107 protein-coding genes, 6 pseudogenes and 1 riboswitch (2 of these 114 only partly in view) are annotated in these 115343 nt (G+C 54.7%); of the genes and pseudogenes, 25 read left to right on the plus strand and 88 right to left on the minus strand.

Annotation, left to right across the window (positions count from 1 at the left end):
- A protein-coding gene (locus OCY70_RS19440; protein ID WP_213429190.1) for a lytic polysaccharide monooxygenase crosses the window boundary here: on the plus strand, positions 1-49 show its end. Its footprint begins 1301 nt before the window's first position; only the last 49 of its 1350 coding nucleotides appear in the window; its start codon lies beyond the left edge, outside the window; its stop codon occupies positions 47-49.
- A 66-nt stretch (positions 50-115) separates the two neighbouring features.
- Here OCY70_RS19440 and OCY70_RS19445 read toward each other — a convergent pair whose 3' ends face one another.
- From OCY70_RS19445 to OCY70_RS19465, 5 genes are all read right to left on the minus strand, one after another.
- Positions 116-715 carry a short chain dehydrogenase gene (locus tag OCY70_RS19445; protein ID WP_213429189.1) on the minus strand — a complete coding sequence of 200 codons (600 nt, stop codon included), beginning with the start codon at positions 713-715 and terminating at the stop codon, positions 116-118.
- Between the two features lie 282 nt (positions 716-997).
- Positions 998-1414 carry a DMT family transporter gene (locus OCY70_RS19450; RefSeq protein WP_213429188.1) on the minus strand — a complete coding sequence of 139 codons (417 nt, stop codon included), beginning with the start codon at positions 1412-1414 and terminating at the stop codon, positions 998-1000.
- A 347-nt stretch (positions 1415-1761) separates the two neighbouring features.
- Positions 1762-3531: a Rieske (2Fe-2S) protein gene (locus OCY70_RS19455; RefSeq protein ID WP_213429187.1), complete on the minus strand. Its 1770-nt coding sequence runs from the start codon at positions 3529-3531 to the stop codon at positions 1762-1764.
- Between the two features lie 103 nt (positions 3532-3634).
- Positions 3635-4312 carry a metallophosphoesterase family protein gene (locus tag OCY70_RS19460; protein WP_213429204.1) on the minus strand — a complete coding sequence of 226 codons (678 nt, stop codon included), beginning with the start codon at positions 4310-4312 and terminating at the stop codon, positions 3635-3637.
- A 151-nt stretch (positions 4313-4463) separates the two neighbouring features.
- A complete protein-coding gene (locus tag OCY70_RS19465; RefSeq protein WP_213429186.1) occupies positions 4464-4790 on the minus strand; it encodes an aspartyl-phosphate phosphatase Spo0E family protein in 327 nt (108 codons plus the stop codon).
- 111 nt (positions 4791-4901) lie between these two features.
- Between OCY70_RS19465 and OCY70_RS19470 the strand changes: the two are divergent.
- A pseudogene (locus OCY70_RS19470) lies at positions 4902-5599 on the plus strand (IS5 family transposase); the annotation flags it as partial.
- Positions 5600-5826: 227 nt separating this feature from the next.
- Here OCY70_RS19470 and OCY70_RS19475 read toward each other — a convergent pair.
- Entirely contained in the window at positions 5827-6051 is a 225-nt protein-coding gene (locus OCY70_RS19475; protein WP_213431562.1) for a hypothetical protein, read from the minus strand.
- Positions 6052-6592: 541 nt separating this feature from the next.
- On the opposite strand from OCY70_RS19475, the gene OCY70_RS19480 reads away from it, so the two are divergent.
- The 4 genes from OCY70_RS19480 (at position 6593) to OCY70_RS19495 (ending at position 10593) form a co-directional block, all read left to right on the plus strand.
- On the plus strand, positions 6593-7837 hold the full coding sequence (locus tag OCY70_RS19480) for an IS110 family transposase (protein WP_261944707.1): 1245 nt from the start codon (positions 6593-6595) through the stop codon (positions 7835-7837).
- A gap of 262 nt (positions 7838-8099) precedes the next feature.
- Entirely contained in the window at positions 8100-9971 is a 1872-nt protein-coding gene (locus tag OCY70_RS19485) for an SLC13 family permease (RefSeq protein WP_213426396.1), read from the plus strand.
- A 92-nt stretch (positions 9972-10063) separates the two neighbouring features.
- Positions 10064-10336 (plus strand): CAP-associated domain-containing protein, encoded by a 273-nt coding sequence (locus tag OCY70_RS19490; RefSeq protein ID WP_261945107.1) that lies wholly within the window; start codon positions 10064-10066, stop codon positions 10334-10336.
- Positions 10261-10593: a CAP domain-containing protein gene (locus tag OCY70_RS19495; RefSeq protein WP_249724487.1), complete on the plus strand. Its 333-nt coding sequence runs from the start codon at positions 10261-10263 to the stop codon at positions 10591-10593. The genes OCY70_RS19490 and OCY70_RS19495 overlap by 76 nt, the downstream gene beginning before the upstream one ends.
- Positions 10594-11240: 647 nt before the next feature.
- Here the strand turns inward: OCY70_RS19495 and OCY70_RS19500 are convergent.
- Entirely contained in the window at positions 11241-11837 is a 597-nt protein-coding gene (locus tag OCY70_RS19500) for an LPXTG cell wall anchor domain-containing protein (RefSeq protein WP_213426395.1), read from the minus strand.
- A 174-nt stretch (positions 11838-12011) separates the two neighbouring features.
- Complete coding sequence (locus OCY70_RS19505; protein ID WP_261945108.1) at positions 12012-13757, minus strand: ABC transporter ATP-binding protein; 1746 nt, start codon at positions 13755-13757, stop codon at positions 12012-12014.
- Positions 13758-13904: 147 nt separating this feature from the next.
- On the opposite strand from OCY70_RS19505, the gene OCY70_RS19510 reads away from it, so the two are divergent.
- From OCY70_RS19510 to OCY70_RS19520, 3 genes and pseudogenes are all read left to right on the plus strand, one after another.
- Positions 13905-15347, plus strand: a complete 1443-nt coding sequence (locus tag OCY70_RS19510; RefSeq protein ID WP_213426393.1) for an ABC transporter permease — start codon at positions 13905-13907, stop codon at positions 15345-15347.
- A 52-nt stretch (positions 15348-15399) separates the two neighbouring features.
- Positions 15400-16908, plus strand: a complete 1509-nt coding sequence (locus tag OCY70_RS19515) for an ABC transporter permease (RefSeq protein WP_213426392.1) — start codon at positions 15400-15402, stop codon at positions 16906-16908.
- 34 nt (positions 16909-16942) lie between these two features.
- Positions 16943-18775: pseudogene (locus OCY70_RS19520) on the plus strand (ABC transporter substrate-binding protein).
- Between the two features lie 170 nt (positions 18776-18945).
- Here OCY70_RS19520 and narI (OCY70_RS19525) read toward each other — a convergent pair.
- The 11 genes and pseudogenes from narI (OCY70_RS19525) to OCY70_RS19575 all read right to left on the minus strand — a co-directional run bounded on the left by narI (OCY70_RS19525) (position 18946) and on the right by OCY70_RS19575 (position 29236).
- Entirely contained in the window at positions 18946-19638 is a 693-nt protein-coding gene (gene narI, locus OCY70_RS19525; protein ID WP_213426391.1) for a respiratory nitrate reductase subunit gamma, read from the minus strand.
- A 14-nt stretch (positions 19639-19652) separates the two neighbouring features.
- A complete protein-coding gene (gene narJ, locus OCY70_RS19530; RefSeq protein WP_213426390.1) occupies positions 19653-20309 on the minus strand; it encodes a nitrate reductase molybdenum cofactor assembly chaperone in 657 nt (218 codons plus the stop codon).
- A gap of 3 nt (positions 20310-20312) precedes the next feature.
- Complete coding sequence (gene narH, locus OCY70_RS19535) at positions 20313-21806, minus strand: nitrate reductase subunit beta (RefSeq protein WP_213426389.1); 1494 nt, start codon at positions 21804-21806, stop codon at positions 20313-20315.
- Positions 21796-25479, minus strand: a complete 3684-nt coding sequence (locus tag OCY70_RS19540; RefSeq protein WP_213426388.1) for a nitrate reductase subunit alpha — start codon at positions 25477-25479, stop codon at positions 21796-21798. The genes narH (OCY70_RS19535) and OCY70_RS19540 overlap by 11 nt, the downstream gene beginning before the upstream one ends.
- Positions 25480-25494: 15 nt before the next feature.
- Positions 25495-25755, minus strand: coding sequence for a hypothetical protein (locus OCY70_RS19545; RefSeq protein ID WP_261945109.1), 261 nt, complete (start codon positions 25753-25755; stop codon positions 25495-25497).
- Positions 25756-25840: 85 nt separating this feature from the next.
- Positions 25841-26161, minus strand: a complete 321-nt coding sequence (locus OCY70_RS19550) for a hypothetical protein (protein ID WP_213426386.1) — start codon at positions 26159-26161, stop codon at positions 25841-25843.
- Complete coding sequence (locus OCY70_RS19555; RefSeq protein WP_249724485.1) at positions 26145-26609, minus strand: hemerythrin domain-containing protein; 465 nt, start codon at positions 26607-26609, stop codon at positions 26145-26147. The genes OCY70_RS19550 and OCY70_RS19555 overlap by 17 nt, the downstream gene beginning before the upstream one ends.
- Positions 26610-26705: 96 nt before the next feature.
- A pseudogene (locus tag OCY70_RS19560) lies at positions 26706-27851 on the minus strand (nitrate/nitrite transporter); the annotation flags it as partial.
- Between the two features lie 244 nt (positions 27852-28095).
- A complete protein-coding gene (locus OCY70_RS19565; protein ID WP_261945110.1) occupies positions 28096-28578 on the minus strand; it encodes a DsrE/DsrF/DrsH-like family protein in 483 nt (160 codons plus the stop codon).
- Positions 28579-28673: 95 nt separating this feature from the next.
- Positions 28674-28901 carry a sulfurtransferase TusA family protein gene (locus OCY70_RS19570; RefSeq protein WP_040730214.1) on the minus strand — a complete coding sequence of 76 codons (228 nt, stop codon included), beginning with the start codon at positions 28899-28901 and terminating at the stop codon, positions 28674-28676.
- Between the two features lie 32 nt (positions 28902-28933).
- Positions 28934-29236, minus strand: coding sequence for a rhodanese-like domain-containing protein (locus tag OCY70_RS19575; RefSeq protein WP_213426384.1), 303 nt, complete (start codon positions 29234-29236; stop codon positions 28934-28936).
- Positions 29237-29591: 355 nt separating this feature from the next.
- Here OCY70_RS19575 and OCY70_RS19580 point away from each other — a divergent pair, with 355 nt between their 5' ends.
- The 4 genes from OCY70_RS19580 (at position 29592) to OCY70_RS19590 (ending at position 31380) form a co-directional block, all read left to right on the plus strand.
- Positions 29592-29843, plus strand: coding sequence for a helix-turn-helix domain-containing protein (locus tag OCY70_RS19580; protein WP_261945141.1), 252 nt, complete (start codon positions 29592-29594; stop codon positions 29841-29843).
- A 21-nt stretch (positions 29844-29864) separates the two neighbouring features.
- Positions 29865-30290: a DDE-type integrase/transposase/recombinase gene (locus OCY70_RS19585; protein ID WP_213426382.1), complete on the plus strand. Its 426-nt coding sequence runs from the start codon at positions 29865-29867 to the stop codon at positions 30288-30290.
- A gap of 76 nt (positions 30291-30366) precedes the next feature.
- A complete protein-coding gene (locus OCY70_RS36235; protein ID WP_213426381.1) occupies positions 30367-30564 on the plus strand; it encodes an IS3 family transposase in 198 nt (65 codons plus the stop codon).
- Positions 30565-30951: 387 nt separating this feature from the next.
- Positions 30952-31380, plus strand: coding sequence for a hypothetical protein (locus OCY70_RS19590; protein WP_213426380.1), 429 nt, complete (start codon positions 30952-30954; stop codon positions 31378-31380).
- Positions 31381-32123: 743 nt separating this feature from the next.
- On the opposite strand, the gene OCY70_RS19595 is transcribed toward OCY70_RS19590, so the two are convergent.
- The 3 genes from OCY70_RS19595 to OCY70_RS19605 form a co-directional block, all read right to left on the minus strand.
- Complete coding sequence (locus OCY70_RS19595) at positions 32124-32741, minus strand: immunity protein Imm33 domain-containing protein (RefSeq protein WP_213426379.1); 618 nt, start codon at positions 32739-32741, stop codon at positions 32124-32126.
- Complete coding sequence (locus OCY70_RS19600) at positions 32738-32899, minus strand: hypothetical protein (protein WP_213426378.1); 162 nt, start codon at positions 32897-32899, stop codon at positions 32738-32740. The genes OCY70_RS19595 and OCY70_RS19600 overlap by 4 nt, the downstream gene beginning before the upstream one ends.
- Before the next feature lie 131 nt (positions 32900-33030).
- Positions 33031-33447, minus strand: a complete 417-nt coding sequence (locus tag OCY70_RS19605; protein WP_249724483.1) for a polymorphic toxin-type HINT domain-containing protein — start codon at positions 33445-33447, stop codon at positions 33031-33033.
- Between the two features lie 438 nt (positions 33448-33885).
- Between OCY70_RS19605 and OCY70_RS19610 the strand changes: the two are divergent.
- Positions 33886-34431: pseudogene (locus OCY70_RS19610) on the plus strand (ISNCY family transposase); the annotation flags it as partial.
- A gap of 92 nt (positions 34432-34523) precedes the next feature.
- Here the strand turns inward: OCY70_RS19610 and OCY70_RS19615 are convergent.
- The 19 genes from OCY70_RS19615 to OCY70_RS19705 form a co-directional block, all read right to left on the minus strand.
- Positions 34524-35015, minus strand: a complete 492-nt coding sequence (locus OCY70_RS19615) for a MogA/MoaB family molybdenum cofactor biosynthesis protein (RefSeq protein WP_213426375.1) — start codon at positions 35013-35015, stop codon at positions 34524-34526.
- 84 nt (positions 35016-35099) lie between these two features.
- A complete protein-coding gene (gene modB, locus OCY70_RS19620; RefSeq protein ID WP_213426374.1) occupies positions 35100-35783 on the minus strand; it encodes a molybdate ABC transporter permease subunit in 684 nt (227 codons plus the stop codon).
- Entirely contained in the window at positions 35780-36622 is an 843-nt protein-coding gene (modA, locus tag OCY70_RS19625; RefSeq protein ID WP_213426373.1) for a molybdate ABC transporter substrate-binding protein, read from the minus strand. The genes modB and modA overlap by 4 nt, the downstream gene beginning before the upstream one ends.
- Positions 36623-36675: 53 nt before the next feature.
- A complete protein-coding gene (gene moaA, locus OCY70_RS19630; protein WP_261945112.1) occupies positions 36676-37683 on the minus strand; it encodes a GTP 3',8-cyclase MoaA in 1008 nt (335 codons plus the stop codon).
- A gap of 67 nt (positions 37684-37750) precedes the next feature.
- Positions 37751-38212, minus strand: a complete 462-nt coding sequence (locus tag OCY70_RS19635) for a molybdenum cofactor biosynthesis protein MoaE (protein ID WP_213426371.1) — start codon at positions 38210-38212, stop codon at positions 37751-37753.
- Positions 38209-38727: a cyclic pyranopterin monophosphate synthase MoaC gene (moaC, locus tag OCY70_RS19640; protein ID WP_213426370.1), complete on the minus strand. Its 519-nt coding sequence runs from the start codon at positions 38725-38727 to the stop codon at positions 38209-38211. Before moaC ends, OCY70_RS19635 begins: the two co-directional genes overlap by 4 nt.
- Before the next feature lie 75 nt (positions 38728-38802).
- Positions 38803-39033, minus strand: a complete 231-nt coding sequence (gene moaD, locus OCY70_RS19645; RefSeq protein ID WP_213426369.1) for a molybdopterin converting factor subunit 1 — start codon at positions 39031-39033, stop codon at positions 38803-38805.
- A 20-nt stretch (positions 39034-39053) separates the two neighbouring features.
- Positions 39054-40091, minus strand: a complete 1038-nt coding sequence (locus tag OCY70_RS19650; protein ID WP_213426368.1) for a ThiF family adenylyltransferase — start codon at positions 40089-40091, stop codon at positions 39054-39056.
- A complete protein-coding gene (gene mobA / locus OCY70_RS19655) occupies positions 40066-40722 on the minus strand; it encodes a molybdenum cofactor guanylyltransferase (RefSeq protein WP_213426367.1) in 657 nt (218 codons plus the stop codon). The genes OCY70_RS19650 and mobA overlap by 26 nt, the downstream gene beginning before the upstream one ends.
- A gap of 47 nt (positions 40723-40769) precedes the next feature.
- Positions 40770-41450 (minus strand): respiratory nitrate reductase subunit gamma, encoded by a 681-nt coding sequence (gene narI, locus OCY70_RS19660; RefSeq protein ID WP_213426366.1) that lies wholly within the window; start codon positions 41448-41450, stop codon positions 40770-40772.
- Entirely contained in the window at positions 41447-42145 is a 699-nt protein-coding gene (gene narJ / locus OCY70_RS19665; RefSeq protein ID WP_213426365.1) for a nitrate reductase molybdenum cofactor assembly chaperone, read from the minus strand. The genes narI (OCY70_RS19660) and narJ (OCY70_RS19665) overlap by 4 nt, the downstream gene beginning before the upstream one ends.
- 42 nt (positions 42146-42187) lie before the next feature.
- Positions 42188-43657 carry a nitrate reductase subunit beta gene (gene narH, locus OCY70_RS19670; RefSeq protein ID WP_213426364.1) on the minus strand — a complete coding sequence of 490 codons (1470 nt, stop codon included), beginning with the start codon at positions 43655-43657 and terminating at the stop codon, positions 42188-42190.
- Entirely contained in the window at positions 43647-47327 is a 3681-nt protein-coding gene (locus tag OCY70_RS19675) for a nitrate reductase subunit alpha (protein ID WP_213426363.1), read from the minus strand. Before OCY70_RS19675 ends, narH (OCY70_RS19670) begins: the two co-directional genes overlap by 11 nt.
- 119 nt (positions 47328-47446) lie before the next feature.
- Positions 47447-48070, minus strand: a complete 624-nt coding sequence (gene mobB / locus OCY70_RS19680; RefSeq protein WP_213426362.1) for a molybdopterin-guanine dinucleotide biosynthesis protein B — start codon at positions 48068-48070, stop codon at positions 47447-47449.
- Between the two features lie 33 nt (positions 48071-48103).
- Positions 48104-49366 carry a molybdopterin molybdotransferase MoeA gene (locus OCY70_RS19685; RefSeq protein ID WP_213426361.1) on the minus strand — a complete coding sequence of 421 codons (1263 nt, stop codon included), beginning with the start codon at positions 49364-49366 and terminating at the stop codon, positions 48104-48106.
- A gap of 80 nt (positions 49367-49446) precedes the next feature.
- Complete coding sequence (locus OCY70_RS19690) at positions 49447-50943, minus strand: nitrate/nitrite transporter (RefSeq protein ID WP_261945113.1); 1497 nt, start codon at positions 50941-50943, stop codon at positions 49447-49449.
- A gap of 118 nt (positions 50944-51061) precedes the next feature.
- Positions 51062-52066, minus strand: coding sequence for a GAF domain-containing protein (locus tag OCY70_RS19695; protein ID WP_213426359.1), 1005 nt, complete (start codon positions 52064-52066; stop codon positions 51062-51064).
- Complete coding sequence (locus tag OCY70_RS19700) at positions 52059-52745, minus strand: response regulator (protein ID WP_213426358.1); 687 nt, start codon at positions 52743-52745, stop codon at positions 52059-52061. Before OCY70_RS19700 ends, OCY70_RS19695 begins: the two co-directional genes overlap by 8 nt.
- Positions 52715-53995 carry a sensor histidine kinase gene (locus OCY70_RS19705; RefSeq protein WP_213426357.1) on the minus strand — a complete coding sequence of 427 codons (1281 nt, stop codon included), beginning with the start codon at positions 53993-53995 and terminating at the stop codon, positions 52715-52717. Before OCY70_RS19705 ends, OCY70_RS19700 begins: the two co-directional genes overlap by 31 nt.
- Positions 53996-54820: 825 nt before the next feature.
- On the opposite strand from OCY70_RS19705, the pseudogene OCY70_RS36240 reads away from it, so the two are divergent.
- Together OCY70_RS36240 and OCY70_RS36245 are read left to right on the plus strand one after the other, a co-directional pair.
- Positions 54821-55096, plus strand: a pseudogene (locus OCY70_RS36240) (OB-fold nucleic acid binding domain-containing protein); the annotation flags it as partial.
- A 70-nt stretch (positions 55097-55166) separates the two neighbouring features.
- Positions 55167-55310: pseudogene (locus tag OCY70_RS36245) on the plus strand (amino acid--tRNA ligase-related protein); the annotation flags it as partial.
- 274 nt (positions 55311-55584) lie between these two features.
- On the opposite strand, the gene OCY70_RS19715 reads toward OCY70_RS36245, so the two are convergent.
- The 7 genes from OCY70_RS19715 to gnd form a co-directional block, all read right to left on the minus strand.
- Positions 55585-55845, minus strand: a complete 261-nt coding sequence (locus OCY70_RS19715) for a DUF4166 domain-containing protein (protein ID WP_315973926.1) — start codon at positions 55843-55845, stop codon at positions 55585-55587.
- Positions 55811-56287 carry a DoxX-like family protein gene (locus OCY70_RS19720; RefSeq protein ID WP_213426356.1) on the minus strand — a complete coding sequence of 159 codons (477 nt, stop codon included), beginning with the start codon at positions 56285-56287 and terminating at the stop codon, positions 55811-55813. Before OCY70_RS19720 ends, OCY70_RS19715 begins: the two co-directional genes overlap by 35 nt.
- Positions 56284-57294, minus strand: coding sequence for a DCC1-like thiol-disulfide oxidoreductase family protein (locus OCY70_RS35800; RefSeq protein WP_306433901.1), 1011 nt, complete (start codon positions 57292-57294; stop codon positions 56284-56286). The genes OCY70_RS19720 and OCY70_RS35800 overlap by 4 nt, the downstream gene beginning before the upstream one ends.
- 800 nt (positions 57295-58094) lie before the next feature.
- Positions 58095-59642 (minus strand): gluconokinase, encoded by a 1548-nt coding sequence (gntK, locus tag OCY70_RS19735; RefSeq protein WP_213426355.1) that lies wholly within the window; start codon positions 59640-59642, stop codon positions 58095-58097.
- A gap of 34 nt (positions 59643-59676) precedes the next feature.
- Positions 59677-61038 carry a GntP family permease gene (locus OCY70_RS19740; RefSeq protein ID WP_213426354.1) on the minus strand — a complete coding sequence of 454 codons (1362 nt, stop codon included), beginning with the start codon at positions 61036-61038 and terminating at the stop codon, positions 59677-59679.
- A 111-nt stretch (positions 61039-61149) separates the two neighbouring features.
- Complete coding sequence (locus OCY70_RS19745) at positions 61150-61824, minus strand: GntR family transcriptional regulator (protein WP_261945114.1); 675 nt, start codon at positions 61822-61824, stop codon at positions 61150-61152.
- A gap of 118 nt (positions 61825-61942) precedes the next feature.
- The gene (gnd, locus tag OCY70_RS19750) at positions 61943-62842 is read right to left on the minus strand and encodes a phosphogluconate dehydrogenase (NAD(+)-dependent, decarboxylating) (protein WP_213426352.1); all 900 of its coding nucleotides are present in this window, start codon (positions 62840-62842) and stop codon (positions 61943-61945) included.
- 405 nt (positions 62843-63247) lie between these two features.
- On the opposite strand from gnd, the gene OCY70_RS19755 reads away from it, so the two are divergent.
- Positions 63248-63568, plus strand: a complete 321-nt coding sequence (locus OCY70_RS19755) for a PadR family transcriptional regulator (protein ID WP_213426400.1) — start codon at positions 63248-63250, stop codon at positions 63566-63568.
- A 19-nt stretch (positions 63569-63587) separates the two neighbouring features.
- Positions 63588-64307, plus strand: coding sequence for a pentapeptide repeat-containing protein (locus OCY70_RS19760; RefSeq protein WP_213426351.1), 720 nt, complete (start codon positions 63588-63590; stop codon positions 64305-64307).
- 475 nt (positions 64308-64782) lie between these two features.
- Here OCY70_RS19760 and OCY70_RS19765 read toward each other — a convergent pair whose 3' ends face one another.
- Positions 64783-65949, minus strand: coding sequence for a MalY/PatB family protein (locus OCY70_RS19765; protein WP_213426350.1), 1167 nt, complete (start codon positions 65947-65949; stop codon positions 64783-64785).
- Between the two features lie 69 nt (positions 65950-66018).
- Positions 66019-67383: an MATE family efflux transporter gene (locus OCY70_RS19770; protein WP_213426349.1), complete on the minus strand. Its 1365-nt coding sequence runs from the start codon at positions 67381-67383 to the stop codon at positions 66019-66021.
- A 194-nt stretch (positions 67384-67577) separates the two neighbouring features.
- Between OCY70_RS19770 and xerS the strand changes: the two genes are divergently transcribed.
- Positions 67578-68660 carry a tyrosine recombinase XerS gene (gene xerS / locus OCY70_RS19775; RefSeq protein WP_213426399.1) on the plus strand — a complete coding sequence of 361 codons (1083 nt, stop codon included), beginning with the start codon at positions 67578-67580 and terminating at the stop codon, positions 68658-68660.
- 101 nt (positions 68661-68761) lie between these two features.
- Here the strand turns inward: xerS and OCY70_RS19780 are convergent, their stop codons facing one another.
- The 7 genes from OCY70_RS19780 to OCY70_RS19810 form a co-directional block, all read right to left on the minus strand.
- Positions 68762-69511 (minus strand): DUF4247 domain-containing protein, encoded by a 750-nt coding sequence (locus OCY70_RS19780; RefSeq protein ID WP_213426348.1) that lies wholly within the window; start codon positions 69509-69511, stop codon positions 68762-68764.
- Positions 69512-69522: 11 nt separating this feature from the next.
- Positions 69523-70029 (minus strand): DUF4178 domain-containing protein, encoded by a 507-nt coding sequence (locus OCY70_RS19785; protein ID WP_213426347.1) that lies wholly within the window; start codon positions 70027-70029, stop codon positions 69523-69525.
- Between the two features lie 31 nt (positions 70030-70060).
- Complete coding sequence (locus tag OCY70_RS19790) at positions 70061-70465, minus strand: DUF350 domain-containing protein (RefSeq protein ID WP_213426346.1); 405 nt, start codon at positions 70463-70465, stop codon at positions 70061-70063.
- A 90-nt stretch (positions 70466-70555) separates the two neighbouring features.
- On the minus strand, positions 70556-71230 hold the full coding sequence (locus OCY70_RS19795) for a PspA/IM30 family protein (RefSeq protein ID WP_213426345.1): 675 nt from the start codon (positions 71228-71230) through the stop codon (positions 70556-70558).
- A gap of 240 nt (positions 71231-71470) precedes the next feature.
- A complete protein-coding gene (gene lpdD / locus OCY70_RS19800) occupies positions 71471-71830 on the minus strand; it encodes a prenylated flavin chaperone LpdD (protein WP_213426344.1) in 360 nt (119 codons plus the stop codon).
- Complete coding sequence (locus OCY70_RS19805) at positions 71827-72762, minus strand: dihydroorotate dehydrogenase (protein WP_213426343.1); 936 nt, start codon at positions 72760-72762, stop codon at positions 71827-71829. The genes lpdD and OCY70_RS19805 overlap by 4 nt, the downstream gene beginning before the upstream one ends.
- Entirely contained in the window at positions 72743-73444 is a 702-nt protein-coding gene (locus tag OCY70_RS19810) for a dihydroorotate dehydrogenase electron transfer subunit (RefSeq protein WP_213426342.1), read from the minus strand. Before OCY70_RS19810 ends, OCY70_RS19805 begins: the two co-directional genes overlap by 20 nt.
- Before the next feature lie 145 nt (positions 73445-73589).
- Between OCY70_RS19810 and OCY70_RS19815 the strand changes: the two genes are divergently transcribed.
- Positions 73590-74699 (plus strand): polysaccharide deacetylase family protein, encoded by a 1110-nt coding sequence (locus tag OCY70_RS19815; RefSeq protein ID WP_213426341.1) that lies wholly within the window; start codon positions 73590-73592, stop codon positions 74697-74699.
- A 68-nt stretch (positions 74700-74767) separates the two neighbouring features.
- On the opposite strand, the gene OCY70_RS19820 is transcribed toward OCY70_RS19815, so the two are convergent.
- From OCY70_RS19820 to OCY70_RS19870, 11 genes are all read right to left on the minus strand, one after another.
- Positions 74768-75538 (minus strand): 3D domain-containing protein, encoded by a 771-nt coding sequence (locus tag OCY70_RS19820; RefSeq protein ID WP_261945115.1) that lies wholly within the window; start codon positions 75536-75538, stop codon positions 74768-74770.
- A gap of 8 nt (positions 75539-75546) precedes the next feature.
- A riboswitch (cyclic di-AMP (ydaO/yuaA leader) is annotated at positions 75547-75710 on the minus strand.
- A 742-nt stretch (positions 75711-76452) separates the two neighbouring features.
- Entirely contained in the window at positions 76453-77175 is a 723-nt protein-coding gene (locus tag OCY70_RS19825; RefSeq protein ID WP_213426339.1) for an amino acid ABC transporter ATP-binding protein, read from the minus strand.
- Positions 77159-77824, minus strand: coding sequence for an amino acid ABC transporter permease (locus OCY70_RS19830; RefSeq protein ID WP_213426338.1), 666 nt, complete (start codon positions 77822-77824; stop codon positions 77159-77161). The genes OCY70_RS19825 and OCY70_RS19830 overlap by 17 nt, the downstream gene beginning before the upstream one ends.
- 92 nt (positions 77825-77916) lie before the next feature.
- On the minus strand, positions 77917-78696 hold the full coding sequence (locus OCY70_RS19835; protein ID WP_213426398.1) for a transporter substrate-binding domain-containing protein: 780 nt from the start codon (positions 78694-78696) through the stop codon (positions 77917-77919).
- A gap of 518 nt (positions 78697-79214) precedes the next feature.
- Positions 79215-81071 carry an ATP-binding protein gene (locus OCY70_RS19840; RefSeq protein ID WP_213426337.1) on the minus strand — a complete coding sequence of 619 codons (1857 nt, stop codon included), beginning with the start codon at positions 81069-81071 and terminating at the stop codon, positions 79215-79217.
- 250 nt (positions 81072-81321) lie between these two features.
- A complete protein-coding gene (locus OCY70_RS19845; protein ID WP_249724478.1) occupies positions 81322-82716 on the minus strand; it encodes a sensor histidine kinase in 1395 nt (464 codons plus the stop codon).
- 26 nt (positions 82717-82742) lie between these two features.
- On the minus strand, positions 82743-83444 hold the full coding sequence (locus tag OCY70_RS19850; RefSeq protein WP_213426335.1) for a response regulator transcription factor: 702 nt from the start codon (positions 83442-83444) through the stop codon (positions 82743-82745).
- A 19-nt stretch (positions 83445-83463) separates the two neighbouring features.
- Positions 83464-84744 (minus strand): hypothetical protein, encoded by a 1281-nt coding sequence (locus OCY70_RS19855; RefSeq protein WP_261945116.1) that lies wholly within the window; start codon positions 84742-84744, stop codon positions 83464-83466.
- 133 nt (positions 84745-84877) lie between these two features.
- Complete coding sequence (locus OCY70_RS19860; RefSeq protein ID WP_213426334.1) at positions 84878-85516, minus strand: DUF3298 and DUF4163 domain-containing protein; 639 nt, start codon at positions 85514-85516, stop codon at positions 84878-84880.
- Between the two features lie 93 nt (positions 85517-85609).
- The gene (locus OCY70_RS19865) at positions 85610-86338 is read right to left on the minus strand and encodes a phosphonate ABC transporter ATP-binding protein (RefSeq protein WP_213426333.1); all 729 of its coding nucleotides are present in this window, start codon (positions 86336-86338) and stop codon (positions 85610-85612) included.
- Positions 86339-86455: 117 nt separating this feature from the next.
- The gene (locus tag OCY70_RS19870) at positions 86456-87601 is read right to left on the minus strand and encodes an MFS transporter (protein WP_213426332.1); all 1146 of its coding nucleotides are present in this window, start codon (positions 87599-87601) and stop codon (positions 86456-86458) included.
- Between the two features lie 206 nt (positions 87602-87807).
- On the opposite strand from OCY70_RS19870, the gene OCY70_RS19875 reads away from it, so the two are divergent.
- Both OCY70_RS19875 and OCY70_RS19880 read left to right on the plus strand, forming a co-directional pair.
- On the plus strand, positions 87808-88719 hold the full coding sequence (locus tag OCY70_RS19875) for an ArsR/SmtB family transcription factor (RefSeq protein WP_213426331.1): 912 nt from the start codon (positions 87808-87810) through the stop codon (positions 88717-88719).
- A gap of 65 nt (positions 88720-88784) precedes the next feature.
- Positions 88785-89534 carry an HAD family hydrolase gene (locus OCY70_RS19880; RefSeq protein ID WP_213426330.1) on the plus strand — a complete coding sequence of 250 codons (750 nt, stop codon included), beginning with the start codon at positions 88785-88787 and terminating at the stop codon, positions 89532-89534.
- Between the two features lie 118 nt (positions 89535-89652).
- Here the strand turns inward: OCY70_RS19880 and OCY70_RS19885 are convergent, their stop codons facing one another.
- The 4 genes from OCY70_RS19885 to thyA form a co-directional block, all read right to left on the minus strand.
- Positions 89653-91941 (minus strand): type IA DNA topoisomerase, encoded by a 2289-nt coding sequence (locus tag OCY70_RS19885; protein WP_213426329.1) that lies wholly within the window; start codon positions 91939-91941, stop codon positions 89653-89655.
- A gap of 88 nt (positions 91942-92029) precedes the next feature.
- Complete coding sequence (locus OCY70_RS19890; RefSeq protein WP_261945117.1) at positions 92030-93523, minus strand: glutamate synthase subunit beta; 1494 nt, start codon at positions 93521-93523, stop codon at positions 92030-92032.
- 211 nt (positions 93524-93734) lie between these two features.
- On the minus strand, positions 93735-94223 hold the full coding sequence (locus tag OCY70_RS19895) for a dihydrofolate reductase (protein WP_213426327.1): 489 nt from the start codon (positions 94221-94223) through the stop codon (positions 93735-93737).
- A gap of 29 nt (positions 94224-94252) precedes the next feature.
- On the minus strand, positions 94253-95047 hold the full coding sequence (gene thyA / locus OCY70_RS19900) for a thymidylate synthase (protein ID WP_213426326.1): 795 nt from the start codon (positions 95045-95047) through the stop codon (positions 94253-94255).
- A gap of 211 nt (positions 95048-95258) precedes the next feature.
- Between thyA and OCY70_RS19905 the strand changes: the two genes are divergently transcribed.
- Positions 95259-96800: an NAD(P)H-hydrate dehydratase gene (locus OCY70_RS19905; protein ID WP_213426325.1), complete on the plus strand. Its 1542-nt coding sequence runs from the start codon at positions 95259-95261 to the stop codon at positions 96798-96800.
- Here OCY70_RS19905 and hutI read toward each other — a convergent pair.
- From hutI to pdhA, 8 genes are all read right to left on the minus strand, one after another.
- Positions 96787-98061: an imidazolonepropionase gene (hutI, locus tag OCY70_RS19910; RefSeq protein ID WP_213426324.1), complete on the minus strand. Its 1275-nt coding sequence runs from the start codon at positions 98059-98061 to the stop codon at positions 96787-96789. The two genes, OCY70_RS19905 and hutI, sit on opposite strands and share 14 nt — an antisense overlap.
- Before the next feature lie 55 nt (positions 98062-98116).
- Entirely contained in the window at positions 98117-99781 is a 1665-nt protein-coding gene (hutU, locus tag OCY70_RS19915; RefSeq protein ID WP_213426323.1) for a urocanate hydratase, read from the minus strand.
- Between the two features lie 155 nt (positions 99782-99936).
- Entirely contained in the window at positions 99937-100413 is a 477-nt protein-coding gene (gene hutP, locus OCY70_RS19920; protein WP_213426322.1) for a hut operon transcriptional regulator HutP, read from the minus strand.
- 118 nt (positions 100414-100531) lie between these two features.
- Positions 100532-102085 (minus strand): histidine ammonia-lyase, encoded by a 1554-nt coding sequence (hutH, locus tag OCY70_RS19925; protein ID WP_213426321.1) that lies wholly within the window; start codon positions 102083-102085, stop codon positions 100532-100534.
- Between the two features lie 439 nt (positions 102086-102524).
- Positions 102525-103943, minus strand: a complete 1419-nt coding sequence (gene lpdA / locus OCY70_RS19930) for a dihydrolipoyl dehydrogenase (protein ID WP_213426320.1) — start codon at positions 103941-103943, stop codon at positions 102525-102527.
- Positions 103944-103949: 6 nt separating this feature from the next.
- A complete protein-coding gene (locus tag OCY70_RS19935; protein WP_213426319.1) occupies positions 103950-105230 on the minus strand; it encodes a dihydrolipoamide acetyltransferase family protein in 1281 nt (426 codons plus the stop codon).
- 35 nt (positions 105231-105265) lie between these two features.
- A complete protein-coding gene (locus tag OCY70_RS19940; RefSeq protein ID WP_213426318.1) occupies positions 105266-106243 on the minus strand; it encodes an alpha-ketoacid dehydrogenase subunit beta in 978 nt (325 codons plus the stop codon).
- A gap of 126 nt (positions 106244-106369) precedes the next feature.
- Positions 106370-107437: a pyruvate dehydrogenase (acetyl-transferring) E1 component subunit alpha gene (gene pdhA, locus OCY70_RS19945; RefSeq protein WP_168182900.1), complete on the minus strand. Its 1068-nt coding sequence runs from the start codon at positions 107435-107437 to the stop codon at positions 106370-106372.
- Positions 107438-107779: 342 nt separating this feature from the next.
- On the opposite strand from pdhA, the gene OCY70_RS19950 reads away from it, so the two are divergent.
- The gene (locus OCY70_RS19950) at positions 107780-108508 is read left to right on the plus strand and encodes an alpha/beta hydrolase (RefSeq protein WP_197256334.1); all 729 of its coding nucleotides are present in this window, start codon (positions 107780-107782) and stop codon (positions 108506-108508) included.
- 65 nt (positions 108509-108573) lie between these two features.
- Here the strand turns inward: OCY70_RS19950 and OCY70_RS19955 are convergent, their stop codons facing one another.
- Both OCY70_RS19955 and OCY70_RS19960 read right to left on the minus strand, forming a co-directional pair.
- On the minus strand, positions 108574-109071 hold the full coding sequence (locus OCY70_RS19955) for a low molecular weight protein-tyrosine-phosphatase (RefSeq protein WP_213426317.1): 498 nt from the start codon (positions 109069-109071) through the stop codon (positions 108574-108576).
- 360 nt (positions 109072-109431) lie between these two features.
- Complete coding sequence (locus tag OCY70_RS19960; protein WP_261944499.1) at positions 109432-110676, minus strand: IS110 family transposase; 1245 nt, start codon at positions 110674-110676, stop codon at positions 109432-109434.
- 407 nt (positions 110677-111083) lie between these two features.
- Between OCY70_RS19960 and OCY70_RS19965 the strand changes: the two genes are divergently transcribed.
- Complete coding sequence (locus OCY70_RS19965) at positions 111084-111746, plus strand: thiamine diphosphokinase (protein WP_213429387.1); 663 nt, start codon at positions 111084-111086, stop codon at positions 111744-111746.
- A 135-nt stretch (positions 111747-111881) separates the two neighbouring features.
- Here the strand turns inward: OCY70_RS19965 and OCY70_RS36585 are convergent, their stop codons facing one another.
- From OCY70_RS36585 to OCY70_RS19990, 6 genes are all read right to left on the minus strand, one after another.
- Entirely contained in the window at positions 111882-112475 is a 594-nt protein-coding gene (locus tag OCY70_RS36585) for a chromate transporter (RefSeq protein ID WP_315973927.1), read from the minus strand.
- A gap of 146 nt (positions 112476-112621) precedes the next feature.
- A complete protein-coding gene (locus OCY70_RS36590; protein WP_306433955.1) occupies positions 112622-113080 on the minus strand; it encodes a chromate transporter in 459 nt (152 codons plus the stop codon).
- Between the two features lie 158 nt (positions 113081-113238).
- Positions 113239-114243 (minus strand): hypothetical protein, encoded by a 1005-nt coding sequence (locus OCY70_RS19975; RefSeq protein ID WP_213429386.1) that lies wholly within the window; start codon positions 114241-114243, stop codon positions 113239-113241.
- Positions 114230-114784, minus strand: a complete 555-nt coding sequence (locus tag OCY70_RS19980) for a hypothetical protein (protein ID WP_261945118.1) — start codon at positions 114782-114784, stop codon at positions 114230-114232. Before OCY70_RS19980 ends, OCY70_RS19975 begins: the two co-directional genes overlap by 14 nt.
- A gap of 15 nt (positions 114785-114799) precedes the next feature.
- Positions 114800-115183 (minus strand): enoyl-CoA hydratase, encoded by a 384-nt coding sequence (locus OCY70_RS19985; protein ID WP_213429384.1) that lies wholly within the window; start codon positions 115181-115183, stop codon positions 114800-114802.
- A 97-nt stretch (positions 115184-115280) separates the two neighbouring features.
- Positions 115281-115343 carry the final stretch of an ABC transporter permease gene (locus OCY70_RS19990; RefSeq protein ID WP_213429383.1) on the minus strand. It continues 411 nt past the right edge of the window, so the window shows 63 of its 474 coding nt (coding positions 412-474); its start codon lies beyond the right edge, outside the window — the gene reads right to left on this strand; the stop codon is at positions 115281-115283.

Consider the following 115343-nt stretch of genomic DNA (forward strand, 5'->3'; position numbering starts at 1 on the left):
GAACGGATGGGAGCCGCCGAACGTTCCCGCGTTGTGGACGCTAAAATAATCCGCTTCCCGCAAAAACAGGAGCTTGCTTCTATGCAAGCTCCTGTCTCCTGAGCGGGCGCCGCGGTCAATAGACCTCATAGCTTTGCCCCGTCTGCGCGCCCTCCACGCTCTTGCGGTACGCCAGCGCGACCCGCCGCGCGGGAACGGGATCGAACCCGGGGAAGAACGCGCCATAGACATCCATAGATTCCTCCAGCACATTCGGGCTGACGCTGTTGATGCGGATGCCTCGCGGCATTTCGATCGCCGCCGCCTTGACGAACGCTTTCACGCCCCCGTTGGCCATGGCGGCCGAGGCCCCTTGAAGAATCGGATCGTCCATCATGATGCCCGTCGTCAAGGTGAAGCTGCCGCGATCGCGAACATAGCGGTGACCGAGCAGCACCAGATTCACTTGTCCCTTGAGCTTGCTCCCGATCGACAGCTCGTTCTGTTCAGGGGTCATGTCCGCCAGCGGTCCGAAATACGCGCTTCCGGTCGCGCTGATAACCGCATCCACTTCGCCCGTCGCCTCATACATCGCCCGGATGCTGCCCGGGTCGGTAATATCCACTTGCACATCCAGCCCTTGTCTGCCCGCGCGGATGATGTCATGACGGGCTTCCAGCTCGGCCGCAACAGCGCGCCCGATCGTCCCGCTCGCTCCTACAATCAAAATTTTCATTACCTATCGTCGTCCCTTCCCTATGCAAGTATGTAAGCCATCTCTCCCTATTGTAACCTGCCGGGGATGCGGAGAACCACAGCAGCCGCCTAACGTCGATGCTGATGGAAGCCCCGTCTGGCGATAGACAGCCGATCGGATCTTGGGCTAAAGAAGGGCCGACCGCGCTCCTTCCGGGTGCTCTTCCAGCAAGCGGCGTTGCCGTGCTCGCAGGTACGCCAGAAGAAAAAACGTCTCACCCGTGCTGTCGAATGCAGCCGGATGAGACGGTGAAGCGTTCCGTTATTCTCCTGTGCGGGCGCGATCTCCGTCGAATTCGGAGCCGGAATGGGAATGGACCACAGCATGGCTGCCCTCGTGAACCGCGCTGCCGGACGGCTTCTCCTGCCCTCCCACATTGAGCCCGATGACGCCCAATATAATGAGCAGAATCGAGACGCCTTTGAGCAAGGACATCGACTCCTGGAACACGAGATAGCCGATGACCGCGATCGCGGCCGTGCCGAGACCCGACCAAATCGCGTAGGCGACGCTGACCGGGACCTGCTTCAACGACAAGTTCAAGCTCGAGAACGCGAGGATATAAAACACAATCATCAAGACGGAAGGCCACAGCCTGGTAAACCCTTGCGACAGCTTCATCGACACGGTGCCGGCGACCTCCAGCGCAATGGCGAAGCACAAATATACCCAATGCATGATGTAACGCTCACTCCTTTTTTCCACATGGCCATGGCCGTCTAGAATTCCCGATTCTCTCGAAATCCCCATGGTAATGATGGAACTATAAAATATTTTTTGGTACCACTTAGGCAGTATAGTATGAGGCTATTCTCGCTGTCAACTGGAAGTTGCGGCAATTGCTGTGAATCGATGCCATCCTTCAGACAAAGGCGAACTTTGACAGGAACGGGACATCAGCCTCAGAATCAATAGTAAAAAGCGTGAAAGAAGCTGCCCCTGCTGCCAGCGGATAGCCGCTTTCACGCCTCACGAATCATTCTTCTCCATAAGACCAGCCTGTCATCTCCCAAGTTTCGTTCCCGCTATTCTTCGAAAAGATTCTCTCCCCGGTGCAGCCGCCACGCGATGCGCGCCGTATGCGGCAGCTCCCGCGCCGTCGGAGAATGGGCAGCCAAATAACGCGTCAAGGCTAGCAGCATCGTCTCCTTCGCCCGTGCGGCCAGCGGGCCGCTCTCGGTGTCCCAGCGGTCATACTCCGCGCTCGCCGCCTCGTACATCTGGTACGAGTGGAATTCCGCGTCCTCCCTCAATAGAGCATGGCCGAGCGTGTTGAACAAGGCATCGATATCCCCTTCCTGGCGCAAATACTGGGCCAGCCACTCGCCGGCTTCCGCCACCTGCTGCTGCCGATCCAGCAGCTTGAGCAGCCAGCTCGGGTCGGTCGAATTCGGATTCGCTTCCGCGTGCTCACCGCTCGGCCGGCGGGCGGCCGGGACGTTAAGGAAGCGATCCAGGTATACGGTCACGGCGGCGTAATAGATGGCGCGCACCGTGAAGACGTTGGCGCTCCGCCGCAGCGTCTCATGGACGGCATGCGCGTGCGTGAACGTATGGAGCACCGTAATCCAATCTCCGAACTCGTTCCGGGTATGGAAGCGGGTGATCCGTTCCGCCGCTGCAAGAGCGACGAGCTGGGCCAGCCGGACGGGAGCGCGCCCGGAGCGCAGCGCATTTGTGAGCGCCTCGATCGTCTGCAGCGGCTGGTCGCCAAGAAGCAAGTCGAGAAGCTGCTGCTCCTCTTCGGCCTGCTGCTGCTCGTCCGCATCCGATGCCGGCTCCTCTGCAGCGGGCCAGGCCATGCCCTCCAGCTCCCGGAAGGCTTGGCGGAGCGGCTCGACCAGATCGACCGGCGCTTGCCAATGCTGCAGCTCCTCGCTGCGGGTGGCGCGGGCCGGGAGCGGCGCGAGCGAGCTGAGGACACGGACTGCGGAATCGCTTCCAATATGCTGCAGCATTTCGAACGCCTTGTTATGGAAATCGAGCGTATGCCCCCCGTCCATATAGAAGTGATCGGTAACCGCCGTCATCATCATCGACATGAGATCGTTCGGCTCCATGCCGCTGGCAATCGCGGTGGCCAGCACCCGTTCGGCGCCGCGAATATCGCGAACTTCAATGCATCTCCGGTACCAGGCCGGCAGATGCTCTGTCGCTTGCTGCTCCGTCTCCGGCAGCGGCTGCTGCAGGAAGCGCGCCGGCTGTCCGGCGCAGTCCCGGGCCACGCGGGCAAGACCATGATACAGGGCAAGAATGCGCCCGTATTTATCCAGCTTCGGCAGCACGTTCACCATCGCCGCCAAAATGGTCAGGCCCGAGCTCCAGCCCGCGGAACGGTAGGCCGTCCCGAATTCGACGCCCACCCTGGCGATATCCGCCGCAGGCACGCCCGACTCGACAAGCGCGACGACGCTCTTTGCGATTACAAGGGACAGGTTCTGCTCCATTCCCTCCCGCAAGCGCCTTAGCTGCTTCTCCACGCTGCTCGCAACCTGAGGCCTCGCATCGACCCATACGCTTCCCTGCTCGACCTTGACCCGGTGCACAGGCACATCGTCAGCCCATGGGTCCAGCGTGCCGCCGCTGCATACGTCGAACCGGGCGTGATGCCAGTGGCAGGTCAAAATGCCGTCGCACAGACTGCCCATATGAAGCGGAAATCCCATATGCGGGCAGCGGTTGTCCACGGCGTACACTTCATCGTCATGCACAAACACCGCAATTCCGCCCTTAATCACCTTGGCTCCCTGCTCCTGAAGCTCTTCCCATGTTCCGGCATGTATCCAGTCCGTCATCAATTATCCCTCCTCTGTTCAGTCTACTCCCTCAGAGTTAAGAAATTATACTTGATTTGCTGCATCGTGCCGCGCTGGACATGCTTGATGCCCTATCCCCTCCTTACTCGATATAATAAATATGCCGGGATGGCAGCTCCAGGCAGTTGAGCCGTCCTCCATATGCGCAGCCGCCGTCGATGCCGATAATCGAATTGGATCCAAAATAAACCTCGTCCGAACCGTGCAGCAATCTCGCGGGGGAATGGCCGAATATAACCGTCTTCGGGCCGCTGTATCCCTCATGAAATTCCCCGCGTATCCAGACCAGCTTATGCGGATCGCAATCCGCCAACGGTATGCCCGGCTCCACTCCGGCATGAACGAATATATAAACATCCGTCTCATAATAGTAGGGCAGCTTGTCCAAGAATGAGATGACATCCAGCAATTCATCGGTCCAGCGGAGAGCCGCCGGCCGCCCCTCTGCTTCTTCCTCCGCATAGCCGTAGCTCAGCAGCGTCTGCTTCGCCCCGTTGCGGAACCAGCGCTCGACCGCCTTCTCGTGATTGCGGTACGCGTCGAGCATCATTTTCTCATGATTGCCCATCAGGACGATCGCCCCCAACTGTTGCAGCTCCCGCACCTTGGCGAGCACTTCTCTTGAATGCGGGCCACGGTCAATATAATCACCCAGCAGCAAAAGCTGATCGCGATTCGCGTCATAGGAGGCCATCTCCAGCAGCCGCTCGAACTTTTCCAGTTCTCCATGAATATCGCTAATGACAAGCATTCGCTCCATCGTATCGATCCCTTCCTTCTCTTTCCATCGTACCATGAGCGAATATGTCCTATCCAGCCTTGCCAGCCGAATCATTTCCGTTCCTGTCAGTCAGCTTGACCCAGAGGCCGGCCCTCCGCTCTCTCTGAGAAGAACGCGGTCTTCGTCCTGCTTACTGGCGAAGCAGCACACCGACCCGTTGCTGCTTGACGGGCTGCCGGTATTTTGCCTTTTGGACGAGCACAATGTATTGATCAAGCCGCTGACTTTCCCGGATTGCCCTTTCATTCAGCAGATCATGATTTTCCATCGCCAAGCTGACCATTCGCGCCCGGATCTGTTCGATTTTGCGCATCAGATCGTTCATATCCGTCTCTTCCTCTTCCAGCTGCAGCCTGCTCATCATCCATTCCCCGCCAGGAGACGACAGCTCATTTCGATGAGGGATCGCTTCCTTTTCAACCATCCCGCAGGAACCGCCCTTATTCACTTCTTCCATTCCTTAACATTGCCCTCCCTCAAGCAACATGATATATGTAATTATTCCTTCGCCATCCTAGGGCGTGTACGCAAACTATCGAAATAGCCAAATATCTGGTAAACTTATCCTATGAGAAGACGATATGAGATACGAGATGACCAATGGGAACGACTCAAAGACCTCTTGCCACCGGAACGGAAACCACAGGGTGGACGTCCGGCAATCGATAACCGAAAAATGTTCAATGCCATGCTTTGGGTGATTCGTTCTGGTGCGCCTTGGCGAGACTTGCCAGAGCATTATGGCTCCTGGAGCAGTGTCTACAGTAGTTTCCGCCGCTGGGAGAAAGCAGGCATCTTTGATCGAATGCTAGAGGTTCTGGCTGCCAATCCCGATGACGAAAGTGTTATGCTCGATGCTTCCATCGTTCGTGTTCACCAACACGGCGCGGGGGCAAAAGGGGGCAGCAATTCCAAGCCATCGGACGATCACGCGGAGGCTTAACCAGCAAGATTCATGCCGTTGTAGACGGCCTTGGCAATCCGCTACGCTTCGAAGTAACCGCAGGCAACATCAATGATTGTGTAACGGGTTATGAGATCCTGCAAACCCAAGACATACAAGGTAAACATGTTTTGGCGGATCGCGGATACGATACCGATAAAATCATTGCGCTTTTGGAAGAGAAACTGGCCCATTCCGTCATTCCCAGTAAGAAGAATCGCACGATCCAACGTACAACCGACTGGTGGTTGTATAAAGAGCGTCATCTGGTCGAATGCCTGTTCAACAAACTCAAACATAATCGTCGGCTGGCAACTCGGTACGATAAATTGGCCTGTACTTTTGTTGCCTTCTTAAAGCTGGCCTCTTCCATGATCTGGTTGGCTTAAGGTTTGCATACACGCCCTAGTTAAAAAAAGTTAATCATGCCGTCGAAACCCAACTTTTCATTGCAATTTGAGCTATAAAAAGACACTTCCCCGCAGGGAAGTGCCGTGACATCGTGCTTCAAGACTACTTACCTTGGTATCGTATGAAAATTGAACGGAGTTTACATTTCAAGTCCCGCTCCATGATTGTATACATGCAGATTTTTCGCCCCGTCCCCCGCTTCATCCACCACTTGAAACCAATCCAAATTCTCATAGCCTTGCACGCATTGGAGGACCTCGGCAGACCTCTTGCATCTCTCCAGCACATTCCCCTTCATCATATACCCTTCGCCATAATAGGCGACCAAGCTGCATGCCCATCCATAGACATCACTAGACATCACTTGCGATCTAAATCCTGACAATCGAGCGAATAATTCGGTATCCTTCGACATTATCTGATTAATTTTATGTAATTTTCCTTTTTTATACTTAATAGTATCATTATTTCATCCTGCTGTAAATGACATTTTTCCATAAAATTCATTCCTCGTATAGTATTTCCTAAAGGCAGTTTTGAGTCTTTTTCCAGTCCTTTATAGGAACATAGAATGCCTTCAAAATTTCCAGCTTGCACATTGAAAATTAATATGGGGACTGGACTTTCCGGAATGTCTCCGGACAATGGAACTTAGGGTTCCATTCGGGGAAATTCGTTTCACTCCTGTAGTCCAATCTACTTTTTAAGTCTGTTTCTCCGGTACTCGCTTGCACTTCTTACCCGCTGGCTGTTCCCTTCGGCAACTCATGCCCGACTGTAGCAGCGTCGGGGCAGCTCATGAACCGAAGCGTGTTCTCATATGCGAGGGTGATTGATCGGCGAGTGCGCCGGAGACAGTCCGGAGAGTCCGTTCCCTGAATCCCTTATAGAAAGGAGGAATTCTCTTGAAGCTTTTTGTCGGTATTGACGTCAGTTCCGAAGAACTGGAAGCCTGTTTGATGAAATCGGATGGCGACACCCTGGAGACCTTCAAGACCACCAACAATCTGCACGGCGCCTCTTACTTGCGGGATCGCATCATTTCTGCTGCGGTCAAGACAGCCTGCTCTGAGGTTCATATCGGGCTTGAAGCCACATCCGTCTACAGCTGGCATCCAGCCATGTACTTGCATGAAGATGAGGCCCTTCAACAATTGAATGCCAAGGTGTTCACCATTAATCCGAAGCTGATTAACAAATTCAAAGACGCTTATGCCGACCTGGACAAAACCGATCGCATCGATGCCTGGATCATTGCAGACCGCCTGCGTTTTGGCAGACTCACGACGACTATCGTGATGCAGGAACAGTACATCGCCTTGCAGCGGCTCACTCGCATGCGATTCCATCTCGTACACAACCTCACCCGCGAGAAGCAATACTTTTTGCAAAATCTGTTCTATAAGTGCAATGCTTTTCGCGCGGAAGTGGACAGTTCCGTGTTCGGCCATGCCATCATGGAAATGCTCTCGGAAAAGTATAGCCTGGATGAGATGGGGAATATGGATGTCGCCCATTTGGCTGACTATCTAAAGGACAAGGGGAGAAATCGTTTCCCCGATCCCGAACACGTCGCCCGCTGTATTCAAAAGGCGGCTCGGGCCTCGTACCGCCTCTCGAAGGTTGTCGAGGATTCCATTGATTTGGTGCTGGGCACCTCAATTCAGTCGATCCGGAGCATCCAGCGTCAGCTTAAAGAGCTCGACAAGGCGATTGAGCGCATTTTAGACGGCATTTCCAGCAGCCAGTGCCTCCGTTCCATTCCGGGCATTGATCGGGTCTATGCCGCAGGCATCCTGGCCGAGATCGGCGACATCGACCGCTTCACGGATCAAGCCGCCTTGGCCAAGTATGCGGGTCTGACGTGGCGCAAGCACCAATCCGGCTCCTTCGAGGCGGAAGATACAAAGCGCATTCGTTCCGGCAACCGATTCCTTCGCTATTACCTAGTTGAAGCTGCCAACTCGGTAAAAAACCGCGACCCGGAATTCGGGGAGTATTACCGGAAGAAATTCAATGAAGTCCCTAAGCATCAACACAAACGTGCCCTCGTCTTAACGGCAAGAAAACTTGTGCGTCTGGTCGATGTGCTGCTACGCAACGACCAACTCTATACGCCCAGAAGGAAGGTGAAGCCGACAGAGCAATAATGCCTTGGCTCAAGAATTTTCTTCTCTAATTCCCAGTTAAATTATGGTATTTTACTTAATTTTCGACTGGGTCTAGTTTGGTGATGCCTTTTTTGGGATTGATCCTGCTGCACGCCAAGGAAATTTTCCAATTCTCATAAATCAGGGACTTGACATCATACCGCTGGACTTATGCTGAGATTTGAAAGTATTATAGAGTATGTTAACCAAGAGATTTCCGGACTATCATCGGTAAGACAGAAAGGGGTTTTATTCCGTACCCATGAATTCAGACATCATCATCACGCTTATCATACTGGCCGCAGCAGCGATTCTCTTCATGACTGGGAAGATACGCTCGGATCTGGTCGCGATCTGCTCCCTTATCGCGCTTGTTCTGCTTGGAATATTAACGCCGAACGAAGCGTTGTCCGGCTTTTCCAATTCCGTCGTCATTATGATGATCGGCTTGTTCATCGTCGGAGGCGGGATCTTCCAGACGGGGCTCGCCAAGCTGGCGAGCGGCAAAATGCTTCAGCTCGCGGGCCACAGCGAGACGCGTCTATTGATCACCGTCATCCTGGCCACGTCGCTGATCGGCGCTTTCGTCAGCAACACCGGGACCGTCGCCGTCATGCTGCCCATCGTCGTCAGCCTGGCTGCCAGCGCCAACATCAGCCCGGGACGCCTGTTGATGCCGATCGCGTTCGCCAGCAGCATGGGCGGCATGCTGACCTTAATCGGGACGCCGCCCAACCTGATCATCAGCGAGACGCTCGCCCAAGCGGGATTCGATGAGCTGTCCTTCTTCTCCTTCACGCCGATCGGAATCGTCTGCCTCCTCATCGGCACCGGTCTCCTGCTGCTTCTGAGCAGGCTGCTTCCGAAGGGAGAAGGTGATGGGCGCGGCAAGCGGAACGGGCGATCGCTTCACGAGCTTGCCCGCCAGTATCAACTGTCCCAGAACCTGTACCGGGTGCAGGCCGGAGACGAAGCGACGATTGTGTCCCGATCGCTGCAGGAGCTCGATATTCCGAACCGGTATCAGGTTCATATTATCGAGATTCGCCGCCGGACATCGAACAAGAACCCGTTCTTCAAGACGCTCAATCAAGAGATAGCCGGGCCAGCGACCGTCATCCAGGACAAAGATATTTTGTATGTATACGGTCCTTTCGAGCGCGTGCAGGCGTTCGCCGAGGCGTGCGGGCTTCATCTGCTTGACCGTCAGGCCGCCGAGATCGAGCAAGCCGCCGAGCCGAATACCGAGCGGTACGCTTCGGATCAGATCGGCATCGCCGAGGTGCTGCTGCCGCCCAATTCTCCGCTGCTCAATCAGCAGGTGAAGCAGTCGGGATTCCGCGAGAAATACCAGCTCAATATATTGGCGATTCAGCGCAAAGGAGAGTATTTGCTGCATCAGATCAAAGACGAGAAAATCCGGTTCGGCGACGCCCTGCTCGTTCAGGGGACATGGAAAAGCATCGCCCGGCTGTCACGGGAGGAGTCGGATGTGGTCGTTGTCGGCCAGCCGTTGGAGACGGCCGCCGCGATGCCTATGAACCATAAAGCGCCGATCGCGGCCGGCATCATGCTGTTCATGGTCGCGCTGCTCATTCTGGAGGTATTCCCGGCCGTCATCTCCGTCATGATCGCGGCCGTCCTTATGGTCGCCACGGGGTGTCTTCGCGGAATGGAGTCCGCCTACAAGACGATCAACTGGGAGAGCATCGTCCTGATTGGCGGCATGATTCCGATGTCCATCGCGATCGAGAAGACGGGCGCGGCAGCCCTGCTCTCGCAGAAGCTCGTGCTGAGCCTTGGGAATATCGGCCCGTTCGCCCTGCTCGCGGGCATCTATTTTACGACGTCGATTCTTACGCTCTTCATCAGCAATACCGCATGCGCTGTCCTGGTCGCTCCGATCGCGATGACAGCCGCGATGCAGTTGGGCGTCAACCCGCATCCGTATCTGTTCGCCGTCGCGATCGCGGCCAGCATGTGCTTCGCGGTCCCGTTCTCGACCCCGCCCAACGCGTTGGTCATGTCGGCCGGCAAATATTCCTTCATGGACTATATCCGGGTGGGATTGCCGCTTCAGCTTCTGCTTGGCATTGCCATGGTGGCGCTGCTGCCGCTCTTTTTTCCGTTTTGAAATCTAGCAAACGGCCTTTCATTCGACAATCTTATATTTTCAGCAGCACGGTTAGCGGCACGGAATTCAAGCTGCAAGGCATCTCTATCGGGATGAGCGAGCCGGAGTTGATCGGACTTCTCGGAGAGCACGCCCGCAAAGATTTGAGCGAATACAATTTCGAATGGTACATATACAATCAGAATTATCAACGTTATATCCAGGTCGGCGGTGCGTATGCCACTCTGTTTTACGATCTGAGCCGGAAAAATACGTCACCTCGATCCAGCTCATCGATCAGAAGATCGAGTTGTCGTTCAATGGCTTTTACGGCAAGCCGAGCGAACGTTTGCGGGAAAGCTTTGAACGCGAAGTGCTGGATTTGACCAATGCCGTCCGGGCGCGCGAAGGAAAAAAACCGCTCGAATGGAACGACAAGATTGCGGTAACGGCGCGGAAGCATAGTGCAGATATGATGAAACGCAGCTTCTTCTCGCATGATAATCCCGATGGCCAATCTCCGTTCGACCGGATGAAGCAAGACGGCATCACGTACAAGATGGCCGGAGAAAATATTGCCGCCGGACAAACAAGCGCCATCTTCGCGCACGAGAACTGGATGAATTCAAGTGGTCATCGCTAAAAACATTTTAGGCGAATTCGAGTGTCTGGGCGTCGGAGTCTCCTTCGGCGGGCCGTATCAAGTCTATTACACGCAAAATTTCTTCACGCCAAGCGGGAAATGACGATACTCACCTATAGGCAAGTCAGCGTCAATGAGCAAAGGCTCCATTATTCAGGGAGCCTTTGCTTTCGCTTCATCTACGGGTATGCGTTACCAGCGCCAGATACGCCGTTCGTTGAAGATAAATTTTTGACTTTAATATGAACTCCCCTTACACCTGGTCCATTTTCTGTTAACCCAAATTATCTTAGAGTGTTAACCAATATATAATGGGCCAGTATTTTTTAAAGGGGGAGATCATAATGGCTCCTTTGGATTCAACCAATATCAAGCATGATGATGTTTCGGTTTCCAATCGCATTTCGATTGAGTAAATAACAGCAGGCGGAATACAAGAAAACCAAAGAAAAAGAAGTCCATTAAGGAAGGCATCAAACTGACGCTCATAGGCAGTTTGCTCGGAATTGCCATTGGGGCCGCTCTTCTGGGTGGATTATACTTTCTTCTCCTGAGGTATGAGTAGAATTAGGTCGCGCCAAAAAAAGATGTGAAAGGAAAAGCCGCCCTCTCAAGCATAAGGGCGGCTGATGCTACCAGGTTTCATTTTATTGTTTCATTCTTCTGCGCGAGAGCCGCATGACAACTGCGGCAGCGCAGAACAACAGGCCAATCCAGGGAGCCAGCGGCGATTTCTCACCGGTTGCCGGAAGCATCGGTGCAGCCGAATGATCAGGCTTCTTGCGGTCTTCCGGCCGGTTCGCAGGGAGTTCATCCGAGCCTGGTTGCTCTTCCGTTCCCGGCTCCTCTTCCGTGCCAGGTGTGCCTGGAACGGTTTCTCCCGGATCGTTTTCCCCAGGATCGGTCTCACTGCCGACTACCGTGTCCGGTCCTTCCACGATCGTGCCGGGAACCGTCTCTCTGTTATCAGGCGGAATCGTGCCCGGAGTTGTACCGCCGGAACCCGGATCTGTCGTTCCGCCACCGCCGGAACCCGGCCCTTCCGGATCAGGCCGTTCCGGCTCCGGCTTGTCGCCGGACTTGATCAGACCCGCGTCAATGGTCAGATTCCGTTCCCCGTGACCGAGCATGATCACATCTGTCCAGCCGTCGGCATTGGCTTTGGAATTCCATTCTCCTGCTTTCATAAAATAATTGATAGTTGACAATATTCTGTGTGTTTTTACATAGATCCATTGAACCATATCCACCTCCACACTTTCTAAACATTTTCAGAATGTAAAAAAACCGCCTTCCGTCTTCATTTGACGTCAGGAGACCTTAGATTTTCTATCCGGTGCTTTCGAAAATGTCACGCTCTATTGCGAGCAGCCATGTTGCCGATCCTTACGGCCAAGCCCGCGATCCCCAGCCAGCCGTTACCCGCTTATCGGCATCGCTACCCAATGCCCTTTCGTCACCTCGACCAGTTCGGATTGATCGAGCAGATATTTGTCCGCTTCGGTCTGCTCCTCCATCAGCACCCGTTTTTTGGCCGCTTCGACCTTCGGATCGGGAACCGGTATCGCCGCCAGCAGCGATTTCGTATACGGATGCTGCGGATTCGCATACAGCTCCTCGCTCTCGGCCAGCTCGACGATCTTGCCCCTATACATCACGGCGACCCGGTCGCTGATATGCTTGACCATCGACAGATCATGGGCGATGAACAGATACGTGAGGCCGAGACGCTGCTGCAGCTCCTCCATCAGCTTCACGATCTGCGCCTGAATGGACACATCGAGCGCGGACAGCGGCTCGTCGCATACGATGAACTTCGGCTCGACCGCGAGGGCGCGCGCGATCCCGATGCGCTGACGCTGGCCCCCGGAGAATTCATGCGGATACCGCGTCGCATAGGCCGGATCAAGCCCGACCATATCGAGCAGCTCCTCGACCCGCTTCTTCCGTTCCTGCTTGCTTCCCGCCAGCCGATGGACATCGAGCGCTTCGCCGATAATGTCCAATATTTTGAACCTTGGATTGAGCGAAGCATACGGATCCTGAAAGATCATCTGCATATAGCGCCGCATCGTCTTCATCTCCTTGGCGGTCATCCGGTTCACGGCCATTCCCTGATACAAAATATCGCCGCCCGTCGGCTCATGCAGGCGCAGAATGGACCGTCCGGTCGTCGATTTGCCGCAGCCCGATTCGCCGACGACGCCGAGCGTCTCCCCTTCGCGGATATGAAAGCTGATATCATTGACCGCCTTGATAATGTTCCCCTTGCCGAGATCGAAATATTGCTTGAGCGAACGCACCTCCAGCAGCGGGCGCGCATCTTCCGCATCTTTCTTAGCGACGAGCGGCACAAGCTTCGGCTTCTTCTTCTCGTCCAGGCGCGGGAGCGCACCGAGCAGCTTCTTCGTATACGGATGCCTAGGGCTGGCGAAAATCTCCTCCGTCGTCCCTGTCTCGACGACAGCGCCGTCCTTCATGACGACGACCCGATCGCACATGCCGGCGACGACGACCAGATCATGCGTGATGAAGATGATGGAAGTGCCCAGTTGCTGCTGCATATGCTTCATCACATTCAAAATCTGGGCCTGAATCGTCACGTCAAGCGCCGTCGTCGGCTCATCGGCGATGAGAAGCGCAGGCCGGCAGGCGAGCGCAATCGCGATCATGACGCGCTGGCGCATCCCTCCCGAGAATTCATGCGGATACTGGCGGCAGCGCCGCTCGCTGTTGCGGATGCCGACCAGCTTCAGCATCTCGATCGCCTGCTCCTTCGCGGCGGCGGCAGACAGCTTCTGATGCTTGATCAAGCCTTCCTCGATCTGCCGTCCGATCGTCATCGTCGGATTCAACGAGGTCATCGGATCTTGAAAGATCATGCCCATATCCCGGCCGCGAATGCTCTCCATTTCCTTATCCGTGCAGTTTTCCACATTCTTTCCCAGGAATATGACTTCGCCTTCTCTCATATACGATACTGAAGAAGGAAGCAAGCGCATAATCGAACGAGCCGTCACGCTCTTGCCGCTTCCCGACTCCCCAACAATTCCGAGCGTCTCTCCCTGCTTCAGCGCGAAGCTGACATCGCGAACAGCCTGAATCTCCTTGTCACGCGTCAGAAAAGTTACCGATAAATTGTTGACCTGTAAAATTGTATCCATTTCACTCACCCGCCTGAACGTCCGTTATCGATTCTACTAAAGGGTTGAACAAGAACTTCTATCCCCGTTATTGACAAAAGCTTAAAATAAAATATACTATATCCATCGGAATTATACAATTTAAAAAAGGAGGCAGCAAGAGTCGCCATGGAGAGTACGCAAGCAGCTAGAAATTCCGGTTCAGCGGCCCGAATCGGGAACGCCTACAATAAAATGCTATTGAATCCTTCCTATAAATATGCCGTTCTTCTGCTTGGCCTGCCTGTGCATCTCATCGTGTTCATCATCTATCTCATCCGGCGAAGGCACGATACATATGCCTCTGCGAGAGAGAAGATAGAGGCCGATCTTCTCGCATCCGGCTACAAGGATCGGCTCCGCGCCGAGATCGGGGAGCAGACGCTGCGGAAGCGGGCATTCTTCGGACAGAAGGCAAGCAAGAGAGCAAGCGCGCGGGAAATCGAGGGATGGACAGAGGCGGAATTCCGCAAGACCTTGACGGAGCGGACGATTGCGCATCTGGGGCAGAGCGGCGCGGCGCGGATCACTTATGCAGACACCTTCGCTTCGTTGCTGAGCCAGCCGCTGTTCTTCGCTCTATCGATAATTCTCGGCTTTCCCATGTACTTACTCCTATTGGTGTACAGCAACTCCTACCTTAAATACATTTTCGAGCGTCTCATCATGAGCCTGTTCGTGATTATCGGAGTTGCCGTGCTCGTGTTCACGCTGCTGCATCTGTCGCCGCTTCATCCGGCCGCCAATATTCTCGGCGAGACCGCGACCGAGGAGCAGATCGCTTCCTTCAATAAGCTGTACGGGCTGGATCAGCCGTACCTCGTGCAGCTGTGGAACACAATGAAGGGAATAGCGACCTTCGATCTCGGCAAGTCGTTCGCGGGCAACGAAGAAGTGACGTCAGCCATCGCCGGTAAATTCCCGATCACGCTTCAGTTGACGGTCATCTCGCTGCTGCTGGCCGTGATCATCGCCTTGCCGATCGGAATCATCTCGGCGGCGAGACCGAACTCATTCTTTGATTACACGTTTATTTTTATCGCTTTGATTGGTTTGTCCATCCCTAACTTTTGGCAGGGACTCATCTTCATCTTGAACTTCTCAATCAAGCTGCAATGGCTCCCGGCGACCTACAATCCGCAAAATTGGCTGTCCATGATTATGCCGGTCGTCGTGCTGGGCACGGGCTTGACGGCCGCCGTGGCCCGGATGACCCGCTCGTCCACGCTGGAAGTCATTCACGAGGATTATATTTTGACGGCCCGGGCCAAAGGGCTGAGCCAACGACAGGTACTGCTCCGGCACGCCGTGACAAACGCCCTCATCCCGGTCATCACCGTCATCGGGCTGCAGTTCGGCGGCATGCTGGGAGGAGCCGCCGTAACGGAGAAAGTGTTCAATATTAGCGGGATCGGCAGCTACATCGTGGACAAACAATTCATTCCCGACATTCCGAGCATTATGGGCGGGGTTGTCTACACCGCGATCACCATTTCGCTGGTCAATATGCTGATTGACCTTTTGTACGCGTTCTGCGACCCGCGCATCCGTTCGAAGATGAAACAATATTGAAAGGCGCGATCAAAAACGGCCCCTTGAAGAACCTTTAAAAGCAGGTGTAACCATGACCAAGTTGAAACAACCGAGACAGGAGAAAAAGCGCAAGCTGAGATTGTCCCGGGAGTATACCCAATCAAGCTTCGCCTGGATCGTCTCTGCCGTCCTGTCAGCCGTTCTGTTCCTGAACAGCTATGACTGGGCCGCCAAGACGGTGAACCGGTATATGCTCGCCGCGGCCGTCATCTACCTGGGCTTCGGCCTAATTCAAATGATCCTCACGGCCATGCTTCGAAGCGACCTGCTCCGGCAAGGATCGATTCGCGGACGGACGCGGGCGCTGGCCTATATCCAGCTCCTGAGCGCCTTGACGGGCAACGTATTCGTCGCAGCCTGCGCGTTCCATCTGATCAGGAAGGAGAAGAGCTCAGAGTATACGATCGCTGTCTATATGCTCCTTACCCAGTTCTATGTTATCGCTATATCGGGATTGAATATGTTCAAGCCGTATGTGTCCGATACCTTCCCGCTGGCGATGCTGGCGCTAATCGGAATCGCGCTCTTCCAATTGCTTGCGCTCATACTTGCGGCCGCCAAGGTGAAGCGGCATTACGCCCCTTCCTGGATGGCAGTTATTGCGGGGGCGCTCATCCTGACCGCGCTGACCGGCAATCTGTTCGCGCTGCTGCTCGGGTGGAATCTGATCGCGAAGATCCGCCGGAACAGCAATCCGGCCGAGGTGAAATGGGAGGAAGTGTGGGAGCGGCTGACCGGGAATGTGATGGCAATGTCCGGCCTGTTCTTCATCGTGTTCCTGTTCTCGATTAGCGTGTGCAGCTTCTTCACCTTCGACTACAGCATGGCGGTCGAGAACAATTACGGCGCGATTCTGCAGGCTCCGAGCCTCGCCTATCCGTTCGGAACGGACAACTTCGGGCGGTGCCTGTTCTCGCGCATCATATTCGGCGCCCGCATCTCGCTCATCGTCGGCTTCCTGTCGACGGCGATACCGGTTGTCATCGGCGGAACGCTCGGCGCCATCTCCGGATATTACGGCCGGCGGACCGACAACATCATCATGCGGTTGCTTGACATTCTGTACGCGATTCCGGGAATCTTGCTGGCCATTGCCATCATCGCCGCATTCGGCGCCAACACGGTCAATCTTATCCTGGCGCTCAGCATCGGGTCGATTCCGACCTACGCGCGAACGATGCGGGCCAACGTTCTGCAGGTGTCGACCTACGAATACGTCGAAGCGGCGCGGGCGTTCGGCTCCAGCCATGCCGCCATCATATTTAAGCATATCGTGCCGAACTCGCTGGCGCCGATGATTGTCAAATCGACGCTCACGATCGGCGGCGCCGTCATCTCCACGAGCAGCTTAAGCTATCTTGGACTCGGCGTAGAGCCGCATATCCCCGAGTGGGGCAATATTTTGAAGTTGGGAAGCGCCTATCTTGAATCCCATTCCTATCTCGCGATTTACCCCGGCCTGGCAATTATCGCCTTGGTCCTGTCCTTCAACTTTTTGGGAGTCGGGTTGCGGGACGCGCTCGATCCGAAGATGGGATGACGATACACATACTTCATACCCAGGAGGAATCATCATGAAGAAAAGGTCATTATGCATTGTCATGCTCGCGATCGCCCTCGCGGTGACCGGATGCACGGTGAACACCAAGTCCAACACGGAAGGCCAGAACAACCCCGCCGCGGATGGGGACAGCAAGCCGGCTGCGGAAGGCGCCGTCGAGATCGAGCTGCTCGAGATGAGCTCGGGGCAGGACGATATCAACATCATCCGGGATCAGCTGACGAAGAACGGCTTCAACGTGAAGCTCAACCTTCAGCCCGACTACGGCAGCTTCAAGGCCCAGGAGGAGGCCGGCAACTTCGACATCTCGCTCTCCGGCTGGACAACGGTGACAGGCAATCCGGACTATGCGGTCCGTTCCCTGTTCAAATCGGGCGGCGACTACAGCATCCTCTCCGATCCGGAGATTGACGAGCTGATCGAGAAGGCCGCTTCCGAGACGCCGGATCAATATGTGGACACCTACAAACAATTCGAGCAGAAGCTGGTCTTCGATAAAGCTTATATTGCGCCGCTTTACATTTCCGTCAAGAGCCAAGCGTTCAATAAAGAGGTGCTGAACGAGAAGTCGGTGCGGCTGTCCAAGTCCCGCTCCTTCGCCTGGGAGGATGTCGACTTCAACGATACGTCCAAGCGGGACACCGAGCCGCTGCTGCTGACGCAGACGAACCCGACCTTGACGTCGCTCGACCCGATCAAAGGGAATGACGGCTCGATCAACATGATCAATACGAATATGTAAGTCCGGCTCATCAATCTGACCGATGACGACAAAATCACGGCGGACGGCTCCCTGTCCCGCGCATACAGCATCGCCGGAGGCAATTCAGAATATTATTTCATCCTGCGCGACGATATCAACTTCGCCATAGTAACCGACAAAAAGGCGGGCGATTCCGGCGAGCGCGTCGGCGCCGACGATGTCGTCTTCACCCTGAACCGCGCCAAGGACAAAAACTCGGTGCCGGATCACCGCACGTACAGCCTTCACGAGCATATCAAAAAGGTCGAAATCGTCACGACCGTGAACGCGCTGGAGCAAGTGAAGGTGTCAGGCGGCAGCGAGACGGTGAAGGAAGCGCTGGAGAAAGGGCTGGATACGAAAATATCGGCTCTCGTCGCGGATAAAAATGAGGCCAACAATAAAGAAGGCAAATATCAGGTCATCAAGCTGACGACGACGGAGCCGTTCCCTCAGGTGCTCAATTATTTGGCGCACCAATCGGCGGGCATCGTGTCGAAGAAGCAGGTCGAGAGCATCAACACGTATGATGTCGCCTCCTTCGATGTCAACAAGGATATTCCTTACGGCGATCAGAACACGGTTACCGAAGGCAGCAAATACAACAATACGCTGTATGCAAGCGGACCGTATATTTTGCTGTACAAAAATGATTATGAAGCCAAATTCCAGAAAAACCCTGCCTACATGAAGGGCACCGGCCATGAGCCGAACATATCCAATGTGACGCTGCGCTTCATCAAGGATACGGACAGCGCCCTCGCGGCATTGCGCAGCGGCGAAGTTCACGTCAACTACGGGGTGCCGGACACGAAGTTCGATGTCGTGAAGAGCGACAGCAAGCTGAGCCTGCAGACGATTCAGAGCAATGCCGTCTCCTATCTGCTGTTCAATACGAAAAACCGCGACGTCGCGAAGAGCGAGGATTTGCGCAAAGCCGTACTGTACTCGATTAACCAGGACGAGATTCTGCAGTTCTACAATAATAATAAGTACAAAGCGGCTTCGACCGTCAGCCCGATCGTGCAGACCGGCAACGAGCTGAAAGCCGATCCGGCCAAGGTAAAGGAATATTTGGACAAATATAGAGCCTCCGCAAAATAAGGATCGCGAAGGTCCCGGGCATTCTCCATGCGAGCGCCCGGGACCTTGCATGTCCCCCGGTCATGTCTGCCGCGAGGCGAACCTGTCGTAGAAGCTCGCTATCATCCAGAACCGCACCGCTTCAGGCACGAGCCCGTAAAAATCGGCATGCGCCCCTGTCCAGCCGCCCGCTATGTTCTGCGTTTATAACCGTCACGCGAACGGTATTGCTGAGGGGCTCGAGCAGGATAGCGGGCGGGAAAGGAAAACATATGCACCAGCTTCGTAAAAGGGATAACCGCAAACAGCAGAAACGCCGCAATCACATGAACTTGAAACAGAAGCGGAACGTCCCGCATCAATTGGTAACGGGGCTGGAACGCCAGCAGGCTGCGAAACCAGGGTCCGATGGTGGTGCGGTATTCATAAGCGGTCACGGTGATATTGTACACGAGCGTCATATACGTTCCCATGGCGGCGATAACGAGAACGAGAATGACTGAAAAATAATCGGCGAACGAAGAGTGAACACTCACCCGGCGGTTCGCCAGCTTCCGGATCAGCAGGATAACCAATCCGGCCACAACCATGAGTCCGGCTATGCCTCCGCCGGCAATGGCAAAGAAATGGTACAGTTCGTCCGTGACACCCAAGGCCTCGTATACACCGCGCGGTATCATAACTCCCATGATATGTCCGATGAAGGCGAACACGATGCCATAGTGAAACAAAGGCGAACCGATTCTTAGCGCTTTTTTCTCAAACAGTTCCGTAGAGGGAGCTGTCCAGCTGACCTGATGGAACGCGAAGCGGTATAGCAGCCCCACAATCATCACGGTCAGCGTAATATAAGGGAAAACCACCCACCAGAAAATATCGGCCATTGAAGAACCTCCATTCATGTGCACATCTTCATATTGGGCAGGAAGCAGTCTTGTCTTGCGGTTCCGTCCATGCCGTACAGAATAGGAAAAGGAAGCTCATCCAAGTCTGCCTCTTCCCGCTTCCGCTCAAGAAGCGAGACGTCTTCGGCGGAAGGAAGACCAAATACATGGTGAACCAGGAGATCGAACAAGTCCGCATAAGGGTGGCCGGCCGGCAGATGATCGAGCACCCGCTTCGTCGCCACGGCGAGACGGCGCTTCAAGGCTTGGAGATGCGCATTATCCGGACCCGACGCCAGCAGCTCATATAGCGCGGGAAGGTAATCCGCCAGTTCGCCTTCGGCGGGCTCATACCCGGCATCGGCCGCGATGTGCCGAAGAAGAACGAGCGCGGCCCCGCGCCCCCGGCTGTCCCCCCATTCGTGCGCGGTCAGATATAGACCCGTATTTTCCTTCCAGTCAAAGGTCTGCACGTACAGTTCCTGCAGTTCTCTCAACGTAAATTCATCGAAGCGAGCCATTGCCGCGAGAAGCCGATCGCGGAATCCTTCCCATTCCGGTTCCACACGAATGGCAACGGCCAGTTCTTCCCGTTCCTTCAGAAAATCATCCTGCGGGTAGCCCAAGAGCCGCGATACCGCCAACAGAATTAAGCGCTGTTGTTCTTCCACAAGTTACACTCCCTTCCGATAAGGACGTATCACGACGCCCTCCTGCGGCGCAATGCCTTCCAAGCTGCAGGCTCCCTGCTTGTAATGGAGATCGTCGTCCATCTCGCGCCGCCCGGTGGGAATGACGAATCTCTCGCTGTATTTGGCTACGGCGAACAGACGCGCCATCTCTTCGATCTCCTCGACGGACAGTCCCGCCTCTTGTATCAGCCGGCTGAGCTTCAGTTCGTCCATGCCTCCCACTGAGCGATTGCGCATATGCACGCGCATTGCCGTCATCTTGAGCAACACCCGGCGGATAACGTCCGTATCGCCCGCCGACAGCAAGGACGCCAAATACTCCATCGGAATGCGCATTTGATCCACCGCCGGGATGTAGTGGTCGGTCTGCAGGTCTTCCTCCTCAATGTGATTCATGATAGGGCTCAGCGGAGGAACATACCAGACCATCGGCAGCGTCCGGTACTCCGGATGCAGCGGCAGAGCCACCTTCCACTTTATGGCCATTTTGTACACCGGAGACTGCTGCGCGGCCTCAATCCAGGCATCGTTGATGCCGGCCCGGTGCGCTTCCTTAATCACTTCGGGGTCGAAGGGATCAAGGAACACGGAGAGCTGAGCCTCGTACAGATCCTGCGGGTTCTCCACCGAGGCGGCTGATTTCACTTTGTCCGCATCATAAAAGACGACGCCGATATACCGCAGTCTGCCGACACATGTCTCAGAACAAATCGTGGCCAGACCGGCCTCCGTCCGCGGATAGCAAAAATTGCACTTCTCGGCTTTGTGAGAGTTCCAGTTATAATGCACTTTATGGTACGGACACCCGTTCATGCAGAACCGCCAACCGCGGCAAGCCTCTTGGTCCACCAGCACGATGCCGTCTTCTTCGCGCTTGTATAATGCCCCGGACGGACAAGACGCCACGCAGGACGGATTGAGACAATGCTCGCAAATGCGCGGAAGGTACATCATGAACGTTTTCTCGTACTCCATGGCGATATGCTCCTGAAGCTTCCGCACGTTAGGATCCATGGGAACGATCTCGCTTCCGCCCGCCAAATCGTCGTTCCAGTTGGGCCCCCACTCCGGCTTGTCCATGAACTCGCCGGTAATCATTGATTTCGGCCGGGCGACCGGAACATGATTTCGCCGGGGACTGTGAATCAAGTTATCGAAATCGTACGTCCACGGTTCATAGTAATCGTCCAGCGTAGCCATATCCGGGTTATAGAAAATGCTTGCCAGCTTGGCGATCGGTCCGCCCGCCCGGAGGGTCAGCTTGCCGTTTTTCAGCACCCATCCGCCTTTATAGCGGTTGGTGTTTTCCCACTCCGTGGGGTAACCGGGCCCCGGCCGCGTTTCCACATTGTTATACCAGACATACTCCATACCGGGCCGATTGGTCCACGTATTTTTGCAGGTGACCGAGCAGGTATGGCAGCCGATGCATTTATCCAAATGCATCACCATGGCAACTTGCGCTTTAATCCTCAAGCCAGTCAACCTCCTTGAGCGGTCTGATAATGGTGATCGTGTCTCGCTGGTTGCCTGTCGGACCGTAATAATTGAACCCATAGCTCAGCTGGGAATATCCTCCGATCATATGGGTGGGCTTTACCGTCACGCGGGTGACGCTGTTGTGGGTACCGCCCCGTTGCTTATTGATGGCTGTCCCCGGCACGCCCATGGTACGGTCCTGGGCATGGTACATGTACACGATGCCCTGAGGGATACGGTAGGTCGTGACCGCCCTGGCGACGACGGCGCCGTTCCGGTTATATATTTCAATCCAGTCGTTATCTTTGATCCCGATGGACGCCGCATCCTTTTCGTTGAGCCACACGACCTGCCAGCCCCGGAAAAGCGTCACCATCTGCGTGCTTTCGGTGAACATCGTATGGATCCCCCACTTCTGGTGAGGGGTCAAATAGCGGATAGTAAGGGACTTCCCGTCGTTCGGTACTTCCTTTTCTCCCTCCAGAAAAGGAATGTGAGCGAGCGGCGGCAAATAAAGCGGCAGCCCTTCCCCGAAGTCGAGCATCATCTCGTGATCCAGATAAAAGCTCTGCCGGCCGGTCAAGGTCCGCCACGGAACGCGGTATTCCGTATTCAAGGTAAAGGGAGAATACCGCCTGTTGTCCTTCTCCAATCCGCTCCAGACGGGAGCCGAAATAGCCGTCCGCGGCTGCGCGGTGATGTCCGCAAGGGAAAAGGCGTCCTCCTCCCTCGGCTCCGCGATCCCCGCGAGCTTCTTTCCGGTTTTGGCCTCCAAGGAACGCCACCCTTCGACGGCCCGCTTGCCGTTGGTTGCCCCGGACATCAGCAGTATCGCTTCGATGGCCTGTTTGTCCGTGTACAAATCCGGATGCCCCTTGCCTATCCCTTCCCTGCGGGAAATGCCTAGCCGCTCCGCCAGTTCCTCATACACTCGCTCCCCGGGAATCGTTACCCCTTTGGAGCCGTATCCGCTTTTGACGTTAGGGCCGATCGTCGTCATTTTCCGGAAGACATTCGGATAATCCCGTTTAACAATTTGGAACGCCGGCATCGTTTTGCCGGGTACCGCTTCCGTCTCTCCTTTCCGCCAATCCCGTATTTTACCGTAGGCCTGAGCGATTTCTTGCGGCGTATCATGGGCCAGAGGAGACATGACGACATCCTCGCAGGCAGGCAAATGTTGTTCCGCCAGCTCCGAGAAAACTTTGGCGATTTCCCGGAACGCGTCCCAGTCGCTTTTGGCTTGCCAGGGCGGCGTAATCGCGGGATTGAACGGGTGAACATACGGATGCATGTCCGTGCTGCTCAAATCAAACTTCTCGTACCATGTCGCCGCAGGCAGCACGATATCCGAGAAAAGCCCCGAGCTGGTCATCCGGAAATCGATGCTGACGAACAAGTCCGTCTTTCCTTCCGGGGGCACATCGTTCGTATGGACATCTTGCGGCCGCCAGGAATTCCGAGTGTCCGTCAGCACTTGGTGTTCCGAGCCCATCAAGTGCTTGGCAAAATATTCATGTCCTTTCCCGCTGTCGCCCAGCAGGTTGGAACGCCAATTGAAGAATACCCGCGGGAAGTTGCGGGGATCTTCGGGATGCTCGATGGACCATTGGATCTCCCCGGCGGCCGCTTGCCTGGCGATGTATTGAGCCGCCTCCTGATCCGTGGCCAGGCCCTTCTCCCTCGCTTCCCGCACCAAGTCAATCGAGTTCTGGGAGAACTGGGGAAAGGACGGAAGCCAGCCGAGCCGGACAGCCAGCGCGTTGACATCGGCCGGATGCATCTTGCTATAGCGTCCGCCCCATGGCGTTGCCTGCTCCTTGTTCACCTGCGCTTCGTAACGGAACTGCTCCGTCGCAAAATAAAAGAAGGAAGTGCCGTTCTGCAAGCGGGACGGCTTCGTCCAGTCGTTCGCAAAGGCGACTTGCTGCCAGCCTTCCAACGGGCGCACCTTCTCCTGGCCGACATAGTGAGCCCAGCCCCCGCCGTTAACGCCCTGGGAACCGGTCAGCAGCACCAAGTTCAGAATGCAGCGGTAAATCTGATCGCTGTGGTACCAGTGGTTCGTCCCCCCGCCCATGGCGATCATGGATTTGCCGCCGGTTTTCGCCGCGTTGTCCGCAAATTCCCGCGCCACTTGGATGACGCGGGATTTTTTCACGCCCGTAATTTCTTCCTGCCAAGCCGGCGTATACGGCTTCGGATCGTCATAATCCGCCGGATAATCGCCGGGGAGGTTCCGGTTGACGCCCGCATGCGCCATCATGAGATCGAACACGGTCGCGACCTTGAGGATTTCTCCATCCGGCCCGTTCAGGTGCTTCACCGGAACGCCGCGGCGCACGGTCTGCCCTTCTTTTTCCGCAAAATAAGGAAAGTCGACCAACAGCGTTTCATCTGCGTCATGAAGAAAGGTCAACTGCGGGTCTACAGCCTTGCCATCTTCACGCTCCAAATCCAAATTCCATCTGCTCCCCTGATCCCAGCGAAACCCTTGGCTTCCGTTCGGAATAAAGGGCGTTCCGGCTGCAGCGTCCCATATCACGGTTTTCCACTCCGCCAATTCTTCGGCGCGGCCCAAATCGGAGGCGCGCAGAAAACGGTCGGATCGGACGAGACGCTCATCCTCTTTGAGAAGGACGAGGAATGGAAGATCGGTAAATGTCTTGACATACTGCTGGAAATACGGGATTTCCCGCTCGGCGTAGAACTCCTTCAAAATGACGTGAGTCATGGCCATAGCAAGCGCTCCATCCGTGCCGGCGCGGGCCGGCAGCCAAATATTCGCAAATTTCTCATATTCCGCGTAGTCGGGGCTGACGCCCACCACTTTTGTTCCGTTATAGCGGGCCTCGACCATAAAGTGCGCATCCGGCGTCCGCGTCTGCGGCAGATTGGTTCCCCATATGATGAAATATTTCGTGTTATACCAATCTCCGCTTTCCGGGACATCCGTCTGCTCCCCCCAGATCTGCGGGGATGCCGGCGGCAGGTCGGCGTACCAATCGTAAAAACTGAGAATCGTGCCTCCGATCAGGGACAAGAACCGGGTGCCGGCCGCATAGCTAACCATGGACATGGCAGGGATCGGACTAAAACCAACGATCCGGTCGGGACCATAGGTTTTGATCGTATGAATGACCGCTGCCGCGATCATTCGAGTCGCATCGTCCCAGTCCGCCCGGACGAATCCTCCTTTGCCTCTGCCGTCTACGTAGCGCCGGCGCTTGTCCGGATCGCCGACAATGTTGGCCCACGCCGCCACGGGATTATGGCCAAGGGCGAGCTCCGCCTTCCACATTTCCAGAAGATCGCTACGGATATAGGGGTACTTCACCCTGGTCGGGCTGTATGTATACCAGGAGAAGCTGGCTCCGCGAGGACATCCCCGAGGTTCGTACTCTGGAAAATCCGGGCCGGTGGTCGGGTAATCCGTCTGCTGGGTTTCCCAAGTGATGATGCCGTCTTTCACAAAGATTTTCCAGCTGCAGGAACCCGTGCAATTCACGCCGTGGGTGGATCGGACCACCTTATCGTGCTGCCATCGGCCGCGGTATAGGTCCTCCCATTCCCGGGGTCGGGGACTTTCCTCGGTCCAATCCTGATTGATTCGCCCTCCCCGCTTTAAGTGCTTTAGAGATTGAAACAATTTGTTTTTGTTGCCGCCCATTGTTCTCACCCTTCCTTACAAATCATTCCCTATGGGGTTAAAGCGCTCCCCCACTAACCGACTGCTCCCTTCGCCTTCCTCCAGTTCTTCCTCGAACAACTTCCATTCCGGCACGTTGCAGGCGGCCAGGATCAGTCTCTGGAGCCGGTTGAAATCCCTGATTTGTCCAATCTTGTCCGCCGTTTCGTCCGGGACCGTTCCGAAACGGATCGACAAGAGCGCGAGCAGATCTGCCCTATCCTGCTGGAGGAAGGCCTCTTCCTGGTAGAGCTCCATAACGTCTCTCCTTTCGCCTACTCAAGTCTTGATCAATGAAGCCGCCTTGCAGCACCAAGAAGGTCACAGCAGATCGAAGCGACAACTAGGGCTTCATCCGAATGAAATAGTCATCCATAAGAGACTTCCGGATGGCATCGCCCGAACCGCGGAAAAATTCGGTGATCCCCGGATTCTCCTCCTGGATCTCTTCCCAAGTAAAAAAACGTTCGGCCTTTCGCGCTAAATTCTCGCCGAAGCGAAGCGTAACGGTGGCGCCTTCCGGCGCATGAATGATCCCCGCTCTTACGTCGTAAGGATGAATATGCTTCTCCCGCAGCACCGAGATCAGCAAACGGTAAAGTTCCTTATGGCCTGCAATCAATAGCATTTCCGGATAAAAGTCAGGGTTAGCTTGTTTTTTCATATGAATTCCCCGACTCTTCGATTTCCGCTTCAATCATTCGCTCTTCGTCCCGATTATGCAGCATATCGATGTGAATCAGCGCAGAGAAGCGCAGCCACGCCTCGCGGATGGCCCCCTCCTCAGCCAACAACGCCTTGATTTCCTCAACAAGATACCTCATCAGATTGTGATCCCTCGTCAGCATGAGGACCGCATCACGTAAATGGGGCTTCCTTTCTACCGCCTCTTTGTAGAGTCCCTCCTCCTCGCTTTGCGCATGCTGCAGGGTTCGGGATTCCCAATGCTCGACAATGAGATAGGCCAGTTCAAGCGCCTCGTCCGTCTTGCCTGCTTTTATACAGCTCTCGAGAAGTTCGGTCAGTTCCTTCGCTTCTTCCAAGGCCGCCTCATGAATCGCGGAATGGCTGTCTACATGTTTTAGGGCAGGGCCTGTCAACCCTTTTTTCATGGCTGTTCGCCTCCTTTAAAGTGTGAATCCCGGTGCAAGGAATCCGTATACTTAATCCTGCCGAGGCGGGGGTTCCGCTTCGACGGGCGTCCAGTTTTCCATTTTGGCTTGAAACGACATCCAAAAGACAAGGATCAGGCTGGCCAATGCCGACTCGGAAAGCGCCATAAAGCCGATGGAATAATGGCCTGTCCAACCGTACAAAAGGGTCAGAATCAAGGGAGGGAAGAATCCCCCGAGTCCGCCGGCGGCGGATACGATGCCGTTAACAATCCCTGCCTGCCCGGCAAAATGGAGAGGAACCAGCTTAAATACGGCTCCGTTACCGACGCCGGCACAGGCGGCGACCGTCAAGCAGCCTAAAGTAAACAACGGCATATTCAGGCTAAAGGAAAGCAGGATCCCGGACAGGGTCAACCCTGTAAAGACGAGCTTGAGCACGAGAAACGGGTTGAATTTGTCGGACAAATATCCGCCAACCGGCCTTATCAGCGTGGCCAGTACGATAAACCCCGCCGTGCGGAGGCCTGCGTCGACTTTGGCCAAGTGAAAATGGGAAACAAAGAAACTAGGCAAATAGATCGTGAATGCGACAAAAGATCCGAATGTGATGAAATAGAACAGGCTTAGAAACCACAGCTTTTCGTTCTTATAGACATGTCTAAACTGTTCTCTCCAAGAATTGCGGACCTTCGGTTCATGGCGGTCTCCCAACAACAAATTCAATACGGCAAAACCGAGTATCAGCAAGAGATACGACTGGACCGCTCCTCTCCACCCAAACGCATTCGCCAGCAAGGGTGCGCCAAAGGTCGTAATCGCCGTTCCCATATTCCCGATGCCGTAAATGCCGTTGATCGTACCGTGCTTTTCTGCGGGATAATACTTCGGCAAAGAGGTTACCCCGATGGAGAAGGTTGCCCCCGCAATTCCGAGAAAAAAGCCGCTGAGGATCAAATCCAGAAATGTCCGGGCTATCGAGAGATAAGCAACGGGAATGAGCAGAGCCGCAAAACTCAGCGCAAACAAAAAGCGGGCTCCGAACCGGTTGGCCAGAAAACCCGCCGGGATACGCAGCACGGAACCTAAGATGACGGGTACGGCCGATACCCATGCCGATTGTCCTGCCGTAAGAGGAATATCTGCTGCGATGTACGACAATAAAGACGAAATCAATACCCACACCATGAACGAGACGATTAGGCTCGTGGTTTGCAGAGGAAGCTGGATTTTGGAGATCAATGTGTTCATTTTTGTTGTTTCACTCCTGCTTATTTAGAGAAAAAGGCGATTCCTATATTACTTAATGTATCCTTTCCATTGGATAAATAAACTTCTAATGGAACTTTCTCAGATTAAAAAAGGAGCGTCCCTCGTCATTTTCAATGACTTTTGAGACACCCCATACTCTTCCGGGAACCATAGGGCCGTTCCCTGATATGTGAACCGACTTCGAAACGTCTTCGGCGACGCGGATTCGGCATGATCAGATAAACAAATTCACTCTTCCATCCGCCGCATCGCCCAGATAGGCGGCCACTCCGCCATATTCGACGCCATCCATCAGCTCCTCCTGCCGCAGGCCGAGCAGATCCATGGTCATCGTGCAGGCCACCAGCTTCACCCCTTGCTCCTGCGCCAGCTCGATAAGCTGAGGCAGCGTCAGCGCGTGGTGCTTGTTCATGACATGCCGGATCATCTTCGGACCCATGCCCAAAAAGTTCATTTTGGACAATCCCAGCTTGTTCGCGCCCCTCGGCATGAGAAAGCCAAAAGCTTTTTCGAGCCATCCCTTCTTTACCTGAACGGCCTCATCCCGCCGCAGGGCATTCAGCCCCCAAAACGTAAAGAAGATCGTCACTTCATGCTCATAGGCCGCCGCGCCGTTCGCGATGATGAACGCGGCCATCGCCTTGTCCATTTCTCCGCTGAACAACACAATCGTGGTCTTCGGTGGCGATTGATTCACCCGCTCCCCCCTTTCCATTTCTTCGCAGGCAAAGGCTGCGACATATGCCAAGCCGGAGCGATTGGCAGGCACCGCTGCGCCCGTCTTCGGACCGGCTACTTTTTCCGCACATAAAATTTGTAGACGCCCTGTTCCTCTTCCTGACCAACCATCTCATGGTTCGTCTTTTTGACCCATGCCTGGAAATCGTTCAGCGACCCTTTATCGGTCGAGATGACCGCCATCACCTGTCCGCTTTCCAGCGCCTCGAGCGCTTTCTTCGCTTGCACGATCGGCATCGGACATGCCATTCCGCTCGTATCCACCACAGTCGTGACCTTCATCATGTTCCACCTCTCCAATCGATGTTCTTTGCTTACTCCACTTCTCCCGCCCAGTCATTCATGCCGCCGGACAGATTGTGCAGCCGGGTATAGCCAACCGCAGCTAAATATTGGCACGCTCTCGCGCTTCTGCCGCCGGCTTGGCACACGACAATCCATGCCTGCGCCGGATCGAGCTCGCCGCTCCGCTCCGGCAATTCACTCTGAGGGACATTCACCGCACCCGGGATATGTCCGTCCGCATATTCCTCCGGCTCGCGGACATCCACGCACCGGGCCTTCGCCGCGTTCAGCATCTGCTCCGCCTCGCCGGGAAGCATTTCCTTCCAAGACATTTCAGTACACCTCCATCTTTCTATACATATACCTGTATAGGTATATGAACAGTATAATAAGATCACTTCCGCTCGTCAAGCGACAAGGCTCCTCTTGTGTTGTTCTTCTGTGATAATGTCACCCTATAACTGTTCTGATAATGATATGCTCCCATCATCGTAGACAGTAGAAAAAACAAAAACCATTAGTGTTTTGACGAGATGGATTTCCAAGTATACTAATGGGATAGAAATGAAACCTACTCGTAAAGGAAAAGGACAATCCCAAATGAACAAAGGACGTAAAACCACTTTTGAAGAACGTATTGAAATCGCGTAATATACGATCGCGAATGACTTAGATTATCAGAAAGCCATCGAGAAATATGATGTTTCTTATCAACAGATGTACGCATGGGTTCGTAAATATAAATCTGGCGGTGAGGAAGCCCTCAAGGACCATCGCGGTCGTAATAAGCCTGTAGAAAAGTTAGATGATCATGAACGATTTAAGCTTCGGATCAAAGAACTGGAAGCACGAAATGAGTATTTAGAAATGGAGAACGCCCTCGCAAAAAAGTTGGCAGAGATCAGGCCTGAGATGGAAACCATCCACCAGAGAACTTGAAATTCTTTCGCTGCCAAGGAAGTGAAACTTCGCTATGACAAGCGGAAGGGGGTACTTGGCTATCGTCAGATCCGTACACAATTGAATCGAAAACTTAAAAAGAATTACAACAAAAAGCGTTATTATCGAATCATGCGTGCTCTTGGATTGAAGGCTGTGATTCGTAAGAAACGGCCAAACGACGTGAAAGCTTCCGAAATACATGTGGCTGAAAATGTGATGAGCCGTGAGTTTCAAGCGGATTCTCCTAATTCGAAGTGGTGTACGGACGTCACAGAATTGAAGTACGGGAACGGTCGTAAAGCCTATCTGAGCGCTATTGTTGATGTATACGATAACTCCATAGTTTCATGGGTGTTAAGCCACTCCAACAATAATAAACTCGTCATGGATACAGTGAAGAAGGCTTACAGGAGTGAACCCGGGAGTGACTCCACTTCTCCATAGTGACAGAGGTTTTCAATATACTTCGTATCATACAATCGACTTCAGATGAAATACGGATTTATTAAAAGTATGTCTCGTGTGGGCCGATGCCTGGATAACCAACCAATTGAACGATTTTGGGGTACATTTGGCAGAAAGCTTTTATCCGACGAAACACGATACCTATGAAGATGTCCTCAAAGACGTAAGAAATTATATTCGTTACTACAACAATTACCGCTATACAGAGCGTTTAAATGGCTTGTCACCCAACGAATATCGACGAGTTGTATAACGATAAGAAAAGAAAATAAACCCCTCAGCTCTGTTAATTGAACTGAGGGAAAGTAAACTATTTTTTTGTTTTTTACACTGTCTACTTGACAGGGGGCACTTCATGAAAACGTAGGTCTTTGTCCAACCGGCAGAACAGCTCCTTTTTCTTTGTAGCTCTGAAATGGTGGTTCTCCTACTTCCCCTTTTAACCTACGAATGAAGCAATTACGGAGCTGTTTTCACGTTCATTATAACTCTCCTTGTAAGAACAATTTCAATAGAATCTCCTAATATATGGTTGATATTTACCTAAGCGAATGATAAGATAATCACAGTTTACAATGGTAAATTATCCTATTTATTTGCCGTTGTCTACAATATAATCATTTAAAAGGAGGTTACTTCTATGATTCTACAGAACAAAAAATTTAAGTTTTTTAGTTGTTTCATGATGGTATTTTGCATGATGTTTGTTTTGGCAGTACCTGCATTTGCAGCTGAAGGAGCTTTGGAAGGGAGATATGAGTTCACATCCCAAAAAGAAATTTACTATGAAAAATATGCCTCCAACACTCCGCACGTGAATGTTTGGACTACTCCAATTACCAAATCTGAAGCAAACCTGCTCATCTCTCTCGAGAAAAAGAAGGGGTCCTTATGGATAACGGTTGCCTCTAGCTGGAACTCAGGGACATATTGGGATGAGTGTTTGTTGAAGCCTACACATAATAAAGGACCTGGCTGGTACAGAGTTGTCATTAAGTCTGCTGCCGGTAAAGGAACTAGAAACATTGGTAACTATACCGTAAAAGATTGGAACAACGGGATTTACTAGATATACTTAGGTGAACTGTGACCTGAGAGATGGACACTTTAAAAAAGCGCCCTCTCTCGGTTTTTTTGCGTTTATAATTGAATTTATTTATAGAGAACGGAGTATGAGCATGGGGTATAACGAGTCACAGATCAAAAAACTTGAAGAAATCCAAATGTAAAGCGTGTATCAGAGACGAGTATATCTTTCACTCCAGTCTTTAAGCTTGCTGCTGTTAAAGCCTACAAAGCTGGAAAAACTCCAAGGGAGATTTTTCTTGAGGCGGGCTTTGACCTAGAGATGTTTAGTCCACATAAACCAAAGGAGAGCTTGAAGCGTTGGAGAGCTATTTATGCCGCTCATGGCGAAGCAGGTCTTCTTGAGGAACGGCGAGGCAAAGGCAGCTGTGGAAGACCCTCCAGTAAGGAGCTTTCAGTCGAGGAGAAATTAAGACGTGCTGGGGCCAAGATCAAGCTTCTGGAGGTGGAGAATGAGTTTCTAAAAAAGCTGAAGGCACTAAGCTATTAACCCCATTCATTAATGCTTCATAAATCTACTCGGGCTTCTGTAATTAGTCCCAATGTTTCATCTACTTCTTTTACCTGCTTCGCGATTTGTTTTCTTCCCCATTTGATTTTGATGCAAAAAAGGCTCATTCCTCCTCATGATTCAAACTGGAATAAGCCCTTGAAAGTTTATCAAGCGTGTTTGTCAAATTTTTAGTCTTTGGTTTGTTGGTAGTCTTGTATATGATAAGTAGCCACCTAAGATTCATGTACTTCTAGCCAAATGTTATTATCATTCTCATCTAATACTGCTTCAATGTTATCATTGTCGAAAACAACGATATAACCTCGTGGGATCGCTAACGCCTTAAGCAATGAAGGTCGTAGGTTTAACAATTGATAGATATAATATGCCACTAGTTCGGGATTCTCATCTTCTCCTTCTACAGGTCCAAGGTACCATCCTGAATCCCCTTCATTGTAATTCTTAGAGCGCTCTAAGTATACTCTTTCAAAGTCGATTGCTCCCTTAGGCATAATTATTTTATCTTGGAACAATGATGCTTCACCATCTAGATTTAATTTTTGGAGTACATGGTTCTGAGATAGCTGTACCGACAAAGATACTGATAGATCCTTACTCGTTTCAGTAAAGGGATTCGTATCATAATTAGGAGCTAATATCTCTAGAAGTTTATTTTGTTCAATTAATGTAAAAATCGTCCAACCAACTTGTATTTTCATTCCATTATATATCTGATTACTGCCGTTTGTTTCCTTTATTAATTCTAAAAGCCATTCTGCTTGCGCTGATAAAAATTCCTCACAGTTAGCGACAATCTTCCTATTACCTATAACTTTTTTATATTGTCTCATTTTTTGTTAAGCCTCTTCTCTAGAGCTTCTACAATTGCCTCTTTTGCTTTTTTCTCAGCGTTAAGCATCTTCTCTCTGATCTCATCCGGTACAGGTCCAAGTTTAGAATGACCTTGCCACTCTGACCATGTTTTTGCTCCCTTGCGAGTCGCTTCCAAATCTCTTGAATTCTCCTCCAGGATTCCCGACGTTACTAAATCCTGGTGAATTTGTGAACAATTTTGTTTCTTTATCAATCGGCACACTATTCTTTACATATCCTTCAAAAGTCCTTTCTGCAGATTGTGGTTTACCCTCTAGACTCAAGACCTTTCCCAGCCCCTACAGACGCCTGGCTAGAGCCTCCGCCTCCCCCTGTAGGGGCCTTCATTATCGGTCTTGCGCCTGCTCCACAATTATGCGTCCATATTTCCAGCTCTGTTACGAAATAATTATGTACTCCTTCGACACGAAAGTTATACACGGTGGTGATGCCATTCTTAATCTCGATACGGTCGATCGGATAGAGCTTGCCTTCGGGATTTTGAAGGAGGTCACCTGCCTTAAGGTGTCTTGCCTCTGTCCAGCCTCGGCCAGGAACCCAGAACGGATGCTCTTCCATCGTCGTTATCGTTATTCCTTTGACCGTAATTTGATACGTTTCGTTTGCTTGTCTCTGGAACAATTCAACAACCGTATTATATCCTGTTTTTGTCTGTTCGTTCATCCTTTTGAGGTTTTGTAATAATTACCTATTCAGTGGGATTTCAAATTACATGGGAAAAATGGCTGCCATGCAGGTTGGAACCAACAGACCAAAACGGCGTCAATCAATAGCGTGCCTGTGCCGGGAGAGTTGATCGGCGGCAGCGCATCTATGCCCTTGTCCGGGTGGTTGCAGAGGCGGCTGGAGTTAAAGTCAAGTGGGTTGGAGAGGAACGCATGGTTGTCATTTATATGAAAAGTAATGCCCCGCCTTTAAAAGAATGGCGGAGCATTATAAGAAGGCCTTAACTGCCGCAATTATTGCTGCACTTGCGCCTATTATAGCAATAACTGTTGTTGTGTTGAATCTACCTTGTTCGGTTTTTTTATCGAACTCCTCCTTGGTAACCAAAGTATCCAATTTAGAGTTGATTGCTTGGAGGGTATTATTTTGTCTGCGTTTCAGGATCGCTTGGTGATCGAACTGCGCCTTCTTGGCATTCAGACGATGGAAGAGGCTAACGCGGCTCTGCCCGGCTTGTTGCAGAAGCACAATCACAAATTTGCTATAGAGCCTAAAATGACCGATTCGGCTTACCTGAAGCTTGATCCGTCTATCGATTTAAATCATGTGTTCACGCTTCGCAATTATCGGCAACTCGGGACCGGAAACACCCTCTCGTACAACGGAAAGTGCTATACCCTTGCCCAGCCTGCTTCCCTTCGTCTAGATGCAAAAACGACGGTTGAAGTGCGGGAGACGTTAACAGGGGACGTATTATTGTGGCACCAAGGCCAGCCCTGGGCACGGAAAGAAACTCAGAAGCCACAGCGCAAGAAGTCCTGATCAAAAAAGGCGAGTTCTGCGTCCCCACGCAAACCCGCCCAGAATCATCCGTGGAAAACCACGTATGATACCACTAAAAATAAGCGTACCACAAAAAACAGTTCGTTCCAAGATGCAATGTATTCACAACATAATAGCTATGCAGAGGTCACCTGGTAAGGCTGACCACTGATCACACAAGTGACATTTTCATAACACAGTTAAAGTGACATTTTCACAGACGATTGACAGTGACAGGGATTTTTCCGAGATTAACGATGCTCGCTCTCCTGTCCGCTCAGAATGCGAAGCGCATGCGGCAGTTGATCGATAATCGCCATCAAATTCTCGTATGCGCCCCGCGGACTGCCCGGCAGATTCACGATAAGCGTACCGTTGCGGATACCGCAAACCCCGCGTGACAGCATCGCCCGGCGCGTCTTGAGCATCGAAGCGGCGCGCATCGCCTCGGCCAATCCGGGGACCGCTCTCCCGATGACTTTCATCGTAGCCTCCGGCGTGACATCGCGCGGAGCCAGCCCGGTCCCTCCCGTCGTAATGATGAGGTCCGCGTGATGATCATCGGCCAGCTCGATAAGCGACGCGGCGATGTCATTCAATTCATCGGGAACGATCCGGTAATCGATAATGTCTCCTTGCAGCTCTTCTTCCACCAGTTCACGAATAACCTGCGCGCTCGTATCTTTTCGTTCGCCGCGCGACCCTTTATCGCTTGCGGTCAGTATCGCGACTCGCCAACGCATGCCAATCCCACCTCTTCACAACATATCCGGGCGCCAGCCTGTCCCGCTGCGCAACCCGACGCCATATTTTATTGTCCCTTAACCTTACTCCCGTGTTCGTTTCCCTCTCCCTGTCAGCAGGAGCATCATGAAGGAGACGAGGATCATCGAGACGGTCCAAGCCCACGCCATCGTCATATGGCCCGAATCGACGGCGACATAGATGGCGGTCGGCACCGTCTGCGTCTTGCCGGGGATATTGCCGGCAATCATTAAGGTTGCTCCGAACTCGCCGAGCCCGCGGGCGAATCCCAGAATATAGGCGGTCAAGACCGACGGAGCCGACAGCGGCAGCAAAATATAGCGGAACATCTGCCATTCGCTTGCCCCGAGCGAGCGTCCCGCCTCCACCAATTGCTTGTCTACCGAAGCAAAGCCCGTCTTCATCGTCTGATAGATAAGAGGGAAGGAGACGACAAAGGAAGCGATGACTGCCGCCCCCCATGAAAAAATGATCGGCGCAGACAGCAGCCACTCCGCCAGCGAACCAATCCAGCTCTTCCTCCCCAGCAGCATCAATAAAATAAAGCCCACTACCGTAGGCGGAAGCACAAGCGGAAGCATAATCACCGTCTCGACCAATACTTTGCCTTTGAATTGAACGCGGGACATCCGCCATGTCAGCAGGACTCCGCACACGGTAGCCAACACGCTGGAGCACACCGCCACACGCAGGGACAGCCAGACAGGAGGCCAGAATTGTCCCCAATCGATTCCGAGGCTGCTCATGAAGAAGGCGGGATAGAGAATCCGTATTTCTCGAAGATGTTCAAGGCCTCTTCTGTCTGCAAATAGCGGTAGAACCGCTCCGCTTCCTCTCTATGCTTCGTTGCCGCCACCATTCCGAGCGGATACTCAATCGGCGTATGCGTCGACGGGTCAATGATATAGGCAATTTTGACATCGGTAGTGGTCATGGCATCCGTCTTATATACCATTCCCGCATCGGCGTTCCCCGTTGCCACATATTGCAGCACCTGCCGCACATCCTTCGCCTGAACCAGCTTCGGCTGCAGCCGATCCCACAATCCGGCATTCGTCAATGCTTCCTTGGCATAGCTGCCGGCGGGCACGCTCTCCGGAATGCCGATCGCCACCGTACGGAGCCCGTCTTGAAGCAAGCCGGCTCCTGACTGGACGACAGTCTTGCTGTCTGAAGGCACGATTACGGCCAGCTCATTCGTCAGCAAGCTTATCTGGTCGTTCGCGTTAACAATCTGCTTGCGAACAAGCTGCTCCATTGGACTCACCGCGGCGGAAAAAAACAAATCCGCAGGAGCCCCTTGCTCCAGCTGCTTTTGCAGCGCCCCCGATCCGCCGAAGTTGAAATGAAGCCGGACTCCGGCATGGGTCGATTCATATAAGGTCTGGATTTCCGACAAGGCGTCTGTTAAGCTTACCGCCGCGGACACGGTCAGCTCCGCCTGTTCCTTCTTCGCATCGCCCGCCGCCATGCCGGTCGATGCCTTATCGGACTCGCTGGCGGCGCCGGGAGCGCATGCGGCGCTCACGAGCATAAGAAGAGCCAGCAACATCGCTGCAGCGGCAAATCGGAATGATTTCATCATCGCAATGCCTCCTTGAAAGTACACAGTCTCATCGCCGCACCGTACGCCGCGCGCTATCCGCCAATCTGCGACATGCGGCGTGACGTCGGCGTATGAGTCGTCTGCTCATCGGCCAATTGCTTAAACATCTCGTGGCTTTCGGGCTTCGTGCCCAGGGCGCGCAAGAAGAGCTGGCGCACCGCCTCGTCATCTCCGATCACATGGCGAACTTGATAATCCTCTGTCCAGGCCAGGCATGGCTTAATATAGCCGTCGGCCGTCAAGCGCAGCCGATTGCAAGAGCGGCAGAAATGCCGGCTTACCGGATGGATGAGCCCGAAGCCGCCCGCCGCTCCTTCCAGCCGATAATCATCTGCGGGACCGCTGCCTTCCCGGGACGATGCCGGAAGGTAGGCCCACTGTATCTCTGCGCATACGTCGAACACGCGCTGCAGCGGGAGATAGAGATTTTTCCATTGCGAATCATTGTGTCCAATGGGCATATATTCGATAAATCTCACAATTAGCGGATGTTCCATCGTGAGCCGAAGGAAGTCCGCAATTTCATCCTCATTTATCCCTTTCATCAGCACCACATTCAATTTCACCGGGGACAATCCGGCGGCAAGGCAGGCGGCAATGCTCTTCAGCACCTTGTTCACGTCACCGCCGCGCGTAATCATCTTGAACCGATCCGGCTTCAAGGAATCCAGACTGATATTCACGCGGGTGAGACCTGCCCGCTTCAGCTGCTCCGCCTTCGGCGCGAGGAAGATGCCGTTCGTCGTCAGCGAGATATCTTGAATTCCGGGAATATGCGACAGCATGGAGACAAGCACATCCAGCTCCTTGCGCACCAGAGGTTCGCCGCCCGTCAAGCGCAGCTTGCGCACCCCCATGCCGGCCAGCACCCTGACCACTTCCGCTATCTCTTCGTAGCTCAGGATGTTCGCTGACGGCTCGAACTCGAGCCCTTCTTCCGGCATGCAATAGATGCAGCGCAGATTGCATCGGTCGGTAACCGAGATGCGCAAGTAATCATGTTGACGTCCAAAATTATCCACCAGCATAGACGCGCTCATGCTCTCACCGCCCCTTTCCATTTCATCCCTTCCGGCTCCAACGGATCGTGCAACTCCCGTTCTCCCCCTATCCACGCGGCGGCCTGCCTTCCGGATAGGCTTGCGTATTGCCCTGATCCCCGATCCAAGCCGATCCGTCCTCCCAATGCTCCTTCTTCCAGATCGGAACGATCTGCTTAATTCGTTCGATCATATATTCATTCGCCTCATAGGCCGCCCGGCGATGCGGCGAAGAGACGGCAATCACGACCGCGATATCGCCAATCTCCAGCCGGCCGATGCGATGCGTCACCGCCGTCTCTGTGTCCGGCCAGCGTTCTCGCACCTCCCGCCCGATTCGTTCCAGCTCGGCGACCGCCATGGCAGGATAAGCCTCGTACTCCAGGTAGAGCGTCCGCTTGCCCTGCGTCAATTCCCGCACCGTGCCGAGGAACAGGGTGACCGCTCCTGCCTCCCTGCGTCTCACTTGATGGGAGACTTCTTCCGGCGCGATCGGCTGATCGGTAATGCGGTATCGAGCCCGGTTCATGCGTCATGCCCCTCCCCTGACACTGGTTCGGCCATGTCTGATCGGACGTAATCTCCGCTTTTTCCGCCGCTCTTCTTGACCAGATACGTCGGTCCCAACACCATGTCCTTATCGGCCGCCTTGCACATATCATAGATCGTCAAGCCCGTCACCTGCGCCGCGGTGAGCGCCTCCATCTCCACGCCGGTCACGCCTGTGGTCTTCACGATGACGCGGAACGTCAACACCTCTTCATTTTCTTGTTCAAACGTGATATCGATTCCGTTCAGCGGCAGCGGGTGGCACATCGGGATAAGCTCGGCCGTCCGCTTGGCTGCCATAATTCCGGCAACTTGCGCGACCGCCAACACATCTCCCTTGCCGATGGTGCCTGCGCTAAGTTGGCGCATCGTCTCCGCCTTCATTCGGATGCGGCTCTCGGCAACCGCGATCCGGGTCGTCTCGGCCTTGCCGCTCACATCAACCATATGCGCCCTGCCCTGTCCGTTGAAATGCGTTAATCTGTTCTGGCCCATTCCCTGGCCTCCTCTCCTGCTTGCCTGGGGCTCACCGCTTTTGGCTCAATTCCTTAGCTGCACTCTGCGCCGCAATTACCCTCCGCTTACCGGAGGAAGCAGCGCTACCGTATCCCCCATATCAATCGGATAGCCGCTGTCGACGAGGGACTCATTCACGGCCACCATGACATGATCCAGCGAAAGGGACGGATACCGTTCCCGTAATCGCTGCATCAATTCAGCGACCGTCAGCGGCTCCAGATCCAATGTCAATTCGGAGGCGCCAAGCTGCTCGCGCAAGTGCGCGAACAATAAAATTTTCATGCGTTATCACCCTTTCCCCATCAACCCAAATATCGATGATATAGCTTCCTGGCCGTAACCGAATCGGATGTACCATGGACTAAAGCGCGCCCGTCCGCAAAAATAACGAGGCGATGCTCCCCGTCCTCGATTTGAACAAGATACGGATTCGACGACACCCGCTTCCCGCTTTGCCGCAAGGTTCGGGCCAATTCATCGAGATTCACGACGGAACGGCGCGGAGGGCGAATCGATACCGTGGTCCGTCCGCACAGCACTTCCGTCTTCCAGGCCGCCTCGCTCCTCAAATACGGATATGTGCGATGCGTCCCGCAAGTCGGACATGAAGCATCCCGCTTATCGGCGTGAATCCGGAACGATTGGAAGGTGTTGGACCACTGATCGAACACCGTATACCGGTCAGACATACACGCGTGATTGCCTGACAGCCACTTGATCGCTTCTCCGGCCTGCATGGCCACGACCATCTGCACGGATGGCGCGATGACGCCATCCCGATCGCAGGTGGCCGCGCCGAGCGGAACGCGCGATAACAAGCAGTGCAGGCACGGCGTGCGCTGCGGCATGAAATTACAGGTCACCCCATAACTTCCGGAGCATGCTCCATGAATCCAGGGCACATCATAGCAATAAGCAATATCATTCAAAATAAAGCGAAGCTCGTAATTGTCCGTCGCATCCATAATCAGATCGATAGGGGACGAATCGAACAGCTCCTTCAGTTCGGCTGCGCCGCAATCCAACACATGCGCCCGAATATCGATGCCCGAGTTGATCTGCCTGAGGCGGCGGGCTGCCGCGACGGCCTTCGGCGCCTGCTCCGCCGCGTCTTGCTCATCATAGAGCGTCTGCCGCTGCAGATTGCTCCATTCCACCACATCCCGATCGATGATCGTCATTGTCCCGACACCGGCCCGCGCCAAGATGTCCGCGATTCCCGATCCGAGCGCCCCCGCTCCGACGATCAAGACATGCTTGCGCCCCAGCTCCGCCTGCCCTGCTGCGCCGATCGGGAGGAAGCTTTGCTGCCTGCTATATCTGTGTCTCGCTTCGCACACGGCTGCTCTCCTCCTTCCACGCTGACGCTTGCGAGCATTCGTTCAGCAATGCTTCATACTGCCCGGGCGTATCCACATCGCGGACAAAATTAAGCGGGATGTCAGCCCGGGTCCACTCCTCCTCCGCGATCCCGAGCCAACGGCATGACTCAAGCAGTCCCGACAGCCGATGCCGCCCTGCCTGAATCCGTTCCGTAATGACCGGCAGCAGGCGACGGGGGCGATAGATCGCATGCAGCATCTGATGGCTCCCTTCCGCGTTCGGCAGCACCGCGTCATAATCGCCTTCCTGGGCGCGACGCCGCATCCACTCCGCAGCCTGCACGGAGATCGCGGGGTAATCGCATCCGACAACCCACGCAAACTCCGTCTGCACGATTCGGAACGCGGCATGCAGACCGCTCAACGGGCCGCAGCCCGGATAGATATCAGAAACATACTGAACATTGGCCAAGAGGCCGGTGTACATTGCGGGATCAGGCGTGACCACTACGATGGAGGCGCAGAGCGTGCGCATCTTGCGAACTTGCTGTTCGATGAACGCTTCTCCCTGAAAGCGGAGCAACGCCTTATTCACTCCGTTCATACGCGAATTGCGCCCCCCTGCCAAAATGACGCCGCTTACTGTCATGACCGCCTCCTTCCACGCTGCGCTCCCGTCAGGCCGCAAGCTTCCGCCTATCTTCTCTTTCTATACAACACATAACTCCGTTTCAAATATTTAATCGGCATGCTCAACATATGAACGAGCCTCGTAAACGGGAACACGCCGAATAACCCCAGAGCGAGGATAATATGAATTTTAAAGATATATGGTACGTCCTTCATTAATATGCCATCCGGAGTGAAGGTCAACACGCCGCGAATCCATGGCGCGATCGTCTCCCGATAATCGAACCCGCTGCGGCTCGCCGCATTGAATAAGGTCGCCCCCATTCCAACAACGACGATGAGTGTAAGCAGGATAATGGATAGCATATCTCCGAAGCTGCTCGTACGCCGGATGCGCGGATCCGTCAAGCGCCGCAGCAGCAGGATAATACAGCCAACCAACGTCATCAAGCCGGCGGCGGAACCGAGCACAATCGCCATCGTATGGTACGAATGATCGCTGATCCCGATGGATTCCAGCCAGGACTTCGGAATAAGGAGTCCGCCGATATGCCCGAACAAGACGAGCATGATACCGGCATGGAACAGATTGCTGCCCCATCTCAGTTTTTTCTTCTCCAGTATTTCGCTCGATTTGGCTGTCCAACCGAACTGATCTGTCTGGTAACGATAATACAACCCGACCAGGAAAATGATCAGAATGATATACGGATAAATCACCCAGAAAAACTGATCGCCGAACGTCATAGCGTGGCCCCCCTTCTCGCAGATTCGGAGTCAACCTTCCGATACGCCGGGGCGCCTCCGTATCCTGCCGCCGCCCACATCGGACCGCAGCCCGTGATCTCGCCGGCGCTCGCGCAGCCGGCAGGCGGTTCGAAGCGGAAAGAACCTTCGGTCACCCCGGATTGTTCGAGCATCAGCATGATCGCATGAAGCACATGTTGATACGGACTGTCCGCGGCCACGAGCGCTTCGCGTATTCCTTCCAGCGCATCCTTGAAGGAATATAATAAGCCCGCCCCTTTATCGCCCTCCGCGACAGCCGCGTATTCAAGCATGAGCGGCAAGTAATCGGGCAGTTCCTCGGTAGCGAGGATCATATTCTCTTGTTCGTAGATTTGCTTCAGCTTCAACAGCGCCGGGCCGCGCTCGCGTTCCTCGCCGAGGTGTCTATAGGTCAGGTACAGATTTGTTTTTTTACTAAAATCAAAGGTGTTCACATACTGTTCCGTCACCGCTTCCGCATCCATGCCCGCGAATCCGGCAATGCACTTACCTGCCAATTGAATCAACCGCTCGTTCATATCCGTGCTGTCCTTCTGCAGCAGCTCGCACCAGCTTACATATACTTCATCCGCCGCCTCATGCCACTCGTCATCCGGGTATTGCAGCAAGCTCGACAGCATCATCCAACTCGAACGCCGCACCAACTCGTTCATTGTCTCTCCCCCCTCACTGATTCGGTACAAGGTATCGCCGCGCTATCCTCCGCAAGGCCCCGGGCCGCCCGTCATATTCGAGAAGCCGCATGCGCCCTGCTCGCTATACAGATCCGCGAACTGTTCCCGATGCGCTGACGGAATGACGAATCGATCCTCATATTTGGCAATCGCCAGCAAGCGGTACATCTCTTCCACTTCCTGCTCGCAAATACCCAGCTCCTCGAGCAGTCCCCGATCCGGCGCCTTCTGCAAATGGAGGGCCCGCATATGCGAACGCATCACCTCCATCTTCTTCAGCACACGTTTGACGACCCCGGTATCTCCAGCGGCTAACAAGTTCGCAAGATACTGGACCGGAATGCGCATATCCTCAATCGCCGGGAAAATATCGTCTGCCGACGCGGCCGCGCCTTTGCCCTCCACCATATTCGTAATCGGGCTAAGCGGCGGCACATACCATACCATCGGCAGCGTGCGGTATTCCGGGTGCAGAGGAAGCGCGATCTTCCATTCCACGGCCATCTTGTAAATGGGCGACTGCCGGGCCGCCTCCATCCAATCTCCCGGAATGCCGGCTTCGCGCGCAGCCGAAATCACTTCCGGATCGTGCGGATCGAGGAATATGCCGAGCTGCGATTCATATAATTGCTTCTCATCCGTAACCGATGCCGCTTCTTCCACGCGGTCCGCATCATAGAGCATGACGCCCAGATAACGGATCCGGCCGACGCAGGTCTCCGAGCAAATCGTCGGCAGACCCTGCTCGATGCGCGGGAAGCATAGCGTGCACTTTTCCGCCTTGTTCGTCTGCCAATTGAAGTAGACTTTCTTGTACGGGCAGCTCGACACGCAGAACCGCCACGAGCGGCAGGCGTTCTGATCGACGAGCACGATGCCGTCCTCGTCCCGTTTGTACATGGCGCCCGACGGACAGCTCGATACGCACGGAGGATTGACGCAATGCTCGCAAATGCGCGGCAAATACATCATGAACACCTGCTCGAACTCCATTCGCACGGCTTCTTGAATGCCGGCCATATCCGGATCCAGCGGCCCGGTGTCATGGGCGCCTGCCAGATCGTCTTCCCAGTTCGGCCCCCAGTTCAGCTCCATATATTCCCCGGTTATCTGCGACTTCGGACGCGCGACCGGCTGATGCTTCCGTTCCGGGCTTTGCTGAAGCTTCTCATAGTCATAATCCCACGGCTCATAGTACTCATTGATCGTCGGCTGATCCGGGTTATGGAAAATATTCATCAGCCGCTTGGCGCGGCTGCCGGATCGAAGCTCCAGCTTGCCGTTTTTGAGGACCCAGCCTCCTTTATAGCGGTCCTGATTTTCCCATTGCTTCGGATAACCGATCCCTGGCTTCGTCTCCACATTGTTGAACCACATGTACTCTGCCCCTGTGCGGTTCGTCCACGTATTTTTGCATGTGACCGAGCAGGTATGACAGCCAATGCACTTGTCCAGGTTCATCACCATGCCGATCTGCGCTTTAATCTTCAAGCCAGTTCACCTCCTGCAGTTTGCGAATGACGACGTACAAGTCGCGCTGGTTGCCTGTTGGACCGTAATAGTTGAATCCGTAGCTCAATTGCGCATACCCGCCAATCATATGGGTCGGCTTCACATGAATTCGCGTCGGGCTGTTGTGCGTTCCGCCGCGTGTAGGCGTCACATCGGTCGCGGGCACATTAATCGTCCGATCCTGGGCATGATGCATGAAGGCCATTCCCCGCGGCATCCGGTGCGTCAGTACCGCCCGCGCCACGACAGCGCCATTCTGGTTGAAGCATTCAATCCAGTCATTATCCTGAATCTCCGCGCTTGCCGCATCATCCTTGTTCATCCAGATCGTCGGACCGCCCCGGAATAAGGTCAGCATCGGGAGCGAATCGTAATACATGCTGTGAATGGACCATTTGCTGTGCGGGGTCATGAAGTTCAGCACCACTTCCTTGCCCTTCACGCCGGGACGCTGCTTCACGGTGTGGAACGGCGCATGCTTCAAGGTCGGCTTGAAGATCGCCATATTCTCGCCGAACTCCGTCAACAATTCATGATCGAGATAGAAATGCTGGCGTCCGGTCAGCGTCCGGAACGGAATCATCCGTTCGATATTCGTCGTAAACGGCGAATATCGCCGCCCATGCTGCTCCGACCCGCTGAATGCCGGAGAGGTGATGACCGTCTTCGGCTTCGCCGTAATATCCTCGAAGGTGAACCGGTCATCGATTCGATCCTCCGCCAGATCTTTCAGCTTCAGCGCCGTCTTGCGCTCCAGCGCTTCCCACGCCTTGACCGCCATCTTCCCGTTGCTCGTCGAGGACAGCGTCAAGATCGCTTCCGCCACCTGGCGATCAGTGATGAGCCGCGGACATCCCGATCCGGCTCCCGCATCCTTCGTCACGCCGTTCACTTGCTTCAGCAACTCGTATTCCCCGGCGGCAGACCAGTTCATGCCCTTGATTCCGTAAGGCTTCTCCTTCACATTCGGTCCAAGCGAGATCATTTTCTCGTACACTTGCGTATAATCCCGTTCCACGACGACGAATTTCGGCATCGTCTTGCCTGGAACCGCATCGATCTCCTGCTTGCTCCAATCGCGTATCTTGCCCTCCGGCTGGGCCAGTTCATCCGGCGTATCATGCTGCAAAGGCACCGCCACGACGTCTGCGACGGGACCGGCGAATTGAGCCTGCGCCATCTTGGAGAATGTCTTCGCAATCGCCTTGAACGTCTCCCAGTCCGACTTCGATTCCCATAGCGGCGGCACCGCCGGGTTGAACGGGTGGATGAATGGGTGCATATCGGTTGAAGATAAGTCACTCTTTTCATACCAGGTCGCTGCCGGCAGCACGATATCGGAATAGACGGCGGTTCCCGACATGCGGAAGTCGATATCGACCATCAGGTCCAGCTTGCCCTCGGAGGCTTCTTCCCGCCAGACGATCTCCTGCGGCCGAATCGCCTCCCGATCATCATTCAGCAGGCCGTTATGCGTGCCTAGCAGATGCTTCAGGAAGTACTCATGCCCCTTGCCGGAGCTGGAGATCAGATTGGCGCGCCAGACGAACATCACCTTGGGATGGTTCGGAGCCGCGTCCGGGTCCTCGATCGCGAACGATAACGTGCGATTCTTGAGCCGCTGCGCAACATATTGCGTGATCTCCTCATTCGTGCTTAGGCCATGCTCCCGCGCCTGAGCCGTCAACGTGAGTGAATTCTCGTTGAATTGCGGGTACGAAGGCAGCCAGCCAAGCCGGGCCGCGAGCACATTATAATCGGCATAGTGCGCATAACGCGCCTTATCCACGAGAGGCGAGGTATGCCCGTCCACCGGGTTCGATTCATAACGCCACTGATCCGTCGCGAAGTAGAAGAAGGAAGTTCCGTTCTGCTGCCGCGGCGGCATCGCCCAGTCGCGGGCGAAGGCAACCGTCGCCCAGCCTTCCGCCGGACGCAGCTTCTCCTGTCCGACATAATGCGCCCAACCGCCGCCGTTCACGCCCTGGCAGCCGGTCATGATGACGAGGTTCAGGATGCTGCGGTAGATCGTATCGGAGTTGTACCAGTGGTTGATGCCCGCTCCGACAATAATCATCGATCGCCCCTGGCTGTCGATCGCATTTTGCGCGAATTCACGGGCGATCTGCGTAACTGACTCTCGGTCTACGCCGGTAATCGCCTCTTGCCAGGCCGGGGTGCACGCGATGCCCGCCTCATCGTAGCGGTTCGCCCCGTCCGGATCGACGCCATATTGCGCCAAGGTCAGATCATACACCGTCGTTACGCGATACTCGGTTCCATCCGCCGAGGTCACGGTCCGGTACGGCACGATGCGGGACACCGTTTTTTTGCCTTCATCATCGAAATAAGGCAGCATCAGCTCCATACGGCCGTCTGCGTCAGCGCCGAGACCGAGCTGCGGGACAATCTCCTCGCCCGTTATCGTGTCAACGAGCTCCAGGTTCCAATGGCCCTCTTCGCCCCAGCGCGAACCGATTGTGCCGTTCGGAATGTGCAGTCGTCCGGTGTTCTCTCCGACCAACACCGTCTTCCACTCCGCATTGTTCGTCTCGACGCCGAGATCATGCGCATTCAGGAAGCGATCCGCCTTGTATTTCCCATCTTGTTCCGTCAGGATGACGAGGAAGGGGAAATCTGTATATTTTTTCACATAGTGTTCGAAATACGGGGTCCGCTGTTTGACATAGAACTCGGTCAAAATGACATGCCCCATCGCCATCGCCAATGCGCCGTCCGTGCCCTGCTTGGCAGGCAGCCACTCATCCGCGAAGCGAACGAACTCCGCATAGTCCGGACTGACGGATACGACCTTCGTCCCGCGGTAGCGGGCTTCCGTCATGAAATGCGCGTCCGGCGTGCGCGTCATGGGCAGGTTCGAGCCCCATACGAGTAAATAACTGGAATTATACCAATCGCTGCTCTCCGGCACGTCTGTCTGATCGCCCCAGATCTGCGGCGAAGCCGGCGGAAGGTCGGCATACCAATCATAGAAGCTGAGCAGCGGAGAGCCGAGCAGCGACAGAAAACGCGAACCTGCCGCGTAGCTGACCATGGACATGGCAGGGATGGGGGAAAAGCCGAAGATCCGATCCGGTCCGTATTGCTTAATCGTATACAGCAGCGACGCAGAAATGATCTCCGCCGCCTCTTCCCACGTCGTCCGCACCATGCCGCCTTTGCCGCGTGCCGACTTGTAAGCTGACTTCTTCCGCTCGTCCTCGACGATAGAAGCCCACGCTCTCACCGGATCTTCCAGCTCCTTGCGGGCCTCGCGCCATAACTGGAGCAGCTTGCCGCGAATATAGGGGTACTTCACGCGCAGCGGACTATATAGATACCAGGAGAAGCTGGCGCCGCGGGGACAGCCGCGCGGTTCGAATTCCGGCATATCCGGTCCGGTCGACGGATAGTCCGTCTGCTGCGTCTCCCACGTGACGATGCCGTCCTTGACGAAGATTTTCCAGCTGCAAGATCCGGTGCAGTTGACCCCATGCGTAGAGCGTACCACCTTGTCATGCTGCCAGCGGCTGCGGTACATGTCTTCCCACGTCCGGTCGGCCGGCGATACTTCGCTCCAGCCTTCCGCGTTCGTCTCCCGCTTGCGGAAAAATTTCAGCTTCTGCAATAGCGGATTGCTCTTTTTCATGCGTTCATCCCCTTGCTCGTTATTCTAGCTCTATTGTAAGGGCTGGCCTGCGGCCAAAAGAGAGGGGAACTCCCCCATTCTGGCGAGGGAATTCCCCAACTTTGCCGGCGGCAAGCGATTCACTTCATCGTGTGGGAGCATAGGGCTCTGCAGAGGGATAGCGCGCGGTCCAGCACCGCTTGGTCATCGCCGAGCGAGAGGAGGCTTGGAAGGGCTCCGTCGGACTCCCCGCTCATGACGGCTTCTGGGGAGAACCAACTGATCCATAGACGCACATTGGCCGTCTCCCGGAGCAGTTCAGACATCTGCCCAAGGTCGCGGACAAGCGCAATCTTCGGAAAAGGCTCCCGCTTGAAGCCTTCGGCAATCATGATATCGACGCGGCCGCTCATCCATGCGGCGATGTCAGACAGCGATGTCGGCGCCTGCCGCATCCACCGCGTCGCGGTACCGGATGTGAGCACGGTCTCGACCGCGCCATGCTCCAGATGACACGCGCTGTCCGTGCCTGCGTCATCGAGCGCGAATTGATGCGCATCGCGCTTCGCCGTTCCGACCCGGTACCCCTCTTCCGTCAGAGCGGCGATCAGCTTGCATGCGAGCGTCGTCTTGCCGCTATTCTTATATCCTACAATTTGCAAAATAGCCGGTTGCGGGGCAATCTGCTGCATGCCCTCCCGCAGAAGCCTTTGCCGTTCGGCGGCTGTACCCCCTTCAGTGCTTGTGACGTCTGAAGATCCCATGCCTGCCTCCCTCCTTCCATGACTTCATCTCCACTACAGTACGATGACATCCACCAGCGAGCCCGCCTTATGGCCGTGCGGCGATCCGGGCAGGCAGATCAAACAATTCGCATCCCGCAGCGAGACGGTAATGCTCGACATATCGCGGCCGACCGGCGCGGCCTCCAACCGGCCTTCCCGGCTGGTCAACACGCCGCGCACGAAGCGGGTGAAGCGATCCGACTTCACGTAATCGGCCGCCAATACCGCTTGCACGCGCGGCTCCGCGGCGCGTTCCGCGCCCATCATCCCGCGCAGCGCCGGTCGAAGAAATAAGCGGCAGCCGACATAGCAAGCCGCCGGATTGCCGGACAAGGCGAACAGCGGCTTGCCCTGCCGCACGCCGAACGTCGTCGGGCTGCCCGGCCGCATCATCACTTTGTTGAACTTCAGATCGCCGTCCCACGATCGGGTGATATCATACACGATATCGTGATCGCCGACCGATACGCCGCCGGTTGTGACGACGGCATCATAGTCGGCCAACGCCTTCATTATCGCCTCGCTCGCCCGTTCGGCGTCATCCCCCACCTGTTCCAACGGGCACGGAATGCCCCCGAACTTCGTGACGGCCGCCGCGATCATCGGGCCGTTGCTGTTCCGTATTCGGCCCGGCTCCAGCGAATCATGGACATCCAGCAACTCCGATCCGGTCGCAATAATAGCGACCCGCGGCCGGCAATACACCTGCACCGCAGCCGCCCCGAACATGGCCAGCAGCGCCATCTCGCCCTGCCCGATGCGCGTCCCGGCGCGCAGGACCGTCTCGCCCGTCTCCATCTCCATGCCGATGGGCGAGACATTATCCCCCGCCGCGACCGGAGCTTTCACGAGGCAAGTAACGAAGCCCGCTGCATTCGTTCCGCCTTCGGCGGTCTTCTCATAGGGGATGACCGCATCCGCTCCGTCCGGAACGGCAGCGCCCGTCATAATGCGGGCACATTCCCCTGCGCGCAAGGCCCGCTGCGGAACCGTTCCTGCCGGGATATTGTCCACGACATTCAAGGTTACCGGCGCGTTCATGCTTGCCTTGACGGTATCCGCGGCAGCCAGAGCATACCCGTCCATGCCCGAACGCCGGAAATGCGGCACCGGCTGCGGCGCGACGAGATCCGCCGCCAAAAAACGACCGTAACATTCCGCAAGCGGCACCTCTTCAGTATTCATGAGCCGCACAGCCTGCAGCACGTGCTTCGTCGCCTCTTCCACCGAGATTGCCTTGCGCATGAAGGTATGCTGCTCCTTCCTTCCGCTCATCGTCTTCATCACCCCTTTTCATCAACTTCAGCACATCACAATTCAATCCCATGCTCTATACTAGTCTTACTCGGATGTCGTCATGCATCCGGCCCAATCTCTTTGAACACCCCGACATAGTAGCTTGTCTCGCCAAGATCATCCTTGACCGCATTAATCGTCAGATGCTCCAGATAGATGTCGCCGTTGCGCTTCTTATTCCAAATTTCGCCAACCCAAGTGTCCTTCTCCTTTAACTGGTTCCACATCGATGCGTAGAAGGCCTGATCGTGGCGTCCGGACTTCAGAAAGCCGGATTTCTGGCCGACCGCCATCTCCGGCGTGTATCCCGTCACGGCCGTGAACGCCTGGTTCACCGCCACGATATAGCCTTTCTTGTTCGTGACAAGCACCGCCTGCGAGGCGCTGTCCATAATCTGCTCCGCCAGCTTCACCTTATCCTGCCAATACAGATAGAGCACGAGCAGAAGACTGCATAAGGCCACCATCGACAGAGCCATAAAGCCGATGGCGTAATGCCCGGTGATGGAGAACAGCATCGCCAGCATAAGCGGCGGGAAAAATCCGCCCAGTCCCCCCAGCGCCGAAATCAGGCCATTCGCGATCCCGGATTGCTTCGAGAAGTAAAGCGGAACTAATTTGAAAATGGCCCCATTCCCTATGCCTGCGCAAAAGCCTATCAACAGACAACCTATGGTATACAGGATGATGGACGGTGAAAAAGCGAGCACGATCCCCCCGACCGTCAACCCTGCAAAAACGATGACGAGGAGCTTGAACGGATTCACCTTATCCGCCAACCAGCCGCCGACCGGCCGCATGAACGTCGCAAGCGTCACGAACCCGGCTGTGCGCAGGCCCGCATCCACCTTCTCGATGCCGAAATGGCTGACGAGATGATTCGGCAGAAACACCGTAAAAGCGACAAAAGCGCCGAACGTAATAAAATAAAAGAAACAAAGGAGCCACAGCTTCTCGTTGCGATAGATTCCTTTGATATGCTCCATCATGGGAACTTCTAGCCTCTGCTCCCTGCGATCTCCGATCACAAAATTGGCCAGCGCAAATACGGCGAGCAGCACCAAATAGAACTGCACCGTCGTCCGCCAGCCGAATTGGGTCGCCAGCAACGGCGCGAAAAAGGTGCTCAACGCCGATCCAAGATTGCCTAGCCCGAAAATTCCATTGACGAAGCCGTGTTTCTCCCGCTCGTAATATTTCGGAAGCGACGTGACGCCGATAGAAAAGGTCGCGCCTGCGATTCCCAGGAATAAACCGCCGATCAACAGATCCGCGAAGCTGGACGCTGCGCTGATATAAAAGACAGGCAGCAGCAAAATAACAAAACTGGCGAAAAACATGTTGCGCGCGCCATACCGGTTCGTCCAATACCCGAAAGGGATTCGCAGCAGAGAACCCAATACGACCGGAACTGCTGTCACCATCGATACTTGTCCGGGAGACAGTATCATATCCTCCTTAATGAACGCGATTAGTGAAGACAAGATGCCCCACACCGCAAAACCGGATAAAAGGCTTAATGTTTGCAATGACAAGATTGATTTGGATGCCTTCATCCCCATACCTCCCCGTTCTTCAATCCATCACGATCCATTATTGCGGGAGACGAGGGCAAAAAAAATTGGGGAATTCCCTCATTTGACCGAAGGAGATTCCCCATCTGAACCATGTGATTCAATTCCAATGCATCTCATCCAACAGCAATCGTGTCGGAACGATGAAGCGGACAGACTGTGTTGACTTTTTCGTGACGATTTCGAAATCGCATTTCAGCGACCGAATCTGCTCCATGACCGGCAGGAACAGCTCCTGGGATAGTGCATGAAGGAGAAAACTGTTGAATTCGACGCGTGTATTGCCTGTCTCTTCTTGCCCGATGACCAATTGCGCATTGACCGGAGACGATGAGACGCATGTGTTTACAAGCACTTCCAGGATCGCCGCGAATTGTTCCTGGCGTTCCCGGGATAATCTCGTGACGCGCTGATCCAGCAGTTCGCAGGCTACGCCAGCCGACCTTGCGGCCTTAAGCAGCCGGAGGATGGGACCGGCCGCCTGACGGGCAGGCTCCCGATCTTGACCATGATCGCTTGGTTCCGCTGGCGTCTCAGACCGCTCGGCCGATTGCGATCCATTAGGCTCTGCTTGCGTAGGGAGCGGATTCTCCGATGCAGGCGGATCCATCCTGCCGCAGCGTAACCTCCGCGCATCTTCCTCGTCATAGAACCGCCCCAGCGTCCTGGCGCAGGACTGCACCCGTTCAATGTCATGTGCACTGAACTCTCTGGGGCTTCGTTGGCCCACCAGCAGCACGCCGTATGCTTTGCGGCGAACATCCGCGATCGAATCGACCGATACGCCCACACCGGATCGCAGAGATTCCACGAGAAATATCGGATACTCGAGCACCTCGTCCCGTACTTCCTCGGGAAATGCGGTGACGACATGAGGTCGCTTCCCCTGCAGCACCTTCCCGGCCATCCCTCTGCCCATTCGAACCGTAATCATCTTGTACCGCTCCGAGTTCGCTCCAAGAGCGAAGCGCCAATAGATATCGCGATATTTGCCGTCTGCCAAGGCGACAGCCACGAAATCAAGTCCCATGTCCCGCTTCAGCTCTTCCAGTTCCCGCTGCACTTGCTGCTGCAGCGTCGGTTGGGAGGAGGATTCGTTAGTCAAAGTCCAGCAGCCCCCTTCTGTAAGCGAACTTCATCAGCTCACGGCGGTTGTTCAATTGCAGCTTGTCCATAATATTCGCCTTGTGGTTCTCCACGGTCTTCACGCTAATCGAGAGCAGACTGGCAACCTCTTTGTTCGTATAGCCTTTGGCTACCAGCGTAAGAATTTCCTTCTCACGCTCCGTCAATGAATCGAAGGTGTCCTTCACTTCGCCTGCTTGACCTTGAAGATACCCTTCAATCACTTTTTTGGTCGCGGCCGGATGCAAGTATACGAGACCCTGATGGACCTGTTCGATGGCTTTGACAAGCTCCGAGACGGGGGCGGATTTCAAAATGTACCCGGAAGCCCCTGCCTTGAGCGAGCGGAATAAGTATTGCTCATCATCATGCATCGTCAAAATAATCACCTTCACATCGGGCAAGGATTGCAGGAGCTCGCTCGTCGTGAATAATCCGTCGCGGCCGTTCGGCATGCTCAGATCCATCAAGACGATATCCGGCTTCATCTCAAGCGCCAACTTGATGCAGGACATGCCATCGGCCGCTTCCCCGACCACCGCAATGCCCGGCTTCGCATCCAGCACCGCGCGGAGTCCGCTGCGCACGACGGCGTGATCATCGACAATCAATACGTTAATGTCCACTATTATCCCTCCTCGGTGTCTGAACGATCGCATCCGTCAAGCGGCACCCATACGTGAATGGACGTTCCCTCTCCCGGAGCAGACTGAATGTTGAACGTGCCGCCCAAGATGTTGACCCTTTCTTCCATACTGTATAACCCTACCCCCTTGCGCAGCTCGGGAGTGATCTCGAAGCCGACCCCATAATCGCGAATAGACAGCCAGGCTTCTGCAGGGGCGAGCTTCAGCTGCACGTCCACCACGTCCGTATGCGCGTATTTTGCCGCATTCGTTAATGCCTCCTGCACAATCCGGTAGAAGGCGGTCTCTTGCGTGGCCGGCATGCGGCTGCTGTCCCCGTTTACCTTGAAGTGAACCTGAATGCCGAATTTCTGGCCATACGCGCGAAAATAAATGCGGAGCGCCGCGACGAGTCCGATATCATCCAAGGCGGCAGGACGCAGTTCAGCGGATAAGTCGCGAATATCCTCGATCGTATTGCGTATCCCCTCTTGCAATGCGTCCAAATGATCGTCAACCGCATTCCCGCTATCCGCCCCATCGGTTCCCATCATCTCGTCTTCAAGATGCTGCTTTATCATTTCCGTCTGAATGAGAATACTGTAGAGCGATTGGCCGATCCCATCATGCAGCTCGCGCGATATTCGCTTCCGTTCATTTTCCTGAGCCGACAGGATCGAATGGGTGATCATCTTCGCAATCTGATGCTGCTCATCCAGCCGCGACTCCTCCACTTCCTGCATGCGCAATATGCTTAACCGGCCATGAACCGGATCGATATAATGAGACACGCTGGCATTGACGGACTTCGGTTCGCCGTCCGGAGTGACAAGCTGCAGCTCCGTCGGCTGAGATATGGAGTCATGAGTGAAGCAATGCTGATAAGAACATAGCTTATTCAATCCCGGATAATTCGAGCACATCCCGCAGAAGTTGGATATCGCCGATTGGTCATCCAGCTTCAATATCGCCTGCGCAGCCTGATTCATGCGGATGATGTTCATCTCGCTGTCAAGCACCATGACACCGTACGTCGTATGCTTGAACATGTTGGCGAGCTGTTCCTGCTCCGAACGAAGTCTGCGCCCTTGGCTGTAAATCAGAAAGAAGAACAAGGTCGTAATCATCAATACGAACAGAAACGTCGGAATATAGCGCTGCCACTCCGTATTCGCCCCGCCCAGCGTGGCCCGAATGACGAGCACGATGATGAAGGTCGTACCGATCGTTAATATTCCGTTCCATACCATAAATCTGGCAAACCCCGCTGTTTTTCGGAACATGAACCGTTGCTCCCCCTAATGAAAATGAAAATATCCATACGAAAGTCTATCACGAATGAGTCATCGTATCAAAGTAAATGTGACGCATGCCGCCTCTCAAATCGCCCGATTTCCATTTTCCATATCATCCGCAGACACGGTAACGTTCATGCCGGCTCTTCCGTTAACCCGCTGCATTCCGGCTCGAATTTGGTATAGATATTCTCTGTCTGGCAGCATGGAAGGAGAACATAATCAGGATAAGGGGGAAAGCGGACGTATGGAGAACGTGCGAAAAATATTGGAGGAGCGGCGCGTTCCGTTCGACATCATCCGGCATAAGCAGCCCATTCGCTCGCTGTCAAGTTCACCTATTCCATTGATGCCATGAACGAGAATTGTCTAACCTGGATCCGAAAAAAATGACTTCATTCTGGAAAAGTTTTGCCTGCACCCCTTTCCTCTTCTCACCTCAATGGCAAACAGCGACGAAGTATCGCCTGCAGAATGCTTGCCGTCACCTGAATCCCAATGCGCTATGAATGAACTTGCTCCAATATATCCATCAATGCCTCGGTAGACGAATATCAGACGGGCAGATGAATTCCTCTTGCTGCAGGGATATATTTACCTGTCCATTAGATGCCGGAATGGGTAGCTATCCCTTCCCAGGCTTTTGTCGGGAGATGCTGATGCTGCGGAACTTGCCAACATCTTAACTTGCCTTACCATCTTTTACAATGAAAATTTCGGGAAAGGGGGTGATCACATGGACGACGGCGATGATGACGATGACAACAACAATATCTTCAACTCACGGAACAATCGAATAAGGGGGATGTTACGATGTCTATTAACAAGGAATCCGAAGTCCGTGTGCTTTGCTCCACGGTCTCCCGTTGCGAAGGACGGCAAGTCAGCATTCAAGGATGGGTGCACGGCGTGCGTCATCTGGGGCAGGTGGCCTTCATGGATGTCCGCGACCGCAGCGGCATCGTTCAATGTGTGCTCGAGGGAAAAGGGCTTGACCTGTCCTTGACGCTGGAATCGGTCGTTGCCGTCCATGGCCGGGCCGTCCCGGCAGCGAAGGCGGCGAACGGTATCGAAATCCATGTCGATCGGGTGGAAGTGCTGAATCGGGCCGCGTCCCCGCTGCCGTTCGATCTGAACAAGAAGCATTTGAAGGTCAGGCTACCTGGAGCTGTTCCGGTACGGCATGCCGCCGCATGGCGGCTTCGCCATCGGGCTGGAGCGGCTTACCTCGCGCCTGCTCGGCCTCGGCAATGTGCGGGAAGCTTCCGCCTTCCCGCGGGATCGCAACCGGCTGGCGCCGTGATGCAGGAAGGAACAAAGGCAAAGGGCTTTCGGTATGGAAGCCCTTTGTATGCTCTTACGGCAACACGGCTCCAGCAAGAAGCGTGTCGAAGCGGTAACTGGCTTCCATCGGTTAGACCGCGTGCCGCTTCTTCCATCCGGGGAATAAGGCGGGAATCGCGCGGCCTGGACCTTCGATATGCCATATTCGCAGTCACCGCCTTTCCCGCCAGGGCCGAGACGCGAACCTGCCGAACCCGCTCGAAGTTCCTGTAGTTGTTCCTCTCCGTGCCCCGCTATTCGCGCGCTTCCTCGCGCAGCGGTTTGATATGCGCCGGAATGGCGGCATGCCGCGTCTCGATGAACCGGGCCTGAAATGAACCCCGGTAGGAAAACACGGGCCCAATCAGCGGATTCGTCACCTCTACCGAGATCCGGTACAGCCCATCATCCTCGTCATACCATTCGCATACATCGGCCGTACCGGTGCACCGGCGCGGGAAGCGGAACTGCAGCAGGCCTTCATAGAAACGCTGATCGCCCGAGCGGATGCGCAGCCCGCCATTCGCTTACCGCTGCGATAATGCCGAGTCCGATCATGGCCGCGCTGAGCGTCACCGGGCTAAAGGGCGCCTTGATCCATTCCGGGTAGCCGCCGAGCGCGGCGCAGGCGAGCAGCAGCACCAGGACGGCTTGCCCGCGCCACATCCATGTCTTCCGATGACATGCGGCCGTCATCAAGCCGATCCCGATCTCGGCGAAGCCGAGCAGGGTGAGCGCCGTCCTCTCCCATCCCGGGAACAGGCCGGCAGCCTGCAGCAGCGCCAGCTCGCCGCCTTCGGGATACACCAGCTTCGGCACCAGCCCCTGCCAGCACCAGAGCTGCGTCAGGAGCAGCACGCTGGCATAATGAATGGCGCCCGCCCGATGCTGGCGGCATGCGGAATGCCGCCCGGTCGAACCATTGGCCCGGCCGGCCGAAGCGTGTCTCGTAATCATACAGCGTCTCGAAGGAGATCTTGTCTCCGAGCGGAGCATATTTCCAATAACCCCTGCCCTTGCGAATAAGCGACAACGCCTGATCGGAGCCAAACAGGAGGGAGAATATCCTTCCCCCGTCTGCCGAACCACCGGTATCGCCGCGCGGCGATAAAGTCATACGCCCGATCCCGAATCGGCGCCGGCAAGGCGATGCATCCATACAGCAGCCCCCACAGCCCCCCCAGATCGCGGCAGACGCGCAGCGCGGCCTCCGACTTCGTATAGCAGGCAGCCCCCTGCACCATGACGAAGCTGTCGGGCAGACGGCCGGACCTGCCCGCGCGCTCCAGCGCATACCGCCCCGCTTCGGATTGAAGCGCCGCGAACCGGAATCGTCTCTTCGCGTCCCGCTTGATCATGAAGCGGGCAAGGCCGTGACAGAGCAAACACTCGCCGTCCATCAGCAGCAGAACCGGTTGTCGCGAATTGCTCGGCCTGCTTGTCATGCGCATCCCTCCCTCTCCATTGACTCCCGCCAATTCCCGCAAGCCTTGCCGCAAAGTCTCGATGCCCTTCAACACATGCTCCCGGTTCGCTTCGTCGTTCCGCTTCTCTCTCGCATGCCGCAATACGGGGCGGAGCGATTCGACCGAGCGTCCGAAGGCCTGCATCCATTCATAGCGCGGCACCATCCATAGATGGAAGTGATGAGATGTAACCTCATTATAAAAATAGTAGACCGATTCAATTTGTATCCGCTGCCGCTGCACCGTTCGTATATTGTGGACGAAAGTGATGTAATCCGACCGCTCTTCCACCGTCATCTCATCCAATCCGTAGAAATGCCTTTTGGCAGCGACGATGACGAGCCCCGGTATCGGATAAGCGACATCTTGATGTGCATGGAAATGCTCGGCCTCCGCAATTGTTCCCCCGTGAGGCTCGATCTGCCCGCTCGTGAGGGCGCAGCTTAAGCATTCCGCCTCGATCGTACGGCCGTCCGCCAATGTAATCGCTCTTCCCATTGCATCAACTCCCCGTCCTGTTCTGCTCCTGCCGATCAATTATTTCAGATCAAATCCGTAATGGTAAATACGTCCAAATCACCGAATCGGTTCCAATCTTTTTCCATCATAACTCAATAACGCCTCGCCTGTACCCATATCCGCGTATCTTTCCACCCTACCTGCGTACCTGCGATACAGAGTAAACCTCCCGCTTCTGCTCTTTGCGCTACTCTCCCATTAACTCAGGGCATTCTGGTGCGCCCGTTCTTTGCGACACTCTCCCATTAAGTCAGGGGATTCTGGTACGCCCGTTCTTTGCGACACTCTCCCTTCGAATCAGTCTGCGTCCTTGACCATCCGTCCTGAGGCCTCATTTGCATGTCTGTTCACCTCAAAAACAAGAGCACTTCTATGGCTCAGTTCTACATTTGATTCATTTCTACCTGACTGTTCCAATCTTTCCTGATTCACGGGGAGATTGCTTATAAGAACCAACTAGCCTCCGACCTCCTGACGAACGGGGAGATTGCTTATAAGGAACACAGAACATTGGGCCTCCTGACTCACACAGTGAACGTGATCGCAAGACAATTCCTGCAGATTTACTGACCCAGGGGGACCGTGATCGCAAGGCAATCCGTGCAGTTTCCCTGACCTGAGGGGAGATTCGTGATAAGATAAGCTGGGCCTATACGATTCCTCATCGAAAAGATCACTCCACTCCACTTCGCAAACGCACAAAGACCCTGAACAACGGTTGTCCGTTATTCAGGGTCTGTTTCCCACCAAATCATTCAATTGCCTATAAGGGCCAACGATTATGCCTCAAGCCATTTTCGCTGGAGCCGGGCGATCGCCTCGTACTCTTCCTCCAGCTTGCGGAAGATGGAGATATAAATCGGCAGCAATTCGTGATAAATTGCGGCATTCTCAGGGATGGGCTGATGCTTGTGCGTGGACCCGACCATGCCGGACACCACCTCCAAGGAATCGGCCCTTCCGGTCGCATATAAGCCGAGCACGACAGCGCCGAGACAAGAACTCTCGAAACTCTCGGGCACGACGACCTCCTGATCGAATATATCCGCCATCATCTGCCGCCACAGGGCCGAGCGGGCGAAGCCGCCGGTCGCATGGATTTTGCGCGGGCGTCCCATCTGCTCCTCCATCGCCAGCAGCACGGTATAGAGATTGAAAATAACGCCTTCGAGGACGGCCCGGATCATATGCTCCTTCCGATGATGCATCGTCAAGCCGAAGAAAGAGCCGCGCGCATTCGGGTTCCAGAGCGGCGCCCGCTCCCCGGTCAGATACGGATGGAACAGCAATCCGTCCGCCCCCGGTCTTACTTGCTCCGCTATCTTCGTCAGCAGATCATAGGAATCGATACCAAGCCGCTTCGCTGCCTCGACCTCCGAAGCCGCCAGCTCATCCCGTACCCAGCGGAACAGCATCCCGCCATTATTCACCGGTCCTCCGATTACCCAATGCTTGTCCGTTAAGGCATAACAAAAAATTCTTCCCTTCGGATCGGTTACCGGGCGATCGACGACCGTGCGAATCGCGCCGCTCGTGCCGATCGTCGCTGCGACGACGCCCGGCTCAATCGCATTGACCCCCAAATTGGAGAGGACGCCGTCGCTGGCGCCCACGATCCCGGGCGTAGAGGCGGCAATTCCCATGGCATCCGCATAGGCCGCATTCAAATTCGTCAACTGATAGGTTGTCGGCACGAGCGTCGACAGCTTCGCCGGGGAGATGCCGGCAAGCTCCAGCGCTTCTTCATCCCAGTCTAGCCGTGCCAGGTTCAGCATGCCGGTGGCCGATGCAATCGAATAGTCGACCACATATTCGCCGAACAGCTTGGCGATAACATACTCTTTGATGGAGATAAATTTATATGTTTTGCCGAACAGCTCCTGCTCTTCATGACGCATCCACATTAGCTTCGTAAGCGGAGACATCGGATGAATCGGCGTTCCCGTGCGCAAGTACAAGTCATGTCCGACCTGTTCCCGCTTCAGCCGCGCGGCATATTCGCCGCTCCGGTTATCCGCCCACGTAATGCAGGGCGTAAGCGGTCTGCCTTCGGCATCGACGGCGATCACGCTGTGCATCGCCGAACTGAAGGAGAGGAACAGAATGTCTTCCGGTCCGGCTCCGCTCTCCGACATAGCTTGGCGGACGGAACGGAGGACCGCCTGGAAGATTTGCTCCGGATCCTGCTCGGCGATCGTGGAATTCGGCGTGTACAGGGGGTATTCCTCGCTGCCCCTGGCGACCGCTTGGCCGTTCTCCTCGAACAAGACCGCCTTGGTGCTCGTCGTTCCCATATCGATGCCGATCATGTACTTTTTACTGCTCATAGGTACTACCTTCTTTCCCGTCATTCTCCTGCTCTTATACCACTGTACTGAGGAGGAGTATAAAAATCAATCCGACCACCGACAGCACGGTCTCCATCACGGTCCATGACTTCAACGTCTGCGGAACGGACATATTGAAGAACTCCTTCACCATCCAGAAGCCGGCGTCATTCACATGGGACAGCACAATCGAACCTGCCCCGGTCGCCAGCACGGCCAGTTCCACGTTCACGCCCGGATTCAGCGCCAACACGGGTGCGACGATGCCGGCCGCTGTCGTCATCGCGACGGTCGCCGACCCGGTGGCGACGCGGATAAGCGCGGCTACGAACCAGGCGAACAAAATGATGTTGATGTTGGCCTGAGTGGCAATGGCAGCGATTGCATCCCCAACGCCGCTATTGATCAGCACTTGCTTGAAGGCCCCGCCCCCGCCGATGATTAGAATGATTGTCGCCGTCGGCGCCAGACATTCGCTCGTGAAGCGGGAGATATCCTCCTTCTTGAAGCCTCTGGCGAAGCCAAGCGAGAAGAACGAAAATACGACCGAAATCAGCAAGGCGATAATCTCATGGCCAATGAACTCGCAGAATACGGTCCAGCCGCTAACCCCTTCCGGATCGACAATATTGGCAATCGACCCGATCAGCATTAGAATAACCGGCAGCAGGATAGTGAAGAGCGTGATGCCAAAGCCAGGGAGCTGACGTTCGTTGTTGAGCGCGAACTGCTCGGCCAGCTTGGCCGGCGGCTCGACTTGGATGCGCTTACCGATGAATTTGCCGAATACAGGGCCTGCAATGATCGCCGTCGGCAATCCAATCAGCAGCGAGTACAGAATTGTTTTTCCGAGGTCGGCCTGATAGGCATCAATCGCGATCATCGGCGCCGGATGCGGCGGGACAAGCCCATGCACCGTCGACAGGCCGGCCAGAATCGGAATCCCGATTTGCAGAAGCGACATTTTTGTTTTGCGGGCCACGGTGAACACGATAGGAATCAGCAGAATGACCCCGACCTCAAAGAACACCGGGATCCCGACAATAAATCCGACGAACATCATCGCCCAATGGACGCGCTTCTCACCGAACTTGTCAACCAGCGTGGACGCGATCTGTTCCGCGCCTCCGGATTCCGCCATCATCTTGCCGAGCATCGTTCCGAGCGCGATCACGATCGCGATCGTGCCCAGCGTTCCGCCCAAACCGCTCGTGATAGAGTTGACCACTTCAAGCGGCTGCATCCCGGTCAGCAGACCGAGCAGCAGCGCGGACAGAAGCAGGGTGACAAATGGATTCCATTTGAATTTCGCAATGAACAGAATAAGAAACACGATCGCAACCAGCGTACATAAAAGCAGGGTTACATTGTGGCTTAATCCGAATATCGTACTCATGATGCAGAACCCTCCCTTAACCATACCTATCCTTGTTAACATGCCCTAAATTTAACTGTATACTTGTCGACAAATTGAGCGGGCAGAAGCCCGGTATCGGCTTCCTGCTCCCTACTGCGGCAAGCTAATATGAAGCGTTCGGCGAGAATCCGCGAAATAAGCTTGAACCACTTGCTGTATTTTGTTCGCGTCTTTGGATTCGAGCCCCCGCACAATGGTCCGGTGCTTCTCGATGACCGTACGGAGCTTGTCCTCTCCCTCGGAGAAGATTTCCTCGGTCGTGATAAGCATAACCGTCATCACAATTTGGCGGATGCTTGTCCACAGATGCATAATACGGTTATGCTCCGCCGCCGCGATAATTGCCTCGTGAAAAGACAGATCCTGAAAAGCGAAATCGGTGACATCGCGATACTTCACAGCCAGCTCCATCTTATCGATGATCTGATTCAGCTTCACGATAAGCCGCTCCTGATCCGCACTGGCCAGCCTCTGCTGTACGAAGCTCTCGATCAGGAACCGGACATCATACAGCTCCTCGACGTCCTTCATGCTGAGGCCGAGCACGACCGCTCCCATCCGTTCCAGCCGGATAAGGCCCTCGTTAGATAACGTTTTCAACGCTTCCCGAACCGGCGATCGGCTCGTCCCGAAGTCGGCAGCGACTCGGTTCTCCGAGATGATCTCGCCGGGTTTTACTGTTCCATTTATAATGTGCAGACGCAGTTCACAGGCAATCGACTCCCCAAGGGAAGCGCCCTGCAGCCATTCTTGTGGATAATGCATCGAGCTCCAACTCTCCTAATGAAATAAATAATGTCCCCAATGAACAAAACAGATCTTCTCAAATTCTATCATACATTCACCGGAATATTCCATTAGGTTGATGCTCGCGCAGGCTTGTTCAGCCGTTTTTCTCCACCTGATGCCCGCCGAATTCATTCCGCAGCGCCGCGACTACCTTGCCGTGGAACGTATCCGACTCCAGCGAACGGTATCTCATGAAGAGTGACATCGCGATGACCGGAGCGCTTGCCTGCAGATCCAATGCCGTCTCGACCGTCCATTTGCCTTCGCCCGAGCTCTGCATCACGCCGCGGATACCTTCAAGGCGGGGATCCTTGGAAAATGCGTTCTGCGTCAAGTCCATCAGCCAACTGCGGATGACCGATCCGTTCGACCATACGCGGGCTACCGATTCATAGTCGAATTCATAATCGCTCTTATCCAACAGCTCGAATCCTTCGGCAATCGATTGCATCATTCCGTACTCAATCCCGTTGTGGACCATTTTCAGAAAATGACCGCTGCCGCTCTTGCCCGCATACAGATAGCCTTGTTCGACCGCGATATCCCGGAATAGCGGCTCCAGCAGCTTGAATACCTCTTCCTTGCCGCCAATCATGAAGCATCCGCCCTGGGCAGCGCCTTCCGTGCCTCCCGATGTTCCTACATCCATATAATGAATGCCATGCTGCTCCAGCTTCTCGCCGCGAGCGACCGACTGCTTATAATGCGAATTGCCTCCGTCAATTACGATGTCCCCCTCCGTCAGCAGCGGAATCAGCGTCGCGATGACATTATCCACAATTCCGCCGGCCGGGACCATCATCCACACGATCTTCGGCGAAGGCAGCTTGGATACAAGCTCTTCGATCGAGTCCGCCGCAATCGCTCCCAATTCCGCCGCCTTCTGCCGCGGCTCTGGATTCACGTCATATGCCGCAACCTGGTGGCCATGCCGAAGCATGTTGCTTACCAGATTGAATCCCATCTTGCCGAGTCCTATCATGCCTATATTCATGCTGTCTCTTCACTCCTTGAATTACACTACAAGTATACTTGTATACAACTTTTCGCAGTTCCTATCTTACCTTCTTCTCAGGAATCTGTAAAGAAGAATTTTGTAAGCGATTTCGATGTACATACTTTGGCCGAATCGGCGACCGAGTATACCCCTGCAATCTTCCGATCCCCTCCTTCACCTTTTTCACTTATCCCGCACCGTTTGTGCCCGAAATTTTCAAGCTACGTAATTTTGTCCTCTTGTCATCATTCTCCGCATCCTCGCAATTTCTGCAAGAGATCACCTTCAGAGGTTCCAATTTCAATCCGGCATTGAATTGCAATTACTTCTGTCACCACATTACCTTTACTGTCATAGTAATGTATTGTATGTTATATCTCAGGAGGCGATCCTTTGGTGAACATGCATATTTCATCCGACTTGCTTCGAGGACACACGGATACCATTATTTTGAAGCTATTGTTGAGCGGGGACAAGTACGGGTATGAGATTACGAAGCTGGTGCATGCCGGTTCCGGCGGTCAATACGAGCTCAAGGAAGCAACGATGTATTCCAGCCTCAAGCGTCTGGAAAAGGAAGGAAACATTACATCCTACTGGGGAGACGAATCCCAAGGCGGGCGAAGAAAGTATTACCGCATTACGGAAAAAGGCAAGCTGACACATGCCACCAATAAGCAAAACTGGGAGCATGCCAAGCAAATTCTCGATATGTTAATTTAAGAAAGGCAGGGTATTGCATATGACAAATGGAAAATTGGCGCAATATTTGGACCGTGTATTTCTCCCCTATAAGGATGTAGAGCAAGTGAACGAGTTGAAGGAGGAGCTGCTTCGCGATCTGGAGGATAGACTGGCGGATATGCGGCAGGAGGGAATCGGTGAGGAAGAAGCGTTCCAGATGACGATCGGTTCCATCGGAGATATTTCGGAGCTGATAGACAGCATTCACGATCGGGATGCGATGGCTCAGCTTCAGTCCAAGATGAATCTGTCGATGAGCGAGCTGCGCCACTCCGATTTCCGGGGGATACGTATGCATGACGGCCAATTCAATTACAGCAACCTTCACGGCTCGGATTTCAGCGAGTCGGATCTGACGAAGAGCTCTTTCAAGTGCAGCAACCTGCAGAACGCTATCTTTCACGATGCGAATCTGACCCGCGCGCAATTCCATAAATCGAACTTGGTCGGCGCACAGTTCAAGGATTGCATATTCAACGACACGAGCTTCAAATCTTCCGATTTATCCGGCATATGCTTTGATAACCAGCGATTTGAGGGGACTGTGTTCGACTATGCCGGGTTGAGGAAGACTTCGTTCCGGAATGCCGTTTTTCGAAACGTCTCATTCAAAACGGATGTAAAAAAAGCGATATTCGACGGCGCCGCTATGGATAAAGTAACGTATGCTCTGCTGAAAGGCTATAAAGCAGACCTGTCCAATGTCACCGTCATGTAGAGAACAGCCGGCATAACACAAGGGGGTGTCCCAAAAGTAGTATTTCACTACAGTGAGACAGCCCCCCCTGATTCTCAAAGCTCGACTCGCCGAAAAACTGTAAAAATACACTTTTCCTTTATGACGTGTACTCCGTTACAGGGAATCCTGCAAAACGGCATCAATTTCTGACTATCCAATCGGTAAAATACAAAAATCGATGAACATAATGTAATTTTGCAGGAATTTCATCAAATCGCGGCTGAAAGAGCAGTAATTGATGCATCCACGCAGCATTTCACTGCTTCATCCATCTTCCACCGGTTTGCGCGCCGCCGTTTTTCCCGCATCCAGATTCTCTGTTAACTCGTCATCTCCATCATTTTGCAGTGCCTGTGAGACACCCCCTTATTCCTTGTTCCGTTCCCGGCAATTCGCGGTCCCGGGTATGGGCCGGCCAGGGGGCCGAACGATGGCCCCTGTCCGTGCGGGTTAGCTACAGACGCTGCGCCGCTCGTGCCAGACGCTCCATCGCTTCCTCGATGAGGGCCCGGCGCGAGGTCATATTGAGCCGCAAAAATCCGCTGCCTTCCTTCCCGTAGGCATAGCCTTCACTTAACCATACTTTCGCTTCATTCAGCGCCCAATCATTCAGTTCCGTGTCCGTCAAGCCGAAGCTGCGCCAATCGAGCCATTTCAAATACGTTCCTTCCTGGGCGAACGTCTTCACCTGCGGAATGCGCTCTGCGATAAACTGCTCAATATACTGGCTGTTCCCTTCAATATATTTCAGAGCTTGGTCGAACCATGCCTCTCCCTTCGTATATGCGGCAATCGTCGCCTCAATAGCGCCCAGATCGAGCTCGGCGACTCCGGCGCTTTCCACCGCCTTCTGGTATTTCTGGCGCAGCCTTTCTTCTTCAATGAAAATATTTCCCACTTTGAAGCTTGCGATGCTGAACGTCTTGGTCGGAGATGTCGCCGTAATCGTCCGCGCCACCACATCCGGGGACAGTGTCGCAATCGGAATATATTGATGCTCCCCATAAGTGAAGTCATGATGGATATCATCCGAGAAAATAATAACGTCATGCTCCAGGCACAGATCAGCCAATCTCTGCAGCTCGTCCCGCTTCCATACCCGCCCTACCGGGTTGTGCGGGTTGCAGAGGAAGAACAGCTTCAGGGCCGGGTCCTTCACTTTCTGTTCGAAATCCTCGAAATCGATCTCATATCGGCCGTCAACCAGCTTGAGCGGGTTCGTAACAAGCGTCGCCCCGTTGGATTGAACCATTTTGGCGAATTGAGGATAGACCGGCGTCTGGATCATCACCTTGTCCCCGGGCGCCGTCACGGCCCGAACGGCGAACGCCATAGCCGGCACCACGCCCGGCGTCAGCACGAACCATTCCTTGGCCACATTCCACTGATGCCGGCGCTTCATCCAGTCGATGACGGCCGAATAATACCGGTCCCTACATAAGGTATATCCATAGCTCGGAATGCTCATCCGGGCGACAAGCGCCTCCTGGATCGCCGGCGCGGCCGGGAAATCCATATCCGCCACCCACAGCGGGATGCACCCTTCCTTTGATTGGCTGGAAGGGACTGCTTTGAGGGCGTCCAATGCCGCCCGATCGATTGTTTTCTCGAAATCGTACATGACTTCATCCTCCTCATTGTTATAAAAACATAACAAGCCATTGGCTAATGCCAAAGTACAATGCCTCTGCTAAGCTGCCGCTGCTCCAGCCTTCGCGTACCGGCGTTCCATAATCGCGAGCCGCGTGAACAGGCAGATTGCGCCGGCGGCCAGACCGCTAATTAGCCCGATCCAATACCCGTATGCGGCAAGCGAGGTGAACTTGGCCAGCACAAATCCGACCGGAAGCCCGATAATCCAGTAGGACATCAAGGCGATCAAAAATACCGCGTTCACATCCTTATACCCCCGCAGCACACCTTGGACCGGAGCCGCCACCGCATCGGACAGTTGAAAAAATATCGCATAAATGAGGAATGACTCGGTTAGCAGCCGCACATCCGGTTCCTCGGAGTACATGCCGGCGACCTTATGGTTGAACAGGAACAGCAGCACGGCGAACAAGGAAGCCAAGGTCACGGCAGAGAAAATGCCGATGCGGGTATACTGCTTCGCATCCGTGAACCGCTTCGCGCCTGCTTCGAAGCCGACAACGATCGTCAAGGCCATCGCGATGCTCATCGGCAGCATATAGAGCAGCGACGAGAAATTCAATGCCGCCTGATGCGCCGCGATCGTATTCGTGTCATACTCGCTCATGAACAGCGTTACGCCCGCGAAAATGCTGACCTCGAAAAAGATGGACAGCCCGATCGGCGTTCCGATGCGAAGAATCTCTTTCCAGCGGGAGAAGGAAATTCCCCCCCATTGCCTCAGCATGCCCATCGACTGCATCATCGCATTGCCGCGCAGGAACAGAAAAGCGACAATGGCAATAATGAGATATGTAATTGCTGTCGCGATCCCGGCGCCAACACCCCCCATTTCCGGAAATCCGAATTTCCCGAAAATAAAGAAATAGTTGAGAGTGACATTGACGGGGAAGGACAGCAGCGTAATGAACATGGTAACCCGGGTCTCCCCCAGTCCGTCAATGCTTGCCCGGAAGACGGTATAGAGAAATGCCGGAATGACGCCGAAGCCAAGTGCGATAAGATAATCCTTCGCGACCCGATGAACTTCCGTCTCCAATCTCATGGCCGAAAGAATCGGCTCCAGAACGAACGAGCCAACCAGAAGGACGACGGCGCCGACGATAACGGACAGATACGCTGCCTGGGTTACGCTCGGCGACACTTCCCCCTTCCGGCCCGCCCCCATATGATGAGCGATGATCGGGGTGACGGCAAGGAAGATGCCGCTTATGCCGGTATAGACGGGAGCCCAGATGCTGCCGCCAATCGCGACGCCGGCAAGATGGGTTGCGCTGTAGTTGCCGGACATGACCGTATCGAAAAAGGACATCAGCTGCATGGCAACCTGCGTAACGAAAATCGGTAATAAAATATGCAGCAGTTGAACGATTTTTTGTTGCAGCGTAAACGTTTGTTTCATGATGTTGCCTGCTCCTTATCTTTCATAATGTGTCAGCTCGCATAAGGCCGATATCGGCCGCACTGCCCCGGCGACAAGGAGATGATTGCATGCGCGTAGAACACCTCACCCATTGTAACATCAAACGGAATCTTTTGCTTGGGAACGCAGGTTCGGTTACAATATAGATCAAGGAAAGGAGTGCTCGACCGATGATGACGATTCAGAAAGCGAAGGATCGGGCGGCGCTGAATGCCAAGTTGCCTGGCTTGCCATGGTATATTCAGCAATTTATTGAATATAAGCTGCCGGATCTGTCCCCTTCATCGCTGCTGGAATATGTGCGGGATTACGAGATTTTTTTGGGATGGCTCGTGGCGGAGCGCCTCACCGAAGCGGAGCAGACGCGGGATGTGACGCTTGCCGATCTGGAGCAGCTTCGGATGGAGCATATTACGTCCTTCCGCATCTATTTGACGACATACAAAGAAGCGTCCAATTCGAGAGTGACGGTATCCCGCAAGCTGTCCTCGCTTCGCTCGCTGTTCCATTATTTAAGCCAGATTGCGGAGGACGAGCAATTTTATCCGTTGTTGAAGCGGAACGTCATGGCGAAGATCGAGATCAAGCGCGTACATAAGCCGAAGGACACGGCAGCGAAGCTGAAGGGCAAGCTGCTGGAAGAGCAGGAACTGGACGAATTCGTCGACTATGTCCGCAACGGATATGCTCATGACGTCGCCGACAATAAGCAGGCATCCCATGCCCATGCTCTCAATGCGGTTCGCGATGCCGCCATCGTCAGTCTGATCCTGAACTCCGGGCTGCGGGTAAGCGAAGTCGTCAACTTGAATCTGGACGATGTCGATATGAACCGGAAGCTGGTCAATGTCTACCGCAAAGGCCATAATGACGACACCTTCAAGACGCCGGTCTATTTCCGCGACAGCGCCAAGCAGCATCTGCAGGATTATATTGACCTCAGATCCGAACGCTATGCGGCCCCGAAGAAGGAACGCGCCTTCTTCCTCGCCATCAAGAACGGGGAGAAGGAAGGCAAGCGGATGACGAAGCGGGCCATGCAGCAGATGATTCTCAAATACGCGAAGCGGTTCGGCAAGCCGGCTCTGACCGTACATAAGCTGCGACATTCCTTCGCGACGGACTATTATTTGCATAATGATATTTACAAGACGAAGGAGCAGCTCGGCCATGCTTCGACGGAGACGACGGAGATCTACGCCCATCTGACGGACAAGACGATGTCCGAAGCGATCGAACGACGGGGAGAGGATTAGGCGGACGACTCTGGCGCGAGCTTGGGTCTGCCGTACAACTCCCCCTCTCCCGCATGCAAACGCCGCCCTTCCCGTGAAGACAACGGGAGGGGCGGCGCTGCTTATCTTCGCCGGAAGATGCTGCCCGAGCGGCTTCGCGTCTTCGGCGGTTTGTACTTCTTCACCCTCGGCGGGGTGTACTTGGACGAATTGTCGTACTCGTTTTTATTTCTTGTGATCGAGCCCCGCGTATTGCTCTCCGACGGCGTGCGCTTGAAGATGCTCCCCCCGCTGCCGACCGTCGAGTCGTTGCTGTTCGTGCCTCTGCGGAAAATCGAGCCCTTCCGCTCGACGGTAAGTGGAGGAATCTTCTTCTTCTCCTCGGTCGTCGGCGCCCGGTACGGCTTCGCTGGCTTATAATCACCCCGATCCGTATACCCCCGGTAGCCCCCCGCTCCCCGGAGCGAGTCGAACAGCGTATCCAGCAGCCGATATTGGATATACATCTCCAGGAAGCTGCGATCATAATTGTTCTTCACATATTCTTTGGAATCGACTTCGATCAGGCTGTCTTCCGGTTTCTCCGGGTCCTGCTGAATCTGAATCAGCTGATCGCGGTAGACCAGGAACATTCGCTCGGTGCTCGTTTCCGATATTTGCTCCGGCCTGCGTTGTTCCGCAATCGCCTCGGCCGCCTCCGGCACCGGCGTATTCTCCGCGCGATAGATATAGGAGGTGCTGCTTCCGTCCCTTGCCACCGAATCCAGCGGATACGATGCGGACAGATCAATCTGTCCGCAGGCCGCCAACAGCGGGAAGAGAAGGCTGGCGATAATGATCCATTTGACGGCGTTCCAACCCCGTGTATTCATGGCGGAGCTCCTCATGATCGGCGGATGATGCGCACATCCGCCGCGATGACCGCTTCGCCCTCATACAATTGGAAGCGGCCGTCCTGCCATTCGATGCGGAGCAGCTTCCGGTCGTCCGACTGGTATTGCCATACATATTGCTCTCCGGCTCCGCCGAACGGCGTCTGCCCCGTGCAGATCACTCTGCCGTCATATTGATCCTCCAGATAGAACCATCTTCCGTCCAGCTCGATCTCGGTCGGAACCTCCTCCACCGAATCAAGCCGTCCGTCAATCACTTGATATAAGCTGTAATAAGTCTGTTCCCGCTGCTCCACATGCAAGTAGCGGAGATTCGCCCCGTCACGCAGGGTAACCCAGGAGCCCGGGCGAACCCGCCAATCGGTCCGGCCGACGACTTCATAGCTGATTAGCGATACTTCGCAAATATCTCCCGGCTCCAGCATCGACGGCTTTTTTTCCGGCTTAGGCGCCTCGGGCTTGGCCACTATGTTTTTGATCCGTTTCCACAAGCTCATCCGTATCTCTCCTTCCGTTCCCGTCTGTCCGTTACAGACAAGCGGCGATGATGAGCGCGCCTACGATATGCATCGAACCGGCCACCAAGGCGTACGACATGCGCCCCTCCTTCGTGCCTTCCTCCAGGTTCATGGCGAACACGCTCCGGAACAGCAGACGGAGGATGAACTCCAGAATGAGAAGGATGACGAAGGAGACGGCCGACATGAACAGCGCCTCGCCCAGACTATAGGCAACCTTAATCGAGCTCGACAGGATGAATCCTTGCGAGAACAGCTTCATCACGAAGCGGGTTGTCACGGCGACGTTCCCGTCCCGCATCTCCTGAATATCATTGTAACCCGTGAACAGCGAATCCACGAACATGAGCAAGAACAGGAGCAAGGCCCCTGTTGCCGTCCATACCGCGATCCCGGCAATATTGTCGAGAATCATGTTTATCCTGCACTCCCCTTACCGTTCGATGAGTTCTCCGTACCTATTGGTCAAGAAGGACGCTTGCCCTTGCGGCAAGCGTCCTTAATCTTACTCTGCGGATTTATCGTATTTTTTCATGATGGCCGCGAGTTCGTCCTCGACATCCTTGTTCTTGCCCAGCTTGGCAAATTCATCGTCAAGCGATTTGGAAGAACCGTTCATCTCGTTCGAAGCCTCTGCTTGGGCTTCCATCGCCAGCATTTTGTCTTCCATCCGCTTCAACCCGGACATGGCCGTATCGGAGCTGAATCCGGCCATCGCCTTGTTGATTTCCGTCTGGGCCTTCGCCGCGTTATAGCGTGCAACCAGCGTCTCGCGCTTGTTCTTCATGTCGGAATACTGCTTCCGCATCTCGTCCAGCTTCGCGCGAAGATTGTCGGCGGCAGCCTTGTTCTGATCGTAGCTCGCCTTATATTCGTTCATCTTTTCCTCGGCCGCTTTTTTCTCTTCCAGCGCCCGGCGGGCAAGGTCCAGATTATCGGCCTGAACGGCGATATGCGCCTGCTCCTCGCGCTTCTTCACCAATGCGGCTTGCTCTTCGTACGATTGCTTGAAGCGCTTCTCGATCGCGATCTGCTGAGCTACCGCACGTTCCGCCTCCTCCAGATCCTCTTGCATGTCGCGCAAGTATTGATCGGTCATCTTGATCGGATCTTCGGCTTTCTCAATCAGCGCATAAATGTTGGACATGGTAACATCACGCAAGCGTTTGAATAATGACATGGACAGTTCCTCCCTATGCAGTCTTATCCTCAGTATATCCTGGAAACCTTGGATTCCTGGGCATGTTGTTAATCCGTCTTAATACCCATACATACGAATGGAATCCGACGTTGTTTCACTTTTTTTGCTCTTCCTATTTTATCATGCTTTTATTACGCGGAGAAGGAGAAGGATAGCTGCCATAGCGGGTATGTATCTAAAAAAATACCGGGGCCGCCAAAGCGGCTCCGGCATGATGAATCAGACTTCCCGGCGAACCCGGTCCAATTCGGTTGTGAATCTCAGCCACGCCTGCTCCACGACCAACGCGATATGCTCCTTCCGCAATTGGTCGTAATGAATGCCGGCGGCGACGGTTACGGTGGTCCCTAGCGCTTCCGAGGCGCGAAGGGCCATGGCGGCGGCAAGCTCGTCCTCCCGATGTCCGGGAACGGCATGCGTGGTGACCTTCCACTGCCCCGCTTCCTTCCACGAGGTCGATACGGCGCCGATATGAGCGTCTCCCCCGCTCAGCAGGAACAGCCAATCCCGGCCTTGCCGAATCGCCTCGACCCGGATATCTTCTCCAGGGGGAGCCGCATCATTATAGGCCCCGGTCATGAAATAATTCCCCGGATTTCATCCAAACTGTGAATATTCTCTTTTTCCATGAACTCCGTCAGACCGTTCAGCAGATCTTCGCCTGCCCGCAGATTCATGAAGTTGTACGTTCCGATCTGCACCACTTCGGCTCCCGCCATAATAAATTCGATGATATCTTCCGAGGAGGAAATGCCGCCCATCCCCATAACGGGAATCGTGACCGCCTGCGCGACTTGGTGAACCATGCGCAACGCGATCGGCTTGATCGCCGGGCCGGACAGCCCCGCATACGTGTTCTGGAACACGCTGCGCCGCTGGTAGATGTCAATTTTCATTCCGGAAAAGGTATTGACGAGGGACACGCATTCCGCTCCCTCTTCCTCGCACATGACCGCCATATCGACGACATTCTCCGCATTCGGCGACAGCTTTACCGCCAACGGGAGCGAAGTGACCTGGCGAACCTCGCGAATCACTTCCCTGGCGACCTCGGTCCGAATTCCAAAGGCCATGCCGCCCTCCTTCACATTGGGGCATGATATATTCAATTCGATCATATCGACCGCGGGCCGGCTCAATTTGCGGCGCTCCTCGGCATCCTTCGTAATCTTCAACGCGCCAAGCACATAATCCTCGATCGTGCTTCCGCCAAGATTCGCGATTTTGACCGGTTCTATCTTCTCCCAGAACTTCATCTCTTCCTGAAGAAACGCATCGACGCCCGGATTTTCCAAGCCTACACTATTCAGTATGCCGCTCGCGGTCTCCCATATGCGCGTTCCCTCGTTCCCCGGACGCGGTTGCAAGGTCAGTCCTTTGGAGGCGATGCCGCCAAGCTGATTGATATCATAGTATCGGGCATATTCCTGCCCGAAGCCGAATGTGCCGGAAGCCATGACAAGCGGGTTTTTGAATTCGATCCCCGCCACTTTACACGCTAAGCTTCTCATTCCACGCCACCTCCTGTGCCTGAAATACCGGTCCGTCTGAGCAGACCTTGCGGTTGCCGCTTGCCGTACGCACGGAGCAGCCGTAGCAGGCTCCGATGCCGCAAGCCATTCTTTTCTCCAGAGACACGAACAGCTTCGTCTCCAACCCTTCCGCCATGCGGGCTGCCGCCTCCATCATCCCTAGCGGTCCGCATACAATAATATTGTCGTATTTCTTCATATCGACATCATGCAGCAGATCCGCATCGACTCGGACGACAAGCTCGCGCGCATAGGGAACGAACGCTTCCGTCATATAGGACGCCGCCCGGAATCCGAGATAAATATCCGGCTTGTCGAGCTGTCTCGCCGTGTAGAGCAGGGGCGCGATGCCGATGCCTCCGCCAACTAACGCGGTCTTCCCCTCCACTTCGGGAAACCCGTTGCCAAAAGGCCCCTCCAGTTGAATCGTATCGCCCGGGCGAAGACTGGCGAACCGGGCCGTTCCTTCGCCGCCGGCTTTGTACAAAAACTGGATAGAGTCCGGCTCCAAATTGTGAATACTGATCGGGCGGGACAGAACCGGATAATGGTTCCATGCCCGGAGCATATAGAATTGCCCCATCCGGCCTGCAAAAGCGCCTTCTACTGTCATGAGATAAACATCTTGAGCTATCTGATTGTTGGAAAGAATCTTATGCACGTCTCTGCTCCTTTGTTCACCTTTAGCAATTCTACTATGCCTGTAACGGCGCCATTCATCTGTGATGCAGGTCACGTTGGGCATAAATCGGCGCCAGAACGGACATAACAAGAAGACAGGTGTAATCGGGAAGGGAGGAAGATCATTGCGCACAAAACAGATATGCTGTCTGCTGGTGTGCCTGGTAGGAGTGGCCGGCTGCTTTCCGCGCTCGCATCAGGCTGCCCCGGATCCGAAGCTGAACTCGTTGGAAACGAACCAGCCATCTGCGGAGTTGGGGATGGCATCGAGACAGCCGCTCCATGAATTGGAAGGACGGCCCGAGACGGGCAAACGCACGATCTCCTTCGTCCTGCAGGACAAGCCGCGCCCGCGCCCTCATCAGCCTCTGCCTTTGCCCAAGTTCCGCTTGACGATGAAGGGCTCTGCCCGCAAGGAAGCCGCCAATGAAAAGCTCCGTTCCGACACCTTGGTACAGAAGGACGCAGAACAGAAATCCGCCATGAAGCCAAAGGAGACGCCGCTCCCGGAGCCAGCCCAATCCGCTTCGCAAAATACGAAAACCGGAATAAGCCAGCGCCATTTAAGCCTGGCCCAGCTTCGAATGAAGTACCCGCATATTTTCAAGCTTCATGGCTCCAAGCGCGGACTTCGCCGAGTTGCCCTTACCTTCGATGATGTCCCTGATAACCGGATCACTCCGCTTGTGCTGGATATTTTGCGGGAGCATAACATTCGCGCGACCTTCTTCCTCGTGGGCTCTCGGGCCAAAGCCCATCCCGAGCTGGTTCGGCGAATTGTCCGGGAAGGCCATATTATCGGCAATCATTCTTATAGCCATCCGTTAATGACGAAGCTGTCGCTGCCTGCCTTCGAGCAGCAAGTGAAGGATGCGGAACGGGTCATTGAAGAGATTATCGGTTACAAGCCAAGATTCTATCGTCCTCCCTTCGGAGAGATCAATGAAGAGCAGTTGAAATGGGCTGGGGATCACGGCTATCTGGTCGTCAATTGGGACGTCGATTCCAACGACTGGCGCGGCTTGGACGCCAAGGAAGTATATGACAACGTAATAAGCGGTGTCAGACCCGGTTCAATCGTGCTTCAACATGCGGGAGGAAGCAAGCAAAACCATTACTTGCAAGGAACGGTCAAAGCGCTTCCCTCCATTATAAAGGAATTGAAGAAGCAGCGTTACCGCTTCGTCACCGTACCGGAGCTGCTGCAGGATCGCAAGGATAAGAAAGACAATTGAAACCGCGCCGAACGCAAAAACACCCCCTGCCGCTATATGGACAGGGGGTGAACCTATGCTGATATGAATTAAGACATAATGTACACTTCGACATTTTGAATGCCGAAAGTGCTGCCGGTCTGCTTGCTAACCGGAACGAAAATATCGATCTTGTTGCCATTGATGGCGCCGCCGATATCGCGGGCTTCCGCGATGAATCCGCCTTGGGGCAGATGCTTGAACTGATAGCCGGTAATGAACAGCTTCGTTCCCAATGGAATGACCTTCGGATCAACGGCTACCGTACCCAGCTTCAATGGGTTGCCGAAGTAATCGACAGCGCCCCATTTTCCGTTTTCACTCGCATGGGCCGTATATGCAGTGGCTTTCATGTTTACTTTCTTTTTATATGTCATCTCCTTGCCGGAGACCGTAATTACGTTCTTGTTCGCCGCTGTCGCAACCTGCTTCGCTTTCACCTGGGCTTGCGGCTTCGCTGCCGGTGCCGCTGCCTTTTCGGCAGCCGCTGGCTTGTCCGCTGGTGCTTCAGCCTTATCCGCTTCCGATGCGGCCTCATCCATATCGGCTTCAATCAATGCAGGGCTCTCTTCTTCCACTGCAAGACCTTGCAAGGTCTTTTTCGGAAGCTCCAGCTTCAGCCCTCCGTAAATATTCTTCGGATCGATGTTAGGGTTCGCCTTCATCAAGACATCCAGATCAATTTGATGCTTCTTGGCAAGCGAGTAGAAGGTATCACCTTCCTGAGCGATGTAGGGTTCGGCATAAACCGGCATCATTTGAAATACAAGATTCAATCCCAGCAATGCCGCTCCAAGCTTGAGTGTCATTCTTTTCCGCATATAGTGCATGTTCCTCCTTAAGATAGCCTGCGAGGTTAGTTGTCGGATTCGGGTCAAGGAGTACCCTACATGCTGGCGATCCACCAGCTCTGATTCACCCCAAGGCGCTCATCCCGTTGCGAAATGAACACCGGTCAATCATCCCCCGTACAATGTTCGGCTCGAGTTGCATCATATCACAATTTTGTAACCTATGCGCATGCAGTTAATGGCAATCAAACAATAACATGCCTCGATAGCCTTTAAACTGGGCCAAAACGACGTATAAAAGCGCTTCATCCGGTTCAAAAGGGAACAGGTATGTAACAAAATTGTAACCAGCGATTATTACTATATCATAGATTACAAATTTGTAAACAGTTTTGGCCCTTCCTATTATTGGACATGCCCAATCAACTGGTGCTACGCCGCTTTTGAGCAATCTCCCGCTCCATCAGGGGTCTCGCCGTCTATGAGCCTCTCGCCCTGCCCGTCAGGTGTCTTGCAGCCTTTGGGTCACTCTCCCCATACGTCAGGTTTCCCTGTTATTGGGCAGCTTCAGTGCATAAGATTCCATTGTTCATGGGCCAATTCTCCTGATTTCTCCTGCTTGATGGGGATACTGCTTATAAGTGACCAAAAAGAGTCATCCGCTACCTGCTGCTCCAGTGGGATAATACTTATAAGAGCCCAGCACAGAGTCTTTCCGCTATCTGTTCTATTGGGATAATGTGCATATAAGGCAAGGGAATTACATCCGAAACAAGAAGGGGATTAGGTGCGAAGCTTCCTTTTCACATGATGAGGAAACGTTACTTTCTTCACTTTTCGGTGGCCTATACAAAAACCAGCCGGAAGTCCCGGCTGGTTGCGGCCTTGGAGCGGTCAATGGTTAGCCGTTTCCATCTACTTTTAGTTATGCCCGTTCGCGAGCATTAGAGAACCTGTCCGAGGAATTCCTGCGTACGGGGGTGCTGCGGCGCCGAGAACAACTGCTGCGGCGTTCCCTGCTCGACGATATGCCCGCCATCCATGAATACGATGCGATCTCCGACCTCGCGAGCAAATCCCATCTCATGCGTTACGATAACCATCGTCATCCCGTCTCGGGCGAGCGACTTCATGACTTCCAGCACTTCGCCGACCATCTCGGGATCCAGGGCGGATGTCGGCTCGTCGAACAGCATGACATGCGGCTCCATCGCCAATGCCCGCGCAATCGCAATGCGCTGCTTCTGTCCGCCCGACAGCTGGTCAGGGTAAGCGGATGCCTTGTCGGCCAATCCGACCTTCTTCAGGAGTTCCATCGCGGTCGCCTCCGCTTCCGCCTTGCTCTTCCCTTTCACTTTAATCGGAGCCAGCGTAATGTTGTCCATCACCGACATATGCGGGAACAGGTTGAACGATTGGAAGACCATGCCCATTTTGGTGCGCGTTGCATTAATATCATGCTTTTTATCATTAATTTTCATGCCTTCGAACAAAATATCACCCGCGGTCGGTGTCTCCAATAGATTGAGACAGCGGAGAAAGGTGCTCTTCCCCGATCCGCTCGGCCCGATAACAACGACGACTTCCCCTTGCTCGATCGTCATGTTCAAGCCATTCAAAATGTTCAGCTCTCCGTACGATTTATGCAGATCACGAATTTCGATCATTCTTCTTCAACTTCCTTTCCAGCAGGCCGATTGCCTTCGACAACGGAATCGTCAGCACGAGGTACATCATGGCTGCTCCAAGGAGCGGCCCCATAGCCGTATACGTTTTGCTGCGGATAATATCCGTCTGGAACATAATGTCCATGATTCCGATCAGGCTGACAATCGAGCTCTCCTTGATAATGGTCACGAACTCGTTCCCAATCGCCGGAATGACCGTACGGAAAGCCTGCGGCAAAATAATATAGCGCATCGTCATGCCTTTGGTCATGCCAAGCGAACGTGCCGCTTCCGCCTGCCCTCTATCCACAGCCTGGATACCTGACCGGAAAATTTCCGCCAAATAAGCCGAGCTGTTAATCGAGACGGCGATCGCGCCGGATGTGAATTTGCTGAACTCGATGCCGAACTGCGCCAGTCCGAAATGAATAATAAACAATTGCACCAGCAGCGGCGTGCCGCGAAGCAGCTCAATATAGACGACCGCGAACCAATTCAACGGCTTGAAAGGCCCAATCCTCATCAAAACAATAATAACGCCTAGCACGAAGCCGGCGAGCACCGCCACCAGCGAGAGCAGCACCGTAATCTGGGCTCCGGATAAATAATCCCATTTATATTCCCATAGCATTGAGAGCCAGTCCAACAACAGCCTCTTCCCCTTTCCAATCTCTGCCTGTCATGTGATAGAACGAAAAAGAGCGGCTTGCGCCGCCTCTTTCTCCCCGCGTGTATCGGGCATTATTGCTCTTCCGCCATCTGGGTCGCCTTCGTAATGAACTCGTCCAGCTTGCCCTCCGATTTCAGGCGGGCAATTGTCTTGTTCGCGGCTTCGACCATCTTCGGACTGCCTTTGCGGAAGCCGATGACATAGCCATCGCTCGCTGGCTGCAGGACTGCATCCGACATCTCCAGTTCAGGACGGTTCGCGGCATAGGCCTTCGCGACCGGTTTCTCGACGATGACCGCCTCGATCCGGTTCGACTCCAGCGCCAAGACAAGATCGCTTACCTTGGCCAGCAATTCAGGCTGCGCTTCCGGAATCTGTGAGATGACATTCTCAAAAGTCGAGCCTTTCTGAACCCCGATCTTCATCCCTTTCAGATCTTCCGGAGTCTTGTACTTGTCCTTGTCGGCGGCACGCACGATGACGCCTGCCTCAGCCAGGTAGTACGGATCAGAGAAATCTACCGCCTTGGCCCGCTCCGGAGTTGGATCCATACCGGAGATAACCATGTCCAGCTTGTCCGAATTCAGCGCTTCAATTAATGATTCGAACTTCATATCATCGACCTTTAGTTCAACGCCCAGATCCTTCGCAATCTCGTTCGCCAAGTCGATGTCGAATCCGACAATTTCATCCTTGCCGTTTATCGTCTTGTGGAACTCGAATGGCGGATAATCGGCGCTCACGCCGACAACGAGCGTCTTTTTGCTCATGATATTATCGTAACTATCTCCTTTGGCTCCGCAGCCAACCAGGATGGCCATTAATAGCGTACTTACCGCTAAAATCTTCATTGTTCTCACTATACTTCATCCCCACTTCTCTGATTATCCTTCCTTCCCATGATAGGAGGATTTCGGTCGCTCCCAATTATACATGATGATGTATAGATATACAATGGTTCAGAACAAAAAAGATGCTGGCATGGCCGCTTTTCCGGGGGAATTCACCAATTGAACAAATAAACGGCAGTCAATTGTCGCAAGGCAACCGCTTTATTACTAAAATGTGCACATTTTCGGTTTTTCATCCAATCGCTTGACTGAGCCGGCAATTCCATATTTTTTCTTCAATACTTCAATGAACACCCCTTTTTTTGGTACACATTCGATAGGCCAACCATCTGTTTTCTCAGATTATGAGGAGCATCATCCCTTTCCTTCGCCATTTTCGATCTATTTTTTGGAATATTCCACCTATTCCAAAGCTTATGTGTCTGAACGCCCCAATATGTATAATTATGTACATATTTACGCATAAAATGACGGGAAGCACATGTCTTTGAACACGCGCTTCCCGCCGTTCCCCTTCACTAAGCAGGATCAGGCTTCTCTGGAATAAGCGGAAAACGGATATGTATAAGTGTCTTCCCCGGAACGGATGAGATTTCCATGCTTCCCCGGTGACGATGCACGATACGATAGCAGATGGACAGCCCCAAGCCGGTTCCGCCCGCTTTCGTGGTCAGGAAAGGGGTTCCCGCCGACTGCAATATCGCGGTATCGAAGCCAAGTCCTTCATCCTCGACCTCAAGATGTATCGCATACTCATCATGCCAGGTCCGAACGGTCAGCGTCTGGTTTGCTTCCATCGCCTCCAGCCCGTTACGGATCAGATTATGCAGCAGTTGGCGAATTTCTTTTTCATCCATATCGAATTCCGGCACCGGATTCAGCTCAAGCCGGATCTCCTGACAATCCGTCGTCGCCGCCGCCTGCACGAGCGGATAAATATGAGTAATCACCTCGTTCAATGATTGCTTGCGGAATTCGACGACTTTATCCTGAGCCAATGTCAAATATTCCGTAATGATGGAGTTCGCACGCTCGATCTCTTCCATCATCGTGTCGAAATAAACATGCTCCTTGGCATGCTCCGGTTTGCTGCGGAGCAGCTGCAGAAATCCTTTGACCGTCGTCAGCGGGTTGCGTATCTCATGGCTGAGGGCCGCCGCCATCTCGCCCACAACCTTCAAGGCGCCCATCCGCTTCATCTCCTGCTCGAGCTGCACTTGCTTGTGAAGCGAATCGGTCATCCGGTTCATATGCTCCGCGAGCAGCCGGAATTCATTGTGCTGATCATGCTCCACCCGCACATTATAATCCCCTCTCGCAAGCCGGGACGAGGCATCGACCAGACTGCACAAAGGCCGGTGAATGAGACGGCGAATCCACATATGTAGAAGCAGTGCGACGACAACCGCAGCCAACGTGAAGGTACAGATCGTCACCCAAGCGACGCGGTAATGAACGGAGTCGATTACCGCGGCCGGAAGCATAATCATCGCAATCCAGTCCGCTTCTTTCAAACCCACTGTAAAGACAATCATTTTCGTATCCTGATATCGGGTCATGGATGTCGTCTCTGCAGTCTGCTCGATATCTTTTTTGACCTGCTCGAAAATCGGGATCAAATCTTCATCGAAATCCCGGTACAGATTGGCGAAGATCGTATGCCGCTTATCCGGGTCATAGAGCAGATCTCCGTCTCTCGTAATGAGCAAGGTCTTGCTGCCAGGATGGAAACTGAGCCGCAAGCCGACCTGCTGCAAATCGTTGTAATGGATGTCGATGCCGGCCACGCCCAGCAGCAGCCCCTCCTCGTCGTATACGGGGGTGCTAATGGACAGCATAGGCTGATGTGTAAACGGATCGATAAAAGGGGCGGTAATATGCGTTCCCCCGCTCTTCACTGCCCCATGATAGTAATCGAAGCGCGAATTGCTCTCGTAGACGGGCGACGAGGCATCGACATGCTGTCCGCTCTTGATCTCGACAGGCCTGCCATTCTTGTCATATCCGTACCAGATGAAGTGCTTTCCCTGGTTGCGATAATTCGACTGCGCCATGAACCAGTAGCCGTTGACGAATTTGTTAGGGCTGCCCGCAAAGAGCCTCGTGGCGCTCCTGACGTCGGCCTGCACGTCATCCGACAGCCGATACAGCTCGCGAATAAACCGGGAAAACGTTTCTACCGATTTCTTATGATGAAGCAGCGCCGAATCCACTTCGTTCGCAGCCAGCTTCATCTGATTCAAATAATTCTCTGTCATATTGCGCTGAATGATCGATTGTACCGCCTGATGGGAGAAAAATGAAATGACAGCAAGTGCGGCAATAACGGTCACAATGATGCGGACCATCATCTGCCGGTGAATCGTCCGTAACATAACAGCCTCCGTTTGGCTCGGCGGCTCTCATTTCTGTCTCGCCAGAGCCCAGTCTCAAAATACTAACGGATTACAATCTTGGACAATGACATGAAGCGATGGTTTGCGACATTTCCTGCGATGAAGTTCGATCTCATTATAGTAGGTTTTGTCAAACATAGATATCATATCTTCCATTTTCCATAAAAAAAGACTTTTGTATATGTTATCTATACAAAAGTCTTATTCTTTTATACAAAAAGTCATAGGATTACTGTTTCTCTTCTTCCGGTTCGCTTACGGCCGGCTGATGAATCGGCAGCGTCACAATCACCGTCGTGCCCACATCCGGTTTGCTCTCGATACTCATGTCGCCATGATGCGCCTTCACCAGCTCGTACGTAATGGCCAAGCCCAAGCCCGTGCCGCCATGGCTCGGGTTCACCTGATAGAACTTATCCATGACTTTGGCCAAATGCTCCTTGCTGATGCCGATGCCCTGGTCCACGATGCGCACGACCACCTTGTCCTCGTCCCACGTCGAATGGACCGTAATTACCGATTCATTCGGAGAGAACTTCACCGCATTGTCGATCAGATTGAGAAAGACCTGCTTCAGCCGGTTCGCATCGCCGGAGATAGGCTGCTCCGAGCCGCGGGAACGCACTTCAATATGAATCTGCTTCTGCTCTGCCTTCATTTTGACCTGCAGCACCGTCTCCTCCAGCACGCCCGACAAGCAGACCGGCGACCAATTGAATTGCAGCTTGTTCTCCTGCAGCTTGGAGAAGTCAAGCAGCTCTTCGACCAGCCCGATAAGCCGGTCGGTCTCCTTCAGGATGACGTTCATCCCCAGCTTGCTCTCTTCTTCCTCGAACTGTCCGGAGAGAAGCGTCTCGCTCCACCCCTTAATCCCGGTAAGCGGCGTGCGCAGCTCATGCGAGATTGAGGAGACGAAGTCGTTCTTGAGCTGGTTGCTGCGGACGATCTCATGAGCCATGAAGTTGAGCGTCCGGGCCAGCTCGCCGATCTCATACTTGTACTCTTCCTTGATGCGAACATCGAAGCGTCCCTTCGCCATTTGAGCGGAAGCGCTCGTTATCTCATTAATCGGCTTCACAATGGAATTCGCCAAGCCGATGCTGATGATGAGCACGACGATGAGAACCGCGATCGAAATGACAACAGAGAGCAGCACAATGCTGTTAATGCGCGCATTGACCAAATCCAGCGAAGTGACAAGACGGACGATATAGACGATATCCCCCTTCGCATAGATCGGGGACGCAATCGACATGACCGCCTCTCCCGTCCCCGGCTGCTTGCCGATCCACTGCCCCATCGTGCCGCTCTGGGCGCTGATGACGTCGGCCGTGGCGACCGGCTTGTCCACCCGGAAGTAACTGGACGAGATCAGCACCTCGCCCTGCGGACTCAGAATCTGCACTTCCGCCGTCTTCAGATTGTACTGCTTCAGCAGGACGGGAAGCCAGCTTCGGTCTTCTGTATTGATGCCCGCGTTAGCTGGCTGATAGAACGACGACGTCACGCTCAAATGAGACGACATATGGGCAGAAATCGAATCATAATAATAGGAGCGGACAGCGATAAGAAATATCGCCTCCAAAATAAGCATCGTCAAAAAAACGACGATAAAATAGTGCATTACTACGGAACGCCGTATTCCCGGCTTTAGCATGAAGAGGAACCTTTCCATTTATATCCATGTCCCCAGACGGTTTCCAAATATTTAGGCGACGAAGGCTCATCCTCGATTTTCTGCCGCAGGCGGCGGATATTGACATCGACAATCTTCGGATCGCCCATATAATCTTTGCCCCATACATAATCAAGCAGCACATCGCGGCTCAATGTCATATCTTCCTTCTCCATAAAGAACTGCACCAGCGAGAACTCCGTCGGAGTCAGATCAATCGATTGATTATGCTTCGTAAACCGCTTCGCGATCAGATCGAGCGTAAACGGCCCCGAATGATAGACGACTTTCTGCGTAGGCTGCTGATAGGCGTTAACCCGGCGCAGGAGAGACTGAATGCGGGCCACCAGCTCCGTCGGACTGAACGGCTTGCTCACATGATCGTCGGCGCCGACCGACAACGCGTATACCTTGTCCTGCTCCTGAACCTTGGCCGTCAGGAAAATGATGCCCATCCGCTCATTGAACTGGCGGACGCGGCGGCATACCTCAAAGCCGTCAATGCCCGGAACCATCACGTCGAGCAGCGCAATATCAATCGTATTGTCGTTCACAAGAATCTGGTAGGCATCGTTGCCGTTGGCGGCCTCCACCACATCGAATCCGTTGCGCTTCAGGTTGATGACTATAAAGCTGCGAATCGATTCTTCATCTTCCAGAATGAGTATCTTCGTCATCTCTTCCCGTCTCCTTCTTTCATTCATTGCTTTCCCGGTTGATCTCCGGAATCTTCGGGGTGCCTCTGTTCAGCATCAGCGGCTCCTTGCTGAATACGCCGATAATGGTATCTCCATACGAGCTGAGATAGGTCCACTTCTCCTTGTACGTCTCCCACAATTCCGGGTTGAAAAACTTGATCTCGGCCAGCGTCTCATTTGTATGCATGTCCATAAACCGGATATATTCATCCTTCTTCGACTTCGTATCAATCGTTACCCGGCCATACCATGAAGTCGGCAGCTTCAGCTGGAACCGATCCTGATAGTCGCGGTACTGTTTCTCGACCAGCTTCAACCCGTTCTTCTCGTCCCACTGATAGTAACCCGTGAAGTACGGAACATCGTACGATGCATAAATATCCCAGCCCGGCGGCCTCTCGGGAATCGCGATCTCGATGATGCCGTCTCCATTCATGTCACCGCTGGAGATGTTATACGGCTTGATCGCCATCTCTTCCGGCAGGACAGAGACGAGCTGATTATCCTGTGTCAACTTGATAATATCCGTTACGCCGTAATTGGCTCCAGCCATTGCATCAAGCACAATTCCTTTTTGGTTCTTGCTGATATAGCCTGAAATCATATTCGTATACGTATTCACGTCTTTGTCCAGCGTCAATTCATTCTGCTTGGCCATTTTCCCGTCCTTGAAATCATACATGGTCAGCACCGGCGGCATCTCGCGGCGGTTATTGACGATGTATAACTGGTTCTTCCCGTCCCCGTTCAGATCATCGATGACGAACTGGGAATAGGGCTGCTCGAAGATTTTGACGATGCCGTCCTGCGTGAACGTGTAGACGACCAATCCTTTATTCAGATCCTTGTCGCTGCCTCCATAGCCGACGACGAGATCCAGCCTGTTGTCATGGGTCAAGTCCACGAGCTCGACCCGATCTAAGCTGACCCCTACCCCATCGAACTCGACCACCTTGTTCCACGTCTCTCCGTCACTATGGAAGACGAGTCCGTGCAGGCGCACATCCTTGTCCGGCGTCTCGTAAAATACGATGGCCGTATCCGCCCGCCCGTCATTGTTCAGATCGGCGAGCCGTATGCGGCTGGCATCCTCGGCATTGGCTGGCCGCAACATTTCGGCCCCCTTCGGCATCTGCGAGGAAATAATCGTCATGATCTTTGCCTTATCCTCCGGAAGCCGGGGGGGACTCATTAACGATTTGGGATCCTGCAGCCACTCGCACCCGCTGAGCAGGACACAGGCGAAGAGAAGAAGCGACACGCTCCGTATCCACCGCATTGTCATTCCGCTTATCACTCTTTCATCGGTTCAGATTTATCCTGATTATAACTATATCTTAACAGAATACATACTCCATCATTATAAAAAAAAACTGTCACCGAAAGGTGACAATACCATGACAACCCCCGTTCTAATACCAGAGCGCATCGATCATTCCATTCTCTGCCTTGATATCCTCCAACGTATAAATGGATATCGGGAAATATGGAAAGCCGTAGGCGTATGGAGCCAGCTCATACAGGCCGAAGAACAGGACGAGCGCTTTGTCTGTCATATAAAAATCTTGATCCGGCCGAATCTCGGTGAACGGCTCCAATACGGGAATGTAGCGCGCTTGAATCTGGGCGGCTACCTGCTCCGACAGCACCTTCACATAAGGGGCTCCCGGCTTGAACAGATCCGCCAGCTTCAGCTCCCGCCCGTTCCGGACATCCATCGTCATCCCGGCCTGATACGTCATCCCGTGCGCGGCATGCGCCGTATATCCGTATACGATGAGAGTGAGGCTGATATAATGGCGCTCATTCAGCTTGATCTCGTAGGAGCCCGTTACCTCCGTGTCCGGCGCTTCGCCGTATCCGGTCATCCGAATGAGCCGGACCGCCTGGCGGTGGATCGCCTGATTCATGCGGGATACCGCTTCTTCCCCGTCACGGCCGCGAATCTGAGGCACGTAGACGGTCAGCTTCGGTCTGCGGATGACATACGTATCCACCTGGACCGGCAGCGGATACATCGTCGTGGCATCCGCTTCCGTTGATGTGCTCATCCCTATCCCCTCGCTTCATCCTTGGTCATAATCCCAATATATGCAAGGGGAGGCGCGGCGTGACATTCGCCTAAGCGGCATTCCGCAAACGCATTACTGTAGAAGCGCCTTCTCCGATTGGAGCAGGCGGCGTCCCTTCACGTCGACCGCGATCCGCCCTTCCTTCATTCCCCAGATGCGGGTCGCGTACTTCTCGGCCAGCTCGGCCTGATGGAAGACGGCGATCACGATCTTCCGCTCCCGCTGGCACAAGCCGCGGAACGTCTCCAGCACCGACTCGGCGGCCTTCGGATCCAGGCCGAGCACGGGCTCGTCCGCCAAGAGAACGTTAGCCCCGTGCACGAGGGCGCGCGCGATGGCGACACGCTGGCGCTCCCCGCCGCTGAGCTTGCTTGTCTGCTCATGCGCCTTGTCCAATAAGCCGAGCATCTCAAGCGTGTCCATCGCCCCCATATAATCGTCCGAACGGACAATGCCGAGAGCCATCCGCCAGAGCGGCGTCTGATGGAAGCGCCCGATGAGCACGTTCTTCAGCACTTTTCGATTCAGATTGAGGACCGGATTCTGTTCCAGATAAGCGAACTCGCGCATCACCTTGCGCTTGCCGTTGACCTGATTCTCGAAAATATTGACGCCGTCGACGTTATACTTGCCGCTCGTCCAGCTCTCCCTCATCGCGATGCATTTGAGCAGCGTCGACTTGCCGCTGCCGCTTGCGCCGATGACGCCGACGAACTCGCCGGGCTCGAGCTCGAAGCTCAGCCGATCCAATATCGGGGGGGCCGGCGGATACCGCTTGACCAGACGTTCTACTTTAATCATGGCATAGACTCCTCTCTATCCGTAGAAGGCTTTCCGTTTGTCTTTCCTTTTGGACTGTTCCAAAAATCGGCTTGCACGCTTGTGAACATATATTTATAAGTGTAAGGAAGATGAGGCCTAACTTGCAAGCGTTTTTGCCTGCCGCTTGAAGATCAAGCCGAGCAGCGAGAAGCCGATGTACCAGAGGCCAAGCAAGTAGAACATGCTGCCCATCGACACATACTGCAGCCCCAAGCCGGCCAGATTCGGCCCGATAATGCTGCCCAGACTGAAGTGAACGGATGCGATCACATTCGCGGAAGGCAGGTAAGCCTTCGGCAAAATATCCGCGGCATAGGCCAGGCCAAGCGAGAAAAAGGAGCCGACCAACCCGCCGACCAGCAGAAAGAGAATCAAAATTCCCCAGACGCTCGTGCCGGCGAACGGGATGAGGAGAAATCCCGCTCCTCCGGTCAGACCGCAAGCCATCAGCACCTTTTTGCGGTCCAGCTTGTCGCTCAGTATGCCGAGCGGAAGCTGCAGGATAAGGCCGCCGATGCCGAAGAACGGCAGCAGGTACGAGATCCAATGCTCCTCAAGGCCGATGCGGAGCGCATAAATCGGGAAGTTGCTGTTCATCGAGGCTTCCATATAGCCGTACAAGAAAGCGGGCAGCAGCGCGAACCAAGCCCATTGATAAGAGCGGGCATACCGCTTCTCGGGACGGGCGCCTTCATGCAAGCCTTCCACCGGCTGATTCGGCAGCACGAACATAACCAGTCCGATGACAACGAGGAACAGCGCGGCCATCACCAGGAACGGCGCGGAATCATGCACGCGGAGCAGATTTATGCCGAGCGGACCGAAGCTGAAGCCCAGCCCATAGGCCATCCCGTACAGCGAAATATTCCGTCCGCGCCGGTGAGCCGGGCTGACGGAGACCGCCCACAGCTGGGTCGCGTAATGGAGCGCGCTGTCCCCCAGGCCGACAATCATCCGAAGCGCGAACCAGACATAGATATTGGGCAGCAGCGGGAACAGCACGATCGCTGCCGTTACGACGATGAGCCCGCCGAGAAGCATCCGCTTGTATCCCACCCGGAGCAGGATCCGTTCGACGGCGAACATCATCGCGAATACGCCGACGTACAAAGCCGTCGCATTCAGCGCATTCAGATCGGAAGGAACGCCCATCCGCTCCAGGAAGATCGTTAAGAGCGGGAGCAGCATCCCTTGACTCAATCCGGTAAATGTGACAACAATAATAAGAATGAAAAATTGCATGCTTGGAGAACTCGTAGTGAAACGCCTTGCTGACATGGACTTTCCTCCACAAAACTATGATTTGAACGCTTGAAGCATGCGGCGCGCGGCCGCCTCCCGCAAGCTTCATTTGACACCAACATTTCAACATTATAGTAGACAATAGGATGCAACACAATTCATAATGATAGAGTAACGCAATGTTATCCAAGGGGGCTCCGTAAGGCATGACCTACCATGTTCGTATCGGCTATTCATCGGTATATGAACTTATTGGAAGCTTTATGTTGTTCGTTCACCGCAAGTGCATCCGCAACGTAGACAACGGAATGGAATGGGCGCGCAGCATCGAACAGCAGCTCCCTCCGCAATGGAATGCGTACAGCGAGAAGATCCGGAAGCATTCGTTAAGCGACTTCGACATGCTCTACGCGCTGGCGCTGGAGCGGAATCACAACGATATTCCTTCCTATCTCGAGCAGCTGGAACGGCTGACACCAGACGAGTGGGACAGAGTCAGACAAGAGAATGGCCTGCGCCTCCCCTCCTTCCGGCTGGAACGCTGCCTGGAGCTGTATGTTCCGGCGCTCCGATTCTGGTATGAACACTATATCCGTCACTCGCTTCCGGAATGGGAACCGATACTTCTGCATGACGCGGAAGAGAAGCGGCGGTTATTGGACAAAATAAAGCCGCAGGATCTCATCGAGCTGGCCACGAACGGCGTCGTCATCCCGGAGCATGATTCGGTTGACGAAGTGATTCTTGCCCCGATGTGGCACTATCGTCCCATTAATAATAATTGTACGTTCCGAAGACGGATTCTCGTCCTATACCCGGTGGACAAGCCGGAACCGGATCTGATGGTCCCGTCGCACAACCTGCGCCGCATGACCGAAGCATTGGCGGACGAGAAGCGGCTGCGCATCTTGCGTCTGGTCGGACAGAAGCCGTATACGTTCGCAGAGATCCAGAAATATATTCCGCTCTCGACGGGAGCGCTCAAGCATCATCTGGCAGTCCTGCGCTCTGCGGGATATATCCGAACGTACTGGAACGGCAAGGTGCAGCGGATCGCGCTGCGGCCGGAAGGGCTTGCGGATTTATCCGCTTTTCTCGAAGCCTACATACATTCATGACAGCAAGCCTGATTGCAGCCTCTTGCGCTGTTGCGGCTCTGATAGCGTTAAGGAGGTGATTCGGCATGACCGTGATGCCGAGACAGACGATATTATTCGATCTGGACGATACGCTCGTCCATTGCAACAAATATTTTGACATCGTCATTCAACAATTTCTCGATACGATGATGACGTGGTTCGCGCCGTGGAAGCTGCCGGCCGAGGACATCCGCGCGGTGCAGGTCCGCATCGATATTGCCGGGGTGCAGGACAACGGCTTTCAGAGCGAGCATTTCCCGCGCTCGTTGATTCAGACGTACGATCACTTCTCTGCGCTGACCGGCCGCACCCCGTCCGCCGACGAGTCCGAACTGCTCTGGAAGCTGGGAATGAGCGTCTACGAGTTCGAAATCGAGCCTTATCCCGGCATGATAGACACGCTCGATCGGCTGCGGGATGACGGGCATGAGCTCTTCCTGTATACCGGCGGGGAACAAGTGATTCAAGAGCGCAAAATTGCGCAAATGAAGCTGTTCGACTATTTCGGAGATCGGATATTTATCCGCCGGCACAAGACAGCGGACGCCTTGTCCTCCATCGTGCGGGAACAAGGCTTCCCGGCCGAGAGCACCTGGATGATCGGGAATTCGCTGCGAACCGACGTGATTCCCGCCCTGCTGTCCGGCCTGAATGCCATTTACTTGAAGCAGGCGAACGAATGGGCATTTAACATCGTCGAGATCGATGCCGAGCCGAACGGCGCCTTCGAGACCATCGAGCAGCTAACCGAGGTGCCTCGCGTCATTCGCAACTGGATATTGACCCCGCGGTAATAGGATAGGCCGGCTTCGAGAGAGCCGGCCTTCTGCTGTAGTCGGCATAACGCCGCCCATGGTTCGGCGTGACAACCCTCGTCCTGCCTGCGCATGCGGCATGGGATTCCAAGACAGGCTATACCTCTGCCGCTAACTTCCCGCTCTCCGCGCTCGCGAGAACGATGCGGGCTTGCGTCTCGGAGCCGTCCGGCAGGACCAGCTTCATCTTCGCGGTCTTGCCCTTCTCGATCAGCGCCCTCACCTGCGTATCGGTAAGCTTGCGGCCGAAGCTTTCCTTCCAGATAACGAAGCCGCAGCCCTGTTTGTAATTCGAGCAGCCGTACCCTTTGTGCCCCATAAAGATGACGCCTCCGCAGCCGGCGCGCGGACAAGTCCCGACGATAGACGGCCCCTCGCCCCGCTGCGGTTCCGCCGACTTAACCGCGGCGCTCCGCTGCGAAGATGGCCGGGTCCCGGCGGCCGCCGGACTTTCCTGCGCGGATGGCGCCGCGGCGGACGCTTGTCCGGCTGCGCTCTTGCGCCGGCGCGTGCTCCCCTGCTTCGGCTCGGCGCTTTCGAAGGAGGTTTTCGCCGCCCGCGCCTGCAGCCTCACCTTGTCGACAATCATCGTTGCGAATTTCTTGACATTTTCCATAAATTGAACATCGGAAGCCGCGCCCCGGGAAATTTCCGTCAGCCGCCGCTCCCATTGCCCGGTCATTTCCGGCGAGGTCAGCAGATCAATGCCTGCCGCCCGGATAAGCTCGACCGCCGTGCGGCCTTTTTGGGTCACCTGGATCGTTTTGCCCTTCATCTCGATATAGCCCACTTTTTTGAGACGCTCAATCGTGGCGGCCCGAGTAGCCGGCGTGCCCAGACCGGAATCCTTCATCGCATCGCGCAGCTCCTCGTCTTCAATCTGCTTGCCTGCGCTCTCCATCGCCTTGAGGAGCGTGCCCTCCGTATAGGGCTTGGGCGGCTGGGTTTCCTTATCCTTGACCACGGCGCGCACACAATGCGCCGCCTCGTCGGAATTGACCCGGAACGGCACCTCGACCTCGATCTCTTCCGCTTCTTCCTCGTCCTTGCGCTTCCCTCTGCCGGACTTGGGCTTCTCCTTCTTCAAATCGGCATAGATGGCTTTCCAGCCGATATGGAGCAGCTCTTTGACCGAGGTTTTGAAGGTCTCTTGTTCAACCTCCGTCATGACCGTATGGACCTTGTATTCCGCAGCCGGATAGAACTGGGACAGGAAGCGGCGCACGATAAGATCGTACAGCTTCTGTTCATCGGGAGACAGGCCCGAGGCCTTCCGCCGGGTCGGCAGAATCGCATGGTGATCCTCGACCTTGGCCGGATTGCATATGTACTTGTTCCCTTTATGAACGAGAGCCCGGTTCGCGCCCTTCACCCACTCGTCATATGCCGAGCCCTGCAGCATGGACAGCGCCTTGTGCATCTCCGGAATGTTCTGCTCCGTCACATAGTTCGAATTGGTCCGCGGATAGGAAATAACCTTGTGCTTTTCGTACAGCGACTGGGCGATATCCAACGTTTTCTTCGCGGAGAACCCGTAGCGGCTGTTCGCCTCCCGCTGCAGCAAGGTCAGATCATACAGGCGAAAAGGATATTCCTTCGTCTCCTTCACCTGATAGGAGGCGATCCGTCCCGGCTTCCCCTGCACCTTCGCCGCCAGCTTCTCGGCCTGCGCCCGGTCGGTGATCCGCTCGCCCTGCCATAGACCCTGGTATGTGCCATCCCCTTGAGAGAAATGGCCTTCGACCTCGAAATAAGTTAACGAAGTAAAGGCTTCAATTTGCTTCTGCCGTTCATAGATAAGCGCCAATACAGGCGTTTGCACTCGGCCTACGGACAGCAGCACGTTGTGCTTCGTCGTGAACGCGCGCGACCCGTTCATGCCAATCAGCCAATCCGCTTCGCTGCGGGCGCTCGCCGCTTTGGTCAGATTGTCATATTCCGATCCGTCCTTCAGTTCGGCGAAGCCCCGCCGAATCGTTTCCGGGGTCAGATCGGATATCCAGAGCCGCTTCACCGGATGCTTTAATTTCAAATAACGCTGGATGAGCGAAAAGATATATTGTCCTTCCCTTCCGGCGTCGCAAGCGTTGACCAGCAGATTGCTGCGCTTGGCCAGCTCGGCGATGACCTTCAATTGCTCCTTCGTCTTGCGGTATGCGATCAGCTTGAAGTCGCCGGGTATAATCGGAAGGTCGTTGATATTCCATTTCTTATACTTCATATCATAAGCTTCCGGCTCGGCGAGCCCGACCAAATGCCCGATCGCCCACGTAATGATATAATTGTCCCCTTCCAGATAGGAACGGTGATTTTTGGCTTTCGGTTCTATGGCGGCAGCGATATTCCGTCCCATATCCGGCTTCTCCGCAATAATCAGCGTCTTCATCTGCTCCCCCCGTCTCTCTGGCGAACGACAGAAAGCCGCGCTATGGATAGCGCAGCTTCTTGCGGCGTTCTCTTCTATTTATTATTCCTCATTCCGGGCAGGATGACAAGTCATTCGCAAGATACCTGTGCACTTCGCGGGCCGCTTCCCGTCCCTCGTGGATGGCCCAGACGACCAAGCTCTGTCCGCGCCGCATATCTCCGGCGGCAAAGACATTGCGAATCTTCGTTCCGTATTTGCCTCTGACCGCCCTCACGTTGGTATAGCGATCCGTGTCCAGCTCGAGCTGATCGATGAGCGTCGCCTCCGGGCCGTCGAAGCCGACCGCAATAATCACGAGCTGCGCCGGATAGACCCGCTCCGTTCCCGGGATCGGCCGATACGTCTTCCGTCCCTGCTCGTCGACGATCCGCTCAATCTGAACCGTGTGCAGTTCCTTCACGCGCCCTTCCTCGTCGCCCACAAAGCGCGTCGTCATGATGGAAAACTCGCGCGGATCGCGTCCGTATAAGGCCTTCGCTTCCTGGTGCGCATAATCGAGCGTATACACATTCGGGAACTGCGGCCAAGGATTGGCGGCCTCGTCGCGCACGGCCGGCGCCTGCGGACGCGTGCCGAATTGCGTGATGCTGCGGCACCCGTGGCGCAGCGCGGTCGCTACACAGTCGGTCCCCGTGTCGCCGCCGCCGATGACGATGACATCCTTGCCTGCCGCCGATACGTAGCTGCCGTCCTCCAGGCCGGAGTTGAGATAGCTCTTAATCGTTCCGTTCAAATAGTCCATCGCATAGTGAATGCCTTCCAGTCCGCTGCCTTCGATGACGAACTCGCGCGGCTTCGTCGCCCCGGCGCACAGGACGACGGCATCATACTGATCGACCAGCTCGCGGGCCGGAATATCGGTTCCGATCTCGATATTCGTCACGAAGCGGATCCCTTCCTCGGCGAGCAGCCGCACCCGCCGCTCCACCACTTCCTTGTCCAGCTTCATCGTCGGAATGCCGTACGTAAGCAGGCCGCCGATGCGATCGTCGCGCTCATATACCGTGACGGAATGTCCGGCTTGATTAAGCTCATCCGCGCAAGCCTGTCCCGCCGGTCCCGATCCGACGACCGCGACCCGCTTGCCGGTCCGGCGCTGCGGAGGCTTCGCCGTCACCCAGCCTTCGCGGAAGCCGCGTTCGATAATCTCTTCCTCGATCGACTTGATCGTGACCGGCTCGCCGATGAGCCCGACAGTACACGATCCTTCGCAGGGCGCCGGACAGACCCTTCCCGTAAATTCGGGGAAGTTATTCGTGGCCTCCAGCCGTTCGAGCGCTTCCCGCCACAGCCCGCGGTACACGAGATGATTCCATTCCGGAATCAGATTGTTCACCGGGCAGCCGGAGGTGCCGGAGGCCAGCTCCATCCCCGTATGGCAATAGGGCGTGCCGCAATCCATGCAGCGGGACGCCTGGGTCCGCAGCTCCTCTTCGGTCAACTGAAGATGGAATTCCTTCCAATCCAGCACCCGTTCAGCCGGGTCCCGTTCCGCTTGTATTTGTCGAGAATATTCCATAAATCCGGTCGGCGTTGACATGCTGACTCCTCCATCCGTTCGCGTAGCAATCGCGAAGCCTGTTCGCAATTGTGCCGATTGATGACATGTCCGGACATCGGACGTTCCGGCATGTTTGTGCCAATGATCGTACCTTAAACGATGTCCCGGAACATATGGAGTCTATCACGAATGATTTGCATTTCAATACATATGGAAATGGCTGCTGCCCGCTTGCGAGGCTGGTCTCGCGTCACGCTTCCTTCCGGACGTAGGTCTGGAAGCGGTGCGGATACCGGTTCTTCTCGTCGACCGGTCCCTCGGTTTCCCCCGCCAGTTCCCAGAGCGACTCGTCATACGGCGGAAAATATTCGTCGCCCTCGAATTCGGCGTCAATCCGCGTCACCAGCAGCTTGTCCGCATATGGAAGGAATTCGCGGTAAATTTGAGCGCCGCCCATCACCATCATTTCCTCCTTCGCCGCCAGCGGCAGCACGGACTCGATATTGTGCATGACTTCGGCATCGGGCACGGTCCAGTCCGGGTTGCGGGTCAGCACAATATTGCGCCGGTTCGGCAGCGCCTTCCCCAGCGATTCATACGTCTTGCGCCCCATGACGACCGTCTTCCCCTGCGTCATCGCCTTGAAATAACCCATATCGCTTGGCAGCCGCCATGGCATCCCGTTGTCCTTGCCAATGAGACGGCGCTTGTCCATCGCCCAGATCATCGTAACCGGCATCGCGATGCGCCTCCCTTCTGTCCCAAATCCTATACCGCAACCGGCGCCTTAATCGTCGGATGATGCTGATAATCCACGAAATCGAAATCGTCGAACCGGTAATCGAAAATCGAATCCGGCTTGCGCTTGATAACCAGCTTCGGAAGCGGGAGCGGCTCCCGCTCCAACTGGGTCTTCACCTGCTCCAGATGGTTCGAGTAAATATGAACGTCGCCGCCGCTCCAGATAAATTCTCCGACCTCCAGGCCGCATTGCTGGGCCACCATATGCGTAAGCAGCGAATAGCTGGCGATATTGAACGGCAGCCCGAGGAACGTATCCACCGAACGCATGTTGAGCAGACAGCTCAGCTTGCCGCCGGCGACATAAAATTGGAACGAGTAATGGCATGGCGGCAGCTTCATCTGATCGACCTCGCCGACATTCCAGGCGGAGACGAGCAATCGGCGCGAATCCGGATTCGTCTTAATCTGCTCGATCACATTCGCAATCTGGTCGATCGTGCGTCCGTCCTTGGTCTCCCAGGCGCGCCACTGCGATCCGTATACCGGTCCCAGGTCGCCATTTTCATCCGCCCATTCGTCCCAGATGCGGACGCCGTTTTCCTTCAAATAACGAATATTCGTATCTCCGCTTAAAAACCAGAGCAGCTCATGTATGATCGATTTCAGGTGCAGCCGCTTCGTCGTGACAAGCGGGAAGCCTTCGGCCAGATCGAAGCGAAGCTGACGCCCGAACACGGACAAGGTGCCGGTTCCGGTCCGATCCTCCTTCTTCACCCCGTGATCCAGAATGTCCTGCAATAACGCCAGATATGACTTCATTTCAACCACTCTCTTTCTACCGTGCTGATGTGTATCCTTCATAGTGTACCATCCCCTTATATCGTGGGCAATCCAGATTCGCAAAATCAAATCCCGGTTCGAAGATGATCAAGATAATAAGAACAATAGGGATAGTGGAGACAATAAAGCCAGCGCTGAAATGATATAATGGAAGAAAATGATTATGAGGGAAAGAGAAAAGGTGAGGTTCATGTATATCGTAACTTCGGCGGAAATGCGCGCTCTCGATGAGTACGCCATTCATACCATCGGCATTCCCGCAGCGGTGCTTATGGAAAACGCGGGCCGGGCCGTTGCGGAGGAGGTTGCCAAGCTATCATCCGAGCTTGGCGATCTGGGAGCGAGCAAGCCGTGGCTTATCCTTGTCGGCAAAGGCAACAACGGCGGCGACGGCATTGTCGCGGCGCGGCATCTCAAGGAAATGGGCGTGTCAGCCGAACTGCTGTATGCGGCGGATCCGGCGAAGCTAACATCCGATGCCGCGCTGCAGCGCGATATTGCCGTCAGGATGGGCATTGCCGCTTCCCTCTATGGGACGGGCAGCATCCGGTGGGAGGAGTATGCGGGGATTGTCGACGCGCTCCTTGGCACGGGAACGGCCGGGGCTCCGCGCGAGCCGTACGCCTCGATAATCCGGGAAGCGAACGCCAGCGGACTGCCTCTCGTCGCCGTCGATATCCCAAGCGGTATCGATGCAGATACAGGGGAGGCTCATGATCCATCCATTCATGCGGATATGACCGTAGCCCTCGCTTTTCTCAAACGCGGGCTGACGCAATATCCGGGCGCGGAACGGGCAGGCCGCGTCGTTGTCCGTTCGATCGGCATCCCCGCCGGGCTGGCCGAGAAGGAAGGCATTCGGACCTTGTGGACCAATGAAGAGTTGTTCCTGCGGCGCTTCGGGCTGACGCTGCCGTTGACGCGCAGGGCGGATACGCATAAAGGCACGTATGGCCACGTGCTGGTGGCGGCCGGCACCCGGCAATATAGCGGCGCCGGGCTGCTGGCCTCCGCCGCGGCGCTCCGTTCCGGAGCCGGACTCGTAAGCTGGGCGCTGCCGGAACGGCTATTGGATCCGATGATTGGGCGGCTCCCGGAAGCGATGCTGCACGGCATGCCCGACGGCGGACGCGGCGACTGGGCGGCCGTGCCGCCCGAGGCGGTGTTGCGGCTCGCGGCTGACAAGAAGGCGCTGGCGATCGGCCCGGGAATGGGCCGCTTCGCCGGCGACGGCGCCTGGCTGCGCGAGATCTGGGCGGCCGCGCCATGCCCGCTCGTCGCCGATGCGGATGCGCTCAACATGATCGCGGAGGCGGGCGGCCTCGATGCATGGCCGCAGCGGGACGGCGCCGCGATCCTGACGCCGCATCCGGGCGAGATGGCGCGCCTGACGGGCCTCGACACGCGCGAAGTGCAGCGCGACCGCACCGGCCTGGCGCGCCGCTATGCCGTCCAGCACGGCGTGACGCTCGTGCTGAAGGGCGCCCGCACCGTAACCGCCACCCCCGCCGGGGACGTGTACGTGAACGCGTCCGGCAACCCGGGGATGGCTACCGGAGGCGCGGGCGACGCGCTGGCAGGCCTGATCGCCGGCCTGCTCGCGCAAGGGTACGACGCCGGCCTTGCCGCGGCCCTCGGCGTCTATCTTCACGGCCTTGCCGGCGACCGCGCCGCCGCAAGCCGTCCCTTCCCCGGCTCGCTGATCGCCGGGGATATGATCAATTGCCTGTAGACACGACGACGTTCCCCCGTTTGAACACGGTATGAACATGGTTGATTCCGAAGTGATACGGCAAGTAGGCCAGGTTATCGGCCTTGAAAATAACGAGGTCCGCCTGCTTGCCGGGTTCCAGGCTCCCTACGGCATCGGCTCTCCCGATCGCATGAGCCGCATTGATGGTTACGGCCGTCAGCACTTCCTCGGGGGTCATGCCCAAGTTCAGACAGCCCAAGGTCATGACAAGCTGGATCGATTCCGTCGGCGAGCTTCCCGGATTATAGTCCGTGGACAGGGCTACGGCGAGCCCCATCTCGATCATGGCGCGGGCCCGGGCGTGATGCGTCAGCCTCAGATTGAAGGAAGTGGCAGGCAGACAGACGGCCACGACGCCCGCCTGACGCATCGCTTCCAAGCCTTCATCCGAGGCGGCAATCAGATGCTCGGCGGAAATGCAGCCCAGCTTGCCGGCCAACTGCGCGCCTCCGATCGGCTCGATTTCGTCGGCATGAATTTTGAGGCCGAAGCCCAGCTCCTTGGCGGCGAGCAGGATCTGCTCCGATTCTTCCACGGAAAATACGCCGTGCTCGCAAAACACATCGCAAAATTCGGCCAGCCCTTGCCGCTTCACCTCCGGCAGCATCTGTTCGGTAACCACCTTCACAAAGTCTCCGGAGCGGCCTTTATATTCTTCCGGCACCACATGGGCTCCCATAAACGTAGATACCAAATCGACCGGATGCTCCCGGTTCAACCGGTGAGCGACCCGGAGCTGCTTCAGCTCGTCCTCCAGCGTCAGCCCGTAGCCGCTCTTCACTTCCGCCGTCGTCACGCCGAAGGAGAGCATGATATCCAGGCTCGCTTTCGCTTTCGCGTACAATTCCTCTTCCGTTGCCTGGCGGGTGGCTCGCACCGTGCTCAAAATCCCGCCGCCCTGAGCCAATATTTCCAAATAAGAAACGCCCTTCAGCTTCAGCTCCAGCTCATGCTCGCGTGAGCCGCCGTGTACCAGATGGGTATGCGGGTCGATGAGCCCCGGCGTAACCAGCAAGCCCTGGGCATCATGCTTGCGCTCGATCGGCAGGCAGGCGATATGCGCCATCACCTCGTCTTCCGGTCCCGCCGCAACGATGAGGCCGTCCCGGATCGCGACGGCGCCTCCGCGCACGGATCCGACCTCTGACATTTCACGGCCTGTGCGCGGTCCCCGGCTCCCTTGCATTGTGATAAGCGTTCCAATGTTGTGGATCAACAGGTCTATTCGATTCTGTTCCATCATGGGTCCCCCTCTCAAAGGCAGCAAGCCCGGCCGGGCTTGCTGCCTGTCATCGTTATATGCCCAGCATCGGCACGCGGACTCCGCGATTCTTCGCCGTCTGAATCGCAAGCTCATAACCGGCGTCGGCATGACGGATAATGCCCATGCCCGGGTCTGTATTCAAGACGCGGGCCAGCTTCTCGTCCGCTTCGGCTGAACCGTCCGCGACGACGACCATGCCCGCATGCAGGGAATACCCCATGCCGACGCCGCCGCCGTGGTGAACGGATACCCAGCTCGCGCCGGAAGCCGTATTCACCAGCGCGTTCAATATCGCCCAGTCGGCGACCACATCGCTGCCGTCCTTCATCGCTTCCGTCTCGCGGTTCGGCGATGCGACCGAGCCGCAATCGAGATGGTCGCGGCCAATGACGATCGGGGCGGTAATTTCCCCTCGGCGCACCATCTCGTTGATGGCCAAGCCCATCTTGGCCCGTTCTCCATAGCCGAGCCAGCAAATGCGGGCAGGCAAGCCCTGGAACGCGACCTTCTCCCTGGCCATCTTGATCCACTTGCAGAGATGAGTATTTTCCGGGAACAGCTTCAAGATATGCTCATCCGTCTTATAAATATCGTCCGGATCTCCGGACAAGGCCGCCCAGCGGAACGGGCCCTTCCCCTCGCAGAAGAGCGGACGAATATAGGCCGGAACGAAGCCCGGGAACTGAAACGCTTCCTTCACCCCTTCATCGAAGGCCGCTTGGCGGATATTATTGCCGTAGTCGAATACAATCGCGCCCATTTTCTGAAGATCGAGCATCGCCTGGACATGGGCCGCCATCGACTTTTTGGACAGCTTCACATAATGCGCCGGATCGGCCGCGCGCAGTTCAGCTGCCGCTTCCAGCGAATAGCCTGCCGGCACATAGCCGTTAAGCGGATCGTGGGCCGACGTCTGATCGGTGACGAAATCAGGTCGAATCCCCCGCCGCACCATTTCCGGGAACACCTCCGCCGCATTGCCCACCAGGCCGATCGAGAGCGCTCTTCCCTCCTCCTTCGCAGCCTCCGCCAGCTTCAACGCTTCATCCAGATCGCGAACCATCATGTCGCAATATTTCGTATCGATTCTGCGCTGGATCCGGGACGGATCGACCTCCACTCCAATCATGACGCCGTCGTTCATCGTAACGGCGAGCGGCTGGGCTCCTCCCATGCCGCCGAGTCCGGCCGTTAACGTCAGCGTTCCTCGCAGGGTGCCTCCTCTATGCTGGCGGGCCGCCTCGGCGAAGGTCTCATACGTTCCTTGCAAAATGCCCTGCGTCCCGATATAAATCCAGCTCCCGGCCGTCATTTGCCCGTACATCATCAATCCCTGCTTATCCAGCTCGTGGAACGTATCCCAATTGGCATAGGCAGGCACGATCACCGAATTGGAGATGAGAACCCGCGGCGCATGCGTGTGCGTCCGGAACATGCCGACCGGCTTGCCTGATTGCACCAGCAGCGTTTCATCCGCTTCCAGGTTCGTCAGACATTCCACGATTTTGTCGAAACATTCCCAATTCCTTGCCGCCTTGCCGATACCGCCATAGACGACCAGATCGTCCGGCCGTTCGGCCACGTCGGGATCCAGATTGTTCATAAGCATCCGCAGGACCGCTTCCTGCTGCCAGCCTTTCGCCGTCAGTTCCGTTCCATGTGCCGCTCTGATGATACGCTTGGTCGTTTGCTTCACAACTAGCCACTCCTTTTTAATCGGATCGACAAACCATAGCAAAGCCCGCTTCCATGTCCTCAAAACCTGCTCAAGAGAAAAGTGTCTGACTGACTATCCCCCAGCGTGCGCAAAAGCTGCATGATATGAAGGCAGCGCTGCAAGATGACGCTGTCTTAAATGTGGTTGTACCCGAAACCGAGCACATCGTGCTCGAATCCTTTTTTCGGGGCGCCAATCGTGCCGTACACGCAGACGCTTAACCATTCCTCGGAATAGCCCGAAATGTCGACCGTCCCTCTCGTTATGCAAAACGTTAAGCCAACCGTCCGCAAAATATCCCCGAATTGGACCGTTCCTCTTCCAATCCCCTGCAGCGCCTCGATGATGGCATGATATAAGGAATGAACTTCCCGATAGGAGTTCGGGTCAATCACTTTGTTCGATTTGGCGCTCGTTTCCATCGCGGTCACGACTTTGACCAGTTCCATGGCGCCGACCTTGCCGATCGTATACCGGTAGCCTCTCTTTTTCATTTCTTGCTCAATTTCCGCGCCCGCTTCTTCGTTATGCAGCATGACCAAGAGCGAGGTCAGCTTGCCCATCGTATAATTGCCGCAGTCGAACCGCTTACCTTCATTCACGTTACTCATAGCCAACCTTCCTTCTTGACCAATAGCCCCGTATTTTGAAAAAATGATACCCGTCTAAAAGCTAAACTCGGGCCAGTTAGAGAAATGGAGCGCTGCATAAACTTGCATCCATGTCCTCCTATTGAAGCTTGACTACGTCCGCAAGGCTCGCGGCGGCATCGGTCTGCCTCATCCAGTCCGCCACCTTCTGAAAATCATCGGCAAGCGCACGATCCGTCTCGACGGCCGGGACAAGCTTGCGGCATTGGTCATAGAGCCATTTGGTCCCGAGCCCAAGCCCCCGCGGATCGCGGAAATCAGCCGCTTGCGCTCCGCACAGCAGCTCAATGGCAAGCACAGAGTAAGCGTTCTCAATGATCTGCTTCGCTTTACGGGCGGCGATGGTTCCCATGCTGACATGATCCTCTTGGTTGCCCGAGGACGGAATGGAATCGACGCTGGCCGGATGAGCGAGCGCCTTATTCTCGGACACGACGGACGCGGCTGCATACTGCGCGATCATGAACCCGGATTGAAGCCCGCCATTATTCGTTAGAAAAGGCGGAAGCTGCTCATTCAAGTAAGGGTTGACCAGCCTTTCGATCCGCCGTTCGGAAATGTTGGCCAGCTCCGCCGCGCTGACCGACAGATGGTCCATCGCCAGAGCGATCGGCTGCCCATGAAAATTCCCGCCCGAGATCACTCTCCCCTCATCCACAAAAATAAGAGGATTATCCGTTGCGGAATTGATTTCGATTTCCAGCTTGCCGGCAATATAGGCCAGCGCATCCCGGCTTGCCCCGTGAACCTGCGGCGCGCAGCGCAAGGAATAGGCATCCTGCACCCTCCGCTCCCCCTGGCTTGTGATGAAATTGCTGCCGGAGGTCAACCGGATAACATTTTCGGCGGATTGACGCTGTCCTTGATGCGGGCGGATGAGGTGAGTCAAAGGATCGAAGGCGTCCCGGACGGCGAAGAGCGCTTCACAAGTCAATGCAAGCGTGCAGTCGGCCCAGTTCGCCAGATTCATGGCATCGTGGCAAGCCAACGCGCCTACCGCCGTCATCGCCTGCGTTCCGTTGATCAGGGCTAGGCCCTCCTTCGCCTCCAGCGTGACGGGAACAAGCCCGGCAAGCTGCATCGCCTGACCGCCCGGCATCCGCTTGCCCTGATAATAAGCTTCGCCCTCGCCGACGAGCACGAGCGCCAAATGGGACAGCGGCGCCAAATCGCCGCTTGCGCCGAGCGAGCCTTTCTCGGGGATGACCGGCGTTACCCCCTCGTTCAGCATGCCGGCCATCAATCGCACCACTTCCGGACGGATACCGGAGTAGCCGAGCGCAAGCGCATTCACTCGCAGCAGCATAATCGCTCGCGCGATTTCAAGCGAGAACGGCTCGCCAATTCCGCACGCGTGGCTTCGAATCAGATTCAGTTGCAGCGCTTTGACATCCTCGCCGGAAATATACATATCGCAAAACTTCCCGAAGCCGGTTGTCAAGCCGTACACCACTTTTTTCTCCCGCAACAGCGATTCCACATAAGCCCTGCTCTTCGCCATGCAGCAGATGCTCTCTTCGCGCAGCTCCACCTTGGCATGGAAGCGGGCGACCTCAACGACCTGCCCGATCGTTAAGGTCCCGCCGCCCACATACACGGCGTGATGATCTTCCTTTTGTTCCGCTATCTGCATTTCCGCACCTGCTTTACTATAAATAGTAGTAACGGTAACGGCTTCTAATGACTAATCGCTAAACGCCATTGTTTTCATCCTGTTCTTAGATTTGTTTCCGCCAACTGGTTTATAGCCCAAATCTGCGGTGTGACTACCTTTCAAAAAACAAAAAGAATGCAGTTCGATAAGGAAACGAAATTCTTCCCTCATTCAAAGCTACATTCTATTCACTAATGACTATATCGAGCTTACATTTAATTTACAACGTTGGAGAAGGTTAGTCAATAAGGAGTTACGGGGAGGGAAGAGTAATCTTTGCTCCTCATAAAAAAATCCCCCGCAGCATCGCGCTGCGAGGGCACAAAGCAAATTCATATCGAATAGAACCGTAACAGAAAGAATACAGAACGCTCCTGGAGCAGGAGTACGGCATGATTAAAACATGAAATCGTTACTCTTACTTCGCTACTGTGTGGATCGGATGTCCAAGCACGACTTCCGCAGCTTCCATCACGATTTCGCCAAGCGTTGGGTGAGCATGGATCGTAAGCGCCAGGTCTTCCAGCGTTGCCGCCATTTCTACAGCCAAGCCCATTTCCGCGATCAGGTTGGATGCTTCCGCGCCGACGATTTGGGAACCGAGCACGACGCCCGTATCCGCGTCAGCCACGATCTTGACGAAGCCTTCCGCGTTGCCGCCGAGGGACAGCGCGCGTCCGTTCGCCGCGTATGGGAACTTGCCGGCTTTGACGTTGTGGCCTTTTTCCTTCGCTTCCGCTTCAGACAAGCCTACGCTTGCGCACTCCGGATCGGTGAAGCATACGGCAGGAATGCACTTGTAGTCAACCACGCTAGGCATGCCCGCGATGGCTTCCGCCGCAACCTTGCCTTCGTAAGAAGCTTTATGCGCCAGAGCTGGACCAGCAACGATATCGCCAATTGCGAAGATGTGAGGAATGCTGGTGCGTCCTTGGTGGTCGACTTCGACCAGGCCGCGGTCGGTCATTTTGACGCCGATCATATCGAGGCCAAGCTCGCCATCGGTGTTCGGACGGCGGCCAACCGTTACGAGCAGGTATTCTGCAGTTACTTCTTTGGTTTCGCCTTTAACCGTGAATTTGACGGTAACGTCTTTATCGGTTTGCGTAGCGCTCTCCGCTTTCGCGCCCGTGAAGATTTCCACATTGGATTTCTTCATGTTTTTCGCGACAAGCTGCGTCATATCTTTATCGAAGCCTGGGAGCACCATGTCCGCGCCCTCGATAATCGTGACTTTCGTGCCGAACTTGGAGTACATTTGGCCAAGCTCCGCGCCGATGTAGCCGCCGCCGATGACGATCATCGACTTCGGAATTTCCTGCAACTCCAGAGCTTCTGTCGAGGACAGAATGCGTCCGCCGAACGGGAAAGCCTTCAATTCGATTGGACGGGAACCCGTTGCGATGATGCAGTTCTTGAACTTGTAGCGAGGCGCTTCTTGATCGTTGAATACGCGCGCTTCATTTTCGTTGATGAACATGCACTCGCCGTTGAATACTTGAACTTTATTCGCTTTCAGCAGCGCGCCAACGCCGCCGGTCAGCTTTTTCACGACGCCGCCCTTGAATTCTTGCACTTTTTTGAAGTCGACTTTTACATTTTCAGCCGTGATGCCGATGGCGGAAGCATGCTGAGTCACTTCATATTGATGAGCTGCGCTGATCAATGCCTTGGAAGGAATACAGCCGCGGTTCAGACATACGCCGCCGACAGCCGATTTATCTACGATAAGCACGCTTTGGCCGAGTTGGGCAGCGCGAATCGCTGCCACATAACCGCCCGGTCCTGCTCCAATAACCAGAGTATCAATGTTCAAAGATGCGTCTCCTACTACCATGTCCGGTTACACCTCCATGACAAGCAGCTCTGGATTAGCTAGCAGCTGCTTGATATAGTTCATAAAGTTTTGTGCCGTTGCCCCGTCGATCAGACGGTGGTCGAAGCTGAGAGACAAGGCCATTACTGGCGCTGCCACGATTTCGCCGTTCTTCACGACCGGTTTTTCCGTAATGCGGCCGGTACCCAAAATCGCAACTTCCGGGAAGTTGATGATTGGAGTGAAGAACATGCCGCCTGCGGAACCGATGTTCGTAATCGTGATCGTGCTGCCTTTCAATTCGTTCGGGCCGAGCTTGCCTTCGCGTCCGCGAGCAGCCAGATCCTTGATGCTGTCGGCGATCATCCAGATGCTGCGGCGATCCGCATCATTGATAACCGGAACGATCAGACCGTTGTCTGTGTCGGTAGCGATACCGATGTTGTAGTACTTTTTGTACACGATCTCGTTGTTCGCTTCGTCGATCATTGCGTTCATGGCCGGGAACTGACGGCAAGCGGCAACGAGCGCTTTGACGATGAACGGAAGGTAGGTTACTTTCGTGCCTTTCTTCTCCATCATCGGCTTCAAGCGGGTACGGAATGCAACCAGCTCCGTAACGTCCACTTCGTCCATGATTGTAACATGCGGCGCCGTGTAAGCCGATTTGACCATCGCATTGGAGATGGCTTTGCGGATGCCCTTGAACGGCACGCGCTCTTCTTCGGCTTCGCGGCCGGTAGCTGCTGGAGCGGCAGGCGCTGCTTTCGCTTCCGCAGCGGCTTGAGGCGCTTCAGCCTTCGCGGCAGGCGCTCCGCCATTGGCGAATGCTTCCACATCTTCGCGCGTAACTTTGCCGTTTTTGCCGGTTGGAGGCACTTCGCCGATGTTCACGCCCAATTCGCGCGCCAGCTTGCGCACGCTTGGCGTAGCCAGCACTTCATGGTTAGGCGCTGCAGCCGTACCTTCCGCTTTTGGAGCTTCCGCTTTTGGAGCTTCCGCTGCAGGTGCTGCTGCAGGTTCTTCCTTAGCCTCTTCGGCCGGTTCCGCTTGTTCCGGAATATCCCCTTCGGCATCGATGATGGCCACGACTTCGCCCATATGGCATACTTGGCCGTCCTTCGCCAGCACTTCCAGCACCGTACCGTTTACCGGACAAGGCACTTCAACGACGGCTTTATCGTTCTGTACTTCCATGATGATGTCGTCGTCGGTAACTTTGTCACCCGGTTTGATGTGCATTTTAATAATTTCGCCTTCATGCAGCCCTTCCCCCAGCTCCGGGAAGCGATATTCAAATTTAGCCACAAGAACAACCTCCTTCAAATCTGTTCGGTTCTAACTTAGAAGTCCAATACTTTTTTGACGCCAGCTACGATGCGGGCCGGTGTTGGCAGCCAAGTGTCCTCGATTTGGGCAAACGGATATACCGTGTCCGGACCGGTTACCCGCAGCACTGGCGCTTCCAGATGAAGAATCGCCTTTTCATTGATTTGGGCAATGACTTCTGCGGCGACGCCGGAAGTTTTTTGCGCCTCTTGAACGATGATGGCGCGGTTCGTCTTCTTGATCGAAGCTACGATTGTATCGATATCCAACGGAATCAGCGTGCGCAGGTCGATGACTTCCGCTTGAATGCCTTCCTTCTCCAGTTCAGCCGCCGCTTTCATCGCTGTATGAACCATCAAGCCGTAAGCGATGATGGTAACGTCCTTGCCTTCGCGGACGATCTTTGCTTCGCCGAGCGGAACCGTGTAATCTTCTTCAGGCACCTCTTCGCGGTAAGCATGGTACAGGTTCAAGTGTTCCATGAAGAATACAGGGTCGTTGTCGCGGATCGCCGAGATGAGCAATCCTTTCGCATCATATGGATTCGAAGGAATAACTACTTTAATGCCCGGTGTCTGCACGAGCAAGCCTTCCAGCGAGTCCGTATGCAGCTCAGCCGCTTTTACCCCGCCGCCGAACGGCGTGCGGAATACGATTGGCGCGTTGTAGCGTCCGCCGGAGCGGTAGCGCATGCGCGCCGCTTGAACGCAGATTTGATCAAGAGCTTCATAGATGAATCCGACGAACTGGATTTCCGCGATAGGGCGGAAGCCTTGGATGCCGAGACCGACAGCCATCCCGCCGATTGCGGATTCAGCCAGCGGCGTATCGAAGACGCGCTCGTCGCCAAACTCTTTTTGCAGACCTTCCGTTGCACGGAACACGCCGCCGACATGGCCGACGTCTTCCCCAAATACCAACACGTTCGGATCCCGCTTCAATTCCACGCGCATTGCGTCCCGAATTGCTTCTTTCATATTCATTTGTGCCATTGCATCGTATCCTCCTTACGTTATCACACTGCCTGATTCGGTCTGGTTCGCATGGTCATGCGATACTGACTTCTATCGATATCCGGATTGCTTGTCTGCTTATCCGGTTCAAAGTCGTTCTGCTATTTATTGAAAATCGGCTTTTTGCTCTTCCAAATATTTCGGCGTCGTCTCGAACATGCTGTCGATCAGACCGGCAACCGTCATTTTTTCCGTTTTTTCCGCACGCTTGATTTCTTCGTTCACTTTCGCTTTTGCTTCGTCTTTCACGCGGGCTGTATCTTCTTCGGTCCACAGGCCCTTTTTCTCCAAATATTTGCCGAAGCGTACGATCGGATCTTTGATTGCCCATTCCGCTTCTTCGTCTTTCGTGCGGTATTTGGTTGTGTCGTCAGCCATGGAGTGAGGACGGAAACGGTATGTCAACGACTCGATCAGCGTTGCGCCTTCTCCCTTGCGTCCGCGTTCGGCCGCGATTTGCACCGCCTTGATGACCGCGAGCACGTCCATGCCGTCCACCTGCATGCCGTGAATGCCCGCCGCTACCGCTTTGTGAGCGATCGATTTCGCTGCCGTCTGCTTCGTGAACGGCGTCGTAATTGCATAACCGTTGTTCTGTACGAAGAAAATAACCGGCAAGTTGTATGCGCCAGCGAAGTTAAGACCTTCATAGAAGTCGCCCTCGGAAGATCCGCCGTCGCCGGTGTAAGTAATAGCTACGTTCGGTTGTTTTTTCAGCTTGAAGCCTTTTGCAATCCCCATCGCGTGCAGGATTTGCGCGCCGATGATGATTTGCGGCATCAATACGTTGACGCCTTCCGGAATTTGTCCGCCATGCTGATGTCCGCGGGAATAGAGGAATGCTTGATACAATGGCAATCCATGCCATACGATTTGCGGCATGTCGCGGTACGCCGGCACAACGAAGTCTTCCTTCTCAAGCGGGTACACGCTGCCTACCATGGAAGCTTCCTGACCGGATACCGGCGCATAGAAGCCGAGGCGGCCTTGGCGGCCCAAGTTGATGGCACGCTCGTCCCATGTCCGCGTGAACACCATGCGGTACATGATTTCCTTCAATTGTTCGTCGGTAAGCTCCGGCATGAGATCCGGGTTCACGATTTCTCCTTCTGGAGACAAGACGGACAATGGCTGAACATCTTCCGTCTGAACTTCAAATGGATACTTGCTCATTGTTTTCACCTCAATAAAAGTTTGAAGATTTTGTTTAGCTGTTATAGAATGATTATACACCTGTTTTACTCAATTGGTCAAAAGAAAACGCGAAAAAAGTGAACATTTTGTTATGGTGTTGTTATAACAGGTCTTATTTCGTACTATAACAGACTGTTACAAAATTGTGAACTTAAGCACAAATCGGTTCTTTGCCTTCGGGACGTGACGTCTATTTCCTCAGCGAGCGGATCGCTGTATTTCTCGCGCAGGTTCAAACATCCTCTTTATAGTAGAACATTTTGGCCAATCAGAGATATTATTCACCAATAAAAGCTAAATTTTGCACAAGGGGTGTAAATGATGTCCGATTCATCCATTCTTAAACGAACGATTCACAAGCATGTCATTCCAAGCAGCCTGCTGAGCGCCGATCGCCATGTTCGCGTGTACCTGCCTCCAGGCTACCAGGAGATGCTGAGCTATCCGGTCGTCTACTGCCAGGATGGCGAAGATTTCTTCAACTTCGGCCGCATCGCGACCTATGCGAACAAACTCATTATTGAAGAGGATATGGAGCCTTTCATTATCGTCGGCGTAGACGTGGACAAAAAAATACGTACATCTGAATATTCCCCGGACGGGGAACGTTTTGAATCATATACCCGCGCGTTTGTCGAAGAGATTGTTCCCTTCATCGAGCAGCATTATCCGGTGCGGACCGATTGGACCGAGACCGTCTTGGCGGGCGACTCGCTGGGCGGCACAGTCTCCCTACATCTGGCGCTTCGCCATCCGGAACGCTTCCGTCAGGTCATCTCGCTGTCGGGTGCGTACTATCCCTATTCGCAAGAGCTGATTGCCCGAGAGTCGGACCTGTCCTGGCTGCATTTGTTCATGATCGTCGGACTGCAGGAGACCGCTTTCAAGACGGATCGGGGCGTGTTCGATTTTGTTGCCTTGAACCGGTCGGCGAAGCAGCTTCTGGAGGACAGAGGCGCCCATATCCAGTACAGCGAGCATGACGGCCAGCATCAGTGGGGCTTCTGGCAGCAGCATATCCCGGATGCGCTCCGCTTTTTCCTCGAATAGTCCCTTGGCATGTATCGTTAAAAAAGGACACCTAAAAAAGTAGTGGCATACAGAACGGTATGTCACTACTTTGGTGTCGATTTGCCATGATCCAGACCCTGCTCCTGAACGATCTTGTCCAGCAGCCGGACGCAGCCCGTCTGAATCAGCCGATATACTTCATCAAAATTGCCGGTATAGTACGGATCAGGCACATCTTCAGCCTGTTCCTCCGGAAGCAGCGTCATAAAGCGCATCACTTGCGCCTGTCTTCCTTCGGCCCCTTCCCAAGCCAATACATTCTGTTCATTGCTTCTGTCCATGCATACAATATATGTAAACTCCTTGAAATCATCAGGTCTTACTTGTCTGCCCAGCATGCCTTCATATGAAATGCGGCATTCATCCAGTACCGCCCGCGTGCCTTGGTGGGGCGGCTGGCCAATATGCCAATCTCCCGTACCTGCGGAATCGACGGCAATCGCGTGCTCCAGGCCCGCTCGCTTCACCTCATGTCGAAATATCGCCTCTGCCATCGGTGAACGGCAAATGTTGCCGAGACAGACGAACAATACGTTCACCACTGCGGTACACCTCCTTTCAGCTTCGGTTGAGTTAGGGCTCTTCACCTGTAAATATACCTATCTCGACAACAAATAACAAGCCCGGGTTCCAGGAAGGCCGTTAGGAATTGGTCTCGCGGCGACAATCGGATATACTTAGAACGCACACATCATTATCATTCGGGACTTTCATCGCTAGAAGGTCTTATAAAGTCCAGCGGTATGATGTCAAGTCCCTGATTGATGAGAATTGGAAAATTTCCTTGGCGTGCAGCAGGATCAATCCCAAAAAAGGCATCACCAAACTAGACCCAGTCGAAAATTAAGTAAAATACCATAATTTAACTGGGAATTAGAGAAGAAAATTCATGAGCCAAGGCATTATTGCTCTGTCGGCTTCACCTTCCTTCTGGGCGTATAGAGTTGGTCGTTGCGTAGCAGCACATCGACCAGACGCACAAGTTTTCTTGCCGTTAAGACGAGGGCACGTTTGTGTTGATGCTTAGGGACTTCATTGAATTTCTTCCGGTAGTACTCCCCGAATTCCGGGTCGCGGTTTTTTACCGAGTTGGCAGCTTCAACAAGGTAGTAGCGAAGGAATCGGTTGCCGGAACGAATGCGCTTTGTATCTTCCGCCTCGAAGGAGCCGGATTGGTGCTTGCGCCACGTCAGACCCGCATACTTGGCCAAGGCGGCTTGATCCGTGAAGCGGTCGATGTCGCCGATCTCGGCCAGGATGCCTGCGGCATAGACCCGATCAATGCCCGGAATGGAACGGAGGCACTGGCTGCTGGAAATGCCGTCTAAAATGCGCTCAATCGCCTTGTCGAGCTCTTTAAGCTGACTCTGGATGCTCCGGATCGACTGAATTGAGGTGCCCAGCACCAAATCAATGGAATCCTCGACAACCTTCGAGAGACGGTACGAGGCCCGAGCCGCCTTTTGAATACAGCGGGCGACGTGTTCGGGATCGGGGAAACGATTTCTCCCCTTGTCCTTGAGATAGTCAGCCAAACGGGCGACATCCATATTCGCCATCTCATCCAGACTATACTTTTCCGAGAGCATTTCCATGATGGCATGGCCGAACACGGAACTGTCCACCTCCGCGCGAAAAGCATTGCACTTGTAGAACAGATTTTGCAAAAAGTATTGCTTCTCGCGGGTAAGGTTGTGTACGAGATGGAATCGCATGCGAGTGAGCCGCTGCAAGGCGATGTACTGTTCCTGCATCACGATAGTCGTCGTGAGTCTGCCAAAACGCAGGCGGTCTGCAATGATCCAGGCATCGATGCGATCGGTTTTGTCCAGGTCGGCATAAGCGTCTTTGAATTTGTTAATCAGCTTCGGATTAATGGTGAACACCTTGGCATTCAATTGTTGAAGGGCCTCATCCTCATGCAAGTACATGGCTGGATGCCAACTGTAGACGGATGTGGCTTCAAGCCCGATATGAACCTCAGAGCAGGCTGTCTTGACCGCAGCAGAAATGATGCGATCCCGCAAGTAAGAAGCGCCGTGCAGATTGTTGGTGGTCTTGAAGGTCTCCAGGGTGTCGCCATCCGATTTCATCAAACAGGCTTCCAGTTCTTCGGAACTGACGTCAATACCGACAAAAAGCTTCAAGAGAATTCCTCCTTTCTATAAGGGATTCAGGGAACGGACTCTCCGGACTGTCTCCGGCGCACTCGCCGATCAATCACCCTCGCATATGAGAACACGCTTCGGTTCACGAGCTGCCCCGACGCTGCTACAGTCGGGCATGAGTTGCCGAAGGGAACAGCCAGCGGGTAAGAAGTGCAAGCGAGTACCGGAGAAACAGACTTAAAAAGTAGATTGGACTACAGGAGGGAGACGAATTTCCCCGAATGGAACCCTAAGTTCCATTGTCCAGAGACATTCCGGAAAGTCCAGTCCCCATATTAATTTTCAATGTGCAAGCTGGAAATTTTGAAGGCATTCTATGTTTCTATAAAGGACTGGAAAAAGACTCAAAACTGCCTTCAGGAAATACTATACGAGGAAGGATAACCATGCATATAGCTCCCCCTGTTCCCCGCCCTCGGCATGTCGTTATTTGCGCCGGCGGCATTGTCGATGCCTCCCTGCTCTCCGTGTGTAAGGAGGCGGATGTCGTTATCGGCGCAGATCGGGGCGCATTGACTTTGGCCAATCATGGAATCTGTCCGGACGTGGCGATTGGGGATTTCGATTCCGTCACAGAGGAGGAACGGAACCGGATACGAAGCTGCAGCAAACATTTTCAAGATTTCGACGCAATCGACAAAGATTATACCGATACCGAGCTGGCCTTCCATACGGCGCTCGCATGGAAACCCGGCCAGATTACGCTGCTGGGCGCAACCGGCACGAGACTGGATCATACGCTTGGCAATATCCATCTGCTGCGGGTCGGAATTGACCAAGGCATTCCATGCCAGATTCTCGACGCCCATAATATTATCCGGCTCACCAATTCCGAGCTGACTCTGCCGCGGCAGCCCTACCCTTATATATCGCTGCTCCCGCTCAGCATGACGGTTACCGGTATTACGCTTACGGGCTTCGCTTATCCTCTGACCGATGCCACGCTGCATGTCGGGCAATCGCTCGCGATCAGCAACCAGTTCGCCGCCGAGGAAGGAACCATCACGATTCGGGACGGGTATCTGCTCGTCATCTGCAGCCGTGACTAAGCGGGAGCCATCCGGCTCGGGTGCGTCGTTCTCTGCGCAAGGAGACAACCGATCCCTTCGCAAGCCTACATAGCGACGGCAGCCAATCTGGAAAATCAGGCCGCTGCCGTCCCTTGCTTTTCGCTTATGACACGCTTAGAGCAATACCGCGCCGCATAAGGCCGAGACCAGTACGACCGACCAAGGCGGGAGCTTCCATGCCATCAGCAGCAGGGACCCGATCAGAACAATCACAAAGTGGGTCGGACCCTGCACGGAAGTCGTCCATACCGGCTGATACAGCGCCGCCAGCAGGAGCCCGACCACGGCGGCATTGATCCCGCCGAGGGCGGCCCTTACCCCGCTCCAGGTCCGCAGCCAATCGGCGAAGGGCAGCGCCGCCGCGATAAGCAAATATCCGGGCAAGAAGATGAAGACGAGCGCCACGATGCCATAGACCGTACCGAGCCAGCCTGGCGCCAGCGACGCCCCGACGAAGCCCGCGAAGGTGAACAGCGGGCCGGGAACGGCCTGCGCGGCTCCGTATCCTGCCAGCAAAGCGGACTCGCCCATGATGCCTCCCCCGCTCAACTCCTCCGCCAGCAGCGGAAGCATCACATGACCGCCCCCGAACACGAGCGAACCGGTGCGGAACATCATGTCCGCCAGCTTGGTGGCCGGGCCGGGCAGCGCCGCCGCAAGCCACGGAAGCAGGATACAGCCGGCTCCGAACAGGAGCAACATCGCCATCGAGAAGCGAACCGGCAGCGGCGCTTCCGGCGCTCCTCTGCTTCCCGGAGGCTCCGTCTCTGGATGAGAAGGCGTGCGCAGCAGCAGCCATCCGGCGGCTGCGGACAGCCCGATTATCGCGATCTGGCCATAGGTGCCAGGTATCGTTACTGCCCCGGCGGCCGCGGCCGCCGCAATCGTTTTGCGCAGCGGTCCGGCGTAAGCTGGGCCGACATGGCGCGCAGGGCGTGAATAATGACCGGAATCGCCACCAGCTTCAGCCCCTGCAGCCAGCCGGGAACGTCCCCTGGCAGCCAGCCGATGCCGAAGGCGAATAAAATCAAGAGACAAGCCGATGGCAGCGTGAATCCGGCCCACGCCGCAATCCCTCCCAGCCAGCCGGCTCGCTTCATTCCAATCGCCATGCCCAATTGACTGCTCGAAGGGCCGGGCAGAAGCTGGCTCAACGCGTTCATATCCGCGAACTGCTCATCTCGAACCCATCCCAGCTTGGCGACATACGTATCCCGGAAATAACCAATATGCGCGGCGGGACCTCCGAATGAGGTGAGCCCTAATTTTAACGCCGTCCAAAACACTTCCCATAGCCGTCCGTGACTTGACATCGCTGCCTCCTGAATCGTTGACATGGTACGCTGCCGCCGGATCGATAAGGCGAATGGAGAGGCAGCTCTACAGACTCTTTCTGTTTCTTTATTGATATCACGCACTTTACATACAGCGCAATCACTTTACAACAATTTAACATAGGGCCATACGGCCCTTATGGCCCGTTCGGGCATGGCCGCGGAAAGTATCCTTGCGCCGCCGCCTCCTTTTCGCTCGCGAAGGTCTCCACAACGGCCTCTCGCTCTCCGCACCGCGATCGGTAATAGATACGAATGCCGTCCCGAATCGCTCCATAGACGACAGGACGCTTAACCAGGCGGCCACCGCCGAACGCATAGTTATTATAGTAGTGTACGCCTATCGGAAGCCCCTGGATAAATGCGATAAACCCGATGTCATCGACCGTGTTGTTCCAATCCTCCTGTCCGATCAATGGAAGCGTAAACGTATATGTAATCCCCAGTTTGCGGGCATGCGTATTGTGAAGGTTGATGTGGTAGGCCAGATCCGCCTGAAGCGTGCTCACGATAGTGGTCCGGCGCACCTGCTCGAACTGGCTGGGATCCGCCAGAAGCGGAATGCGCTTGCCCGTGGCTTCATTGACCCGCTCCCGCTTGCCTTCGTACCAGCGCTTTGTCGCCGGGTCGAACGCATGGACGTAATCATCCAGGGTGAACGACACGCTGTTCCCCGACGCATCCGCATAGGCATACGGCTTCTTGGCATGCCACAGCGGCCTGGATTCCAGCTCGCGATTGCTATTGCGAATTTCGCTGTATGCATGAATCCAATAGCCGTCATAATCCACCACGGCGATAACGTGAATATATCCGAGCAGCACCTGCTGCCCGATGGCGTCACCGGATATATCGAAATTGGTGAACAGCGTCTCGTAAAATTGCGCCAGTGCCCGTTCTTTATTCGCACGGAAATATTTCAACGAGTCATAGCCCGCTTCATATTGCGGATATTCATTCCTATGAAGCGCGAGCGCCGCGTCCTGCACCGCGGCATGAACAGCGCCGTCATACATGCGCGTCAGTTCCAGCGCGCCATCCCGCTCCCCAATCCGCCAATCCTGAAGAAGCATCGCCGGAAAGAAAATGGCGGCGAAAAACAGCGCCAAGCCGATGAAATAACCGGAGTTAATAGTCTTCATTCCGCACCATTCCTCCGTACGGGATAGAAATGCGCGCCAAGTCATCCGGAAGCGAGCGGGTAAGAAAACTGCGGATGAGGGCACCATTGGTTTGATTCACATTTTTGACGACGACGCGAAACATATCTCCCGCCTTCAAATAATATACCCGGCCCGGATCGGTTAGCGGCGCTGCTGTATTCGGGAACAGGACGCGGTTCAAATCATCCGTATAATGAAAATCATAATACACCTCGAAGCGCGCTTGGAAGGTTCCGGCATCAGCCGGGTCCATATGAACGGGATTATATTTCTTGATGCCATGCTCCATCTCGATATCGAATACATGGCCGGTTCGCGCCAGTTGGCCGTTCAGTTCATTGACCATGACCGGCGTAATAAATCCTTTGTCGCGGACAGCATCGACAAAGCCGGTAACGGACGAATAGGCCAGCGTATAATCAAGTCGCTCCTGCTGCTGATATGAAGCGCCAAGCGGATACAGGAACATCAAATAACACGAAATGACTGCGGCGAACAATGTTATGATCCCTTTAGCCATAGCGCTCTCTCCTTCCTATAGGGGATCGAATATCACCCTCTCCAGACTCCCGTCCGGACGCCATATCTGCTTCATCCGATACAATCCGTTCAGCCGGATTCCCGAAGCGTCTATATGTTCCCTGTCCACTTCCCGCCCATATTCTGTCGTGCCCACTTGAATATCGGCATCTATCGCCCGAATATGGTAGATCGATTGCAGCACGGCCGCTCCCGTGACCGTATAGGTTGGCGGAATTTGCAGCCGGGGCGCCAGATTCGGATCCCGCTCATCAAGAATGCGATCCGCTTCGTTCAGCAGCTGATTGCGGGCGGTTACCGCATCGCGAGAGAACGATAGCGCCGCCACAAAAAGGATAAAGGCCACCGAAAGGGATATCATGCGGGCGGCATTTTCCATAGTAATTCTCCCCCATCTGCATGGCTCGCGTGGCAGCCATCAATGACCAAACAAATAAAGATAGCGCGGCTCACGCGCCGCTTCCTGAATTCCCCGCTTACTGCTGCTCGAACACGATGCCGCGGGTCACATTGCTCTGATCCACGATAACGCGGGCTTT

It is taken from the genome of Paenibacillus melissococcoides (assembly GCA_944800085.1).
Lineage (GTDB): Bacteria > Bacillota > Bacilli > Paenibacillales > Paenibacillaceae > Paenibacillus_B > Paenibacillus_B melissococcoides.

What these genes read in the sequence shown, in the direction of transcription:
- mobA (WP_213426367.1), bottom strand. Translation starts at nt 40,722, where the DNA reads ATGACAGTAAGCGGCGTCATTTTGGCAGGGGGGCGCAATTCGCGTATG.
- OCY70_RS19795 (WP_213426345.1), bottom strand. Translation starts at nt 71,230, where the DNA reads ATGTCATTATTCAAACGCTTGCGTGATGTTACCATGTCCAACATTTAT.
- OCY70_RS19515 (WP_213426392.1), top strand. Translation starts at nt 15,400, where the DNA reads ATGACCAAGTTGAAACAACCGAGACAGGAGAAAAAGCGCAAGCTGAGA.
- pdhA (WP_168182900.1), bottom strand. Translation starts at nt 107,437, where the DNA reads ATGAGCAAGTATCCATTTGAAGTTCAGACGGAAGATGTTCAGCCATTG.
- OCY70_RS19575 (WP_213426384.1), bottom strand. Translation starts at nt 29,236, where the DNA reads ATGTCTTGGAAGGAAATGCTTCCCGGCGAGGCGGAGCAGATGCTGAAC.
- OCY70_RS19760 (WP_213426351.1), top strand. Translation starts at nt 63,588, where the DNA reads ATGACAAATGGAAAATTGGCGCAATATTTGGACCGTGTATTTCTCCCC.
- lpdA (WP_213426320.1), bottom strand. Translation starts at nt 103,943, where the DNA reads ATGGTAGTAGGAGACGCATCTTTGAACATTGATACTCTGGTTATTGGA.
- OCY70_RS19825 (WP_213426339.1), bottom strand. Translation starts at nt 77,175, where the DNA reads ATGATCGAAATTCGTGATCTGCATAAATCGTACGGAGAGCTGAACATT.
- OCY70_RS19510 (WP_213426393.1), top strand. Translation starts at nt 13,905, where the DNA reads ATGGAGAGTACGCAAGCAGCTAGAAATTCCGGTTCAGCGGCCCGAATC.
- OCY70_RS19785 (WP_213426347.1), bottom strand. Translation starts at nt 70,029, where the DNA reads ATGAGCTTGTGGAAACGGATCAAAAACATAGTGGCCAAGCCCGAGGCG.
- OCY70_RS19540 (WP_213426388.1), bottom strand. Translation starts at nt 25,479, where the DNA reads ATGGGCGGCAACAAAAACAAATTGTTTCAATCTCTAAAGCACTTAAAG.
- gntK (WP_213426355.1), bottom strand. Translation starts at nt 59,642, where the DNA reads ATGAGCAGTAAAAAGTACATGATCGGCATCGATATGGGAACGACGAGC.
- OCY70_RS19570 (WP_040730214.1), bottom strand. Translation starts at nt 28,901, where the DNA reads ATGAAGGTCACGACTGTGGTGGATACGAGCGGAATGGCATGTCCGATG.
- gnd (WP_213426352.1), bottom strand. Translation starts at nt 62,842, where the DNA reads ATGAATATAGGCATGATAGGACTCGGCAAGATGGGATTCAATCTGGTA.
- OCY70_RS19965 (WP_213429387.1), top strand. Translation starts at nt 111,084, where the DNA reads ATGCATATAGCTCCCCCTGTTCCCCGCCCTCGGCATGTCGTTATTTGC.
- OCY70_RS19860 (WP_213426334.1), bottom strand. Translation starts at nt 85,516, where the DNA reads ATGAGCACATCAACGGAAGCGGATGCCACGACGATGTATCCGCTGCCG.
- hutI (WP_213426324.1), bottom strand. Translation starts at nt 98,061, where the DNA reads ATGGAACAGAATCGAATAGACCTGTTGATCCACAACATTGGAACGCTT.
- OCY70_RS19460 (WP_213429204.1), bottom strand. Translation starts at nt 4,312, where the DNA reads ATGGAGCGAATGCTTGTCATTAGCGATATTCATGGAGAACTGGAAAAG.
- OCY70_RS19940 (WP_213426318.1), bottom strand. Translation starts at nt 106,243, where the DNA reads ATGGCACAAATGAATATGAAAGAAGCAATTCGGGACGCAATGCGCGTG.
- OCY70_RS19835 (WP_213426398.1), bottom strand. Translation starts at nt 78,696, where the DNA reads ATGAAGATTTTAGCGGTAAGTACGCTATTAATGGCCATCCTGGTTGGC.
- OCY70_RS19985 (WP_213429384.1), bottom strand. Translation starts at nt 115,183, where the DNA reads ATGGAAAATGCCGCCCGCATGATATCCCTTTCGGTGGCCTTTATCCTT.
- OCY70_RS19770 (WP_213426349.1), bottom strand. Translation starts at nt 67,383, where the DNA reads ATGAAACAAACGTTTACGCTGCAACAAAAAATCGTTCAACTGCTGCAT.
- OCY70_RS19745 (WP_261945114.1), bottom strand. Translation starts at nt 61,824, where the DNA reads ATGCATTATCCACAAGAATGGCTGCAGGGCGCTTCCCTTGGGGAGTCG.
- OCY70_RS19780 (WP_213426348.1), bottom strand. Translation starts at nt 69,511, where the DNA reads ATGAATACACGGGGTTGGAACGCCGTCAAATGGATCATTATCGCCAGC.
- OCY70_RS19870 (WP_213426332.1), bottom strand. Translation starts at nt 87,601, where the DNA reads ATGCAATTTTTCATTCTTATTATTGTTGTCACATTTACCGGATTGAGT.
- OCY70_RS19555 (WP_249724485.1), bottom strand. Translation starts at nt 26,609, where the DNA reads ATGAAAAAAGGGTTGACAGGCCCTGCCCTAAAACATGTAGACAGCCAT.
- OCY70_RS19975 (WP_213429386.1), bottom strand. Translation starts at nt 114,243, where the DNA reads ATGAAGACTATTAACTCCGGTTATTTCATCGGCTTGGCGCTGTTTTTC.
- narI (WP_213426366.1), bottom strand. Translation starts at nt 41,450, where the DNA reads ATGACGTTCGGCGATCAGTTTTTCTGGGTGATTTATCCGTATATCATT.
- OCY70_RS19690 (WP_261945113.1), bottom strand. Translation starts at nt 50,943, where the DNA reads ATGAAGGCATCCAAATCAATCTTGTCATTGCAAACATTAAGCCTTTTA.
- OCY70_RS19605 (WP_249724483.1), bottom strand. Translation starts at nt 33,447, where the DNA reads ATGAACGAACAGACAAAAACAGGATATAATACGGTTGTTGAATTGTTC.
- OCY70_RS19455 (WP_213429187.1), bottom strand. Translation starts at nt 3,531, where the DNA reads ATGACGGACTGGATACATGCCGGAACATGGGAAGAGCTTCAGGAGCAG.
- OCY70_RS19790 (WP_213426346.1), bottom strand. Translation starts at nt 70,465, where the DNA reads ATGATTCTCGACAATATTGCCGGGATCGCGGTATGGACGGCAACAGGG.
- OCY70_RS19880 (WP_213426330.1), top strand. Translation starts at nt 88,785, where the DNA reads ATGACCGTGATGCCGAGACAGACGATATTATTCGATCTGGACGATACG.
- OCY70_RS19615 (WP_213426375.1), bottom strand. Translation starts at nt 35,015, where the DNA reads ATGCGTTGGCGAGTCGCGATACTGACCGCAAGCGATAAAGGGTCGCGC.
- OCY70_RS19845 (WP_249724478.1), bottom strand. Translation starts at nt 82,716, where the DNA reads ATGCACTATTTTATCGTCGTTTTTTTGACGATGCTTATTTTGGAGGCG.
- OCY70_RS19485 (WP_213426396.1), top strand. Translation starts at nt 8,100, where the DNA reads ATGAATTCAGACATCATCATCACGCTTATCATACTGGCCGCAGCAGCG.
- OCY70_RS19875 (WP_213426331.1), top strand. Translation starts at nt 87,808, where the DNA reads ATGACCTACCATGTTCGTATCGGCTATTCATCGGTATATGAACTTATT.
- OCY70_RS36585 (WP_315973927.1), bottom strand. Translation starts at nt 112,475, where the DNA reads ATGGCGATGTTGCTCCTGTTCGGAGCCGGCTGTATCCTGCTTCCGTGG.
- narJ (WP_213426365.1), bottom strand. Translation starts at nt 42,145, where the DNA reads ATGAACGAGTTGGTGCGGCGTTCGAGTTGGATGATGCTGTCGAGCTTG.
- hutH (WP_213426321.1), bottom strand. Translation starts at nt 102,085, where the DNA reads ATGCAGATAGCGGAACAAAAGGAAGATCATCACGCCGTGTATGTGGGC.
- OCY70_RS19720 (WP_213426356.1), bottom strand. Translation starts at nt 56,287, where the DNA reads ATGATTACGAGACACGCTTCGGCCGGCCGGGCCAATGGTTCGACCGGG.
- OCY70_RS19885 (WP_213426329.1), bottom strand. Translation starts at nt 91,941, where the DNA reads ATGAAGACGCTGATTATTGCGGAGAAGCCGGATATGGGACGGAATATC.
- OCY70_RS19635 (WP_213426371.1), bottom strand. Translation starts at nt 38,212, where the DNA reads ATGAACCGGGCTCGATACCGCATTACCGATCAGCCGATCGCGCCGGAA.
- OCY70_RS19850 (WP_213426335.1), bottom strand. Translation starts at nt 83,444, where the DNA reads ATGACGAAGATACTCATTCTGGAAGATGAAGAATCGATTCGCAGCTTT.
- OCY70_RS19765 (WP_213426350.1), bottom strand. Translation starts at nt 65,949, where the DNA reads ATGTACGATTTCGAGAAAACAATCGATCGGGCGGCATTGGACGCCCTC.
- xerS (WP_213426399.1), top strand. Translation starts at nt 67,578, where the DNA reads ATGACGATTCAGAAAGCGAAGGATCGGGCGGCGCTGAATGCCAAGTTG.
- OCY70_RS19740 (WP_213426354.1), bottom strand. Translation starts at nt 61,038, where the DNA reads ATGAGTACGATATTCGGATTAAGCCACAATGTAACCCTGCTTTTATGT.
- moaA (WP_261945112.1), bottom strand. Translation starts at nt 37,683, where the DNA reads ATGAGCGCGTCTATGCTGGTGGATAATTTTGGACGTCAACATGATTAC.
- OCY70_RS19705 (WP_213426357.1), bottom strand. Translation starts at nt 53,995, where the DNA reads ATGTTCCGAAAAACAGCGGGGTTTGCCAGATTTATGGTATGGAACGGA.
- OCY70_RS19450 (WP_213429188.1), bottom strand. Translation starts at nt 1,414, where the DNA reads ATGCATTGGGTATATTTGTGCTTCGCCATTGCGCTGGAGGTCGCCGGC.
- OCY70_RS19505 (WP_261945108.1), bottom strand. Translation starts at nt 13,757, where the DNA reads ATGGATACAATTTTACAGGTCAACAATTTATCGGTAACTTTTCTGACG.
- modA (WP_213426373.1), bottom strand. Translation starts at nt 36,622, where the DNA reads ATGATGAAATCATTCCGATTTGCCGCTGCAGCGATGTTGCTGGCTCTT.
- OCY70_RS19890 (WP_261945117.1), bottom strand. Translation starts at nt 93,523, where the DNA reads ATGTCAACGCCGACCGGATTTATGGAATATTCTCGACAAATACAAGCG.
- OCY70_RS19950 (WP_197256334.1), top strand. Translation starts at nt 107,780, where the DNA reads ATGTCCGATTCATCCATTCTTAAACGAACGATTCACAAGCATGTCATT.
- OCY70_RS19980 (WP_261945118.1), bottom strand. Translation starts at nt 114,784, where the DNA reads ATGGCTAAAGGGATCATAACATTGTTCGCCGCAGTCATTTCGTGTTAT.
- narI (WP_213426391.1), bottom strand. Translation starts at nt 19,638, where the DNA reads ATGGCCGATATTTTCTGGTGGGTGGTTTTCCCTTATATTACGCTGACC.
- mobB (WP_213426362.1), bottom strand. Translation starts at nt 48,070, where the DNA reads ATGGGATCTTCAGACGTCACAAGCACTGAAGGGGGTACAGCCGCCGAA.
- OCY70_RS19590 (WP_213426380.1), top strand. Translation starts at nt 30,952, where the DNA reads ATGATTCTACAGAACAAAAAATTTAAGTTTTTTAGTTGTTTCATGATG.
- OCY70_RS19465 (WP_213429186.1), bottom strand. Translation starts at nt 4,790, where the DNA reads ATGGAAGAAGTGAATAAGGGCGGTTCCTGCGGGATGGTTGAAAAGGAA.
- OCY70_RS19840 (WP_213426337.1), bottom strand. Translation starts at nt 81,071, where the DNA reads ATGTTACGGACGATTCACCGGCAGATGATGGTCCGCATCATTGTGACC.
- OCY70_RS19545 (WP_261945109.1), bottom strand. Translation starts at nt 25,755, where the DNA reads ATGGAGCTCTACCAGGAAGAGGCCTTCCTCCAGCAGGATAGGGCAGAT.
- lpdD (WP_213426344.1), bottom strand. Translation starts at nt 71,830, where the DNA reads ATGACCGGGGCCTATAATGATGCGGCTCCCCCTGGAGAAGATATCCGG.
- OCY70_RS36590 (WP_306433955.1), bottom strand. Translation starts at nt 113,080, where the DNA reads ATGTCAAGTCACGGACGGCTATGGGAAGTGTTTTGGACGGCGTTAAAA.
- OCY70_RS19820 (WP_261945115.1), bottom strand. Translation starts at nt 75,538, where the DNA reads ATGCGGAAAAGAATGACACTCAAGCTTGGAGCGGCATTGCTGGGATTG.
- OCY70_RS19805 (WP_213426343.1), bottom strand. Translation starts at nt 72,762, where the DNA reads ATGAGAAGCTTAGCGTGTAAAGTGGCGGGGATCGAATTCAAAAACCCG.
- hutP (WP_213426322.1), bottom strand. Translation starts at nt 100,413, where the DNA reads ATGAGTAACGTGAATGAAGGTAAGCGGTTCGACTGCGGCAATTATACG.
- OCY70_RS35800 (WP_306433901.1), bottom strand. Translation starts at nt 57,294, where the DNA reads ATGGGAAGAGCGATTACATTGGCGGACGGCCGTACGATCGAGGCGGAA.
- OCY70_RS19685 (WP_213426361.1), bottom strand. Translation starts at nt 49,366, where the DNA reads ATGAGCGGAAGGAAGGAGCAGCATACCTTCATGCGCAAGGCAATCTCG.
- OCY70_RS19855 (WP_261945116.1), bottom strand. Translation starts at nt 84,744, where the DNA reads ATGCGGTGGATACGGAGCGTGTCGCTTCTTCTCTTCGCCTGTGTCCTG.
- OCY70_RS19865 (WP_213426333.1), bottom strand. Translation starts at nt 86,338, where the DNA reads ATGATTAAAGTAGAACGTCTGGTCAAGCGGTATCCGCCGGCCCCCCCG.
- OCY70_RS19500 (WP_213426395.1), bottom strand. Translation starts at nt 11,837, where the DNA reads ATGGTTCAATGGATCTATGTAAAAACACACAGAATATTGTCAACTATC.
- OCY70_RS19445 (WP_213429189.1), bottom strand. Translation starts at nt 715, where the DNA reads ATGAAAATTTTGATTGTAGGAGCGAGCGGGACGATCGGGCGCGCTGTT.
- OCY70_RS19550 (WP_213426386.1), bottom strand. Translation starts at nt 26,161, where the DNA reads ATGAAAAAACAAGCTAACCCTGACTTTTATCCGGAAATGCTATTGATT.
- OCY70_RS19490 (WP_261945107.1), top strand. Translation starts at nt 10,064, where the DNA reads ATGAGCGAGCCGGAGTTGATCGGACTTCTCGGAGAGCACGCCCGCAAA.
- OCY70_RS19905 (WP_213426325.1), top strand. Translation starts at nt 95,259, where the DNA reads ATGTATATCGTAACTTCGGCGGAAATGCGCGCTCTCGATGAGTACGCC.
- OCY70_RS19755 (WP_213426400.1), top strand. Translation starts at nt 63,248, where the DNA reads ATGCATATTTCATCCGACTTGCTTCGAGGACACACGGATACCATTATT.
- moaC (WP_213426370.1), bottom strand. Translation starts at nt 38,727, where the DNA reads ATGGGCCAGAACAGATTAACGCATTTCAACGGACAGGGCAGGGCGCAT.
- modB (WP_213426374.1), bottom strand. Translation starts at nt 35,783, where the DNA reads ATGAGCAGCCTCGGAATCGATTGGGGACAATTCTGGCCTCCTGTCTGG.
- OCY70_RS19595 (WP_213426379.1), bottom strand. Translation starts at nt 32,741, where the DNA reads ATGAGACAATATAAAAAAGTTATAGGTAATAGGAAGATTGTCGCTAAC.
- thyA (WP_213426326.1), bottom strand. Translation starts at nt 95,047, where the DNA reads ATGAAGTCATATCTGGCGTTATTGCAGGACATTCTGGATCACGGGGTG.
- OCY70_RS19700 (WP_213426358.1), bottom strand. Translation starts at nt 52,745, where the DNA reads ATGCGATCGTTCAGACACCGAGGAGGGATAATAGTGGACATTAACGTA.
- moaD (WP_213426369.1), bottom strand. Translation starts at nt 39,033, where the DNA reads ATGAAAATTTTATTGTTCGCGCACTTGCGCGAGCAGCTTGGCGCCTCC.
- OCY70_RS19895 (WP_213426327.1), bottom strand. Translation starts at nt 94,223, where the DNA reads ATGCCGGTTACGATGATCTGGGCGATGGACAAGCGCCGTCTCATTGGC.
- OCY70_RS19675 (WP_213426363.1), bottom strand. Translation starts at nt 47,327, where the DNA reads ATGAAAAAGAGCAATCCGCTATTGCAGAAGCTGAAATTTTTCCGCAAG.